Origin of the sequence: Nonomuraea sp. ZG12 (assembly GCF_052068115.1) — a bacterium.
In the GTDB taxonomy this organism is placed as follows: domain Bacteria; phylum Actinomycetota; class Actinomycetes; order Streptosporangiales; family Streptosporangiaceae; genus Nonomuraea.
Genome location: NZ_JBQHCW010000001.1, coordinates 505081 through 617960, shown reverse-complemented (window position 1 = coordinate 617960; position 112880 = coordinate 505081). Strand labels below are relative to the sequence as shown.

Sequence of the window (112880 nt, the reverse complement as noted above, 5' to 3'; positions counted from 1 at the left end):
TCCCCCGCGTCACCCTGCCGCTGCGCGCCGGCGACTGCACCTTCCACAGCGGCTACACCGGCCACATGGCGCTGCCCAACCGCACCGACCAGGCCCGGCTCGCGCACGTCAACATCTACATGGACGAGGCGACGGCCTACAGCGGGACCGAGCACATCGTGACCGACCCGCTCGGCCTCGCCGCGGGCGACCGATTGGACGGCGACGCCTTCCCCCGCGCCTGGGCGTAGCCGCCGCGCGGGCACGTGTCAGGCCGGTCCCGTCCGGGTGGAGAGGACGGCGAAGCGGGCTTCGTGCGGGTCGGCGAGCAACGCCGTCCGGCCGACGCCCTTCACGTCCTCCGCCGGGGCGTGGACCGTGCCGCCGAGCTCGCGGCAGCGGGTCACGGCCGCGTCGCAGTCACGCACCGCGAAGCAGGCCAGCCAGTGCGGCGGTTCACCGGGCTGGAGCGGGACCAGGGCTCCCAGGGCCGCGTCGGCGTCGCGGTCGCTGCCGGCCGGGGTGATCAGCGGGCAGGTCGTGTCCCCCCGCGGCGTCTCCTCGAACCGCCAGCCGAGGACCGTCTCGTAGAAGCCCTGGACGGTCGTGGCACCGGGCACGTGCAGCTCGATCCAGGCCAGCGAGCCGGGCTCGTTGACCAGGTCCACGCCGGGGGTCCCGGCGGGCCGCCAGATCGCGAACCGGGCGCCCGCCGGGTCCCTGAACTGTGCCATCTCCCCGTGGGGCGCCAGCTCCACCGGTGGCATGACGACGGTGCCGCCCGCCTGCTCGACGGTCCGGGTGGTGGCCTCGCAGTCCCGCACCTGGAAGTAGGGGATCCAGGCCGAGGTGACCTCCTCCCCCATGAGCGCGCCGAACCCGGCGACATTCCGGCCGCCGACCTGGCAGAAGGCGTATTCGGGCACCTGCTCCTCGAACTCCCAGCCGAACAGGCCGCCGTAGAATCGCTTCGCGGCCTCCAGGTTCGGACTGTCGAGCTCGATCCAGCACGGTGAGCCGGGCAGGAACTGAGTGGTGAGCATGGCGTGCTCCATGGTCACTGTGCGATGGCAGGCCGTCCCCCCGAGCCTGACATGGCTCACCGGCAGGACAAGCACGACACGCATGATCGGAAGAACGTTCGACGACGGCATACCCCGTCCTGGGCACGGTCGAGCCGGAAGCCGACGGTCAGCGGGCTGATCACGAGCTGGCGGCGACAGTCGTGAGGGCCGCAGAGGCCAGGTGACGATCATCGGAGGCCGGCAGGGCTACCCAGGCAGCGAGGCCGTGGACCGTTTCGGAGGCCGAGGGGTCGTCCTCGGCTGATCGCCGCCCCGGCTTTGAACGCGTTCAACTCCCTGCGCTAGGGTCGTCCCTGACGCCTGGGGGACCAGATGAAGATTGTGATACCCGGCGGGACCGGGCAGGTAGGCACGATCCTGAATCGCGCGCTGACCGCGGCGGGCCATGACGTCGTGGTCCTGACCAGACGGCCGGTGCGCGACCGCGAGGTCCGCTGGGACGGCGAGAGCCCGGGGCCATGGGCGGCGGAGATCGACGGCAGCGACGTCGTGGTCAACCTGGCCGGGCGCAGCGTCAACTGCCGCTACACCGCGGCCAACCTGCGCGCCATGATGGACTCGCGGGTCCGCTCCACCCGGGTCGTGGGCGAGGCGATCGCAGCGGCGGCACGGCCGCCCAAAGTCTGGTTGCAGATGAGCACCGCCACCGTTTACTCCCACCGCTTCGACGCGCCCAACGACGAGGCGACCGGCGTCCTCGGCGGCGCCGAACCCGGCGTACCGGGCTACTGGGCCTACAGCGTCGAGATCGCGAAGGCCTGGGAGGGGGCCCAGGAGCGCGCCGACACCCCGGACACGCGCAAGGTCAGCCTGCGCACCGCCATGGTGATGAGCCCCGGTCGCGGCGGCGTCTTCGACACCCTGCTGCGGATGACGCGGCTCGGCCTGGGCGGCCCGATCGGGGGCGGCGCACAGTACGTGTCCTGGATCCACGACCGCGACTTCGTCCGCGCCGTCGAGTTCCTGACCGAACGCGACGACCTCGCCGGGCCGGTGAACCTCGCCGCCCCCGCTCCGCTGCCCCAGCGCACGTTCATGCGGGTGCTGCGCGCCGCGTGGGGTGTCCCGGTGGGCCTGCCCGCGACGAGGTGGATGGCCGAGTTCGGGGCGTTCGCGCTGCGCTCGGACACCGAGCTGCTGCTGAAGAGCCGCCGGGTCGTCCCCGGCCGCCTGCTCGAAGCGGGCTTCGCCTTCGACCACGCCCACTGGCCGGAAGCGGCCGACGACCTCGTACGACGCGCACGAGGCGGGCCTGCGCCCCGTACCGGCCTCACCCAGCCGCCATCAGCTTGATGAGCCGGCCGAACCGGCACCCATCCGATGGGCGCATCTCGTCTTCGTGATCGGCGACGATCTCCTCGGCCTTGAGGAGAGCCAGGTCGCATAACGAGGGCCGGAGCGCTCACGCCGCCGACAGCACGTCCGGGTCAGAGCAAGCGTCGGATCTCCCCGTAGACGCGGTAGAAGCCGCCGCGTCCCGCCGAGCGGACGCCGTCGACGAGGTAGCGGGCGCCCGGCTCGCGGATCTCCTTGGGGAACTGCACGTTCCACGGCTCGTGGCCGGGAGTGACCACGCGGACCCGCAGCCGCTCGCCCTCGCGCAGGCACTCCACGACCACGCCGTTCTCCGCGTCGGTGGTGGTCTCCAGCACGACGGACGGCTCGACCGTGGCGAGCGACGCCGCCGCCTTCACATCCACGCGCTGCGGTACGGTGCCCGCGCGGGCGGCCGTGATCGCGGCCTCGCTCGCGTCGATGCAGGCCAGGGAGCCGTCGGTGGTGACGATGTAGAGCCGGTCGTCGAGGAACTGCATCGAGAAGGCCGAGCCGCAGCCGGTGCCGAGCTTCCACAGCCGTTCGCCGGAGGCGTCGAAGCAGTAGACCGAGGAGTGGTTGTCGCCCGCGAAGACGTAACGGCCGCCCGGCGAGGTGGCGCACGAGTAGACGGCGCCGTCGCAGCGGTAGACGGCCTCCACCCGGCCGTCGCCCTTGGCCAGGCGGTGTACGGAGCCGCGGGCGGTGCCGGCGTAGACGGAGTGCTCCTCCTGCCAGCCGAACAGCACCTGGTCGGCGAGCGCGGTCTCCCAGACGGGCGCGCCGTCGTCGGCGGCGTAGCGGGCGACGCCCCGGGAGTGGCCGTGGTAGACGGCGTCCTCGTCGCACCTGACCATCCAGGCGGAGTCGCCCCGGCCGGTGCGCGCCCACTGGAACTCGTCCTCGTAGTCGATCGTGGTGATCCGCCCGGCGCGGTCGGAGACGCCGAGGATGCCGTCGTGGATGTCGAGCCAGTAGATGTCCACGTCGGCGGCGATGTCGTACGCGGCCCGCGGGACCTTGCCGCTGAGGTCGTACACCTTGCCGTCGTCGCAGCCGGCGTAGATCCAGAAGTCGTCGGCGACGATGCACTTGACGCCGTCGGGCAGGCGGTAGCGGTTCGTGACGGTGCCGGAGTGGGTGACGGTGTAGACGTCGCCGCGCTGGTTGCCGACCCAGCAGCGCTCCTCGTCCACGAAGATCCCGAAGGCGGAGGCGCCGCTGTCGAAGCGCCACAGGACGGGCGCCTGCTGGGCGGTGGAGCGGCTGCTGGCGATGGCTCTGCGGGTGACCGCCCTGCGCTGCCGGACGCCGCGCACGGCGGGCGCGTAGCCCTTGCGGACCTTCTCGCCGATCTTCTTGGCGGCCACGGCCTGCGCCTTCGCCGGGTCGGGGAAGGAGGTGACCTTGGTCTGGCCGCTCTCCCCGATGCGCCCGTAGGTGATCGTGACCTGCGCACCGGACACGATCACCTCGTAGAACTTGTGCGCTCCGTCGCCGTCCTCGGACAGTTCAAGGTAGGTCATGTCCCGCTCTCCAGATGATCCAGGGGTGATCGACTTCCCGAGACGCTAGAGCATGGCGGTGACAAAGACGGATATTTCCTGATCGGCGGCAGGGCGCCACCAGCCGGAGCGTTGGCCGACAGCCGGACAGGAGGAATGTCCGAAAAGTCGGTACATGGATGGCCGATTTCCGTTAGAAATTCCCTTTGTGACCATGCTCAGCAGGCGCCGCCTGATCCAGTCGGGCGCACTCGCCGTCCCCGCTCTCGCCCTCGGCTCCGGGCCCGCGTCGGCCGGGACGGCCGGGACGGCCGCGCTCCCGACGACCGGCGTGGTGCCCCAGCAGCTGGCCGGGTTCGACACGGCGATGAAGAAGTTCATCGCCGAGCGCGACATCAGCTGCGCGCAGCTCGCCGTCGCCAAGAACGGCAAGATCCTCCTGGCCCGCGGCTACGGCAGCTACACCTACGCCCGCTACCGCAGGCTCGTGCAGCCGACCTCGCTGTTCCGGATCGCCAGCCTCAGCAAGAGCATCACCGCCGCCGCGATCGCCAGGCTGGCCCAGGACGGTCAACTGACCCTCGGCACCCCCGTGACCGAGCTCCTGGGCCTGTCCGCCACCGCCGACCCCCGGCTGGCGAACGTGACGCTGTGGCGGCTCATGCAGCACACCGGCGGCTGGGACCGCGACGCCTCCCTCGACCAGCTCTGGGCCGACCACACCATCTCAGCCGCGCTCGACGCGCCGCTGCCGATCGGGCACGAGCAGATCATGCGGTACGCCACCGCCAGGAAGCTCGACTTCACGCCCGGCTCCCACTACGCCTACAGCAACTACGGCTACATGCTCCTCGGCCGGATCATCGCCAAGGTCTCCGGCATGAGCTACGAGTCGTACGTCAGGCAGCGGATCCTGGCGCCCGCCGGCATCACCCGGATGCTGCTCGGCCGTTCCACGGCCGCGCAGGCGTTCGCCGCCGAGGTCGGCTACGAGTCCCAGTACACCCGCAAGAGCGTGCTCGGCGACGACGGCGCGACGGTCCCCTACCCGTACGGCGGCTTCAACATGGCCAACCAGGACGCCAACGGCGGCTGGCTGGGCTCGGCCGTGGACCTGGTCAAGTGGGGCTTCGCCTTCGACAAGGCCGGGCCGGTGCTGAACGCCGCCTCGATCGGCCGGGTGTTCGCCAAGCCGGAGATCGGCGTCGGGTCCGGCGGGTCCTGGTACGGGCTCGGCTGGCAGGTGCGCGCGAACAACGCCGGCGGCCTCAACACCTGGCACAACGGCTCGATGCCGGGCACCTTCGGTTTCCTGGCCAGGATTCAGCACGGGGTCAGCTACTGCGCGCTGTTCAACCGCAGGCAGGAGGGCGACGCGCCCTCGTTCGGCGCGATCGACGGGATCCTGGGCACGGCGACGGGCGGCGTGTCCTCCTGGCCGACGACCGACCTGACCTCGCGCTACTTCTAGTCCCGCGCACCCACGCCCGGGTTACGGCACGAGTGCGCCGAACGGTCAGTCGAGGACCGCGGTGGCCTCGATCTCCAGCAGGAGGTCGGGCTCGGCCAGCGCGGCGACGCCCACCAGCGTGGCGGGCGGGACCGGCGCGACCCCCAGCTTCGCGAAGGCCCGCCCGCCGCCTTCCAGGAACAGGGGCATCTTGTCGAGGGTCCAGTCGACGACGTAGACGGTCAGTTTCGCCACGTCGTCGAAGGAGCCGCCGGCCTCGGCCAGGGCGGTGCCGACGTTGAGGAAGCACTGCTCGGCCTGGGCGGCGAGGTCGCCTTCGCCGATCCGGCCACCGTCGGCGTCGCGGGCGACCTGGCCGGCGACGAACACCAGCCTCGATCCGGTGGCGATCGACACCTGTCGGTAGATCTCGGGCTTCGGCAATCCGTCGGGGTTCACCAGGGTGATGGCCATGCTGCCTCCTTGTGACGAGTTCCTCGAAACTATAGCAGTGCAATGCTATGTATTATGAACCCATGGCGAGGACGAAGGATCCAGCGGTGCGCACCCTGCTCCTCGAGCGGGCCGCGCACATGCTGCGCACCCGCGAGCCCATCACCCTGCGCTCGCTGGTGGCCGGGACCGGCGTCTCGACGATGGCCGTCTACACCTACTTCGGCGGCATGGACGGCATGTGGAAGGCCCTGCGGCAGGAGGGCTTCACCCGCCTGGGTGCCCGGTTCACGACGATGACGATGTCCACGGACCCGGTGCGCGACCTGACCACCCTGGTCGCGGCCTACCTCCGGAACGCCCTGGACCACCCGGATCTGTACCGGGTCATGTTCGACGCCGGTTTCGACCTCGAAGACCTCAAGGCGGCGGACGCGACCCTGGAGTACCTGGTCCAAGCCGTCCGGCGCGCCAAGGAAACCGACCGCTTCCGCGCCGGCACCGTCCCGCTGGAGCTGGCGATCCAGAGCTGGGCCATCGCCCACGGACTGGTCTCCCTGGTCGCCAACGGCCCGCTGCCCCGCCGGACGCTCGACCACGGCGTCCCCATGCTGACCGCGCTGTTCGTCAGCTCAGGAGACCGGCCCGACCGATGCCGCCGATCGGTCGAGCTCGGCTGGCATGACCTGTTCCCACCGGAGACGGAACAGGAGGCGCGGTCACTCGGCGTCGGCCAGGACGCGGCGATGCCGTGACGCCGCCGCCGCTCCGGTACCGGCGAAGGTGGCCAGCAGCACCAGCAGGGCCGCCTGGGCGAGCATGCCCGGCGCCAGCGGCGGCGCGCTGCCGACCGACTTGGTGAGCGCGTACCAGTACTGCGTGACGACCGACAGGCCGGCCCAGGTCTCGTCGAGACTCTGGTCGAACGAGCCCATGGTGAAGTTGGCGGCCACATGCGCGTACACACCGAAGGCGGAGGCGAGCAGCACCAGGCCCGCGATCACCCTGATCGTGCGGGTCACCCCCGGCGACTCCTTGAGCAGCAGCAGGAGCACGGCGACGGCGAGGAGCGTGACGGCGACCCACGGGACGAGCTGCTGCGGACTGCGCCAGTGCCGTTCGGCGAAGAGCTCGAACGCGGCGCCGAAGATGCCGATCGCCGTCAGCGCGGCCAGCGCCCGCCGCATGAGTGCCGCGTCCATCTTCACTGAGATCATGGTGACTCGTCTCCCTGTCTCGGCCTGCGCCGTCCATGGTCACCGGGCCACCTGAAAGTGATCTCTGCGCGAGATGAAGGTCTGATGAGAACGCGTCCGGATCAGGCGACGAGCGGGCCCGTCCTGGCCTTGCGGGTGGCGGCGAGCCCGCCGATCAGGCCGCCGGCCGCGCACACCCCGAGCAGCCCCAGGTACTGCGGCAGCGAGTAGGCGAAGCCGCCGTCACCGCCGACCGCCCGGCTCAGCGCCGTCAGCGCGGCGGCCGCGATGCCCGTACCCAGCAGCGCGCCCGCGCAGGTGACGATCAGCGACTCCCAGCACACCGCCCGCGCGAGCTGTCCCGGCGTCATCCCGGTCGACCGCAGCAGCCGCATCTCCCCCGCCCGCTCGGCCATCGACATGGCCGTCGCGTTCAGCACCGAGATCACCGTGTACGCCACCGCCGCACCCACCAGGACCGGGGCCGCCCAGGCCGACGCGCCGGTCCGGGTGACGCCCTCGGCCTCGTCCAGCGTCGTGACCGCGAACAGGAACGTGCACGCCAGTGCCATGGTCAGCATCACCGGGGAGGCCGCCGACATCGCGCCGCGAGGCTGCGCCACCACCGAGGCCATGGCCAGGCCGCCGGGACCGGGATCGAGCCGGGCGGCGGGGGCGCCCAGGAGCAGGCCGAGGCCGCGCAGCAGGACCGGCCCCAGCGCCGAGCCGGCCACGGACAGCGCCATCGCCGCCCCGAGCGTGGTGGGCACGGCGGCGTCCGCCTTCACCTGCGGAACGAGTACGAGCAGCACGACTCCCCCGGCCAGGGTCAGCGCGCCGGCGGCGGCGCGCGGCCAGGGCATCAGGCGTCCCTGCGCCGCGCTCTCGCGCAGCACCTCCAGCGGCCCGGCGCCCGCCGCCTTGCGGGCGGCGACCCGGGCGGCCAGCAGGGTGACCACCAGCCCGACGATCACCGCCAGGATGAACGGCCCCGCGCCGAGCACCAGGGTGATCCCCGTGGGAGCCAGCCCGGTGACCCGCATGACCTCGGCGACGGCGCCGGCGTACGGCACGATCAGCGCGCAGCCGGCGGCCCCGGCGAGCAGCGCCACCACCAGGGCCTCGGTCATGATCAGGCGGCGCACCTGGGCCGGCGTCATGCCGACCGACCGCAGCAGGCCCCAGGTCCTGCGCTGCCGCAGGACATGCAGGCTGAGCATCCCCGCCACCACGAACACCGAGACGAACCCGGACACCAGGGCCGACAGCACGACCAGCCCCATGAGGCCGTTCAGCTCCTCGGTGTCCGCGCTGATCACCAGCAGCCCGCCGCCGCCCACCAGCACCACGGCCAGCGTCACGGCCGTGAATGCGGCGATGAACCCCGACGGGCTGGTCCTGACGTTGTTCCAGGCGAGCCCGGCGTTCCAGGCGAGCACCGCGATCATCGCCGGCCGCCGAGTCGCGCGCTGATCTGCTCGGCGGAGGGCCGGGCGAGGGTGTCGACGATCTGCCCGTCCCTGAGGAACAGCACCGCGTCGGCCCAGGTCGCCGCCTCGGGATCGTGCGTCACCATCACCACCGTCTGACCGAACCGGTCGACCGCCTCCCGCAACAGCGCCAGCACCTCGTGCCCGGTGGCGCGGTCGAGCGCGCCCGTCGGCTCGTCGGCGAAGAGCACCGCCGGCCTGCCGAGCAGCGCGCGGGCGATCGCCACCCGCTGCTGCTGCCCGCCCGAGAGCTGGGCGGGACGGTGCCCTTCCCGCCCTTCCAGGCCGACCCTGGCGAGCAGCTCGCGCACCCTGTCCGCGTCGGGCCGCCGCCTGGCCAGCCGGGTGGGCAGGACCACGTTCTGCCAGGCGGTCAGGGACGGCACCAGGTTGAACGCCTGGAAGATGATGCCGATCCGGTCGCGGCGGAGCACCGCCAGCGCCTTCTCCGGCAGCCTGGTGATGTCCTGGCCCGCGACGCGCACGGCGCCGGACTCCGGCCGGTCGAGCCCCGACCCGCACTGCAGCAGCGTGCTCTTGCCCGACCCGGACGGGCCCATGACGGCGGTGAACGTGGCGCTGGTGAAGGCGACGCTCACCTGGCGGAGAGCGGTCACCTCCGTGGCGCCGCGACCATAGGTCCTGGTCACTCCATCGAGGAGGACCGCGTGATCGTTCATGATCGCCAGCTTGACGCCCCCGGCGGCGATGATCTATCCGGTATGTCCCTTAGCTCTCCCCTTAGCGGCCCCCGGTCAGACCGGGGGTGGAGTCGGGAAGGCGTCGGGGCCGGCCAGGCCGGTGCTCTCCAGCAGCCGCTGGTGGTTCAGCACCGCCGCGTTGCACTCCTCCGCGTACTTGCGCACCAGCGTGTTCTGGGTGGTGCCACGCACCGAGCCGATCACGGGGAAGATCTGGCCGTGCGCCAGCCGCAACCACTTGACGAAGGTGGCGTCGTAGTCCCTGCCGGTCCTGCCGGTGATGTCGGCCATCCAGCCCGCCTGCGCCTCGGTGGGCTTGACCGGCAGCCGTATGCCGAACTTCTCGGCCAGGTCGCGGGCTCCCTTGTCCAGTTCGTGGTGCTGTGCGGCGATCTCCTTGCTGATCGTCCGCACCTTGGCGCTGTTGCCTCGCTGGATGGCCTCCTGGGCGATCGTCATCTCCCACAGCGTGGCGAGCCGTACCTTCTTGATCAGGTCGCGGTCGAGGGCGGACAGCGGGCCTGACTTGGTCGGCCACGTGCTGTTGTCGTCCTGGCCGGCCGCCGTCGCGGCGGGCGCGGGCACCGCGGAGGGGTCGCCGGCCGGTTGGGTGAGGCTGGTGGCGGGCGGCGCCAGCTGGTCCTCCGGGATCTCCTCCACGGGTAGCGAGGCGGTGTCGGCGACCCTCGCCGTGTCGGCGCTGCGCAGGCCGGCGGGGAGTGAGCAGGCGGCGGTGGAGAGCGCGATGGCGCCGCACGCGGCGACGAGAACGAGACGGCCACGTCGAGAGCGCATCTGCCGTCATCCCCTTCCGGATCGTCGGGTATGACTTGACCGGCTACGCGCCGATCAACAGTGGGTACGCACAGCACCGCGGGGCAGTTCATCGCCATGGCCGGAAGGCGCGCTAGGCGTCGTCCCGCTCCCCCGCCCCGACGGGGAAGACGTCGAAGTGCACGATCACCTGCGCGGTGCCGGGGCCGGGAGCGGCCGGGGACGCGCTGATCCGGCGGTCGGAGAGCGCGCGGTAGCGCTCCAGCACCTCGAACACCTCGTCCCGCATCCCGGTCGTCTCCTCGGCCGTGAGCCGCAGGGAGCGGCGGCCGAGGCCGCTGGCCTGGACCCACTCCTCCGGCGTGCCGTCGCTCTCCTCGCGCCACCGGGTCAGCTCCGCGCCGCGCTGGCGTACCAGCTCGTCGAGCAGGAACGCGAGCGCGCCGGCCGTGTCGGCGTCGGGGGGCGGCTCGCCGTAGGAGAAGCCGCCCGGCACCACCCGCCAGTACTTCTCCTTGCCGCGCCCCAACTCGGGCACGGCCTCGATCATCTCGTGCCTGGCCAGCTCCCGAAGGTGGTAGCTGGTCGCGCCGGTGTTGTGGCCGACCAGGGCGGCGAGCCGGGTGGCGGTGGACGGGCCGTGCTCCTCCAGCAGCTCGTACAGGCGCAGGCGGAGGGGGTGGGCGAAGGACTTGAGCGCGTTGGCGTCGAGAGTCCGGGCGGAAAAGCTCTTGCGCTGCATCAGTGTGCAAACCTATCTTTGCAAAGGAACCTATGCACAACTTTCCTTACACACTATCGGAGTGGGCCATGGCGCGTCTCGGCCGATCATTCGGCTTCCTGCTGTCCTCCACCGCGCTGTCGAACCTCGCCGACGGCGTGCTGAAGGTGGGCGCGCCGCTGCTGGCGCTGTCGTTCACCCGCTCCCCCGTCCAGGTGGCGCTGGTGGGGGCGGCGGCCACGCTGCCCTGGCTGCTGCTCGCGCTGCACGCGGGCGCCATCGCCGACCGGCTCGACCGCAGGCGCGTCATGGTGCTGGCGAACGTGGTCCGCGCGGCCGTCCTGCTGGCCGTGGCCGCGCTCGGCGCGCTCGGCGTGATGAACCTGTGGATCATGCTGGTGGCCGTGCTGCTGGCCTGCGTGAGCGAGGTGTTCGCGGACGTGGCGGCGCAGTCGGTGCTGCCGATGACGGTCACGCCCGCACAGCTCACCACGGCCAACGGGCGCGTGGTGAGCACCCAGATGATCGGCAACGAGTTCGCCGGCGCGCCCGTGGCCGGCCTGCTGGTCACGCTCCTGCCCGCCGCCGTCTTCGGCGCTCCCGCTCTCCTGTACGGCGCGGCGGGGCTGCTCCTGCTGGGCATGCGCGGCCGGTTCCGGCCCTCGGCCGAGAGCACCGGGCGGCGGTCGATGGCCGGGGACATCGGCGAGGCGCTGCGCTACCTGTGGGGGCATCGCTTCCTGCGCACCCTGGCCGTCTCCGCCGGGCTGCTCAACTTCGCCAGTGCCGCCTACTTCGGCGTGCTCGTGCTGTGGGTCGTCGGCGAGGGGTCGCGGATCGGGATGGAGCCGGCCGGCTACGGGCTGGTGATGACGGCGCTCGCCGTCGGCGCGGTGGCCGGGTCGCTGGTGTCGGACCGCGTCACCCAGCTGTTCGGCGAGGGCCGGGCGCTGGTGGGCCTGTGGTTGATCAGCGCGCTGCTGCACCTGGTCCCCGTGCTCCTGCCGATCGATTGGCTGCTCTATCCCACCGCCGTGGTGTGGGGCGCCGCCGGAGCCGCGGCGAACGTGCTCGTCATCTCCACCCGGCAGCGGCTCATCCCGGCCGAACTGCTCGGCCGGGTCAACTCCGCCTACCGCCTGATCGGCATGGGCGGGATGCCCGTCGGGGCGGTGCTCGGCGGGGTGCTGGGCGAGCTCGCCGGGCTGCCGGCGGTGTTTCTCAGCGCCACGGGCGTCTGCTTGGCCGCCGTCGGCCTCCTATGGCGTGTCGTACCCGATCAAATTTCATCGCCTCTGACCAGCGACGCTACGATTCCGGACATATCCAGATCACGTTCGGCACCCAAAGGCGTGCGCTGAGATGACATGATTACCCCTGTCAATGAGGGGATGGTATGCGGGAGATCGGCGGACGGTACCTCCTGAACGAGGAGGCCGGTCGTGGGGGCATGGGCGTCGTCTGGCGTGCTTTCGATCAGCTTCTGCACCGCGAGGTGGCACTCAAGGAGCTGACGCTGGCCGGTGAGGCCGAGATGGTGCGCCGTCGCGTGCTCCGCGAGGCGCGCATGGCGGCCAGGCTGTCGCACCCCAACATCGTCACGGTCCACGACCTCATCGAGGAGGGCGGCAAGCTCTGGATCGTGATGGAGTACCTCGACGGGCTCTCTCTTCACCAATTGCTCTCCCAGGTGGGCACACTGCCCGCGCAGTCGGTCGCGGCGATCGGCCAGCACCTGCTCGCGGCGCTGCGCACCGCCCACCAGGCCGCGGTGCTGCACCGTGACGTGAAGCCGGCCAACGTGATGCTGACCGGCGACCGGGTGGTGCTGACCGACTTCGGCATCGCCACCGCCGAGGGCGACATCCGGATGGTCACCTCCAGGCGGCTGCGCGGCACACCCGCGTTCATGGCCCCGGAGCGGCTGCACGGCGGCCCGGCCAGCAAGGAGGCCGACATGTGGTCGTTCGGCGCCACGCTCTACAGCGCCATCGAAGGTCAGCCGCCCTACCCAGGGCAGGACGCGGCCACGGTGCTGGGGATGGCCCGCAGCGGCGGCTATCCGCCGCCGCGCAGGGCCGGCGTGATGCGCCCGCTCATCGAGGGCCTGCTGCACAACGACCCGGTGCGGCGCTTCACCCACGAGCAGACGGCTGGGCTGCTGGCGGGCATGCGCGCCGGCAGCTATCAGGCGGCCATCTGATCGTCGGTCAGTCCTCGGCCTTGGCGGCGCGGGCGCGGGCCTCTTCCTCGTCCATGGCGGCCGCCTCCTCGGGGGTGGGCGCGGTGCCGCCCAGGTGGGCGGGCTGCCACCACACGCCCTGCGGGATCTCCGGGTAGGTCCGCTGCGCCCGGTCCACCAGGCTCGACAGCCGGGCGTGCAGGTCGGCCACGTGCTGCTCGACGTCCTCGCCGCGCTTGGGGTGCATCGGCTCGCCGATCAGGACGGTGAGGGGCACATGGCGCTGGAGGAGCTGCTTCTTCCTGCCCTTGGTCCAGATCCGCTGGCTGCCCCACAGCCCGACCGGGATGATCGGCACCTTGGCCGCCTGCGCCATGCGGATGGCGCCGTTCTTGATCTCCTTGACGGTGAAGGAGCGGCTGATCGTGCCCTCGGCGAAGACGCCCACCACCTCGCCCGCCTTGAGCATGCGCAGTGCCGTGGCGTAGGAGCCGGCGCCCGCCTCGCGGTCGACCGGGATGTGGTGCATGCCGCGCATCAGCGGCCCGGAGACCCGGTGGTCGAACACTTCCTTCTTGGCCATGAAACGCACCAGCCGCTTGGCCGGCAGCGCGCCGTATCCGGCGAAGATGAAGTCGAGATAGCTGATGTGGTTGCTCACCAGCACCGCACCGCCCGTCCGCGGCACGTGCTCGGTCCCCTCCAGGTGAAAGCGGTAGTCGAGCACGCGAAAGAGGGTCCGCGCGGTGGCCAGCACCGGCGGGTACACGATCTCAGCCATGACCAGAAGGTAGCCTATTCCGGCCGGTTCCTTGGTATGCCGACCCGTCGCATGAGATCCACTCCCGGCGCTTGCCCCCGGGCGAAAACGGGCAGATGTTACGACCATGAAGAAGCTCATCAACACGGCCGACTCCGTGGTCGAGGACGCGCTGACCGGCCTCGCCGCCGCGCACCCGGCGCTGCGGGTCCGCGACCGGGTCGTCTACCGGGCCGACGGGCCACGGCCGGGCAAGGTCGCCCTGGTCTCCGGCGGCGGCTCCGGGCACGAGCCGCTGCACGCCGGGTTCGTCGGGCACGGCATGCTCGACGCGGCCTGCCCCGGAGAGATCTTCACCTCGCCGGTGCCCGACCAGATCATCGACGCCACCAAGGCCGTCGACGGCGGCGCAGGCGTGCTGCACATCGTCAAGAACTACACCGGCGACGTGCTCAACTTCGAGATGGCCGCCGAGCTCGTCGAGGACGTCGAGGTGGCGAGCGTGCTGGTCGACGACGACGTGGCCGTCCAGGACTCGCTCTACACGGCGGGCCGGCGCGGCACCGGGGCGACGCTGTTCGTGGAGAAGATCGCCGGGGCGCTGGCCGAGGAGGGCGCGCCGCTGGCCGAGGTGGCCCGGGTGGCGCGCGAGGTGGACGAGCGCAGCCGGTCCTTCGGCGTCGCGCTGACCTCCTGCACCACGCCCGCGGCCGGCAAACCCACCTTCGACCTGCCGCCGGGCGAGGTGGAGCTGGGCATCGGCATCCACGGGGAGCCCGGCCGGGCCCGCGCGCCGATGGCGCCGGCGCGGGAGCTGGCGGCGGTGGCGATGGCGGCGATCCACGGCGACCTGCCGCTGCGCGACGACCTGCTCGTCCTGGTCAACGGCATGGGCGCCACCCCGTTGATGGAGCTGTACGTGGTCTTCGCCGAGGTGGCGGCCATCGTGCGCGGCAAGGGGGCACGGGTGGCGCGCTCGCTGGTGGGCAACTACGTGACGAGCCTGGACATGCAGGGCTTCTCGGTGACGGTCTGCCGGCTCGACGTCGCCCTGACCCGGCTGTGGGACGCGCCCGTCGAGACGCCCGCGCTGCGCTGGGGACGCTGATGGACGCCGACTCGATGAGCCCGAACTCTATGGGCACCGGCTCGATGGACACCGACTTCTTTCTCTCCTGGCTCAACGGCGCCGCCGAGCTGATCCGGCTGCGCCGCGACCACCTGACCGAGCTCGACGCCGCCATCGGCGACGCCGACCACGGCACGAACCTCGACCGCGGGTTCGCCGAGGTGCGCCAGGCCCTGGCCGAGTGGCCGCCGACCTCGCCGGAGCAGGTGCTCCTGTCCGCGGGCAACACGCTGATCCGCCGCGTCGGCGGCGCTTCGGGGCCCCTGTACGGCACGGCGTTCCGGCAGATGGGCAAGGCGCTGGAGATCCCGGTCACGCCGGCCGGGTTCGCCACGGCGTTCGAGGCGGGGGTGCGGGCGGTGGAGCGGCTGGGCAAGGCGGCTCCCGGTGACAAGACCATGCTGGACGCGCTGGCCCCCGCCTCCAAGGCGCTGGCGCGGGCCGTACAGGAAGGGGCGCAGGCGCGGGAGGCGTTCGAGCGGGCGGCGCGCGCGGCCGAGGAGGGGGCGAAGGCGACGATCCCGCTGACGGCCCGCAAGGGGCGGGCGAGCTACCTGGGCGAGCGCAGCATCGGTCACGAGGACCCGGGCGCGGCGTCCTCGGCGCTCATCATGGCGGCGCTGGCGTCGGCGGCCGTCTGATGGCCGGCGTGGTGCTCGTCATGGCGGCGCCGGCGTCGGCGGCCGTCTGATGGTCGGCGTGGTGCTCGTCTCGCACAGCGCCGGGCTCGCGGCGGAGACGGCGGCGCTGGCGCGCGGCATCGCCGGGGAGCGGGTGCCGGTCGCGGCGGCGGGCGGCACCGAGGACGGCGGGCTGGGCACCAGCGTGGACCTGATCGAGCGGGCGCTCGGCGTCGTCGACCAGGGCGACGGGGTCGTCCTCATCCCCGACCTGGGCAGCTCGGTGCTCACCGCCCGCCTGCTGGAGGAGCCGGGGCGGGTGGTGCTGGCGGACGTGCCGTTCGTGGAGGGCGCCATCGCGGCGGCCGTGGCGTCGGGCGGCGATCTGCCGCTGGCCGGCGTGCTCGCCGCCGCCGAGGAGGCCCGCGGCCACCGCAAGCTCTAGCCCCTGCTGCCGTGGCGGTGTCCAGCGCCACCGCCGGCTCTAGTGTCCTCTGAACGCCTCCTCCAGCCACCAGGACGGGCGCTCGCGGGTGACCTTGGCGTGCACGAGCAGCGGGCGGTCACGCGGCCCCGCCAGCCAGTCGGCCACTCCGGCGAGGTCGGCCGGTCCGGTCACCGTGACAACGTCGAACCCGTGGCCCCGCGCGATGGCGGCCAGGTCGGCGGGCGGGAACATGACCGTGTCCAGCGGATGCCCGTGCGGCCCGAAGTGGTGCACCTCCGCGCCGTAGGCCTCGTCGTCGTAGACCACGACGAGCATCGGCAGCCCGAGGCGGACGACGGTCTCCAGCTCGGCGGCGCTCATCAGAGCCCCGCCGTCGCCGAGCGCGGCCACCGGCAGCCGGTCCGGGCGCGCGACGGCGGCGCCGATGGCGGTGGCCAGCCCCAGCCCGACCGCCTGGAACGCCTGCGTGAAGCAGAACCCGAACTCGTCGGGGACATCCAACAGCATTGCGGGATATCCCATGAAATTTCCGGAATCGGTGGAGACGAGCCGTTCTGGGGGGAGCAGGTCGTCCAGCCCGATCGTGAGCGTCCTCGGGTCGATCCGCCCGTCGCCGCTCTCGTCGGTGTACGGCACCGCCCGCCACCGCCCCTCCTCTCGGACCCGCCCGGCCACCGCCGCCGACCGATAACCACGCTCCAGCCCCGAGCCGCCGGACCCGCGCCCCTCCCCCACCGGAGACGGCGTAGAGGTCTCACGGACCTCGTGCGGCCGGGACGACTTGATGCCCGCACGGACGCCCGCACGGACCTGCCGGGCGACCCGTGCCACGTCACCCACCACGCCGAGGTCCGCGGGCACGTAACGGCCCACGGCCTCGCGTTCCAGATCGACCTGTACGACCTTCGCCTCGGGCCCGATCAGTGACCCGTGCCGGGTGGTCCACATGTTGAGCCCGCACCCCCAGCCCACCACGAGGTCCGCGCCGCGGATCAGCTCGGCGGCCAGCGGCGTGGCGAACCCGCCGCTCACGTCCAGGTCCCACGGGCTGCCCCGGAACAGGCCCCGGGCCACCGCCGAGGTGGCCAGCAGGGCGCCGGCCGACTCGGCCAGCTCCTCCAGCTCGCCCCGGGCGTGCCGGGCCCCGCGACCGGCGACGAACACCGGCCGCCGGGACTCCATGAGCAGCCGCCCCAGCGACGCCACCTCCTCCGGCGAGGCGTCCAGCGGGGCGGGCGAGGGCCGGTCGCGGAGCTGCCGGGCCACGTGCTCCAGCCGCCCCCAGGACTCGCCGACGGCCGCGGCCTGCACGTCGAGCGGAAGGTTGAGCAGGACCGTGCGCCGCTCCTCGGTGGCGACCCGGACCGCCTCCAGCGCGTACTGCCCGGCCGTGTCCGGGTCGGAGACGCGCATGGGCACCGCGCCCACCGCGCGGGCCACCGCGTCCTGGTCCATGGCGAAGTTGGAGCGGGCGTCGGTGGCCTCGCCGGAGAGGACGACCATCGGGGTACGGCTCTTCGCGGCCTCGGCGATGCCGGTGATCGCGTTGGTGAAGCCGGGACCCTGGTGCACGGAGACGACCGCGAGGCCGCCGCTCATCCGGGCGTAGGCGTCGGCCATGGTGGCCGCGCCGCCCTCGTGACGGGCCGCGACGAACCGTACGCCATGGCGGATGAGCGCGTTGGTCACATGGAAGTTGCCGCTGCCGACCACGCCGAAGACCACCTCGGCCCCCGCCGCGGCGAGGATCGCGCCGACGGCCTCGGCGACGATCAACGCTCGACCAGGGCCAGAACCCTGACCGGGCTGCCGGAGCCGCCCACGATGGGCAGCGGCGGAGCCACCACCACGGCCCCGGTCACCGGCAGGCGGTCGAGGTCGCGCAGCTGGGTCAGGCCGTACTTGCCCGCGCCGAGCAGGAAGGAGTGGCACGGGAACGGCGGCTCGAAGGAGTGGGCGGCACCCGCGTCGGTGCCGACCGTCTCCACCCCCACCCCGAGGATCGGCGCCTCCTCGGCCAGCCACTTCGCGCACTCGACGGAGATGCCGGGGGTGTGCGAGCCGTTCAGGAACCGGTCCTGGTCATCGGCCCTTGCGTCCCAGCCGGTGCGGTAGAGGAGCCAGCCGCCGTCGGGCAGCGCGCCGTTGACGCGCTCCCACTCCTGGACGTGCTCGATCTGGAGCAGGAAGTCGGGGTTCTCGGCGGCCTGAGCGGCGAAGTCGAGCACCACGGCGGGGGCGATCAGGCCGGTCACCGGCACCTGGGAGACGTCCTGCCCGTCTGCCCCGGTGACCCAGTGGATCGGGGCGTCGAAGTGGGTGCCGGTGTGCTCGCCGGTGTGGATGTCGTTCCAGTACCAGGCGGGGCCGCGGTCGTCGTAGCGGCTGATCTCCTCCAGCCGGAACGGGATGGTGTTGCTGAACGGCTCGGGCAACTGAAGGATCGGTGTCTTCTCGGTCAGGGGCGCTGTCAGGTCGATCACCTCGATCGAGCCGTTACGCACACTGTCCATAAAGCTCCGCAACACCGACATGTCATCCTCCTTGGTGGCTGAGGGCAGTCTGCTACGCGCATGTGGCCTGTGCAAACACCGCCCCAGGTGTCACATCTTGATCCACTCCGCGCAGCCCGCCGTCTGGAAGCCCTTGTCCGTGGCGAGGATGGTGACGCTGGTGGGGCCCGGCGGCAGACCGGCCGCGATCACGTCCCCGACGTCGCCGCCGGTGCTCTTCAGGCGGGCCCAGTAGCACTTGTCGACGCCGGTGATGGGGCCGGTGGTCCGGTAGGTGCCCGGCTGGATGTCCACGCCGACGACGAGCGTGCGCATGGATCCGAAGGCGCCGAGCAGGTCGGGGCTCGTCCCGTCCTGGGGCAGGCCCGTGGCCGGCGCTCCTGTGGACGGCACGGGCGCCCCCGTCGCCGGAGGCGCGGACGTGGCGGGCGGGGCCGTGGCCGACGGGGACGCGGAGGGCTGGCCGGAGGGCTGGGCGGAAGGCTGGGCGGGCGGCTGCTCGGAGGGGGCCGGGCCCTCCACCGTCACCGTGACCCTGGGCCCGGGCGTGGACGTCGTCCCGCCCGAGCCCAGGCCGGTGAAGAAGCCGAGCAGGAACCCCAGCAGCGCCGCCATCCCGGAGACGAGCAGGATGATCGTCGGGCTGCTGGAGGCGCGCGGGTATTCAGGGGGCCCGTACATCACCAGGACAGCGTCCCACCCGCGTCAACGGTGCAGGTAGTCGACCAGCGAGGCCTTCTCGGTCTCCAGCTCCTCGATGGCGCTCTTGACCACGTCACCGATGCTCACGATGCCGATCAGGCGGTCGTTCTCGACCACCGGCATGTGCCGGACCCGGTGGGTGGTCATGGTCTTGCGAAGCTCTTCGACGTTGTCGCCGGGCCCAACGGTGCGGACCTCCACGGTCATGATCGTCGAGACCGCCTCGTCGAGGATCGCGGCGCCCCGGTCGTGCATGCGGCGCACCACGTCACGCTCGGAGACGATCCCGGTGATCGTGGCGCCGTCAGGGGAGACCACGACCGCTCCGATGTTGTGCTCGGCCAGTTGTGCCAGCAGTTCGCGGACGGTCGACTGCGGCGTCACCGTCGTGACGTCGCTCCCCTTGCCGCGCAGGATCGTACCGATGAGCATCTGCACCACCTCGGCTCTCAGTTACCCCGAGCGGGACCCGGCTAAAGCGCTCCACTCGACCTGGTTCCAAGGCAAGCGCGCCGGTGGGGACGGCGTCAAGGAGTCCCGTTAAGCTGCGCGTACAGAAAAACCGGCGAAAGCACACGCAGGGGCACGTATGACCGAGTCGCTCAACATCGGAAGCCATGATCTGCCCGTCACCGAGGAGCTGGCCGCGTTCATGCGCACGGGGTGGGCCGACACCCGGCGCACCGACGTGGCGGCGCTGGCGGTCGCCCCGTGGGCGGCCAAGCGGCGGGCGGCGCTGGCCGGCCGCTTCCCGGGCGAGCGGCTCGTCGTGCCGTCGGGGACGCTCAAGACGCGCAGCAACGACGACGACTACCGGTTCCGGCCGCACAGCGCCTACTCCTACCTGACGGGCGCGGGCGAGCCGGGCGACGTGCTCGTCATCGAGCCGTCCGGCGCGGCCCGGCTGTACGTCAGGCCGCGCTCGCCGCGCGAGGAGGGCGAGGAGTTCTACCGTGACCGCCGCTACGGCGAGTTCTGGGTGGGGCGGCGGCCGGATCTGGCCGAGGCGTCGGAGCTCTACCAGGTGGAGTGCGCGCACCTGCGCGAGCTGGACCTGAAGGGCCCGGCCCGGGTGCTGCGCGGGGTGGACCCGTCGGTGGACGCGATGGTGGACGCGGTGGTGGACCCGCGCGGGGGCGACGCCGAGTTCGAGAGCTTCCTGGCGGAGATGCGGCTGGTCAAGGACGAGTGGGAGGTCGGCGAGCTGCAGAAGGCCGTCGACGCCACCGCCCGCGGCTTCGAGGACGTGGTGCGCGCCCTGCCGCAGGCGCTCGGGCATCCGCGTGGCGAGCGTTACGTGGAGGGCGTGTTCGGGCTGCGGTCGCGGCTGGAGGGCAACGCGGTCGGCTACGAGAGCATCGCCGCCTCCGGCGCGCACGCCTGCGTCCTGCACTGGACCCGCAACGACGGCGCCCTGCGCCCGGCCGACCTGCTCCTGCTGGACGCGGGCGTCGAGTCCGACACGCTCTACACCGCCGACGTCACCCGTACGCTCCCGCTGTCGGGCCGCTTCAGCCCGGTGCAGCGGCAGGTGTACGAGCTGGTCCACGCGGCGCAGGAGGCGGCCATCGGCGTGCTCCGGCCCGGCGCCCGCTTCCGTGACTTCCACCTGGCCGCCATGCGCGTCATCTGCGAGGGCCTGCACGAGTGGGGGGTGCTCGCCGACTCGCCCGACGCCCTGATGGAATCGGGCCTCTACCGACGGTACACGCTCTGCAGCAGCGGCCACATGCTCGGTCTCGACGTGCACGACTGCGCCAGGGCGCGGGCCGAGACCTACCTGGACGGGGTGCTGGAGGAGGGCCAGGTGCTGACCGTCGAGCCCGGCCTCTACCTGCAGCCGGACGACCTCACGCTGCCGGCGGAGCTCCGCGGGATCGGTGTGCGCATCGAGGACGACCTGGTGATCACGGCCGACGGCGCCCGGCTGATGTCCTCGGCACTCCCCCGCCACCCGGACGAGGTGGAGACCTGGATGTCGGCCCTCCTTCGCTGAGCGGACTGATACCTGAGTATGACTCCGGGTTTGGTCCCGGAGTCTGATGCTCCGGTCAGGGATCCAGGTGATGATCAGGGTTCCCGACGATTGGATTTCGCCGTGCGAAACCCTGTCCTGATCCTGACCTCCTTACTCACCGTGCTCTTCCCCCTGCTCGCCCCGACCCCGGCGGCGGCCGCCGCCGGCGCCCGCGCCATCACCTGGGCGCCGTGTGCCGAGGACACCACCGCGGAGTGCGGCACGCTCACCGTTCCCGTCGACTGGAAGAACCCCCGGGGCGAGACGTTCGAGCTGGCCGTGGCGCGGCGCGAGGCGACCGATCCGAGCGCCCGGATCGGCTCGCTGGTGATCAACCCCGGCGGGCCGGGCGGCTCCGGGGTGACCGCGGTGCTGCAGGGCGGCGCCTTCAGTCCGGAGATCACCCGCCGCTTCGACCTCGTCGGCTTCGACCCGCGCGGCGTGGCGCGCAGCCATCCGATCCAGTGCTCGATGGACCTCTTCCGCCAGGCGCCCGATCCCTTCTCGATCGACGGCCCGGCCGATTTCAAGGCGCTGCTCGCCCACAACGAGCGCTACCGGCAGGACTGCCGCGCCCGCACCGGGCCGCTGTACGACCACGTCGACACCGGCAGCGTGGTCCGTGACCTGGACGCGCTGCGTGCCGCGCTGGGCGATGACAAGCTCACCTACTACGGCGTCTCCTACGGCACCCTCATCGGGCAGCTCTACGCCGAGCGGTTCCCCGAGCGGGTCCGTGCGCTGACGCTCGACAGCAACATGGACCACAGCCTCGGCACCCGGGCGTTCCTGGACACCGAGTCCTGGACGGTGCAGGACTCCTTCGAGGAGTTCGTCGCCTGGTGCGACCGGACCGAGTCGTGCGCGCTGCACGGCGCGGACGTCCGCGCCCGCTGGGCCGGCCTGCTGGCGCGGGCCGAGCGGGGCGAGCTGACCTTCCCGGGCGAGCCGGACCAGAAGCTGACCAAGATCGGGCTCATCTCGCAGGCGTTCGGCGCGTTCTACGGCCCCGCTTTCAAGGAACTGGCCGAGTTCCTGGCGGCGCTGGACAGCGGCGAGCCGGCACGGGCCATCCTGACGCCGCTCGCCCGGCAGGCGGAGGACGTGCTCCACGATCCCACGCAGATCTTCTGCCAGGACTACCTGCTGCCCGTCCGCGACCACCGCGAGTACGCCCGCCATCTGCGCAGGTCGGCGGCGATCGCGCCGGACATGCTGGTCAGTGTGCTGGCGCAGGGGATGGTGGCCACCTGTCTGGGACAGCCGGCGCCGATCCCCAACCCGCAGCACCGGCTGCGCGTGCACGGCACCCCCACGCTGCTGCTGGGCAACTCCCTGCACGATCCGGCCACCGCGTACCCATGGGCGGTCAACGCGGCGCGGCAGATCGGGCGCGAGGCCAGGCTGCTCACCTATGAGGGCTGGGGACACGGCATCTACGGCCAGGGCGAGTGCCCGACGGCGGCGATCGACGCCTACCTGATCTCCGGGGCGCTGCCCGCCGAGGGCGCCAGGTGCCCTGCGGTCGTGCCCGCCGACGCCGGGACTCTTCGCTCCCGGCTCCAGCCGCCCACCGGCCCCCTTCCCGGGCTGCCCGGCTACACGTACAACCTGGCCGGGTAGACGGTCCGGCGGTGTGCCTTCTCGCTCCGGCCGCGGGCTAAGGGGGCGTCGCGCGGTGTACCTTTCCGGCGGGTACGCGTGCCCGCCTCCCCGCTCGGCGAGCAGAAGGAGTGACCGTCCGTGACGAACACCCCCATGACCGGCGCCGTGGTGGGCCCGGTGGCGATGGGCGGGCGGCCCGAGGAGGTGCGCGCGCCCGAGGAGTGGCTGACCGAGGTGGAGCGCGAGCGGGCCGCGACCTTCAGGTTCGACGCCGACCGCCTCTCGTTCACCGCCGCCCACCTGCTGGTACGGATCTGCGCCGCGGCGGTGCTCGGCGTCCGGGCCGATGAGCTGACGCTGTTGCAGCACTGCGACACCCACGGCCCGGGGCACGGCAGGCCGTACCTTGAGCAGGCTCCGAGCCTGGGCGTGAGCTTCAGCCACACGCGCGGCTACGTGTGCGCGGCGGCCGGGCACGGCCGGGTGGGGGTGGACGCGGAGCGGATCCCGGCGGGGCCGCTCGACGAGACGCTGGCCCGCATGGCACTGACGCCGCGCGAGCGGGCCGGGGTCACCGGCAACGACGAGCTGATCCGGCTCTGGACGCGTAAGGAGGCGCTGATCAAACGCGGCGAGCTGTCCCTGGACCGGATGGGCGCCGCCGACCAGGACTGGACGGGCCGGCATCTGCTGGAGTGGCGCGCGGAGCCGGACATATTAGTGGCCGTTGTCACCGACGCGGAAGCCGGCCGGTTGCCGATCAGTGGATAATCTGGATACATGTTCTACCGTAAGCCTCTCGAAGAGCGCATCGCCGACCGTGTGGCCGCGCGCAAGCCGCTCGAAGAGGGAAAGACGTTCGAACATGGCCCGGCCAAGTTCGTGTTCGTCTCGCTTCTGGTCGCCGTCGTTCTCATGCACGTGGTGGGTGTGGCGATCGTCATGGCCTTCAGCTAGCCGAGCCGTTGGTTACTCTACGTACGCTAGATTGGCAATCATGAGCGCGCCTCGCTGGCTTTCCCCCGCCGAGCAGCGTGCCTGGCGCACCCACCTGGCCCTGCACAAGCTTCTGATGCACCGCCTGGACCGGGAGCTGCAGGAGCACGCCCTGTCCCTGAACGACTACGAGATCCTGGTCAACCTCTCGGAGAGTCCTGACCGGCGGATGCGGATGAGCGACCTGGCCGACGCGACGATCCAGTCACGCAGCCGCCTGTCCCACCAGATCTCCCGCATGGAGGCCAAGGGCATGGTCACCCGGGAGGGCTGTCCGGACGACCGGCGCGGGACCTTCGCGGTGCTCACCGACGAAGGGTGGGCGACCATCCAGCGGGTGGCCCCCGTGCACGTGACCGGCGTCCGCGAGCACTTCGTGGACCGGCTCACCGACGAGCAGCTCGAAGAGCTGGTCAACGCCTACGACCCGATCGTCGAGCACCTGAAGAAGCTGCGCTGACACTCAACCGATATCGGCGACGGCGCGCGGCGTTTCCGCACGCTCGCTACGATCCGCTCATGCTCAGAAAGCTCCTCGCCTACGCTCTCGTCTTCGCCGTGCTCTCCGCCTGCTCCTCAGGCGGCGGCGAGGAGCTGCCCGCCGGGCCCGACCTGATGAAGAAGGCGGCCGAGGCGATGAAGACCGTCAAGTCGGCCACCTTCTCGATCGCCACCGAGGGCAAGCCGAACGTGCCGGTCAAGAAGGCCGACGGCCGGCTCACCGCGGCGGGCGACGCCGACGGCACGATCACGCTGGACGTGCTGGGCAGCCTGCAGGAGGTGTCCTTCGCGCTGATCGGCGACACCGTGCACTTCAAGGGGCCGACCGGCGGCTTCCAGAAGATGACCAGGCAGCAGCTCGCCCAGCTCTACGACCCCTCGCTGATCCTCGACCCGGCCAAGGGCATCGCGCAGCTCCTGACCTCGGCGGCGGAGGCCAGCGTCGAGGCCGAGGAGAGCGGCGCCTACCGGGTGGCCACCACCTTCTCCGCGCAGACGCTCGGCACGCTGGTGCCGGGCGTCACGCAGGCCGTGAACGGCAAGGTCTGGGTCGACAAGGCCACCAGCAGGCTCACCAAGGTCGAGCTGCCGCTGCAGAACGGCGGGGTGACGGTGTCGTTGAGCGACTACGACGCGCCGGTGACGGTCACACCGCCTCCCACCGCCGGATGAAGCGCGCCCGCCGGGTCGCGCTCGGCGTGGGCGGCGCGGTGGTGCTCCTCGCCGCGCTCGACGCCTACGTGGTCGTGACCGTCCTCATCGACATCGCCGCCGATATCGGCATCCCCCTCAACCGCCTGGAGCGGGCCACGCCCGTGGTCACGGGCTTTCTCCTGGGGTACGTCGCGGCGATGCCGCTGCTCGGCCGGTTGTCGGACCGCTACGGCCGGCGGCCGCTGATCCACGCCTGCCTGGCGGCGTTCGCCGCGGGTTCGGTGCTGACGGCGCTGGCCACCGGCGAGGTGACGGTGGTGGCGGGCCGTACCGTCCAGGGGGTGGCCGGTGGCGCGCTGCTGCCGATCACCATGGCGCTCATCGGCGACCTGTGGGGCGAGCGCGAGCGTCCGCTGGCCCTGGGCGCGGTGGGCGCGGCGCAGGAGCTGGGCAGCGCGCTGGGCCCCATCTACGGTGGGGTGCTGGCGCTGATCCCGAGCGCGCCGGTGTTCGGGGTGGAGCTGGGCGGCTGGCACGCCATCTTCTGGATCAACCTGCCGCTGGCGCTCGCCGCGGCGCTGGCCGTCCAGTTCGGCATCCCCAAGGCTCCGGTGCGGACCGAGCGGGCGGCGGGCGGGATCGACGGCGTCGGCGGCGCGCTGCTCGCCCTGGCGCTCGGGCTTCTCGTCGTCGGCCTCTACAATCCCGATCCCGCCAAGGCGATCCTGCCACCCTGGGGGGTGCCCGTCATCGCGGCCGGGGTCCTGGTGGCGGTGGCGTTCGTGTGGTGGGAGATCCGCTCCCCCGTACGCCTGCTCGACCTGACGGACGTCCGGAGGGGGCCGCTGCTGGCCGCGCTGGGCGTGAGTTTCCTGACCGGCGCGGCGCTGCTGGTGACGATGGTGTTCGTGCAGTTCACCGCCCAGACGCTGCTGGGGATGGAGGCGCTGGAGGGGTCGCTCGTGCTGGGCAGGTTCCTCATCGCGCTGCCGGTGGGCGCGCTGCTGGGCGGCCTGCTGACCCGCCGCTTCGGCGACCGGGTCGTCACGGTGGCGGGCATGCTCGTGGCGGCGGCCGGTTACGCCTTGATGAGCCGCTGGCCGCTGGATCTCGCCGGTGCCCGGCTCATGATGGACGTCGAGCTGGTGGTGGCCGGGCTCGGTGTGGGCCTGGTGATCGCGCCGGTGTCGGCGGCGGTGCTGCGGGTGACTCCGGCCGCGCAGCACGGGGTGGCGTCGGCGGCGGTCGTGGTGGCCAGGATGATGGGGATGCTGATCGGCATCGCCGCGGTGTCGGCGTGGGGGTTCTACCGTTTTCAGTCGTTGACCGCGCATCTCGACACCCCGGTGCCGTTCGGCGTCGAGCCGGCCGTCTTCGCCGAGCGGCTGGCCGACTACACGGCCAAGGTGCGGGCCGCGTTACACGTCGAATACACCGAGATGTTTTTGATCACGGCGGTCCTCTGCCTTCTGGGAGCGGGTGTGGCCATGTTCATCAGCGGACGGTGGCCGGAAACCCAAACCCAGTCACATTTAAATCGGTAAAATCACTCGTTTCCCTTTTGGCAAGATTCCGAAGGAGTGAGATGCCGGAATTCATCGCGATCCGTCCACCTGAGCTGAGCGCCGCGGACATTGACGCGTGGCGAGCGATGCAACGTGCCCAGCCACACCTGGCCAACCCGTTCCTCAGCCCCGACTTCACCCTCGCCATGGGCGAGGTCAGCGATCGGGTGCGGGTCCTCATCGTGCGCGACGAGGCGGGCATCGCCGGTTTTCTGCCCTACGAGCACGGCTCCGGCGGCGTGGGCTCGGCCGTGGGCGCGTGGGTGTCGCTCTCCCAGGGCGTGATCCACCGTCCGGGGGCCGACTTCGATGCGGACGAGCTGTTGAAGGCCTGCGGGTTGCACGTCTGGGAGTTCGGCTGTCTGGTGGAGCGGCAACCGTGGTTCGCCCCCTACACCAGGCAAAGCCTTGAGGCGACCATACTCGACCTGAGCGACGGTTACCCGGCCTACGAGAAGGAGTTGAAGGACAGGTCCCCGAAGTTCCTGAAGAGCACCCAGTACAAAGAGCGCAAGCTCGGCCGCGACGTCGGCGAGGTGACCCACGTCTTCGCGGTCGACTCCGACGAGCAGTTCCGCCTGTTGAGGGAATGGAAGTCCGCCCAGTATCTGCGTATCGGCCGCCCTGACCGCTTCGCCAAGGACTGGGTCGTGCGGCTCGTCGAGCGGCTGCACGCCATCGACTCCCCGGACTTCGGCGGCGTGCTGTCCATGCTGTACGCCGGGGGGCAGCCGGTGGCGGGCCATTTCGGGCTGCGCTCGCACTCGACGCTGATCGGCTGGTTCCCCGCCTACGATCCGGCCTTCTCCAAGTATTCGCCCGGCCTGATCCAGCATCTGCGGATGGCGGAGGACGCGGCCGGCCTGGGCCTGGACGCCCTCGATCTCAGCGTCGGCGCGGGTTACGAGTACAAGAGCGCGCTGGAGAGCCGGACCACGCCGGTGAGCGAGGGCATCGTCCGCCGGCGCACCCTCCGCGCGGGCGTCCACTGGGCGCGCGCCGAGCCGGTGCGCATGGTGCGGCAGCGGATGCTGGACACCCCGGCCATCTACCGGCTCGCGGACCGGGCGCTCAAGAGCTACGGCCGCATCCGGGCGAAGGGCGAGACGCGATGAAGGTCACCGACCTCGAGTCCGTCATGAGTGAGCGGATCGGCCAGGGCTGCCTGCACGTGCCGTCCGCGCGGTTCGGGCTGTTGCTGGCGCTGCGCCACTGGTTCTCCCCCGGCGACCGGGTGCTGATCGCCCCCACCAACTGCGAGACCGTGCTGTTCATCGCGCTGGCGGCCGGGCTCACGCCGGTGATGGCGCCGGTGTCGTGGCGCGACGGCAACATCGACGTGCCGCGGGTCGACTGGACCGGCCTCGCCGGTGTGATCACCACCCACCTGTACGGCCAGCCCGACCGGGTGGTCGAGCTGCGCGCCGAGTGCGACCGGCGCGGGCTGGTCCTCATCGACGACGCCGCGCACGCCTTCCAGACCGTGGCCGGCGGGCGCCCGGCGGGCCTGCACGGGCAGGCGGGCGTCTTCAGCCTGGCCAAGCACGGGCGGGCGATGTCCGGTGGCTTCCTCACCGCCGCCGACCCCGGCGCGCTGTCCGAGCTGGCCGCGGCGCGTGCGGAGCTCCTGCTGCCCGGCGGGGCCAGGCTCGGCGCCGTGCTCCGGCCGGTGATCCGCGAGACGATCTACCGCACCGGGCTGGTCCGGCCGGTCTGGCACGCGCTCAAGCGGCTCGGCCTGGTCACCTGGACAGGGCACCGCTACCCTACGACGGTGGCGGAGGTGACCAAGGCGTCCGGTGACCTCGCGGCGATGGACCCGTGGCTCCGCATCGACCTGGACGACTGGCGGATGCGCGCCGGGACGGCGCTCCTGCGCTTCCAGCGCTCCCGGATGAGGACGATCGACCGCGAGCGCGACAGAAGCATGGCCGGGGTCGAGCTCCTGCGCGCGACGCCCTGGGCGGCGCAGGGAGTCCGCGAGGCGCCGGTCCAGCCGCTCCTGCGGGTGCCGCTGCTCGTCGCCGACCGGGACGAGGCCGTCACCGCGCTGGAGGGGCAGGGCGTGGTGCCCGGCTTCATCTACGACCCGCCGCTGGACGATTACCTCTCCATGATTCCCCAAGGCCCCACACCTGAGATCGCACGCTGGTGGACGAGCCACGTGCTGCCCGCCGACCCGCTCGACGCCGCCCGCATGGTGCGGCTGCTGAAGCGGCTCGGTGTGCGGCCGCTCGATCGGCCCGCGCCGGAAGGACCCTCGCCCCATGGTCGGTAACACCCCCGAGATGGCCAGTGACACACCGCAGCAGACCGCCCCCGCCCCCAAGGCAGGGCTCGGCCTGGTGCGCAGGCTGCGGACCGACCTGCGCAATCCGCTCTTCCTGCAGGGCTACGCGCTGATGGCCAACACGGCCGTCACGGCCGTGCTGGGCCTGGGCTACTGGTTCCTGGCCGTACGTCTCTACAGCCCCGCCGCGTTCGGCGAGGGCCAGCTGATGATCACCGCGATGCGACTGTTCTCCTCACTGGTCGGGCTGGCCTTCGTCGGGGTCATGGCCAGGTTCATCCCGATCTCGGGGCGCGGCACCGGGAGACTGATCCTGCGCGGCTACGGAGTCGCCGGGGTCACCGCGGTGCTGGCGGCGCTGGTCTTCCTGCTGACCCTGCCCCTGTGGGGGCCGGCGTACGCGGAGCTGGCCGGTCTGCTGCCCGCGCTGTTCTTCCTCGCCTCGGTGCTCGTCTGGACGATCTTCACCCTCCAGGACGTGGTGCTGGCCGGGCTGCGCCAGGCCGTCTGGGTGCCGGTGAACAGCACCCTGTTCGGCCTGCTGAAGATGGGCCTGCTGGTGGCACTGGCGTTCGCGCTGCCCCAGGGCGGGCTGTTCGGCGGGATCTTCGTGTCTTGGATCGTTCCCACCGCGGCGGCGCTGATCCCGGTCAGCTGGCTGATCTTCCGGCGGGCGATTCCCCAGCATGTGAGCAGGACCGGCGCGAACACCGTCCCGCCGGGGCTGCGCGAGATCGGCCGGTTCGTGGCCGGTGACTTCTCCGGCACCCTGTCCACGCTCCTGGTCCTGTACCTGGTGCCCGTCATGGTCGGCGCCTGGCTGAACGACCCCGAGCTGTTCGGCTACTTCTCGGTGACCCACACGCTCGGCTGCATGATGGGGCTGCTGGCGGCGAACATGGCGGTCTCGCTGACGGTCGAGGGCTCCCTCGACTCCGCCCGCCTCGCCCAGACCACCCGCAACGCGCTGCGCCGCACCTTCCTCATCGTCGGGCCCATCGTGGCGGTCGTCATCGCGGCGGCCCCGCTGATCCTGCTCATCTTCGGCTCCGAGCTGTCCGAGGCCGGCACCCCGCTGCTGCGCCTGATGGCGCTGGGCGTGCTGCCGATGGCGCTGGTGGAGATCCGGCTGGGCACGCTGCGGGCGCGCAGCGAGGCCAGGAAGCTGGCGATGATCCAGATCGGCATGACGCTGCTCGTGTTCACCAGCGTCATCGCGCTGTACCCGGTCTTCGGCATCACCGGGGTCGGCTACGGCCTGCTCATCAGCCAGACGGTGACCGGGCTGTGCGTGCTTCCCGGCCTGCGCAAGATCGTGGCGCTCTCCCGTACCGAGTCCTGATCCGCAGCCCCGGGGCGGGCCCGGGGCGGCGGATCAGGCGGGTCAAGCAGGTCAGGCGGGTCAGGCGGTCACGGCGAGAGCCGGTGCAGGTCGCGCGGGAAGGCGGCGGCCTGGCGGATGTTGGCCGCGCCGGTCAGGCGCGCCGTCCAGCGCTCCAGCCCGATGGCGAACCCGCCGTGCGGCGGCATCCCGTACGCGAACGCCTGGAGATAGCCCTCGTACGGCTCGATGCTCTCACCGCTGTCGGCCAGCGCTTCCAGGTAGTCGCGGTGCCGGTGCAGCCGCTGGCCGCCGGTCACCAGCTCCAGCCCGCGAAACAGCAGGTCGAAGCCGTTGGAGTAGCCGGGACGGGCCGGGTCGGGATGGGTGTAGAAGGGCCGCTTGGCCATCGGGTAGCCAGTCACGAACAGGAACTCCGAGCCGTGCTCCTCCAGCGCCCACCGCGACAGCCACCGCTCCTGGGCCGGGGACAGGTCCGGCTCGTCCGCGCCGGTCATCCGCTGCGCCTCGGCGAAGTGCACGGCCGGGATCTCGGCGGGCACCTCGGGCAGGGTCAGGCCGAGCGTCGCCACGGCGGAGCCGGCCCGGTCGCGTACCGACTCCAGCATGCCCGCCACCGCCTCGCGCAGCACCGCCATCACCTCGCGGTGGTCGCGCACGAAGCCCAGCTCGGCGTCGAGACTGGTGTACTGGGCCAGGTGGCGGACGGTGTCGTGCGGCTCCGCCCGGAAGACCGGCCCCACCTCGTAGACCCGTTCGAACACCCCGACCATCGCCTGCTTGTAGAACTGCGGCGACTGCGCGAGGTAGGCGGGGCGGCCGAAGTAGTCGATGCCGAAGACGTTCGCGCCGGACTCGGTCGCCGAGGCGACGATCTTCGGGGTGTGGATCTCGGTGAAGCCGAGCCGGTCGAGCACCGCCCGGAAGCCCGCCACGCTCGCCGCCGAGATCTCCAGCGGCGCCCTGAGCGCCGGATGCCGCAGGGCGACCGGGGCATGGTCGAGGATCGTCGGCAGTGTGGCCGGCACGACCGGGCGGTAGAGGTCGAAGGGCGGCGCCTCGACCGGCTCGGAGAGCACGTGCAGCTCGGGACCGGTGAGCTCGACGCCGCCCGGCGCCTGCGGGTTGGCCGTCACGGTCCCGGTGACCTCGACGACGCTCTCCTCGCCGGGCAGGTCGCCGCCGTGGAAGACGGCCTGCGCCAGCCCGGCGCGGTCTCGGATCACGAGGAAGGACACGGATTTCAGCAGCCGGCGGCGATGGACCCAACCGGCGATCGTCACTCGTTGCCCGGCGTGCTCAGTGAGCTCCGCCGACAGGACACGAGAGATCATCACAGCTCCTCACGAGGAAGTGCATGACCCCTTGGGAGTGCGGGGGAGAAGGGAACTCCCGGTGCCACCGCACTTTCGCCGCCCGCGAGGGGCGGCCTCCACGACCCGATGACGGGGGTCAGACCGGCGGGGCATTTCCTCCCCGCACTCGGGAGTGTCTTCGCCAGGGGGCGCGGGGCCGCCTTCTCAGCGATCGGCGGCTCTCTCGGCCCGCGCGGCCCCTGGCTACTCGTCTCCGTCTACGCGTTGCCGTGGATGGTAGCCGGACGGGCCCTCCTCAGGCAACGCGATGCGGCGTCAGCGATCCTTTTTCTGCCGCTTCTCCCGGATCTTCATCGTGACCTCGATCGGCGAGCCGGCGAAGCCGAACTCCTCGCGGATCCGGCGCTCGATGAAGCGCCGGTAGGTGTCCTCCAGCCAGCCCGAGGTGAACAGCACGAACTTGGGCGGCTCGGTCGACGCCTGCGTGGCGAACAGGATCTTCGGCTGCTTGCCGCTGCGCACGGGCGGCGGCGTCGCGTGCACCAGGTCGGTCAGGAACGCGTTGAGCCTGGACGTCGGCACCCGGGTGGACCAGGAGTCCAGCGCCTTCTCCAGCGCCGGGACGAGCCGGTCCATGTGGCGGCCGGTCAGGGCGGAGATGTTGACGCGCAGCGCCCACGGGGTGCGGACGAGCTGCCTGTCGATCTCCCGTTCGAGGTAGTAGCGGCGGTCCTCGTCGACGAGGTCCCACTTGTTGAAGGCCACCACCATGGCCCTGCCGGACTCGATCACCAGGGTGATGATGCGCAGGTCCTGCTCGGTGAGCGGCTCGCTGGCGTCGATCAGCACGATCGCCACCTCGGAGCGGTCGAGCGCGGCCCTGGTGCGCATGGCGGCGTAGAAGTCGGCGCCCTGCAGCTCGCGGTCGCGCCGCCTGATGCCAGCGGTGTCGACGAACCGCCAGGTCTTGTCACCGAGCTCGATCAGCTCGTCGACCGGGTCGCGGGTGGTGCCGGCCATCGGGTCGACCAGCACCCGCTCCTGTCCGGCCAGCTTGTTGAGCAGGGACGACTTGCCCACGTTGGGCTTGCCGAGCAGCGCCACCCGGGCGGGGCCGCGCTTGTCGCCGAACGTCACCGCCGGCGTCTCCGGCAGCGCTTCGAGCACCACGTCGAGCAGGTCGCCGCTGGAGCGGCCGTGCAGGGCCGAGACGGCGTGCGGCTCGCCGAGGCCGAGCGACCACAGGGCCGCGGCCTCCATCTCGATCTGCTGGTTGTCGACCTTGTTGGCCGTCAGGATGACCGGCTTGCCGGACTGACGCAGGATGGAGCCCACGATCTCGTCGGCGTCGGTGGCGCCCACGGTCGCGTCGACCACGAACACGATCACGTCCGCCAGCTCGGCGGCGATCTGCGCCTGCTCGGCGATGCGCAGGTTCATCCCGGTGGCGTCGGGATCCCAGCCGCCGGTGTCGACGACCGTGAACCGGCGCCCGCGCCAGTTGGCTTCGTAGGTGACGCGGTCGCGGGTCACGCCCGGCACGTCCTCGACGACCGCCTCGCGGCGGCCGATGATGCGGTTGACCAGCGTGGACTTGCCGACATTCGGCCGCCCGACGATGGCCACGACCGGCAGCGGAGTGCTGTCGGCCGGTTCTTCGGATACGTCTAGCTCGTCGAGGTCAGCCTCGACCCATTCCCCCGTGGACACGATGTCTCATCCTTATGAGTCCCGCACCCTCAGGTGCGCTCCTTGACCAGTCTCAGCACCTCCGCGATGACCTCTTCGAGGTTGAGCGCGGTGGTGTCGAGCTCGATGGCGCCATCCGCCAGCGAGAGTGGATCTGTCTTGCGTGTCGAGTCCAGCGTGTCGCGGCGGGCCATGGCGGCCTGCTGCGCTTGCGCGGTGGTGCCGGCCAGCTCCGCCGAACGGCGCTGGGCACGGGCCTCGGCGCTGGCCGTCAGATAGATCTTGACGGATGCGTCCGGGGCGACCACGGAGCCGATGTCGCGGCCTTCGACCACGATGTCACCGGCGCCGATGATCTCCTGCTGGAGCGCGACGAGCCGTGCCCGCACCTGCGGCACCGCCGCCACGACGGAGACCGCGGAGGTCACCTCGTCCTGCCTGATCGGCTCACCCACGTCGACGCCGCCGACCTGGATGGCCGGGGCCTCCGGGTCGGTGCCGGAGACGATCTCGGGCTCGCCGGAGCGGGCCGCGATCATGGCCGGATCGGCGAGGTCGACGCCCTGCCGGAGCATCCACCAGGTCATCGCCCGGTATTGTGCCCCGGTGTCCAGGTAGCGCAGCCCCAGCGCGCGAGCGACTCCGCGCGACGCGCTCGACTTGCCCGACCCCGAAGGGCCGTCCATGGCGACGACCAGACCGGCCACGGTCTCTCCCTCTTCACGTTTTCACCTAACCTGAAGAGGTTACCGCCTCCTGGTCAGTCGCTCACCCAACTGCCGTGGAAGCCGAGCGGCACCCGCGCCGGCAGGTGCACGGTGGCGACCGGCTCGCCGGTGAAGTCCTGCGCCGACAGGATCACCAGATCGGCCGCTCCCCGTGCGGGGTCGTTGACGAAGACCATCACGTAACCGGCGTCCTCGGCCTCGCCCGACTCCACGAACACCGGCTCGCCCACGTAGGCGTCCCGGCCGAACCGCCGCCCCTGCTGGGTGCCCCGCTCCAGGTCGTGCTTGATGAGCGTGTTGTCGAACGCCTCGTCCGGGAGGTCCTCCATGGCCCTGTCCGGCGGATAGACCATCTCCACCAGGTCACTGGTCGCGACGGTGTAGCCGTAGCGGTAGGGCCTGCCGGTGAGCCGCTCGTCCATCCGCGGGAACTCCTGCGCCCGATCGTCCAGCCGGGTCTCGCTCACCCTGCCCGACGACAGGTCGATCCGCCAGCGATCCAGCGTGGGCGAGCCGCCCCCCTCAAGGCGGGCGTCGACGAAGCGCTTCGGGTAACGCACCACGTCGACCACGACCTGGTCGCCGTCGTCGTAGGCGTTGAGGGTGTGGAAGACCCAGCACGGGTTCACCTCGAACCACCGAACCTCGCCGGTCCGGCGGGACAGCAGCCCCAGCCGGGAGCCGTGCTCCTCGTTCCACGCGTACGGCAGCGGGGCGCCCTTTTCGGCGTGCGCCATGCTGAAGGTGACGGGCAGGTCGTAGAGCACCACGAAGCGCTCGGTCAGCGCGAAATCGTGCATCATGGGCGCGTCCGCGATGGGGATGTCCCTGGTCCGCGTGACGGCGCCCTTGGCGTCGAGCACGACGTGCTGGTGGTGGTCCCAGCCGAAGAAGTACGCCATCGCGTGCAGCTCGCCGGTGGCCGGGTCCAGGTGGGTGTGCGCGGCGAACCCGCCGGGCAGGCCGCCGTCGAAGTCGCACGGGCCGATGGTGTCGAGCTCGTAGCCGAGTTCGTACGGCAGCGACCCCGCCTCCACGGTCGCGAAGGTGCGGCCGGCCAGGCCGATCACGTGGGTGTTGGCCGCGAAGTCCATGCCGCCGTGCGTGCGGCCGGGCCTCGGCTCCTCGCCGAGCCGCCGGGCGACGTCGGCGTTGCGCACCCATCGGTTGCGGTACCACTCGGCGCGGCCGTCGCGCAGCCGAACCCCGTGCACCATGCCCTCGCCCAGGAACAGGTGGGAGGCGCTCGGGTCGTCGAGGCTGAGCGGGTTGGGGCCGTTGCGCAGGTAGCGGCCGTTCAGCTCGGCGGGGATGCGGCCGGTGACCTTCAGGTCGAAGGCGGTGATCTCGTCAGTGACCGGGGCGAGGCCGCCCCGGTAGGGCGTTGACATCAGGTGGTCCTCTCGTCGTGCGTCAGGAGTCGTGCGTCAGGAAGGGGCTGAGCACCGAGTCGCAGAGCAACCGGTAACGCTGCTCCGCCTCGGCCCGGTCGAAGTAGCCGGCGAGCTCCAGGCTGACCGCGCCGTGCATGGCCATCCAGAGCACGTCGGCGATCTCCACGTCGGAGGCACCGTGCAGCAGCCCTGCCGCCAGGCAGCGGCCGACCCCGGCCACGAGCAGCTGGAAGGATCTCTTCGCCTCCTGCCCGGCCTCGGGGCGCGGCGTGAAGCCGGGCATGCCTCCCTGGAACATCACGCGGTAATAGGCCGGCTGGTCCAGCGCGTAGGCCCGGTAGGCGTCGATGCCCGACCGCAGGTGCGTCATGGCGTCCGGGCCGGGAGGCGCGGCCAGCAGCCGCCGCTCGAACCTGGCGAACCCCTCCAGCCAGAGTGCCTCGCTGAGCCCGTCCTTGCCGCCGAAGAGCGTGTAGATCACTTTGGTGGAGCAGCCGACCTCGGCGGCGATGCGGCGCACGGTCAGCGAGGCCGGGCCTTCGTCGATCAGAAGGCGTGTGGCCGCGTCCAGGACCGCGGCCCTGACGACGTCCTGACCCTCGCGCTGGGCTTGCTGATAGGCGGTGGAACTCATACGGCAACATCGTTTCTGTCCGGTAACACTGTTTCTACCCCTTTGTACGCCCGCCCGGCGGCATCGTCAAACACGAGTAAGCACGGTGTTCCCGGAAAGGAAGGCATGGGGCGAAGGAGCACAGATGACAGGCATGAGAGACACGGCGGGCAGGGTGACGGTGGTGATCGCCACCATGGACCGGCTCCGTGCCCTCCAGCGCTCGCTCCCCCACCATCCCGGCCCGGTGATCCTGGTCGACAACGGCTCCACGGACGGCACCGTCTGCTTCGTCCGGCGCCACTTCCCGCATGTGCGCGTCGTCGAGGCCGGCCGCAACCTGGGCGCGCCCGCCCGCAACCTCGGCGTCGAGCTGGCCGAGACCCCCTACGTCGCCTTCGCCGACGACGACTCCTGGTGGGCCCCCGGCGCGCTGGAGCTGGCCGCCGACCTCCTCGACGCCCACCCACGGCTGGCCGTGCTCGGCGCCCGCGTCCTCGTCGGGGCCGAGCAGCGGCTCGACCCGGTGAGCGAGGAGATGCGACGCTCACCCCTCGGCGTACGGGACGACCTGCCCGGACCCAGCGTGCTGGGCTTCCTGGCCTGCGGGGCGGTGGTGCGCAGGAAGGCGTTCCTGGAGGCGGGCGGATTCGACGACGTGATCTTCTTCTTCGGCGAGGAGGAGCGCCTGGCCATGGACCTGGCCGCCATGGGCTGGGGGCTCGCCTACGTGGACGACGTGGTGGCGCACCACCACCCGTCGCCGCCCCGCGACCCCGCCGGACGGCAGGCGCTGGCCGTGCGCAACGGCCTGCTCACCGCCGTCCTGCGCCGCCCCTGGCGGGTGGTGGCCCTGCGCTCGCTCGAAGCCCTGCGCCGCGGCCCGCCGGGCTGGCGCGGACTCCGTACGACGGTGCCCCGCCTGTCGCAGGCGCTGGCGCAGCGCCGGCAGCTCCCGCCCGAGGTCGAGCAGGCGCGACGCACCCTGGAGCGCGGTTACGGTACGTGAGCGAATGGGTAACAATCCGTCATGGCTACTGCACCTAACCCAATTCAGCTACAGAAGCACCTCAAGGGTGTCGACTATCCCGCCAGCAAGTCCGACCTGGTGGCGGCGGCCCGCGAGCACGGCGCGGACCAGGACATCATCAAAGCACTGGAGGCCATGCCCGACCGCGAGTACGACGGCCCGAACGCCGTCAGCCAGGCCGTCACCCAGCGCTGAACAGAGAGAAGGCCGAAAGAAGGAAAAGGCGCGGCGCGGGTCGGCGCCGCGCTCCTTCCGTCGTTGCACGGTGTCGTTGCACGGTGTCGTTGCACGGTGAACTACACGGCGCGTCAGGGAAGCTGCCAGTCCCGTTCGCGCAGGGCCTGAGCGAGCACCGGAGCGGAGTCCGGCTGCACCGACAGCTCCGCGATGCCGAGCGGGAGGCCGGGCGCGTGCTCCAGGCGCACGTCCTCGACGTTGACCCCGACCTCGTCGCAGATCTGGAAGAGCCTGGCGAGCTGGCCAGGACGGTCACCGATGACGACCTGGACGACGACGTAGGCGGGAGCCGGGCCGCCGTGCTTGCCCGGGATGCGGTCGTGGCCCGCGACACCGCGCTTGAGCAGCTGGGTGAGCTCGCCACGCGCCGTGCCGTCGCCGCCGGCCAGCGCGCGCAGCGCCGACGCGGCCTCGGCCAGGTCACGGGAGACCGCCTCCAGCACCTCGGCGACCGGGGCGGCGTTGCCCGACAGGATGCCCAGCCACAGCCCCGGATCGCTGCCCGCGATCCTGGTCACGTCGCGCACCCCCTGCCCCGCCAGGCCGAGCGCGACCTCGGTGGCGTCGGACAGGCGCGCCGCGACCGCCGCCGCCGTCACATGCGGAGCGTGCGAGACGACCGCCACCGCCCTGTCATGATCGACGGCGTCCACCTCGACCGGATTGGCGCCGCACAGCTCGATCAGCCGCAGCACCGCCGCCCTGGCCTCGGCGGACGACTCGGCCGTCGGGCAGAAGGCCCACGGGCGGCCCAGGAACAGGTCCGCGCGGCCCGCGCCGGGCCCCGACTTCTCCCGACCCGCGAGAGGATGAGAAGCGACATAGCTGGTCAGATCACAGCCGAGCCGGGCGGCATGCTCGATCGGCTCCGCCTTGACGCTCGCCACGTCGGTGTAGAACCGGGCGACGCCACCCTCCTGCAGCGACAGCAGCTCGTTGGCGACATGACCCGGCGGCACCGCGATCACCGCGAGGTCGATCGCCTCCGCCTGCCGCTCACCGGGCTGCCACTCCTCCCCCGCGCCGAGCTCCCGCGCCAGCCGGACGGCGCCCTGGTCACGGTCGGCGAGCAGCACCCGCACACCCTTGCGACGCAGCGCCAGCGCCAGCGAGGTGCCGATGAGACCGGTGCCCACCACCAGAACGGTGCGGAGTTCGGAGGCCATGTCTTCGTCCCGGATCGTTGATTACTGAGCGATGTCCTGACGCAGCGCGACCGCGCCACGCAGGTAAACGTGCTGGATGGCGGCCCGCGGCCGGTCGGTCTCCACATGCGCCATCAGCCGCACCACGCGGGGCAGCGCGCCCGGCACGTCGATCTCGGTGGTGCAGATCAGCGGCACATCGTGGAACCCCAGCTTGCGCGCCGCCAGAGCGGGAAACTCCGCGGTCAGGTCAGGCGTCGCCGTGAACAGCACGCTGATCACGTCGTCCGTGGTGAGCTCGTTACGCGCCATGATCTGGGCGACCAGCTCGGTCGTCCCCTCGATGATCGAGTCACGGTCGTTGGCACCCACCTGGATGGCCCCGCGGATCGCCCTCACCATGCGCTTCGCTCCTTCTATAAGCGGGAGAGCCCGTGCGGAGATTCGCACGGGCTCCTGCGTCCTGATCAGGTTACAGCTTCACTGCCGCGTACAGTTCGCCCACTTCCTTCAAGCTCAGCGACCTGATGGTGCCCGGCTTGGTACGGCCCAGCTTCACCGGCCCGAACTCGATCCTGGCCAGGTCGATGATCCGGTGGCCCGACTCTTCGAGCATGCGCCGTACGACGTGCTTGCGACCCTCGTGCAGCACCACCTCGACCAGCGCCTGCTGGCCGTGCTCCTGCACGATCGCGAAGCTGTCGGCCTTCGCCAGGCCGTCCTCCAGCTCGATCCCCTGCTTGAGCCTGCGGCCCAGGTCACGCGGGATCGGGCCGGGAACCTTGGCCCAGTACTTCTTCTGCACCCCATAGCTGGGATGCGTCAGCCGGTTGGCCAGCTCACCGTCGTTGGTCAGCAGCAGCAGGCCCTCGGTCTCGGTGTCGAGCCTGCCCACGTGGAACAGTCGCGGCGCGAGCTCCTCCACATAGTCCGCCAGGCACGGCCGCCCCTGCGGGTCGTCCATGGTGGAGACGACGCCGATGGGCTTGTTCAGCGCGTAGTAGACCAGGTCGGGCGCGGTCGGGATGCGCTTGCCGTCCACGTGGATGATCTGCGTGGCCGGGTCCACCTTGGCCCCGAACCGCCGCACGACCTGCCCGTTCACGGTGACACGACCGTCGCCGATCATCTCCTCGCAGGCACGCCGGCTGGCCACGCCCGCCTGGGCGAGCACCTTCTGCAGCCGGACACCGCCGGGCACCTCGGTGGTGTCCCGCTCGTCGGTGTAGCCCGCGGGGAAGAGTGCGGGGTCGCGCATCGGCTGACGCGCCGTCTTGAACCGGTCGCGAGGCGCCTGCTCGCGACCGCCACGGCCGGCGCCGGCGCCGGCCCGGGGCGAGCCGCCGAGCGTCTGCACGTCGTCCCTCCTGGGGGTACGGCCACCGTCCCGCCCAGCACCCTCGTCACGCCTGCCGAACCTGGCGCGAGCTCCCGGGGCGGCGCCTTCCCTGCGCCCGCTCCGGTCGGCCTTGAATCCGCCACGGTCCTCACGTACGGAGTGGTCACGCCCACCACGCCGGTCGGCTCCGTAACCGCCACGCCCACTGTCAGCGCCCGCGCGCCGGTCGGCCGCGTAACCGCCGCCGCTCCGGGCCGCGCCGTGACCGCGCTCATCGCCGCCGCTCCGGTCGGCTCCGTAACCGCCGCGGCGGTCACCGCCGCCCGAGGCGCCGCGCTCGTCGCGCCGCGCGTCACCGTCCCGGCCACCGGCACGGTAACCCTCGCGGTCACCACCCCCGCCGCGCGCCGGACGGGACCCGTCACGATCGTCACGCGAGCCGTTACGGACATCGCCACGGCCTCCACGGGACGCCGGGCGGAAGCCATCACGGTCACCGCGGGACGTCGAGCCCTCACGGGCGGCGGAGCCGAAGCCCTCGCCGGACCCCGAGCCGTCACCACGAGAAGCCGAGCCGTAACCCTCACGGGAGCCGTAGCCCTCACGGGACGACGAGCCGTAACCCTCGCGGGAGCCGTAACCCTCACGGGACGACGAGCCGTAACCCTCGCGGGAAGTCGAGCTGGAGCGCTCGCGGCCTCCGGGGCGGGAGTCGTAGCCGCGCTCGGACCTGCCGCCGGCGAAGCCCGTACGCTCGCGGCTGTCGCGTCCGGGGGACCTGCCGTACCTGGCGCGGGCCCCGCCACGGTCGGCACGGAGCGAGTCGCGGGGGGACCCGGATTCGCCTCTGGAGTCGCGGCCGTAGCCACGACCGGCGTCGTCACGGCGGGGGCCACCGCGGGAATCGGTGCGGGGCACGCCACCACGCGAGTCATCGCGGCGGAACCCACCACGGGAATCGTCACGGCCGCCCCGGTCGTCACGGCGGAATCCACCGCGGTCATCACCGTGGGAACCACTATGGTCATCGCCACGGAAACCACCACGGGGACCACTACGGTCATCGCCACGGGCGCTGCCCCGCGGACCACCTCGGTCATCGTTTCGGGACGTCCCTCGCGGACCGCCGTAGCCGCCGCGCGAGTCGCCGCGATCGTCGCGGGAGCTTCCGCGCGATCCGCCGAAACCGCCGCCGCGCGAGTCATCGCCACGGAAGCCCCCGCGCGGGCCGCCACGGCCGTCGCCACGGGAATCATCGCGACGCGGGCCGCCGCGCGCCTCACCGCGCGAGTCGTCACGGCGCGGGCCGCGTACGTCGCTGCGGGAATCGTCACGACGCGGACCGCGTACCTCACCGCGCGAGTCGTCACGGCGGGGGCCATGCGCGTCGCTGCGGGAATCGTCACGGCGGGGGCCGCCGCGTGCGTCGTCTCGGTGGGAACCGCCGCGGTCGTCGCGGCGGGGACCGTCACGGAAGTCGTCGCGGCGGGGACCGCCGCGCGAGTCGTCCGAGCGGAAGGCGGGACGTCCACCACGGCCGGCGCCGCCGGTGCGTCCACGACCGCGTCCATCACCGGACGGGGTGCTTCGCCTGTTGATCACTTTGTTGTCTCCTCGAGGTTTTCCACGTCGTCGGGGAGGAAGGGCGCGAGCTCAGGAAGCTCGCTCAGATCCTTCAGTCCCAGACGTTCAAGGAAGTATGAGCTTGTCCGGTAAAGCACTGCTTGGCTCTCCGGGTCAGAACCGGCCTCTTCGACCAGCCCCCTGGCGACGAGCGTCCGTATGACGCCATCGCTGTTGACACCGCGTACCGCGGCTACGCGAGCGCGGCTCACCGGTTGCCGGTAGGCCACGACCGCAAGTGTTTCAAGCGCGGCCTGGGTCAGCCGCGTCTGCTGGCCATCGCGAACGAACCGCTCGACCAGTTGCGCACAGTCGGCGCGCGTGTAGTAACGCCAGCCGCCTGCGACCTGTCTCAGATCGAAACCCCGTTCGGCGGCAGTGTATTCCTCGGACAACTCCCGCAGCGCCGCCACCACCTCGTGCGTGGGCCGCTCCAGCACCTGAGCGAGAGTCACTTCAGGTACGGGTTCGTCGACGACGAGCATGATGGCTTCCAAGGCCGCCTTGAGCCCGGGGCCCTCGACCTCCCCCTCACCGGTCCCCCCTACAGCGGACGCGCGCGCTGCGCCGGCTTCCGCCGCACCACGACTCACCGCACCGGCGCCGGGAAGAGCCACCGGGCGTGAGGCGGCCGAAACCGGTGAGCCCTTCCCCGCTCCCCCGGTGCTTCCCCCGTTCTCGCTGTTCTCGGCGTTCCCGTTTTCCCTGCTTTTCCCACTGTTGCCGGTGCTTCCGGCGCCCTTGGTGCTCTTTGTGCCGCTGGCGGCGTCGGGGGCGGGTGGATCTGTGCCTCGGGTGGCGGGGGCGGGGGCGTTGGCTTCAGCGACATCAGGGCCAACGCCGTCGCGACCAGCGGCGACAGATTCCATCCCGTCAGGGCTTGCCACGTCTGGCTCCGCGCCTTCACGACCGACGGCATCAAGCCCCGCGCCGGCAAGGGCGGTGCCGCCCGTCACCGCGCCGTCGAGACCAGCGGCATCAGTGCCGGCGTCGTCAGGAGCGGCACTGGCAGGACCGGGGCTGGCAGGACCGGCACTGGCAGGACCGGGGCCGGCAGGGACTTCGGTGTCGGTCTCTGGGTCGGAGGTGGGGGCGGCGGGGGGTGGGGGGTGATCGGGTTGGGAGGCGAGGGAGCCGGGGAGGGTCATCCAGGCGGGGATCCGGTCCTCGTCGGGGTGGTCAGTCATCTGCAGGCTTCTCCGGACTCTCCTCGTAGTCGTCGCCCACCGAGACGTCGCCGTCGTCGGCGCCTGTCCAGGTCACGTGCAGGTCGCCGAGTGGTTCGAGCTGGTCGAACGTGACGGCCGACTCCCGGAAGAGCTCCAGGACGGCCAGGAAGCGGGCGATGACCTCGTAGGTGCCCTCGCAGTCGGCGACCAGGGCACGGAAGGTGGCTTTGCGCATCCGGCGCAGGCGCTGGACCAGGATAGCGGCTTGCTCGCGGACGCTGGCGAGTGGTTGGTAGATGTGGCCGACGTTGACGGTCGGGGGGAGCTTGGGGGTGAAGGCGCGGGCGGCGATCCTGGCGAGCTGTTCGGGGCCGATGCCGAGGATGAGCTCGGACAGCAGGTTGGCGAACTGGGGCTCCAGGGGCGCGGTCCGGGGGAAGCGGAGGGCTTCCTGGGCCATCCGCCCGGCGAAGACCTTGGCCACCTCCTTGTAGGCCTTGTACTGCAGGAGGCGGGCGAACAGCAGGTCGCGGGCCTCCAGCAGGGCCAGGTCCTCCTCGTCCTCGACCTCGCCCGAGGGCAGCAGCCGGGCCGCCTTGAGGTCCAGGAGGGTCGCGGCGACCAGGAGGAAGTGGCTGGTCTGGTCGAGGTCCCACACCGGGCTGCGGGAGCGGATGTAGGCGATGAACTCGTCGGTGACCTGGGAGAGCGAGATCTCCGTGATGTCGAGCTTGTGCTTGGAGATCAGGCCCAGCAGCAGATCGAAGGGGCCCTCGAAGACGTCCAGGTGGACCTGGAATCCCTGAGGCTCGGTCTGCTGCTCGGTCACCTGGCCATTGTCGCAGCCGCGGGCCAGCGCGACAGCACCTCGCGCGCCAGCTCGCGGTAGGCGTTGGCGCCCAGGGACGAGGGGTCGAAGGTGGTGATCGGCTCGCCGGCGACGGTGGCGTCGGGGAAGCGCACCGTACGGTTGATCACGGTGTGGAAGACCTTGTCGCCGAACGCCTCGACGACGCGGGCGAGGACCTCGCGGCCGTGCAGGGTGCGGGCGTCGTACATGGTGGCGAGCAGGCCCTCGATCTCGAGGTCCTCGTTGAGGCGCTCCTGCACCTTGGTGATGGTGTCCATGAGCAGCGCGACGCCGCGCAGCGCGAAGAACTCGCACTCCAGCGGCACCATGACGCCCTGCGCGCAGGTGAGGGCGTTGATGGTGAGCAGGCCGAGCGACGGCTGGCAGTCGATGAGGCACACGTCGTAGTGCGGCAGCAGCGGCTTGATGACGCGGCCGAGCACCTGCTCGCGGGCGACCTCGGTGACCAGCTGGACCTCGGCGGCCGACAGGTCGATGTTGCTGGGCAGCAGGTCGAGGCCTTCGACGCCGGTCTCCAGCAGCACGTCCTCGGCGGTGACGTTGCGCTCCATCAGCAGGTTGTAGACCGTGAGGTCGAGCTGGAGCGGGTTGATGCCGAGGCCGACGGACAGGGCGCCCTGCGGGTCGAAGTCGACGAGCAGCACCTTGAGGCCGTATTCGACGAGGGCGGCGCCGAGGTTGATGGTGGTGGTGGTCTTGCCGACCCCGCCCTTCTGGTTGACCATGGCGACCACGCGCGCCGGGCCGTGCGTCGCGCGCGGGACCGGCTCCGGGAACACCGGCCGGGGGCGCCGCGTGGGGCCCAGATTCGCGCCGCTGGAAGGCGCGTTGGTCTTGGTGTCACCCCAGGGGTTGTCGGGGGTCCCCGGGGTCGAACCGTTGGTCTTCACAGTCACCAGCTCGAACCTCCCTGACGATCCCGAACCGGACCGTCCGGACGGACACTATGGCGTCACCACCAAACCCGGCAAGGCGGCACGCCGGAGTCACACGCGCAAGGCGGCACGCCGAGGTGCCGCATGACCCAGAAGACTATAGATCATTTCAGGGCCCGGGGGTGCGCGGCGGCGTAGACCTCGCGGAGCTTGTCGACGGTGACCAGGGTGTAGACCTGGGTGGTCGTCACCGAGGCGTGGCCGAGCAACTCCTGCACCACCCTAACGTCGGCGCCCCCGTCGAGGAGGTGGGTTGCGAAGGAATGCCGTAGAACGTGCGGAGATATCCCGGCGAGTCCGGCACGGTCGGCGGCGGACTGCAGCACCTCCCACGCTCCCTGCCTGGTCAGCCGCCCGCCGCGGGCGTTCAGGAACACCGCGGGGGTGCCGCGGCCGTGGGCGAGCAGGCCGGGCCTGGCCCGGACGAGGTAGGCGTCGAGCGCCGATCGGGCGTAGCGGCCGAGGGGGACCACTCTGGCGCGGCCGCCCTTGCCCCGCAGCAGCACCTGCTCGTGCTCCAGGTCGTCGACCGCCAGGCCGATGGCCTCGGAGATGCGGGCGCCGGTGCCGTACAGGACTTCGAGCAGGGCGCGGTTGCGGAGGGTGAGGGGCGCGCCGTCGGGGCCGGAGGCGGCGATGAGCCGCTCGACCTCGTCGACGGCGACGGCCTTGGGCAGCCTGCGGAGCTGGCGCGGCGGTCGTACGGCGCGGGCGGGGTCGTGCTGGGCGGCCCCTTCGCGCAGCGCGAAGCGGTGCAGGCCGCGGACGGCGGAGACGGCGCGGGCGGCGGAGCCCGCCACCAGGGCGGGATGCTCGCCGTCGCCTTCGCGCAGCGCGACCAGGAAGGCCCGCACGTCGGCCTCCCCCACCTCGTCGAGGCGGAGGCGGCCGCGGGCCCGCAGGTGCTCCAGATAGCGGCGCAGGTCACGCCGGTAGGACGCGAGCGTGTTGGCAGCCAGGCCCCGCTCCACCGCCAGATGGGCGAGGTAGCTGGCGAGCACCGCCTCCACGGGTCCGGTCCTTCCGTCAGGCCTCGGGTGCGTCGGCGGGGCGCATCAGGCCGAACCCCTCAACCGAAGCCGCGTACGCGGCGAGGATACCGGCCACGGCCGGGGAATTGTGGATCATTCCCATCAGGGCCTTCTCCACGGCGTCGGCCAGCGGCACCCATTCGACCGGCATGCCGATCTCCTCGTGCCGATGGACGAAGCCGTTCTCCTCCTCGGGGATCTTCGTCAGGTCGCGGGCCAGGAAGACGCGGATGCGCTCGTCGGACATGCCAGGTGAGGTGTAGAGGTCGACCAGGGTGTGCCAGGTGCGGGCGCGGTAGCCGGCCTCCTCGGCGAGCTCCCTGGCGGCCCCGGTGACCAGCGATTCGCCTTCGACGTCGCGCAGGCCGGCGGGCAGCTCCCACAGCAGGCGGCGCGTCGGGTGGCGGTACTGCCGGATGAGCAGGACCCGGTCGTCGTCGTCGAGCGCCACCACCGCGACGGAGCCGGGATGGACGACGTAGTCGCGGTCGGCGTTCTCGTCGCCGGGCATCCGCACGGTGTCGGTGACGACGTCGATGACGTGTCCCCTGAACCGCTGCCTGGACTCGACGACGTCCCAGGTCTCGGGCGTGTCCTCGATCCTCACTTGGTCACCTTGTCGGCGACGCGGCTGTCGGCGTAGACGAGGGCGGCGGTGATGAGCCCCTTGAACATCGGGTTGGCCCGGGTCGGCCGGGAGCGGAACTCGGGGTGCGCCTGGGTGCCGATGAAGAACGGGTGCGTCTCGGGGGGCAGCTCGGTGTATTCGACCAGGCGGCCGTCGGGCGAGAGCCCGGAGAAGACCAGCCCGACCTTCTCCAGCTTGGCGCGGTAGGCGTTGTTGACTTCGTACCTGTGACGGTGGCGCTCGTCGGCCTTGGCCTTGCCGCCGTAGAGCCTGCGGGCCAGCGTGCCGTCGCCGAGCTTGGCGGTGTAGCTGCCCAGGCGCATGGTGCCGCCCATGTCGCGCTCGCCGGCGACGACGTCCTCCTGGTCGGCCATGGTGGAGATCACCGGGTGCTTGGTGTCGGGGTCGAACTCGGCGGAGTTGGCGTCGGTGATGCCGGCCATGTTGCGGGCCGCCTCGATGACCATGCCCTGCATGCCGAGGCAGATGCCGAGCAACGGGATCTTCTGCTCCCGGGCGTGGCGGATGGCGCCGATCTTGCCCTCGATGCCGCGCACGCCGAACCCGCCGGGGATCAGCACGCCGTCGACGCCGTCGAGCTCGCGCTCGGCGCCCTCGGGGCTCTCGCAGTCGTCGCTCTTGACCCAGCGGATGTTGACGCGGGTGTCGTTGGCGAAGCCGCCGGCGCGCAGCGCCTCGGTGACCGACAGGTACGCGTCCGGCAGGTCGATGTACTTGCCGACCAGGGCGATGGTGACCTCCTTGGCCGGGCGGTGCACGCGGCGCAGGAGCTCCTCCCACTCCTTCCAGTCGACGTCCCGGAACGGCAGGCCGAGCCGGCGCACCACGTAGGCGTCGAGGCCCTCGGAGTGGAGCACCTTGGGGATGTCGTAGATGGAGGCGGCGTCGACGCAGCTGACCACGGCGTCCTCGTCCACGTCGCACATCAGGCTGATCTTGCGCTTGATCGCGACCTGCACGGGCCGGTCGGAGCGCAGCACGATGGCGTCGGGCTGGATGCCGATGCTGCGCAGCGCGGCCACGCTGTGCTGGGTGGGCTTGGTCTTGAGCTCGCCGGAGGGGCCGATGTAGGGCAGCAGGGAGACGTGCAGGAAGAAGACGTTGTCGCGGCCGACCTCGTGCCGGATCTGCCGTACCGCCTCCAGGAACGGCAGCGACTCGATGTCGCCGACCGTGCCGCCCACCTCGGTGATCACCACGTCGACCTCGGGGCCCGCCATGCCACGGATGCGGTCCTTGATCTCGTTGGTGATGTGCGGGATGACCTGGACGGTGTCGCCGAGGTACTCGCCGCGCCGTTCCTTGGCGATGACGTTGGAGTAGACCTGGCCGGTGGTCACGTTGGCCGAGCCGTGCAGGTGGGTGTCGAGGAAGCGCTCGTAGTGGCCGACGTCGAGATCCGTCTCGGCGCCGTCGTCGGTGACGAAGACCTCGCCGTGCTGGAACGGGTTCATGGTGCCGGGGTCGACGTTGAGGTAGGGGTCCAGTTTCTGCATCGTGACGCGGAGTCCGCGTCCCTTGAGCAGGCGGCCGAGGCTGGATGCCGTGAGCCCCTTGCCGAGACTGGAGGCGACACCGCCGGTGACGAACAGATGCTTGGTTTGCGATGCGCTGCGCAAGGAGGCTCCCGTGGCTCGAGGTGTGGTCAAGTGTCCACGGGCTCTCAGGATATCAAACAACGTCCCCGACATGCCCGAACAGGACGACCTGGCGGTAACTTTGGTCCTTATGTCACTTGTACGGCGGGCGATCGGCACGCTGATCCACCGCGCCTACGAGGCGATCCGCAGGGCGGGCGCCATCACCCCGGCCTCTCCGGGCGGCCACGCGTTCCGCCGCCTGGGCGACGGGGTGAAGATCGCTTTCCCGCCGGGTGCGATCTTCGGCGAGCAGTGGATCGAGATCGGCGACCACACGCTGATCGGCGAGCGGGTGTCGCTGTCGTGCGGCATGTGGCCGGGCGCCGACCTGGGCCCGGACTCGATCCTGCGGATCGGCCCGAGCTGCTCGATCGGCAGGGGCTCGCACATCGTCGCCCACCAGTCGATCGACATCGGCGCCGACGTCTTCACCGGCCCGTACGTGTACATCACCGACCAGAACCACGTCTACGACGACCCGGAGACGCCGATCGGCAGGCAGTGGCCGCGCAACAGCCCGGTCTCGATCGGCTCGGGGTCCTGGCTCGGCGCGGGCGCGATCATCCTGCCGGGGACCCGGCTGGGCCGCCAGTGCGTGGTGGCGGGCGGCGCGGTGGTGCGCGGCGAGTTCCCCGACCACAGCGTGGTGGCGGGCGTGCCGGCCAAGATCGTACGCAGCTACGACGCGGACTTAGGCTGGCACACGAACGATCGCTTGGTCACCACCTGGACCGAACATGCTTCTGGCGGTTAGCGTCAGATCATGCGGACCGCTATCTGCGAACGCCTCGGCGTCGAATTCCCCCTGTTCGCCTTCAGCCACTGCCGCGACGTGGTGGCCGCGGTCACCAACGCGGGCGGTTTCGGCGTGCTCGGCGCGATCGCGTACACACCCGAGCAGCTCGACACCGAGCTCACCTGGATCGACGAGCGGGTGGGCGGCAGGCCGTACGGCGTGGACGTGCTCGTGCCCGGCAAGATCGACGCGTCGGCGCTGGACGGCGGCGCGCGCCTGGCCGACTCCGTGCCGGAACGGCACCGTGACTTCGTCACCCACCTGCTGTCCAAGTACGGCGTGAGCGGCCCGGCGCCGGTGGCCCGCGCCTCGGCGGACGAGTTCGGCAGGCGGGTGACCGCGGCGGGCGCGACCGGGCTGATCGAGGTGGCGCTGAAGCATCCGATCGGGCTGATCGCCAGCGCGCTGGGGCCGCCTCCGCCGGAGATGGTGGCCGGCGCGCGTGCGGCCGGGGTGCCGGTCGCGGCGCTGGTCGGCACCGTGGAGCACGCGCGCAGGCAGGTGGCGGCGGGCGCCGACCTGATCGTCGCGCAGGGCACCGAGGCGGGCGGCCACACCGGCGAGATCTCCACGATGGTGCTGGTGCCACAGGTGGTCGACGCCGTGGCGCCGGTGCCGGTGCTGGCGGCGGGCGGCATCGCCTCGGGACGGCAGATGGCCGCGGCCATGGCGCTCGGCGCGGAAGGCGTGTGGTGCGGCTCGGTCTGGCTGACCACCGAGGAGGCCGAGACCGCACCCGTGGTGAAGCGGAAGATGCTGGCCGCCTCCTCGCTCGACACGGTCAGGTCCCGCTCGCGAACCGGCAAGCCCGCCCGGCAGCTCAGGTCCGCCTGGACCGAGGAGTGGGACGCCGGCCAGGAGAGCCCGGGACCGCTCGGCATGCCGCTGCAGATGCTGGTGGCCGAGACCGCCATGACCCGGATCGGCCAGGCCGCCGAGCGGGGCGAGCCCGGCGCGGTGGAGCTGGCCAACTACTTCGTCGGGCAGGTCGTGGGCCAGCTCGACCGGGTCAGGCCGGCCCGCGAGGTGGTCTACGAGATGGTGAGCGAGTTCGGCGACGCGGTGGAGCGGCTGGCCCGGCTCTCGCGGTGACGGACCACCTCGACTCTTTACCCGAGCTGGAGCGCGGCACCGGGGTACCCGCGCACGTGCAGATCGAGCGGTGGCTGCTCGAGTCGATCGCGGGCGGCGAGATGGAGCCCGGCGACCGGCTGCCCGGCGAGCGGGAGCTGGCCGCGCGGCTCGGCGTGAGCAGGATGACGCTCCGGCAGGCGCTGGCGACGCTGGAGCGGGACGGCGTGCTGGTGCGGGTGCCGGGGCGGCGGGGCGGCGCGTTCGTGACCGAGCCGCGCATCGAGTGCGACCTGACGGGGCTGGCCGGGTTCACCGAGCAGATGCGGCGCGCGCACCTGCGGGCCGAGGCGCGGATCCTGGTGGCCGCCACCGTGCCCGCCTCCCCCGCCGTGGCCGCCGCGCTGGAGGTCGCGGCCGGTGAGCCCGTGCACGAGGTGGCGCGGGTGCGCTCGGCCGGGCAGACGCCGGTGGCGCTCGAACGCTCCTTCTTCCCCGCCCTGCCCGGCTTCCTCGCGCAGGATCTCGGCGGGTCGCTGTACGCGCTGCTCGCCGGGCACTACGACCTGGCGCCGCGCACCGCGCTGGAGCACCTCGACCCGGTCGTCGCCGCGCCCGCCGAGGCGGCCGAGCTCGGCATCGAGCCCGGCACGCCGCTCATGCTGATCGAGCGGACCGCCTACGCGGCGGGCGGTGTCCCGGTGGAGTACGCGCGCGACCTGTTCCGTCCGGACCGGGTGCGCGTCTCGGTGCGCAGCGGCGTCAGCGCAGCCGCTGCCCTGCCGGGTCGTACAGCGGGTCGCTGACCACGCTCCCGGCCACCCAGGCGCCTTCCACCTCTACCTCCACCTTGGCGCCGGGCTCCGCCTCCAGGTAGGCGTAGGCGATGGACGACTCCACCGTGTGGCCGTAACCGCCGGAGGTGACGCGCGCCACCACCTGCCCGTCGATGCGTACCGGCTCGTTGCCCAGGGCGACGGCCCCGGGGTCGCCGAGCGTGAGGCAGCGCAGCTTGCGCGCGGGGTGCGGGTCCAGGGCGTCCTTGCCGAGGAAGTCCTTGTCCCGCTTGACGCAGAATCCGAGCCCGGCTTCGTACGGGGTCGTCTCCGGGCCGAGGTCGGCGCCCCAGACGCGGTAGCCCTTCTCCAGGCGCAGGCTGTCGATGGCCTTGTAGCCTCCGGCCAGCATCCCCTGCGGCTCGCCCGCCCGCCACAGCGCCTGCCAGAGCGCCAGGCCGTACTCGCTGGAGCAGTAGAGCTCCCAGCCGAGCTCGCCCACGAACGTGACGCGCAGCGCCAGCACCGGCACGTCGCCGACGGTGAGCTCCCGCGAGGTCAGGAACGGGAACTCCAGCGGGTCGGGGGTGAGCGTGGACAGGATGTCGCGGGCGCGCGGCCCCCACAGGCCGAAGCAGGCGTACTGGCCGGTCACGTCCGCGACGCGCACGTCGGCGTCGCGCAGCCGGGCCTGCTTGCGCAGCCAGCCGAGGTCGTGGGAGCCGAAGGCGGTGCCGGTGACGATGAGGAACTCCTGCTCGGCCCGCCTGGTGACGGTGAAGTCGCACTCGATGCCGCCCCGGCCGTTGAGCGCCTGCGTGTAGGTGACGGCGCCGACCTCGCGGGCCACCCGGTTGTCGCACACCCATTCCAGCAGCGACGCCGCGTCGGGCCCGGTGACCTCGATCTTGGCGAACGAGCTCTCGTCGAACAGGCCCGCCGCCGAGCGGGTGGCCCGGTGCTCGGCGGCGATCGCGGGCGAGAAGTTGCGCCCGGCCCAGCCTCGCGGCCGCTGACCCTCAGCGTCCTGCCCGTCGGCGCCCCGGGCGTTGCGCTCGTAGTGGTTGACCCGCTCCCAGCCCGCCTTCTCGCCGAAGACCGCGCCGTGCGCGGCGTGCCAGCCGTAGACGGGGGACACCCTGAGCGGGCGGCCCGCCGAGCGCTCGTCGCCCGGGTAGCGGATGTCGTAGTAGGTCTCGTAGTTCTCCACGGCGCGGGCCAGCGTGTAGGAGGGCGAACGGTACTGGCGGCCGAAGCGGCGGATGTCCATGTGCCAGACGTCCATGCTGGGCTCGCCCTCGACGATCCACTCGGCCATCACCTTGCCGATGCCGCCCGCGCCGGCGATGCCGTGCGCGCAGAACCCGGCCGCCACGTAGAAGCCGCCGACCTCGGTCTCGCCCAGGCAGAACTCGTTGTCCGGGGTGAACGCCTCAGGCCCGTTGATCAGCTTGCGGATGCCGACGTCGCCCATGGCGGGCACGCGGATCCGGGAGTTGTCGGAGATCTCCTCCAGGCGCGGCCAGTCCTCGGCCAGCAGCCGGCCGTTGAAGTCGGCGGGGATCGCGTCGTAGGTGGTCCGATCGGCCGTCCACGGCGCGCAGGTGCGTTCGTACCCGCCCATGACCAGCCCGCTGACCTCCTGCCGGTAGTAGACGAGCAGGTCGGGGTCGCGCAGCGTGGGCAGCCCGGTGTGGTCGTGGAAGCCCTCGGTGACCACGTACTGGTGTGACATCGGCACGATCGGGATCCGCACGCCGGCCATCCGGCCGATCTCGGCGGCGAACATGCCGCCGCAGTTGACCACGATCTCGCAGTCGATGTCGCCCTGGTCGGTGCGGACCCTCGTCACCCTGCCGCCGGTCACGTCGAGGCCGAGCACGCGGGTGCGGGTGCGGATCCGGGCGCCGCCCTGCCTGGCCTTGGCGGCCAGTTCGTAGCACAGGCGGGAAGGGTCGATCTGGCCGTCGGTGGGCAGGTAGGCGGCGCCGACGACGCCTTCGGGGTTCATCAGGGGGAACAGCTCGACGGCCTCGGCGACGGAGATCTCCTCCAGCGGCAGCCCGAACGTGCGCGCCCAGCCGATCTGGCGGCGGATCTCGGCCATGCGCTCGGGAGTGGAGGCGAGCTTGATCCCGCCGCACTCGGTCCAGCCCGCGTCCAGGGTCCGGTAGAGCTCGACGGAGTACTGGTTCATCCTGGTCAGCGTGGGGTCGGCGCGGAGCTGGCCGACCAGTCCGGCGGAGTGGAAGGTCGAGCCGCTGGTGAGCTCGTCACGCTCCAGCAGGACCACGTCCCGCTCGCCGAGCTGGGTCAGGTGGTAGGCGACGGAGGCGCCGCCCACGCCACCTCCGATGATCACGATGCGGGCCGAGTCGCTCATGCTGGCGAGGCTAACCGCCAGGTGATCAAAGGTCTAGACCGTTCAACGGGGCGGCCATTAGCATCGACCATGGCCATGCCCGAGGTCCTCGACCGCATCCCCATGCTGGCCGGCGTGCCCCGCACCGTGGCGGAGCTGCCCGGCGGGCTGACCAATCGCAACTACAAGGTGACCACGCCCGGCGGGGCGTACGTCGTGCGCGTCTCGGCGAGCGACGGCTCGCTGCTCGCCATCGACCGGGACGCCGAGCACGCCGCCTCGATCGCCGCCGCGCAGGCGGGTGTGGGCGCGCCGGTGCACGACTATCTGCCCGCCGAGGGCGTGCTCGTGGTGGGCTGGCTTCCCGGGCGTACGTTCACCGAGGCCGATCTGCGTGATCCGGTGAATCTGCCGCGGGTGGCGCGGGTCTGCAGACAGCTGCACGCGGGGCCTCGGTTCGTCCGTGACTTCGACATGTTCGACGTGCAGCGGCGTTATCTGGCGATCGTGCGTGAGCGGGGGTTCCGGCTGCCTGCCGGGTATCTGGACTTCATGCCGCAGGTTGCCCAACTTGAGAAATGTCTGGAAATACAGGCAGAAGGCACCGTTCCGTGTAATAACGACCTGCTGCCGGGCAACATCATCGACGACGGCGAGCGGCTCTGGCTGATCGACTACGAGTACGCCGGCAACAACGACCCCTGCTTCGAGCTGGGCAACGCCTGGAGCGAGTCGGACCTGCCGCTCGGCCACCTCGACGAGCTCGTCACCGCCTACTACGGCCGCCGCCTGCGCGGCAAGATCGCCCGAGCGCGGCTGCTGGGTCTGATGTCCAAGTACGGCTGGACCCTGTGGGCCTCGATCCAGGACGGCGCCAACGACGCCATCGACTTCGACTTCTGGGCGTGGGGCATGGAGAAGTACGAGCGGGCGGTGGCCGAATTCACCGGACCGGACCTGGCTCGCCTCATGGACGAGGCGGCGCGGGCAGACTAGGGCCATGTTCGCCGCACTGACAGGGCTGGGCCTGTCCACGGCCGCCGGCCTCAACGCCTACATCCCGCTGCTGGTCGTCGGCGTGCTGGCGAACCTCACCGACGCGGTGAAGCTGCCGGACGGCTACGCCTGGCTGTCCGACTGGGGCGTCCTGGCGATCATCGCGGTGCTGCTGGCGGCGGAGATGGTCCTGGACAAGGTGCCGGTCGTCGACAGCGTGAACGACGCGATCCAGACCGTGGTGCGCCCGGCCTCGGGCGGCGTGGTCTTCAGCGCCACCAACGCCGCCGCCGAGCTCGACGGCTCCACCTGGATGACGGCGAACCCCTGGGCGAGCTGGCTGCTGGGCATCGTGGTGGCGCTGGCCGTACACGCGCTGAAGTCGGCGACCCGGCCGGTGATCAACGCCGGCACCGCGGGAGTGGGCGCACCGGTCGCGAGCGCGGCCGAGGACGCCGGCGCGCTGGGCATGAGCCTGATCGCGGTGTTCGTGCCGCTGCTGGTGATCGTGGCGCTGGCGCTGCTCGCGCTGGTGGCCTGGTGGGCGATCAGGAGGGTACGCCGCTTCCGGGTGAGGAAGAGGAGCCGCCCGCATCCGCCTCCAGGGTGATTCGCCCGCCCCCTTGGCATCCGTACCGTGTCATACGGGGCGGATCTCCGCCCGTACGAGCCGTCAGGGCGCACCGTGGTCCCCGCCCGGCGCCCGGACGCACCCGGGCCCGGCAGCGTCCCGCTGCCGGGCCCGCCCGCTCAGGAACCCGTCGCTTCCTTCGCTCGTTCCACCCGACGGGCGCGGCCCAGCCGCCCAAGCGAGATATCCTCAAGGCGAGAACTCAACAGGAGGTGGCCACGATCAGCGAAATCATCCTCATCGTGCTGGTGATCTTGGCGTTCCTCCTACTGGTGGCCGGAGTCGGCATCTACTTCCTGGTCAAAGTAGGCAGGAAGGCCGCGGTCAAGGCCCGGCAGGCCACGACCAGGCTGACCACGCACGTCAACGCGATGGGCACCGGCGACGCCGCCGAGGTGGAGCGCCTCCGCCTCGACCTGCGGCGCGAGGTCTCCCTCACCCGCCAGGCCGTGGAGCAGGCCCAGCAGCAGGGCTGGGGCCTCGGCGACCTGCCGGTCCTCCTGGCGGACCTGACGGCCCAGGCCGACGTGCACGACGGCCAGCTCGGCATGTACGCCCAGCAGCGCCGCGTGTCCCCGTACGTCGACCACGCCACTCTCGACCGGCTGCGCGAGCACCAGGCCAAGCTGACGGCGATGTGCGCCCGCATCCGCGCCGACCTCCTCAGCGACCAGGTCCAGCACACCGCCACCGGCATCGACGACCTGCACTCCCGCACCGACCTGGAGATCGAGGCCCGCCGCCGCGCCCCCGATCCCCTGGACGAGATCGACGACCTCTACCGCCGCACCATGCAGGAGCGCAGAGACCCCTCCTGAGAAGGCCACCGCGACCCGACCCGCCACGGAGGTGCGACCCTGAGCACGGCCTTCTCCTCTGATGGATTTCACCCTGGCCCGCCAGGTGGCTGGACCGCCGACATGCTCGACCACCTGCCCTCCGACGCGCCCGAGCACGTCGAGTTGATCGACGGGTCGCTCGTGCCGCAGTCCCCCCGGACGATGTTCCACATGCTCGTGCTCAGGCTGTTCGAGAGGGAGCTCGATCCTCCCGGGCATCTGGTCGTCGTCCGAGAGATGACCGTCACCCTGGGCCTGCGCCAGCGTCCTGAGCCGGACGTCCTCCTGGTGAAGGAGTCGGCGGCCAGACGGATCACCCTCACCACCTTCGAGCCTGAGGACGTGCACCTGGTCGTCGAGGTGGTGTCAGAGGACTCCCGCGACAGAGACCGCACCACGAAACCCGGCAAGTATTCGAGCGCGGGCATCAAGCACTTCTGGCGCGTGGAGTTGGAGGACGACCAGCCCGTCGTCTACACCTTCGAGCTGGAGCCCGCCGTCAAGGCGTACGTGCCCACCGGCATCCATCGCGGGCGACTACGGACGGACATCGGTTTCCCCGTGGACATCGACCTCGACCTGGACAAGAACAGGCGCTGACGTCACCGCGCCACTCGCGGTGGACGAACTCGGCGTACTCCTCCGCCGTGCCCCCCTTGTTGAGGATCGCGCGGGCCGCCTGCGCCCGGGCGGTGGTGGGGAGATGCCCGTCGAGCAGGATCGGGAGCGACAGCCTGCGGCCCAGCACCTCCTTTGCCGAGATTCCGTACGGCCTGCGTACGACTGACACGTTGACCCGCAGCGCATGCTCGTTGCCGGGCGGCACGCCAGGGCGGTCCACCTCGACGGCGGCATACCGGTACCCATGGGCCCGATCGCAGACGGAACAACCGGCGGGTCCCCGGCTCAGCGTGCTCCCGCACTCCCCGCACATGAGCCGATCGTAGGCGGCGTCGACGACCCGCCAGGGGTGCCGATCGATCTCGTCGACCACCATCTCGGCGATCGCCCGTTCCTCCGCCGCCGCAACGCCCCCGAACTCCCGGTCGACGAACTCCCGCCACCCGGCCTCGACGATCTCGTCCACCACCGCGGCACACCGCCCGCAGTCCGGCGCGCCGGCGGGCTCCCATTCCCCGCACCCCTCACACCTACGCATCTCCGCACCGTACAAGCCACCCGTCCAGCTCTTCATCCCCATTTCGCCACCCATCGCTTTCGAGTCAGCCGACTCACTCACTTCTGTGCTACGGTTCCTCCTAAGTCAGCCAACTAACTAAGGAATCGACATGATCGTTGTCACGGGAGCGACCGGAAACGTCGGACGCACGCTGGTACGCCTGCTCGCCCAAGCCGGTGAGCCGGTGACGGCCGTATCGCGGAAGATCACCACCGCGGACGTGCCCCAGGGAGTGCGAGCCGTCCCCGCGGACCTGACCGACCCCGCAGGCCTGCTGCCCGCCCTCACCGGCGCCGACGCGATGTTCCTGCTGATCTCCGGCGACTTCGTGGCCGTCGCCGACGACCCCGCCGGCATCATCGGCACCACCCTCAGAAACGCGAAGGCCGGCGGAATCAGACGAGTCGTGCTGCTGTCCTCCCAAGGCGTCGCAACCCGCCCGGAGTCCCCCTCCCACGGCCAGATGGGCCAGTCCTTCGAGGACGCCGTTCAGCGGTCAGGCATGGACTGGACGATCCTGCGCCCCGGCGGCTTCCACTCCAACGCCTACGCCTGGGCCGAGCCGGTCCGAACCCGGCGCACCGTCGCCGCCCCCTTCGGCGACGTCGGCCTGCCGACCGTCGACCCGGACGACCTCGCCGAGGTCGCCGCCGTGACCCTGCGCGAGAACGGCCACACCGGCCGGACGTACGAACTGACAGGCCCGGCCCTCACCACCCCCCGCCAGCGAGCCGCAGCGATCGGCGACGCACTCGGCGAGCCGATCCGCTTCATCGAGCAGACCCGCGAAGAGGCGCGGGCCCAGATGCTGCAGTTCATGCCCGAACCCATCGCCGACACCACCCTGGCCATCATCGGCACCCCCACGGCAGCCGAGCAGCGCATCAGCCCCGACGTCGAACACCTCCTCGGCCGCGCAGCCCACCCCTTCACCCACTGGGCCCACCGCAACGCCCCGGCCTTCCGCTGACCCCGCACAGCAACCGCCGCCGAGCCCCCACTGCCTACCGCCACGCAGCGCCGTGGCAGGGCGCTCACCTCCCGATCCCGCCGACCGCATCCCTTACGGGCTCGCCCCCGTCGGTGTTCGTCCTCAAGCCCGTACACGTCGAGGAAAGGCGCGCAAGCCGACGGCGACGGCCGGTGATGACGGCGCCGCGCAGCCACGGCCGGGCGGCGTAGGCGAGGTCACGCGTACGGGGGCCGGGAGCGGCGGCCGGCATTCTCCAGGTGCCGGAGCAGCCGGTGCGCGAACGGCGAGTGCGGCCCGACCGGCCGCAGCCCTCCGCTGAAGGTCGCTTATACTCCTCGCGGTCGTCACGACGTCCCATGGCCCCGCCACGCCGTGTCCAACGACCGCCCCGCTGTCATGAGACGACCAGGAGCTGTGGATGGAGAAGATCCCCGGATGTCCGCCGCCGTCCGTGGCAGGGTCAACCGGGGCGGGTACGGGGACTCAGGGTGAGAGCGTGGCCATGACTGATGCGCCTGCCGGGCGCAAGGGGCGGGCGAAAACGGCCTATGGGCTCCCGCGCTGGCGAACCTCGGACTTGGCGTACCCGCCATGGTGCCGTTCTACCTGGCGTGGTGGCTGCTGACCGAGTACATGCCGATGGATTGCGCCCTTGCCGAGTCCACCAACTGCAACTACGAGACTCTCGATAACGGGTTCGTCTTCACCGTTGCGCTGGTGGCGACCGGCCTGCTCACCTTGACCCAGGTGATCGTGATCGACGTAGCCCTCCCGCTCTGGCAGAGGCGGCGGCCGGCGGCGTGGCTCAGCTTCGCCGTGCTCATCCCCGTCCCGTTCCTCGCGTGCCTGGCGCTGGCCTCGCTGGCCTGACCACCGGCTCCAGGCTACAGACCGTGAATCTCAAGCATCCACTCGTTCAGAGCGGCATAGTCGGTCTCGACAAGGCCCCTGCTCGGGTCGACCCGATGGAGCAGTGCTCTCCCCCGGTGGTGCTCGGAAACCCAGACGCGGTCAATGTCGCTGATCTCATCATCGACCCAGGCGAACGGACGCCCGGCCGCCCACCCAACGAGGCTGCGGGTCTTCCAGTGGATCCCCTCCCGTTCGTCCTGATCATCGATGGCGGACGGCTCAGGCCAGACCACGACCGGCAGTCGCGACAGGCCGATCCATGGCGAGACGCACTCGTTCGCATCGTCCATCCAGGTCGTGGCCCAGACCAGCTCGCACGGCAACGCCGCCAACCGCCGCCCGTGCGCGGGATCGATCCTGCTCAGCAGTGGGTTCGACCCGGTCGGTCGTGGTCCGCGTGCCGGCTCATGAGTCGGGTAGCCCTCCGGATGCTGCCGCGGGGTCGCACCGAACGGAATCAGAGGTCCGTCTACGTCGAGAAAGAGCAGCGGGAGCCGCACAGAACCGGTCACCGCCGCACGATAACGCGGCCGTTCACCTTCCTGCCGCCGTCGTCGTAGAACTCAGCCCTTGCCTGGGTGTCCTCGCGATGTCGAGAACGCCGTGGCCGCTCCGACCTTCCTCCGAAGGGAACCGCCGGATCGCCCGCCCCGCGGAAGACATCCGATTCGAAGGAGTACGCATGTCACGGAACATCGAGACCGTCAACACCTACCTGGACGGTTTCCGTAAGAACGATCATCAGCAGATCCTGTCCTGCCTGACTGACGACATCCAGTGGACCGTCTTCGGCGCCTTCCGCCTGACAGGCAAGGACGCCTATGACGGGGCCATCGACGGCCCGCCCGAGCTGGTCGACCCTCCCCAACTGGAGGTCGTGCGCATGGTCGAGCAGGGCGACGTCGTCATGGCGGAACTGACCGGGACGGTGCGGCGAGTCGCAGGCGGTGAGATGCGCATGTCCATGGCAGAGGTGTTCGTCATGCGCGACGGCAAGATCGCCGAGCGTCGTGCCTGGGTCATCGAACTGAAGGAGAACGACTACCGCTGAGGAGTTCGATCACGGGCGGCCCGGCCGCCGACGACTGTGCCCCGGGCCTCCCGGCATCTTGCGGGGTGCGGCGAGATCAATAGGAGTAACCGCTCGCGGCCTGAGCGGCACTGCAGGCGCGTTCGGCGGGGAGCACGGGAGGCGCCCATGACCGCCATGGGCTCCATACCTGTACGGTCGTCGGCCACACCTGGGCGAACAGGCAGGTCCCGTCCGGCTCTCGCAGGGCGATACCGATCCTGCCATCGTGCTCGGCGATGTCCTGGCGGATTCGCGGGTCCAGACGCAGGCCCCGTACCGCGCGACGGGCGGCGTCGAGATCGAGAGTGGTGGGCAGGTTCTTCTTCAGCCACGAGCTGGTTTCGGCCGGCAGTGTGGCCGGCGGCCGGAAGCCCCGGGGCGGGGCGCTCTCGGGACAGTCGATCTCGGTGACGTCCACCTTCCGGTCCGTCTTCCGCACCCGTCGATGGCCCGCTCGCGCGGGCTGGATCACCTTCAGATCGAAGCACAGGAACACCACCTCCGGCGGTGAGGGAGTATCCGACGAGCCCGTCGGGGGCCGTGGCGTACGATCCTTCCCGCGGACTTTGATCCGAACGCGTCCAGGATCACCGTCGCCATCGCCGGAGACGTCCAAGACCGTGACGTACTCCTCCTCCCGTGTGAGGTGGTAGCCGACGTCCTCGGCAATCCACAGGTCGTAGCCCGTCAGCTGGTCGGCGACCCGGTCGACGTGATCTCGTGCGTCGCGGACGGCCGGGTCGGTGACGCAGGCCGCCAGCGTGAGCAACGAGGCCAGGACGAGGAGCGTGAACCGGCGCACATATCCTTCGACATCGCGCGGGACACACAGGTTCGCGGCGAGCACGGGGCTTGGGGTCGGCGGTCAGCCGGGGGGTCATGAGGGTGACGGCGGCGATGGCAGGCGGGTGAGGGTCATAGCCGGGTGGCCGTGCGGATCAGACTGGCGAGGGCGAGGGAGCGGCTGTGCGCGGGCCAGGCGATGTGGGTGACGACCGGGGGTGCGTCGGTCAGGGGGACGGCGGCGTGCTCGGCCCATAGCCAGGCGCGGGCGGAGTCGGGGAAGACGGCCACGGTGCGTCCGAGGGCGATCAGCTGGGCCAGCTGCGTCTGGTCGTGGATCTCGGGGCCCGGGCCTGGCGGGAACGTGCCGTGGCGCGACCAGCGGGCGAGCGGAAGGTCGGGAATGTCGCTGACGTCGGCGATGGACAACGTCCTCTGCGCGGCGAGGGGGTGCCCGGCGGGCAGGATCGCGATCTGCCCCTCGGTCAGCAGTTCCTCGCTGTCGAACCCGGCGAGGGAGTTGAACGGCTTGTGCATGAGCGCCACGTCGGCGCGGCCGTCGCGCAGCATCTCCTCCTGCTCGCACGTGCCGCTCGGCAGCACCTCGATCTCGGCGGCGTCGGGCTCGGCCGCGTAGGCGTCGAGGAGCTTGTGCAGCAGCTCGTGCGACGCGCCGGCCTTCACTGCCAGCACCAGGCGGTTGCGGGGAGCGCCCGGGCTGTCGGCGCCACCGGCGCGACGGGTGCGGCGAGCGGCGGCGGTGGTCGCGTCGAGGGCCGCGCGGCCCTCGTGCAGCAGCATCTCTCCGGCGCCGGTCAGGGTGACGCCGCGGCGGTTGCGGTTCAGCAGGGAGACGCCGAGGCGCCGCTCGAGCTGCTGGATCGCCCGGGACAGCGGTGGCTGGGCCATGCCGAGGCGCTCGGCGGCGCGGCCGAAGTGCAGTTCCTCGGCAACGGCCATGAAGTACCTCAGCTCACGGGTCTCCAAGGTGTCCATGGCCGCAGCATACCTAGGTGATACCTACCGGGTATGACAGGGCACCGTATCGGTGTTGGATGCACCACTCGTCCACGAGCGAACATCGACGGCATGAGCGAAGCGAGAATCGCGCTGGTGACCGGCGCGAACAAGGGAATCGGGTACGAGATCGCGGCGGGGCTGGGCGCCCTCGGGTACCGCGTGGGCGTGGGAGCCCGCGACGAGGCCCGACGCGAAACCGCCGTCGCGAAGTTGCGGGCCGCCGGAGTGGACGCGTTCGGGGTGCCGCTGGACGTGACCGGCGACCGGAGCGTCACCGATGCGGCGGACCTGGTCGAACGACAGGCCGGGCGGCTGGACGTCCTGGTCAACAACGCCGGCATCTCAGGAGAGACAGGGCCGGGGTGGGTGCAGGACCCGACCACGCTCGACCTCGACGTCGTCCGTGAGGTCGTGGAGACCAACGTCATCGGTGTCATCCGGGTGACCAACGCGATGCTGCCGCTGTTGCGGCGCTCGGCGTCGCCGCGCATCGTCAACGCCTCCAGCAGCGTCGGTTCGGTGACCTGGCAGGCGGACCCGGACATCGACGTCGGTCCGATCATGGCGGCCTACTCGCCGACGAAGTCGTTCCTCAATGCCGTCACCGTGCACTACGCCAGACAGTTCGCCGGCACGAACATCCTGATCAACGCCGCCTGTCCGGGCCTGGTCGCGACCGACTTCACCGGCTTCCAAGGGCGCCCTCCCGAGCAGGCCGCGGCCACCGCGATCCGTCTCGCCACCCTGCCCGACGGCGGCCCGACCGGCTCGTTCTTCAACGACGACGGCGTCATCCCCTGGTGACCCCCGAACCTGCCGTGGCCGAGCCCGGACGATGGCCGTGGTCCAGGGCTCGGGCGTGTGTGCCGACGCGAGACGTGCCCGCCATCGCCCTTCCCGCGCGGGGTTGACCACAGGCTCGGCCTGAGCCGCTGGCAAGCGGGACTTTCAGGCCCTCAACCCACGTACAGCAGCCGCTTGAGGGCCAGAGGGTCGCCTACCAGGCCTACGCCGCCTTCGGCGAGCGCGGCGTCGAGCGAGGCCGGGTCGGCCAGGAGGCTGCTGAGCGTCTTGGGGTCCGTACGCAGCGAGATGTCGGCCGTGGCGGGTTCGCCGCTCTGCACCTCGAATTTTCCGGACTCTGCGCGGACCGTCCAGACCGAGCCGTCGAGATCGAGGTGACAGACGATCGGCGGCGCGTCCGGGTCGGGACGAGCGTGACCGCGCCAGAAGATCAGCACCGAGGTGGCGCTGAGTGAGGTCGGCTCTGGGGGGCTGGGGGCATCGATACCCCAGTCGCTCAGAGCCAGGACGACCGGTTCCAGCTTCCGGCCCCACTCTGTCAGTTCGTAGACCTGCGGGCCCGCCGTCGGCACCAGCAGGCGGCGATGGATCACCCCGCGCTGTTCGAGTTCTCGAAGTCGGTCCGCGAGCAGGTTGGAGCTGGCGTTGGGCAGAGCGTGCCGCAGGTCGGAGAAGCGTTGCGGCACCAGGAGCAGCTCCCGGATGACCAGCAGTGCCCACCGCTCGCCGACGACGTCGAGAGCCCGAGCCATCCCGCATGCGTCCCGATAGCTACGACTGGTCGGCATGGCCGCTCTCCCCTTTGTCCGCCTGGATCCGACCATGCTAGTTGCTTGTCACAACATGCCTGCCCGCCCCAACGACGTCGAGAACTCCAGTCATGAGTCCGAACAGGACTGCTCCCCGTCCCACCTCGATATGAAATAACTACTCATTGCAGTTGTTTTTAACAACCATCGCCGGTTATCGTTTGAGCAGTCGACCTGGCGGAACCAGCGACAGATTCATGCGACAGCCAGTGGCCCACATCCAGATCACCGGACCGATCCGGTGGTGGAGCCGGCGCCACGGTCGCGCGACGAACCCCGGCAGACAGGAGCCCGCCATGAGTATTTCGTTTTCGGGACAGACCGCAGCGACAGCTCAGAAACCCCAGCATGCGACGATCGTGGATCCCGATGCGCACCAGGTCTTGTTCGAGAATGAACACGTCCGGGTGATCCAGGCGCGCGCGTCTCACGGTTGGGAGAGCGCGATGCACTCGCACGCCCCGATGCTGGTGGTCAACCTCGGCTCCGGGCGACAGAAAGTGACCTGGGCGGATGGGACGACGCAGATCGTGGACCTGAACCCCGGTGCGGTCGTCTGGCAGGAAGACGCCTTCGATCACGCCTGGGAGTTGCTGGCGGGCGAAGTCAACGTGGTCCTCGTAGAGGTCAAGTCGGCCAACGCCGGACAACAGGAGCTGCTGACGCCATGAGCTGAGGGCGAAGACCTGCTCGCTGCCGGCCCGCCCGCGGTCGACCCGGGGACGGGCCGGTCCGCGCCCTCCTGCAACGCCCCGATGTAGGGGAAATCCAGGTCGGCCCGTCAGGTGGCCCTACTTGACGCCCGCCTCCCGCATGTCCCGCAGCTCCCGCTTGAGCTCCTTGATCTCATCCCGCAACCGGGCCGCCACCTCGAACTGCAGATCAGCCGCGGCCTGATGCATCTGCTCGGTCAGCGACTCGATCAACGACTCCATCTGCGCCCGAGGCATCTCCCCCGCGATGGCCCGAGCATGCTGCCCGGCCTTGGCCGCGAATCCGGGCACCGGCGCCTTGCCGCGCGACTGCTGCCGCCCGCCCCCCATGAGCTGCTGGGTGTCGGCGTCCTCCCGCTGCAACGAGTCGAGGATGTCGGCGATCTTCTTACGCAGCGGCTGCGGATCGAGCCCGCGAGCCTCGTTGTAGGCCACCTGCTTGGCCCGCCGCCGGTTGGTCTCGTCGATGGCCCGCTCCATGGACGGCGTCACCTTGTCGGCGTACATGTGCACCTGTCCGGAGACGTTTCGAGCCGCTCGCCCGATGGTCTGGATCAGGGAGGTCTCCGACCGCAGGAATCCCTCCTTGTCGGCGTCGAGGATGGCGACCAGCGACACCTCGGGCAGGTCGAGGCCTTCACGCAGCAGGTTGATGCCCACCAGCACGTCGTACTCCCCGCCCCGGAGCTCGCGCAGCAGCTCGATGCGCCGCAGGGTGTCGACCTCGCTGTGCAGGTAGCGGACCCGGATGCCGAGCTCCAGAAGGTAGTCGGTCAGGTCCTCGGACATCTTCTTGGTGAGCGTGGTGACCAGGACGCGCTCGTCACGCTCGGCCCGCTCGCGGATCTCGTGCACCAGGTCGTCGATCTGGCCCTTGGTCGGCTTGACGACGATCTCGGGGTCGATGAGCCCGGTGGGGCGGATGACCTGCTCGACGACCTCGCCCTTGGCGCGGCCGAGCTCGTAGGGGCCGGGGGTGGCCGACAGGTAGACGGTCTGCCCGATGCGCTCCAGGAACTCCTCCCACTTGAGCGGCCGGTTGTCGAGCGCGGACGGCAGCCGGAAGCCGTGGTCGACGAGGGTGCGCTTGCGGGAGGCGTCGCCTTCGTACATGGCGCCGATCTGCGGCACGGTCTGGTGGGACTCGTCGAGGACGAGCAGGAAGTCCTCGGGGAAGTAATCGAGCAGCGTGTTGGGGGCGCTGCCGGGCGATCGGCCGTCCATGTGCCGCGAGTAGTTCTCGATGCCGGAGCAGGTGCCGATCTGGCGCATCATCTCCAGGTCGTAGGTGGTGCGCATGCGCAACCGCTGCGCCTCCAGCAGCTTGCCCTGCCGCTCCAGCTCCGACAGCCGGTCGGTCAGCTCGGCCTCGATGCCGGTGACGGCGGCCGTCATCCGCTCCTCGCCGGCGACGTAGTGGGAGGCGGGGAAGATGTAGAGCTCTTCGTCCTCGGTGATGACCTCGCCGGTCAGCGGGTGCATGGTGGAGAGCTTCTCGATCTCGTCGCCGAACATCTCGATCCGGACGGCGAGCTCTTCGTACTTGGGGATGATCTCGATGGTGTCGCCGCGGACCCGGAAGGTGCCACGGGTGAAGGCCAGGTCGTTGCGGGTGTACTGCATGTCGACGAGGCGGCGCAGCAGCTGATCGCGGTCGACGTCCATGCCGACGCGCAGCCGGGCCATGCGGTCGACGTACTCCTGAGGCGTGCCGAGGCCGTAGATGCAGGAGACGGAGGCGACCACGATGGTGTCGCGGCGGGTGAGCAGCGAGTTGGTCGCCGAGTGGCGCAGCCGCTCCACCTCGTCGTTGATCGAGGAGTCCTTCTCGATGTAGGTGTCGCTCTGCGGGACGTACGCCTCGGGCTGGTAGTAGTCGTAATAGGAGACGAAGTATTCGACCGCGTTGTTGGGCAGCATCTCCCGCAGCTCGTTGGCGAACTGGGCGGCGAGCGTCTTGTTGGGCTGCATGACGAGCGTGGGCCGCTGCAGCCGCTCGATGAGCCAGGCCACGGTGGCGGTCTTGCCCGTGCCTGTGGCGCCGAGCAGGACGTTGTCCTTCTCTCCGGCCAGGATGCGGCGCTCCAGCTCGGCGATGGCCGTCGGCTGGTCGCCGGAGGGAGTCATCTCGGTGACGACCTCGAAGGGCGCCACCTTCCGCTGCAAATCTGTGACCGGTCGCATGCTGCCAATGTAGGCGAGGCGACCGACAGAAACGTCAGGCGGTCCGCTCGCCGATGCGGGGGAAGGGCGTGGTGGAGAAGACCACCTCCACGGGTACGTCGAAGTACTCGGCGATGCGCAGCGCCAGGTAGAGGCTGGGGCTGTATTCGCCGCGTTCGAGATAGCCGACGGTCTGGTAGTGCACGCCGAGTGCGTCGGCCAGCTGCCTGCGGGTGACTCCGCGTTCGGCGCGCAGCAGGGCGATGCGGTTGTAGACGGTCTCGCTCATCGTCGTCCATCTTCTCAGCCGATGCGCTGCAGTGCCCGCTCGCGGCGCGCGGTCATCAGGGATCCCGACTCGCGCCTGGCCATCCTGCGCAGGATCGGCGGGGCCAGCACGAGCCCGGCCACGGACCAGGCGAGGAGCACTCCGAGCGTCTCCAGGGGCCGCCAGGAGCCGCCGATCTCGGCGGCGGCGGCCGCGTCCGGCAGCAGCGCCGCGCGCATGCCGAGGCCGAGCCAGTAGAGCGGGAACGCCTGGGCGACGACCTGCAGCCAGGTGGCGAGCGCGGCGATCGGGTAGAAGATGCCGGAGACACTGGCGAGCGCGCCGAAAAAGAGCATCGACAGGCCGGTGCTCGCCTGCGGGCTGTTGACCAGCGAGCCGATCACCGCGCCCCACGGCAGGGTGGCCACCAGTCCCAGCACGGCCACCCAGGCCACGGTGAGCCAGCCGCCGAGTCCCGCGCCGGCCAGCCCCGGCACCAGGAACAGACCGGCGACGAGCACGGTCAACAGGCTTATCGCGGCGCCGAGCGAGAGCGACACGATCCGGCCGACGAGGTAGCCGACCATGCCCTGCGGCAGCGCCTTGGCCCGCAGCAGAGTGCCGTCCTCACGCTCGACGGCCAGCGCGCCGACCGCTCCGACGAGCCCGTTGAAGGCCATGCCGATGCCGAGGACGCCCGGCAGCGTGGCCGCTGCCAGGGACAGGTCGGTGCCCGGCACCTTGGCGTCGCGCTGGAAGTAGAGCACGACGACGAAGGCCGCCGTGGTGACGATGGTGAAGCCGATGTCCTGCGCGTTGGTCAAGCTGTGCTTGAACTCGGCCCACCCCCTGGACAGCCCCAGCCGGACCGCGTGCGATGTCGGGTTCATCGAATCTCCTTGAGTGTGGAGCCCCGTTCCTTCACGGCCGGTGGGAACGCGGAGCAGTGCTGCGGTATCGAACATGCGACTGATTCTTAGCTGATCGTTCGGTAGGGTGTGAGGTGTGGCGCAGATGGTGAAGCGGGCGTTCAAGTACCGCTTCTATCCGACTCCCGAGCAAGCCTCCGAGCTTGCCCGGACGTTCGGCTGCGTCCGCCTCGTCTACAACAAGGCGTTGGAGGAACGGACCCGCGCTTACACCCGGGAAGGCCGTCGCGTCTCCTATGTGGAGTCGTCGGCTCGGCTGACGGAGTGGAAGCGTGGCGGTGACTATGACTTCCTGTTCGAGGTGTCGTCGGTGCCGTTGCAGCAGGCGTTGCGACATTTGCAGGCTGCGTTCGCGAACTTCTTCGCCAAGCGCGCCCAGTACCCAACGTTCAAGTCCCGCAAGAGGTCGCGGCTGTCGGCCGAGTACACCCGCTCGGCGTTCTACTGGCGGGACGGCCGGCTCACCCTGGCGAAGATGGACGCACCACTCGACATTCACTGGTCGCGTCCGCTTCCGGAAGGGGCCGAGCCGTCCAAGGTGACGGTGTCGAAGGACGCGGCCGGGCGCTGGTTCGTGTCCCTGCTGTGCGAGGAGAAGATCAGCCCGCTCGCTCCGGTCGAGGCTGCGGTGGGTGTGGACGCGGGCCTCACGGCGCTGGCCACGCTGTCCACCGGGGAGAAGATCGTCAACCCGCGCCACGAGCGCCGGGATCGGCGCCGGCTGGCCAAGGCGCAGCGGGCGCTCGCCCGCACCGACAAGGGCAGCAACAACCGGGCCAAGGCGCGGCTGCGGGTGGCCAGGGTGTACGCCCGCATCGCCGACCGCCGCCGCGACCACTTGCACAAGGTCAGCACACGGCTTGTTCGCGAGAATCAAGTGATCGCCGTGGAAGACCTCACCGTGCGTAACATGGTGAAGAACCACTCGCTGGCTCGCGCGATCTCGGATGCGGGCTGGCGGGAGCTGCGCATGATGCTGGAGTACAAGGCGACCTGGTACGGGCGGGAACTCGTGGTCGTGGACCGCTGGTTCCCCTCCTCCAAGCTGTGCTCGACATGCGGGACATTGCGGGACACGATGCCGCTGAACGTCCGGGAGTGGACCTGCGCCTGCGGCGCGACCCACGACCGCGATGTGAACGCCGCGAAGAACATCCTCGCCGCCGGGCTGGCGGAGAGGTGAAACGCCTGTCGAGCTGATGTAAGACCTCAAGGAGAGTCCTCTCTGGCGGGCGGTCGGCGTTGAAGCAGGAAACCTCACGGGCGACCGTGAGATCCCCCTCGTTTACGAGGAGGGTGATGTCAACCTTCCTCCTTCTTCAGGATGGCCATGTAGGTGTCCTCGAGCGTGGCGCGCCGTACCTCCAGGTCGTCGATCTCCTCGCCGTACTGCGCGAACAGGCCGCGGACGAAGCCGGTGGCGTCGTCGGTGGCGTGCACGAAGTGCTCGCCGGCGCGGCTCCAGCGGACCTGCGCGTCGCGGGAGACCTCGCGGGACAGGCGGTCGGCGCTGCCGTCGGCGATGATCTTGCCGCCGGTCAGGATGAGGATGCGGTCGGCGAGCTTCTCGGCCTCGTCCAGGTCGTGGGTGGTGAGCAGGATGGTGGTGTCGTCGAGGTCCGACAGCCGGTGCACCAGGTCGTGGAAGTCGCGGCGGGCCTGCGGGTCGAAGCCCGAGGTCGGCTCGTCGAGGAAGAGCACCTCGGGGCGGCCGACGATGCCGATGGCGACGTCCAGGCGGCGGCGCTGGCCGCCGGAGAGTCTGTTGACGCGCCGGCCGGCCTGCTCGGTGAGGCCGACGGCCTCGATGAGCTCGCCGGTGTCGAGGGGGCGCGGCCTGCTCGGCGTGGAGTAGGGGGCGTAGTAGCGGCCCAGGTGGTCGAGGAGCCGGTGCACGGGCCAGCGGCCGTGGTCGCGCCAGGACTGCAGGACGACGCCCAGCCTGGCCCGCCACCGCTCGTCGCCCTTGGCCGGGTCGGTGCCGAGCACGCGTACGTGTCCGGCGGAGGGCATGCGGAAGCCTTCGAGGATCTCGATCGTGGTGGTCTTGCCCGCGCCGTTGGGGCCGAGCAGCGCGATCACCTCGCCGGGCGCCACGCTGAAGTCGACCCCGCGCAGCACCTCCAGCGGCCCGTAGCTCATGTGCAGTCCGCTGACTTCGAGTGCGGCGTCGGTGTTTATCACATTGATGTCTCCATCCAGAGCCCTGATGGCGCTCATGACCCCCTCCATGTAGTAGGTGTACTACATGGATAGCACAACTGCTATGAATGGCAACAGAGTTGCAACATTCCGTTGCAAGCGAACATTAAGTCGCACCCGATACGGTCGAATCCGCCTGAAGCGGAAGAGGAAGGTGCGATGTCACGACCTAGAGAGGCCCTTATCCAGGCAGGCCAGGGCCTAGCCCAGACAGTCGTCCAGGGAGGCAACGTCCGGCAGGCCGTGGGGCAGGCGATCGGCCAGGCCGGTCAGCAGCTGGGACAGCAGGCGCAGGGGTTCGCGCTCAACCCGCATGACTTCGCCGCGGCTCGCGACGGCGGCGTCTCGATCGGCACCCAGATCGAGGCGCGCACCGCGTCGCTGACCGACGCCGGCGAGATCGTCAACCGCAGCTTCGCCGAGAACGGCATGCACGTCATCTCCCCCGTGGTGATCCCCAAGGGCAACATCGCGAAGGTGGTCCTGCAGCTGGGCGTCCTGGTGGTGCTCGGCCTGATCGGCGCGCTCGGCAACGTCATCCCCAACACCGACCTGTTCTTCGGCCCCCACTACTGGGTCGTGCTGGTGCTGGCCGCCGTCTTCCTGTGGTGGCGCCGCAGCGTGGTCATGGTGCCCGAGGGCTGCAAGGCGCTGATCACCAAGTTCGGCAAGATGGTGCAGATCGCGGACCCGGGCCGGGTGACGCTGTTCAACCCGTGGAAGCGGGTCAGCTACATCGTCAACACCACCCGCGAGTACCCGTTCAACGCCCCCATCAGCGAGGCGCCGACCCAGCAGGGCGTCAAGGCGAGCGTCGACCTGTTCCTGCAGTTCAGGATCGAGAACCCGGCCGAGTTCATCTTCGTGCTCGGCTCGGTGAGCGGCTTCCAGTCCAAGCTCCAGAACGCCATCAGCGAGGTCACCCGCTCCCTGATCTACGCCCAGCGGGCCGAGGACATCTACGACCTGGTGGGCGAGAGCACGGTCGGCATGCTGGACAACCTCAACCAGCAGTTCCTGCCCGCGGTACGGCTCACGGACGTGAACATCACCCACGCCGAGCCGTCCAGCCAGGAATACCGCATGGACCTGGCCGCCCCCGAGATGGTGCGGGTGGCCAAGGAGGCCTACACCTACGAGTACGAGCTGCAGCTGCGCAAGGAGCAGAACGAGGGCGACCTGGTCAAGGAGCTCGCCGGGCTGCAGGAGACGCTGAGCGGGATCCAGGCGGAGATCGCCGGTTACCAGGCACGGATGGACACCGCCCTGGAGCGGGCCACCCACCAGGCCACCGCGCAGGCCAGGCAGCGCCTGGTCGAGGCCGAGTCCTCGGCCAAGGCCAACTCGGCCCTGCTGGAGGCGCAGGCGCTGGACATCCGGGCGCTCAGCGCGGCAGAGGCGCCGGAGATCCTCGACTACCGCTTCCAGCAGGACCTGCTGGACAAGCTGGAGTCGGTCTCGGCCCGGCTGCCGCAGGTCGTGCAGGTGGGCGAGCAGACCGACATCGACTTCCTGGCGCTGGCCCAGCAGCTCATCGGCGGCAAGGGCGCGGCCCTGTTCTCGCCCGAGGACATGGCCACCATCCAGTCCAGGCTGTCGGCGATCGGCGAGCGCGTCTCGGACCGCCAGACGGAGATCGACGAGCTGCTCCAGCAGGTCGCGGAAGATGTCAACGAGGCGTCCGACACGGACATCGTCACCGTGTCCGCCCCGGCTCCGGCCGGCGGCCGGAGCCACACGCAGAGCATCGAGGGTGAGGTCCGATGAGCCGCCAGTTCTCGAAGATCAAGGAGTCGGTGGCCTCCTGGTCCGACATCCGCCAGCTTCTGCGCGGTGGCGAGCAGGGCCAACTCGTGCCCGTCGTCATCCCCAAGGACCGGCGCGGGTTCGCCTGGATGACGCTGATCTTCATCGCCCTTTACTGCGCCGGCATGGCCGTGCTGACGGACTGGACCGTCGTGGCCGCGCTGGCGGCGGTGTTCTTCCTGGTCGTCGGGCTGGTCTGGATGTGGCGCCGGGCGATCATCGAGATCGAGGAGGGCACCACGGGGGTGCACAGCCACTGGGGCGCCATCACCGGCACGCTGACCCCCGGCCGTCACTACCTCTGGCTGCCGTGGGACCGGGTGGACGCGGTGGTCGACACCTCCACCGAGATCCCCTACTCGGCGCCGATCGTGGCCTGCCCCACGGCCGAGAACGTGCCGCTGAAGTCGATCGAGTTCTTCCTGAAGTTCCGTATCGTGGACCCTGTGGCGTTCGTGCGCACGATCGGTGCCGGCAACTTCGACCTGGTGCTGTCGAGCGCCGTGCAGGACGCGATCCGGCAGCGCAGCCGCAGGGTCAACACCGAGCGGGCCTACGACCTGCGCGGCTCCGACGTCGGCGACATGCAGGACGCGCTCAACCGCCAGCTCGGCCGCTACGGCGTGCGCATCACCGGCGCGAACATCCCCGACCTGCAGCTGCCCGACACCTACCAGCAGCACCTGTCCACCCGCGAGAAGGTGGCCAAGGAGCTGTCGGCCTACGAGCGCGAGTGGGAGCTGACCCGCAAGCGGCGCATCGACACGCTGCTCATGGAGATCGAGCGTTCCAAGAAGACCAGGGACGCCCGCGTCGTGGAGGTCAAGGCCGCCCACAACACCGCGCGCAAGGACGTGGCGCGCATGCTGGAGGAGCAGGCCACCGAGGCGCAGCGGGTCCGCTGGGAGATCGAGGCGCGCGGCCGCGCCGAGCTCACCTCCGCCGAGAACGAGGCCAAGGCCCTGCGCAGGCTGGCCGCCTCCTACCGTGACAACCGGGCCGTGCTGCAGTACGAGCTGGCCCGCAGGCGCCTCGACGTGGGCGCCAAGCTGGCGGAGAGCGCTCCCCAGCCGCTGGTGGTCCGCACCCAGCCGGGCACCGGCGACTCCGCACTCTCCACCCTGTTGCTGGCCCAGCTGCTTCCCCGCATCTCGGCCGGCGCGAACGGCCAGGCACCGACCTCATAGGAGAACACATGGTCTTCCGCAAACTGATGGCCGCTTTCGGCGCGGGTGTCGAAGTAGACACGGTGCTGACCAACGCCACCGTGCGCCCCGGCGAGCCGCTGCGCGGGGTGGTCAACTTCAAGGGCGGCGGCTCCGACGCCAAGGTGGAGGGGATCTTCATCGACCTCACCGCGGTGGTCGAGGTCGAGTCCGGCGACAACGAGTACAAGACGACCTACAGCTTCCAGCGCCAGCAGGTGGCGGGCTCGTTCCAGCTGGCCTCCGGCGCGCAGCACGGGCAGCCGTTCGAGATCCCCGTCCCATGGGAGACGCCGATCAGCGCGATCGCCGGGCAGCCGCTGCGCGGCATGCGGCTGGGCGTGCACACCGAGCTGGCGCTGGCGGGCGCCCTCGACAAGGGCGACCTGGACCCGCTGTTCGTCACCCCGCTGCCGGCGCAGGAGCAGGTCATCGCCGCGCTGGACCGGCTGGGCTTCCAGTTCAAGAAGGCCGACCTCGAACGCGGCACGCTGCGTGGCTCGACGATGCCGTTCTTCCAGGAGATCGAGTACTACGCGGGCGGTCAGTGGCGCAGCCACTTCAACGAGCTGGAGCTGACGTTCATCGCCGGGCCGCGGCAGCTGGACGTCATCCTGGAGGCCGACAAGCGGGGCGGGTTCCTGTCCTCCGGTCACGACTCCTACAACCGCTTCACCGTACGGCACGACGACAATCCCGGCGCGGCCGAGCAGGCCTTGCAGCACGGCCTGGAGCAGATGGCGCGTAAGCGCGGCTGGTTCTGACCGGAGCGACGGACTAACGGACGGACGGGCGGCGCGAGCGAGAGCTCGCGCCGCCCGTCCGCGTCCGGGAAGCTGGTGAAAGGCCCGCAAGAGGTACGGTTCACGCGCTTTTATCGTGCTAGCCGGTGGCATGACGTGGTCGTTACCATGACCAAGGAACTGACTGATCGTCGGATGCGGGGCGAGCGATGGCACGGTTCGTGGGGGCGCTGAAGCGGATCGCCCCTTGGGCGGCGCAGAACGCCGATGTGGCGATCGCGCTGACGCTGGCCGTCGTCGTGGGCGTGCTCGGCATCATGCCCGAGGAGATGTTCGGCGCCGATCCGGACCAGGGCGCCAAGGTGCAGGCCAAGTTCGTCACCGCCGCGACGCTGGTGATCCTCGCGCTGGTGGCCACCGCGCTGCTGCGCGACCGGGCGCGGCAGGCCCCGGTGGAGGAGAGCATCACCTCCGGCGCGCTCGCCCAGCTCCCGGTCCGGCTGCAGCGCCTGGAGCAGATCGAGCACCTGGTCACCGGCACCCGCAAGGCCCTGGACGCGCTGCAGCTGGTCAGGGTGCTCGGCAGCCGGCAGGAGATCGCGCAGGCGCACGCCGAGGCGCGCAAGGACACCGCCAGGTGGAGCTTCAAGGGCGGCACCGGCACCTACCTGCGCGCCGTCACCCTGCCCCAGTGCGTGGCCGTCGCGCGCCGGGACAAACGCCACCTGACCGTACGGATCGAGGTCATCGACCCGGCCGACATCGAGGTCTGCGAGACCTACGCCCACTACCGCCGGTCACTGTCCGACCTGCCCGACGGCACCGGCGAGACGTGGACGGCCGACCGGGTCAGGAAGGAGTCCTACGCCACGATCCTGGCCGCGTTCTGGCACCGTCAGCGCTACGGGCTGCTGGACATCGGTGTCGGCCTGTCGTCCACGATGACCACCTTCCGCTGGGACCTGTCGAGCACCCGCCTGATCATGACGGTGGAGGACCCGAACCGGGCGATGACGGCGCTGGCCGACACCTTCTACTACGAGAACTGCGACACCGAGTTGCGCCTCAGCTTCGAGCAGGCGCGGCGGGTGCCGCTGGAGTCGTACAAACGGGTGCAGCTCAGTGACGAGCCCACGATCGAGGAGGTGCAGGAGCTGTTCGAGCGGATCGGGATGCCGCTGCCCAAGTCCTACAACGGGCGTGACGTGGTGGACATCGCCAGGAAGGCGCTGCGCGCCGTGGATCCGTACGGTGAGCCGGCGGCTCATCTGCCGGGCGGACCGTAGCGGTCATGAGCTACCAGGGCGTCTATGAGCAGATCGTGCGGGGCCGGGCCAGGGCCTGGGCGCTGGAGGCCCTGGCCGGCGACGGGGTCCGGGCCGTACGCCATCCGCTCGGATTCGTCTGCCTGCCGCTGGAGCGAGATGGCGGTGAGGGGGTATGTATCCATTTGTGGTCGGATTCGTTCGCCCCGGCGCGCAGCACCACCTCGCAGATCCACTGTCACAGCTGGGACCTCGTCAGCCACGTGCTCTACGGCCAGGTGCGCAATGTGCACGCGGTGGTCACGGACGCGGAGCTGGACGCGACGCACCGCGTGTTCGAGGTCGTCAGCGGTGCCGACGGCGATCGCATCTCCCCCACCCGCCGCACCGTGCGGCACGCCACGGGACTGGTGGAGTCGTTCGGGCCCGGCGACGTCTACACACTGCCGGCGGACCGCTTCCACAGCAGCGTCGTGCCGGAGGGCGGCGAGGCCGCCACGATCGCGCTCGGGCGTGGCCACCCGGGCAGCCACGACCTGTCACTCGGCCCGCTCGGCGCGGGGGATCACCACGTGCCGAGGCGGCCGCTCGACGCCGGGGAGACGGCGCGCGCCGTACGCCTGATCACCGCCCATGTGAGCTGAGGGATGCCTGATGGATCTGGATCACGCTCGCGCGGTCGCCGTGGACGCGGCCGAGGCCGCGGGAAAGCTGCTCCTGGACGGCACCAGGGAGACGGTCGGCGTCCGCTCCAAGGGCGGCTCGGGGGACGTGGTGACCGATCTGGATCTGGCGTCGGAGAAACTGCTGCTGGAGCGGATCCTCACGGTCTACCCGTCCCATGCGGTCATCGCCGAGGAGTCGGGGCTGCTGGGTGTCTCGGGCGCTGAGTGGACCTGGCTGATCGATCCGCTCGACGGCACCAACAACGTGGCCATCGGCCTGCCCGCCTACGTCGTGGGCCTGGCGCTGTGCCGTGCGGGCCGGCCGATGCTGGGCGTGGTGCACGATCCGGTGTCGGCGCGGACCTGGTCGGCGGTCCGCGGCCACGGCGCGCTGGCCTCCACGGGGGCACGGCTGGCCGCCCGTCATCGACCATCACCCCACGGTCCGCTGCTCGCTTGGACCCAGGGGTATGCTGTGACCAGGGACGACACGAAGGTGCTCGAGCTGAGGCACGCGCTGGAGCTCGGCGCCCGGCGGGTGTTGCAGTTGTGGACGCCGCTGCTGTCGTGGGCCATGCTGGCACGTGGAGACATCGACGGCATGGTCGGCTACCAGGCCGAGGCCGTGGACCTGCCCGCGGGTGCGCTGATCGCGCAGGAGGCCGGGATCGAGATCCGGGCGCTGGACGGCGGGCCCTTCGAGGACACCATCGAGGGCACGGCCGAAGATCGCAGCTTTGTGGCGGCCCATCCGGAGGCCATGCAGGCGCTGCTGTCCCTTGTCCACCGATGAGTCACACCGATAAGTCACTTCGACGTCATGACCAGAGGGTGCCGGGTAACGGCACCGGCGGAAAGGAGAATCACCATGTCGGCAGTGTTGACCGGACTGACCATGGAGCTGAGCGTGATCGAGCCGGCGCGGGTGCTCTTCGCCTCCGCCTCGCGACCGGGGGCGACATGAGCGGCGAGCGCGCCACCGGCTGGGCGCATCCGTGGTTCGCGGCCGTGGTCGGTCCCCGCCCGTCGGAGGAGATGCCGGCGGAGGAGGCCGAGGACAGCGCCGCGAGCCGGCGCCGCTCTCCACGGCCCCTGACGATCCGCCGCCGCTGAGCGACGGCTATTTGAGCATGTACTTGCACGACCCCTTGCCGGAGGCCACCTTCTCGCCGTCCACGGTGATCCGGCAGGGGGCCGGCTTGAACTGGCCGTTGGCCGCGCGGACCGAGCCCGCCACGATCGAGACCAGACGGCCCACCTCCTGCTCGGCGGCGGTGAGCTCGATCCGGGCGGTCCTGGACCAGGGCAGCTTGGCCTCGTTCTCGACACCGCTCTCGTCCGCGTTGTACATGATCGGCTGAGCGGCCTTTCCCTTGCCCAGGACTTCGAGCTCGACCAGCCGGACCGCCTTCGGAGGGGGTTCCGAGACGGTGCTGGACGGCTCGGCCGAGGGTTCGGCCGCCGCGCCGGAGGGAGCGGTGGTGGCCGTTTTCGCCGTGGTCCCTCCGCCGCCGCAGGCGGTCAGCCCGACCACGGCCAAGAGGACAAGACCGAAACATCTGTTCAGAGGTGGTTTGGCCATGGCGACCATTCTCCTCTAGATCAACCGGCGGCGGGCCCTCAACCGAAGGTGACCAGTGCCCAGGTCGCCGTCAGCAGGCCCACGACCGCCAGGCCCGCGCCGGTCAGCAGGAAACGGCGCATCGGCACCTTGACGTCGTGGCGGCGGCACGACTCGAACCAGAGCAGCGTCGCCAGGGACGCCCACGGCGTGATGACCGGGCCCACGTTGGCGCCGACGAGCAGGGCCAGGAGCTGGCCGCGGTCGTGGGCGGCGATGACCTCCTCGACGGCCTTGAAGGCGGGCAGGTTGTTGATCAGATTGGACAGCCCGGCCCCGACGGCGGCCGTGCGGTACGGGTCCCGCTCGTCACCCAGCAGCCAGCCCATCAAGTCAGCCAGGCCGTACCGGCTGAGTGTGGGCACCACCAGGAACAGGCCCGTCACGAAGATGAGCAGCTGCCACGGCACCAGCCTCCAGGCCAGCCGCGCGCGATCGCGCACCGCGAAGGCGACCACCACGATGAGCGCCGCCACCGACGCGGCCGTCCACACCTCCACCCCCGCCAGCAGCGCGCCGATGAACAGCAGGCAGGCGGCCGAGGCGGTGCCGAACAGCACCCGATCGGCGACCGGCTCCAGCACCGGGGGCGTGTAGCGCTGCTCGCGCCGCTCGCCCCTGCGCCAGAAGAAGGCCCACAGAAACGCCATGGTGACGATGATCGCGACGGCCTGCGGCGCCCACATCCGGGCCGCGAACTGCAGTGGCGACAGGTCGATCGCGTCCATGGCCAGCAGGTTCGTCAGGTTGGACACCGGCAGCAGCAGGCTCGCGGTGTTGGCGAACCAGATGGTGGTCATGGCCAGCGGCAGGGCGGCGATGCGGGCCTTGGGGGCCAGGGCCAGCATGACGGGCGTGAGCAGCACCGCCGTCGTGTCCAAGTTCAGAAAAATCGTAATAAATGACGCAAAAGCCGTACAAAGAAGAAAGAGTGCGAAGTAGTTGCCGCGGCCGAGGACCGCCATCCTGGCCGCGATCACGTCGAAGACCTGAGCTTCCTTGGTGAGCTCCGCCAGCACGATGATCCCCACCAGGAACACCAGCAACGGCCCGATCTCGCCCATGCTCTCCCGCGCGACCGGCAGCGGGAGCAGCCCGGTGGCCACGAAGACCAGACCGAGCGCGAGCAGCCCGACCCTGATCCAGTCGAGCACGCCAAGACGCCGCAACACCCGATGATGATCGCACACCACCTGCGAAACGCCGATCCCGCGGGCGATACTGAGGGAATGGCACGCGACGGAAGGCCGACCCAGATCTTCGTCAGCTACTCCCCCGCCGACACGGCCTGGGCGACGTGGATCGCCTGGGAGCTGGAGGCGGCCGGCTACCGCACGATGATCCAGGCGTGGGACTTCGTGCCCGGCACCAACTTCATCGACTTCATGGACCGCGGGGTCAGCGAGGCGCAGCTCGTCGTGGCGGTGCTCTCGCGCAACTACCTGAGCTCCCGCTACGGGCGGATGGAGTGGCAGGCGGCGATGCGCGCCGACCCGGACGCCCCGTCCAACAAACTGGTCACCATCAGGCTGGAGGACGTCCGGCTCGAAGGGCTGCTGTCCACGATCACCTGGGTGGACCTGCTGGGCGTGACCGATCCGGGGCACGCCAGGGCGCTGCTGCTCGGCCGGGTCAGGGAGGCGCTCAACGGGCGGGCCAAGCCCGAGGCGGCGCCCTTGTTCCCGACCGGCTCCGACCTGCCGGCGCCGCTGCCGACGCTGCCTCCCGGCAGCGACTCCGGCGGTCGCTCCGGCAGGGGCGCACGCACCCGCCGCACGCCGGTGAGCGCGCCCAAGTTCCCGCCCGCCGCCGGCCCGCACGCCCAGCGTGCGTCCCTCAGCGTGCTGCACCTGGCCGGCCCCCGGTTCGGGCGGGCGCTGCCGGACCCGGGCGAGCCGTTCACGCCCGAGGACATCCAGGCCCGGATCTGGGCCGACCTCACCGCCATGTACGACAGGGGCGCGCCCCGGCCCGACCTCATCCTGGTCAGCGGCGACCTGACCGAGTCCGGCAGCCTCCGGCAGTTCGGGCAGGCCACCCGGTTCGTCACGGACTTACGGCTGCTGATCGGGCTGGAGCCGCACCGGCTGGTGATCGTGCCGGGCCCGCGCGACGTCACCAAGGCGGCGGCCAGCGCCTACTTCCTGACCTGCGAGGCCGACGACGTCAGCCCGCAGCCGCCCTACTGGCCCAAGTGGCGTCACTTCGCCGGCCTGTTCGGCGAGGTCTACCAGGGGCTCGACGACCGGGTGTTCGACGGCGGGCAGCCGTGGACCCTGTTCGAGGTGCCCGACCTGAAGCTGGTCGTGGCCGGGCTCAACTCGACGATCGCGATGAGCCACCTGGAGCGCGACGCCTACGCCATGCTCGGCGAGGGACAGGCCGCCTGGTTCGCCGAGCGGCTGCGGCCGTACGAGGAGCAGGGCTGGCTGCGCCTGGGCGCGATCGGGCACCCGCCCGCCGCCCTGCACGACGCGCCGGCGTACGAGCGGCTCCTGGCCCACCGGCTCAACCTGCTGTTCCAGGGGTCCGGCGGCCCCGCTGAGGGCGCCGTCGCCGCGCCCCGCCGCCACCAGGTGGTCCAGATCACCCCCGAGGGCGTCCGCACCTGGCTGCCCGACGGCGGCGAGCCCGAGCGGGTCCCGCACGTCTGGCGGGCCGCCCGCGCCACCTTCACCGGCGAGACGCCCTCCGGTCCGCCGCCGACCGGCGCCCCGGGCTCGGGGCAGGACAGGCGCCAGCCCACGCCCGTCGAGCTGCTGCTCGACCGGATCACCGAGGTCTGCGAGGCCAGGCACGAGCGGGCCAGGATCCGCCGCATGCCCGGCCACCTGGTGGTCACCCACCCCGACGACGGGTTCGTCCGCCAGCTGATGATCGGCGCGCACGTCGGCGAGCTCACCGCCGAGGACGCCGCCGAGTTCGTCCGGCAGGCGCACGCCAGCGAGCTGGCGGCCGAACTGGTCTACCAGGGGCCGCCGCCGTCACGCACGCTGCGCGACGACCTCATGCGCAGAGGGGTGCGGCTGCGCAGCTTCACCGAGTTCCAGGGCCTGCTCGACCTGTCCGGCTACGCCGCCGAGCAGACGGCCCGGCTCACCACCGACCGCCGCTACCCGCCCGAGCTGTACGTCCCGCAGCGCTACCGCGAGCTCGACCGGCCCGGCCACCACGTCAGGGAGGGGCTCACCGACGAGCTGATGCGGCTGCTGGCCACCGACCACGGCAGGTTCCTGCTGCTGCTCGGCGACTTCGGGCACGGCAAGACGTTCGCGCTGCGCGAGCTGGCCAGGCGCATCCCGGCCGAGCTGCCGCACCTGACGCCCATCCTCATCGAGCTGCGCGCCCTGGACAAGGCACACTCGGTGGACGGGCTCGTGGCCGCGCACCTGGCCAACCACGGCGAGGAGCTCATCGACCTCAAGGCCTTCCGCTACCTGCTCAGACAGGGCCGGATCGTTCTGCTGTTCGATGGTTTCGACGAGCTCGTCACCCGGCTCACCTACGACCGGGCGGCCGACCACCTGGCGACGTTACTGGCCGCGGCGGAGGACAAGGCGAAGATCGTGGTCGCCAGCCGTACCCAGCACTTCAAGTCGCACAGTCAGGTGCTGACGTCGCTCGGCGAGATGGTGGGCGTGCTGCCGCAGCGCCGGGTGCTGGGCCTGGAGGACTTCACCCACGACCAGATCCGCTCCTACCTCGCCAACCGGTTCGACGACGGCGACGAGGCGGCCGCCCGGATGTCGCTGATGGAGGGCATCCGGGACCTGCTGGCCCTGGCGCAGAATCCGCGGATGCTGAGCTTCATCGCCGACCTCGACGCCGACCGGCTGCGCACGGTGGCCCAGGCGCGGCACACGATCAGCCCCGCACTGCTGTACGAGGAGATCCTGCAGTCGTGGCTGGCCTTCGAGGAGCGGCGGGTCAAGGTGCCGGGGTCGGCCGCCACGCTGTCCACCGCGGAGCTGTGGCAGGCGGTGACGGCGCTGGCGCTGCGACTGTGGGACTCCGGCGAGTCACTGCTCGGCGTGGACGAGCTGACCGAGATCGCCGAGACCCTGGCCGATCTGGCCAGCGGCCAGCTCTCGGCCGCGCACACCGCCTACGCGATGGGGTCGGGCAGCCTGCTGGTGCGGACCGAGGAGGGGATGTTCGGGTTCATCCACGCCTCGGTGATGGAGTGGCTGATCGCCAGGCACGTGGCCACGACGATCGACGCGCCGGTGGCCCTGTCGCGCCGGCCGCTGACGGCGCTGACCGTCGAGTTCCTGTGCGACCTGGCCGACGTGCGCGCGCTGCGGGCGTGGGTGGCCGATCCGCCCGCCGACGACGTGTCCCGCGCGAACGCCGTCAAGATCGCGGCCCGCCTGCGCACCCCCGCGCGGGCCGACCTGCGCGGCGCGAACCTCAAGGGCGAGGACCTATCGGCCAGGGACCTGCAGGAGGTGGACCTGACCGGCGCCGACCTGACCGACGCGACCCTCGCGGGCACCAACCTGTCCAGGGCGGTCCTGCGTGACGCCAAGCTGGTCGGGGCGCGGCTCGACGGCGCCGTGCTGACCGGCGCCGACCTGTCCGGCGCCGACCTGTCCGGGGCGCGGCTGGCACGGACGGACCTGAGCGACGTGTCGGCCGAGGGCACCCGGTGGCACCGCGCCACCCTGATCAACACGACCGGCACGCCGCCGCACCTGCCGGGCGCCGCCGTGGTGCCGGGCCGACCGGTCGAGACGCAGCTCGCGCCCGCGGCGATCGGCGTCCCGTACGGATATCACTTCCAGACCAGCCGCCTGCCCGAGCCGATCGCCTACAGCTCGGACGGCTCGACCATCGCGATCGGCAACGAGGACGGCGGCGTGCTCCTGTGCACCGGCGGGCTGCCCGTACGCACCCTGCAGGGGCACACCGGCCGCGTCTACTCGATCTCGTTCGCCGGCGACCTGCTGGCGACCGGCGCGAGCGACGGCACCGTACTGCTGTGGGACTCCCTCACCGGCGAGCGGCTGCGCACGCTGAGCGGCCACCGCGACGGCGTCTGGCCGGTACGGCTCAGCCCCTCGGGAGAGCTGCTCGCGGCGGGCGGCGGCGACGGCGTGGTCCGGGTGTGGAACACCGCCACCGGTGACCTCCTGCACGAGCTGGCCGGGCATCAGGCGCCGATCTACACCGCCTCCTTCGGCGGCAACGTGCTGGTGACCGGCGACGCGGCGGGCATGCTGCGGGTCTGGGACCTGTCCACCGGCGGCCCGGCCAGGGCCCTGGAAGGCCACCGTGGCGCCGTCTACCGCGCCGTGCACAGCCCGGACGGCTCGCTGCTGGCCACCGGCGACGGCGCGGGCACGCTGCGCCTGTGGGACACCTCCACCTGGGCGCGGCGGCACGCGCTGACCGGGCTGCGGGGCAGCATCTACTGCGTGACGTTCTCGCCCGACGGCTCGCTGCTGGCCACCGGCGACACCTCCGGCGACGTGCGGCTGTGGGATGCGTCGGGTGAGTTCCGCGGCCTGCACACCACCCATGCCGCCGCCGTCTACCAGGTGGCTTTCTCCCCTGACGGCCGCACGCTGGCCACCGGTGACTCCGGCGGCGTGGTGCGGCTTCAGGCGGTCGGCACGCCGCAGCGGATCGAGCTGACCGGTCACCGCAGCTCGGTGTGGCCGTTCGCGTGGCGGCCCGACAGCGAGCAGCTCGCCACCAGCAGCAACGACGGCACGGTCCGGCTGTGGGATCCGAAGTCGGGCCAGTGCCAGCGGGTGCTGCGCGGGCACGGCAGGCGCATCTCCTCGGTCCGCTTCAGCGCCAACGGCTCGATGCTGGCGACCAGCGGCAACGACGGCGTCGTACGCGTGTGGGAGGCTCGCACCGGGCGGCGGCTGCGTGAGTTCACCGGCCACGCCGACCGGCTGATCTCCGCGCTGTTCTCCCCCGCCGGGCCGGTGCTGGCCACCTCCAGCAACGACGGCGGCGTGCACTTCTGGAACGCCACCACCGGCGACTACGAGCGCGAGCTGAACGCCGAGACCGACCACGTGTGGGCGGAGGCGTTCAGCCCCGACGGCACCATGCTGGCCACGGCCAACGACGACGACAGTGTGCGGATCTGGTGGCGGGCGACGGGGCGGCTGGTCGCCGGTCTCACCGACCACCGCGGCCGGGTCCGCTCGATCGCCTTCAGCCCCGACGGCCGCTACGTCGCCACCGGCTGCGACGACCGGCTGGTACGGATCTGGCACGTGGACTCCGGCGGCCGGGTGGCGACCCTGGAGGGGCACTCCGACCGGGTCTACTCGGTGGTGTTCTCGCCGTCGGGCGACCTGCTGGCGAGCGCCGGCAACGACGGCCAGGCCAGGGTGTGGGAGCTGCGGCCGGGCCAGCCGTGGCAGCCTGTCCTGCGGCACACCTTCGACGGTGGCGCGGGGCGGCTGTGGAGCGTCGACTTCAACGCCGCGGGCGACCGCGTCGCCGTCGGCGGCGATGACGCCGTGGTGCGGGTGTGGGACACCGGCTCGGGCCGGCTGCTGCACGCGCTCACCGGCCATTCGCGGCGCGTCTGGTCGGTCGCCTTCAGTCCCGCCTCGGACGTGCTGGCCAGCGCGGGCGACGACGGCGTGGTGATCGTCTGGGACGGGCCGGAGCGGCGGATGACCCTGCTCGGGCTGCCGGAGGGCTGGGCGGCGCTGGCGCCGGACGGCCGTTACAAGGTCCAGGGGGAGACGGCGGGGCAGTTCTGGCATGTCATCGGCATGTCACGGTTCGAGCTGGGCGAGCTGGACGCGCACCTGCCCGGGGTCCGCCAGGTGCCCCTCGACTCCCCCTTCTAGGCGTTTCCGGACATCGGGCGGCCCAGGAGGCCCGTCGCCACCGCCGCCACGTGGGGGGCCAGGTCGGGGGCGGCGGCTGCGGTGAGGGCCGGGGTGCCGACGACGGAACGCAGGATGCCGACCCCGACCAGCCAGGCGCTGAGCAGCTCGGCGCGCAGCTGGGCGTCCGGGCCCTCGGCCAGCTCCTCCAGTGCCGCGACGTAGGTGTCGCACACCTCCTGGCGGATGCGCTGCCGGGTGTCCTCGTGGCCGGCGGACTTCAGCATGGCGAGCAGTGGGTGCTCCCCGCCGTAGGACGACCAGTCATGGAAGACGACCTCGCGCATCATCCGGGCCACCAGCTCTTCCGGTGGCCCGTCGAGCAGGCCCGCGGGCGCCTCGCCGGTGGCGGTGGCCTCGTCGAAGAGGCGCTTCTTGGAGCCGAAGTAGCGGAAGATCAGGGTGGCGTCGACGTCCGCGTCACCGGCGATGTCGCGCACGCTGGTGGCGTCGTAGCCGTCGCGGGCGAACCGCAGCCTGGCGACCTCCAGCAGTCTCTCCCGGGTGGCCTCCCGGTCCCGCTTCCTCTTCGCCGTCACACCGCCTCCTAGTCATCGACCGTTGACATTGTAGGCGGTGCTCGTGTTACGGTCACCCAAGTCAGCGTTCGATGACTTGATGAGGAGCGGAAATATGCGTACTTATGTCGTGGCGGGCGGCACGACCGGCATGGGGCTGGGGCTCGCTCTGCACTATCTGCGGCAGGGCGACCAGGTGACCGTCGTGGGCAGCAATCCGGCGAAGGGCCGCCGGTTCATCGAGGACGCCGAGCGGCTGGGCGCCGGGAAGCGGGCCGCGTTCATCCAGGCCGACCTGACCTCCGTCGCCGAGAACCGGCGCGTCATCGAGGAGGTGCGGGCCCGGCACGACACGCTGGACGGGCTCGTCCTCACCGCGATGAGGCACTTCCCCGCACGCGTCGAAACCCCGGACGGCTTCGAGGCGACCTTCGCCCTCTACTACGTCAGCCGTTTCCTGCTCAGCCACGGCCTGACCGGCCTGCTGGCGAAGACGGACAGACCCATCATCGTGAGCATCTGCGGCGTCGGCATGACCAAGGGCCGCATCCACTGGGACGACCTCGGGCTCAAGAGGGGCTACGGCGGCATCAAGGCCACCCTCCAGGGCGGCCGCGCCACCGACCTGCTCGGCGTCGCCTACGCCGCCCGCCACGCGGACGGCCCGGTCCGGTTTCTGCTGCACCACCCGGGGTTCACCGACAGCGGGACCGGCAGCCTCAGCCAGCCCGCCAGGTCCATCGTCAAGGTGCTCGCCAAGCTCTTCGCCCAGCCGGTCGCCAAGAGCATCGAGCCGATCATCGAGCTGATGGACGACCCGCCGGAGGGCGCCCTGCTCGCCTACGACCGTCGCGAGCCCGTCGGCCTGTCACTGCCCACCCTCGACCCGGGCGACGCACGCCGCCTGTACGACCTGACCGGCCACCTGCTCTAGCCGCGGCTCGCGCGCAGCAGCAACTCCTGCCACACCTCGGCGACCCGCGCTTCGAGCTCGTCGAGCGGGCCGTCGTTCGGGATGACGATGTCCGCGACCGCGAGCCGGTCCTCCCGGCTCGCCTGGGCGGCGATGCGCGCCCTGGCGTCCTGCTCCGGCATCCCCCGGTGCTCGGCCAGGCGCGCGATGCGAACCTCGTCGGGGGCGTCCACGACGATCACCACGTCGTACATCGGCGCCAGCTTGTTCTCCGCCAGCAGGGGCACGTCGTAGACCACGATCGCGTCGGCGGCCGCCTCGCCCTGCGCCCGTGCCACCCGCTCCCCCACCAGCGGGTGCACGATCGCGTTGAGCGAGGCCAGCTTCTCGGAGTCGGCGAAGACGATGGCGCCGAGCCTCTCCCGGTTGAGCGAACCGTCCGCGTGCAGCACCGCCTCGCCGAACGTGGCCACCACCTTCGCCAGGCCCGGAGTGCCCGGCTCGACCACCTCACGGGCGATCCTGTCGGCGTCGATGACGACCGCACCCCTGGCCGCCAGCCGCCTGGCCACCTCGCTCTTGCCGGATCCGATGCCGCCGGTGAGCCCAATCTTCAGCACAGCGGCAGCCTATCCGCCCGTCAGCGCCGCAGGTGAACCAGTGTCACATGGTCGCTCATCCGCTCCCGGTGCGTCTCGCGATAGCCCAGGCGCCGGTAGAGGCGCAGATTCGGCTCCGACAGGTGGCCGGTGAACAGGTCGAACACCTCCGCCTCCGGCACCTGCTCGTGCAGCGCGGTCAGCAGGGCCGTGCCCAGCCCCTGGCCCTGGCGGTCGGGCGCCACGGCCAGCCGCCCCACCAGGCAGGTGCTCCCGGCCGACGTGCCGCGCACCGCGCCGATGATGCGGTCCGCCTCGACGGCCTTGAGCACGACACCGTTCTCGATCGCCTTGCGGACCTGATCGAGGGACTCCACCAGCGGCGGGATGTACGGATCGCCGTAAAGCTGCGCCTCGCTCACGTAAGCCGCCCGCTGCAGGGTCAGGATCTCGCCCGCGTCCGCGGCCACCGCCCGCTGGATCTCCACCCGTGCACCCTACTTCAGAGCGGCGGTACGGCGATCAGCGGACGAGGGCGAAGAAGGCGCGCACACCGGCGACCAGGCTGTCCGGGGCGGCCATCGCCACCATGTGGCTGGGGCTGGAGTGGCCGCCCCAGTGGACGACGCGGTTGCGGCGCTCGGCGATCCGGCGGAAGACCCGCGGCCCGCCGTGCGACACCCCGGTGGGCACGACGTCCTGGTCGATGGGCAGGCCGGCGGCCCCCTCGTAGTAGGGCCAGGATGAGGAGGCGCCCGTGGCGGTCAGCCAGTAGACGGAGGCGTTGGTGAGCAGCAGGTCGCGGGAGACGGGCTCGGCCGCGTCGGGCTTCTCACCTGGCCAGCCGTCGAACTCCTTGAACCGTTCGACCAGGTAGGCGAGCTGGGCGACGGGCGAGTCGGTCCAGCCGTGGCCGAGTGTCTGCGGGCGGGCGGCCAGGTAGGGGCCGTAACCGCTGCCGCCTTCCATCCACCCAGTCGCCTCCCGCAGCTCGGCCAGCTCCTCATCGGTGGCCCCGTCGAGCTCGGCGGGGTCGCCGGTCGGGATGCCGAGGCCGGCGGTGATGTGGGAGCCGATCACATGGTCACTGTCGAGCGCGGCCAGTTGGGGCGTGATCAGGGCGCCCGCGTCGTTGCCGTGCGCGCCGTACCTGGTGTATCCGAGCCTGCTCATCAGCTCCGCCCACGTCCGGGCCACACGGGCGACGCTCCACGGCCGCCCGCCGACCGGCCCGTCGGTCGGCCCGTCGGTCGGCCCGGGGTGTGGCTCGGGGAAGGGCGAGAAGCCGAACCCCGGCAGGGAGGGGGCGACCACGTGGAAGGCGATGGCGGGGTCGAGGCCGTGCGCCCTCGGGTCGGTGAGCGGGCCGATGACGTCGAGAAACTCGGCGACGGAGTTCGGCCAGCTGTGCGTCATGATGAGCGGCAGGGCGTGCGGCTCCGGTGACCTGGCGTGCACGAAGTGGATCGGCTGGCCGTCGATCTCGGTGGTGAACTGCGGGAAGGCGTTCAGCCTCGCCTCCTGCTCCCGCCAGCTGAACTCGTCGGCCCAGTACGCGGCCAGTTCGCGCAGATACTCCACCGGCACCCCGCGCTGCCACCCCGCGCCGGGCAGTCGCCGCGCCCACCGGGTGCGGTGGAGGCGGTCGCGGAGATCGACGAGGTCGGCCTGCGGCACGTTGACAAGGAAGGGCTTCATGCGGACCACGATGTCAGCCAATGCGGAAGGATTCGTTCCGCATCAAGACGTAAAGGCCGTGGTGGTTGGAGCCGCTGGAGCCGTCGCTACCGGTGGGCAATACTCTGCGATCCGGGCAAACTGCCACCGAATCGCCACACGGGGAGGCTCCAACGTATGAACACGCCACCATCGCCGCCCCCTGGAGCGGAGCGGACCGAAGAGCCAGTCGTCCGGATCGGGGCTCTCGTTCCGCTCACCCGGCCTGGCTGGGTCGAGGCGGGCCGACACGTGCTCGCCGGGCTCGAACTGGCCGTTCGCGAGGTCAACGACGCCGGCGGGATCGCCGGAAGACCGCTCGACCTGGTGGTCCGAGACACCGCGGCCGACCCGCGGAAGGCCGCGGCGGCCGTGGACGAACTGGCCCACCTGGGCGTGGCCGCCCTGGCGGGGGAGTATCACAGCGTCGTCGCCCGCGCCGCTGCCGCCAGGGCCGACGCCCTCGGCCTGCCGTTCCTCTGTTCGTCAGCGGTTCTCGACGCGCTCACCGACCAGCCGACGGAATGGGTCGCGCGCCTCGCCCCGGCCCAGTCCCACGGCTGGCGGATCTACGCGGACTTCCTCCTCGGCGCGGGCCACAGCCGGATCGCCGTGGCAGCCGAGCCGAGCGTCTACTGGGCATCCGGGGCCCGCATCCTGCGGGACCACCTCTCTTCACGCGGCGGCACCGTCATCGACCTCGACATGGGCACGCTCGCCCCCACGGACGTGTGCGACGAACTCGCCGGGGATCGCGCGACGGCCCTCCTCCTTCTGACCGGCCACCCGGAGCCGACGGTGTCGATCGTCAGGTCTGTCCGCCGCGACCAGCGGCTCACCGAGATCATGATCGGTGCTCCGGCGGGGCAACCGGAGTTCGCCGCATGGGCGACGTCGCTGGGCGACGACAGCGCCGCGATCCCGTTCCTGCGCTATCTGCCCGAGCGTCTCAGCCCACTGGGTGCACGGGTCGAGACGGCCCTCCGCGAGCGGCTGAGCGAAGCGCCGTCTTTCGTCGCCTTCGAGGGCTACGACACGATCACCGTCCTCGCCGAGGTGCTGCGCTCGCACGGCGCGGATCGGGCGCGCATCGCCGAATCCTGGCCGCGCGTCGCGGTCGAGGGCACCCGCGGGCTGATCCGGTTCTCCCGCACCCCAGGCATCAGCGTCTGGCAGTGGGCGTGGCCGCCGGTCCAAGTCGTTGATCGGGATCCGGCGGACCCCGATCGCTTCCGCATCCTCCACGCCGCCGGAGAGAGCGTCGGCGGAGAAAGCACGGAGCACGCCCCCACCCCGTGAGCAGACGGTGACCCCGGCGCATGCGAAAGGCCCCACACGAACCCGTGCGGGGCCTTTCTTCAACCTGCCGTCAGAGCGTCAGCTCTGGCCGCCCGCGAGCTTCTCGCGCAGAGCGGCGAGAGCCTCGTCGGAGGCGAGAGCACCCGCGGCCGGAGCCGACGAGGAACCGCCCGCCGGAGCCTGCGTCTCACCGGTGTAGGTCGAAGGAGCAGCCTCGCCCGCCTCGGCCTCGGCCTTGCGCGCCTCCTCGATCTGCTTACGGTGAGCCTCGAAGCGGGTCTGAGCCTCGGCGTACTGCCGCTCCCACTCCTCGCGCTGCTTGTCGAAGCCCTCGAGCCACTCACCCGTCTCGGGGTCGAAGCCCTCGGGGTAGATGTAGTTGCCCTGGTCGTCGTAGGTCGCGGCCATGCCGTAGAGGGTCGGGTCGAACTCGACCTCGGTGCCGACACCCTCGTTGGCCTGCTTCAGCGAGAGGCTGATGCGGCGGCGGTCGAGGTCGATGTCGATGATCTTCACGAAGATCTCGTCGCCGACCTGCACGACCTGCTCCGGAATCTCCACGTGGCGCTCGGCCAGCTCGGAGATGTGGACCAGACCCTCGATGCCCTCCTCGACCCGGACGAACGCACCGAACGGCACCAGCTTGGTGACCCGGCCGGGAACGACCTGGCCGATCTGGTGAGTGCGGGCGAACTGCTGCCACGGGTCTTCCTGGGTGGCCTTGAGCGACAGGGAGACGCGCTCGCGCTCCATGTCGACGTCGAGGACCTCGACCGTGACCTCCTGGCCGACTTCCACGACCTCGGAGGGGTGATCGATGTGCTTCCAGGACAGCTCGGACACGTGGACCAGGCCGTCGACGCCGCCGAGATCCACGAAGGCGCCGAAGTTGACGATCGAAGAGACAACGCCCTTGCGGACCTGACCCTTCTGCAGGGTGTTGAGGAACGTCTGGCGAACCTCGGACTGCGTCTGCTCAAGCCAGGCACGGCGCGACAGGACCACGTTGTTGCGGTTCTTGTCGAGCTCGATGATCTTGGCTTCGAGCTCGCGGCCGACGTACGGCTGCAGATCGCGGACCCGGCGCATCTCGACCAGGGACGCCGGCAGGAAGCCACGGAGGCCGATGTCCAGGATGAGTCCACCCTTGACGACCTCGATGACGGTGCCGGTGACGATGCCGTCCTCGTCCTTGATCTTCTCGATCGTGCCCCAGGCGCGCTCGTACTGAGCACGCTTCTTGGACAGGATCAGACGCCCTTCCTTGTCCTCCTTCTGGAGAACCAGGGCTTCGACATGCTCGCCGACTTCCACGACGTCCGCGGGGTCGACATCGTGCTTGATCGAAAGCTCACGCGAGGGAATGACTCCCTCGGTCTTGTAGCCGATATCGAGAAGGACCTCGTCTCGATCGACCTTGACGACGGTGCCCTCGACGATGTCGCCGTCGTTGAAGTACTTGATGGTCTCGTCGATCGCTGCGAGGAAGGCTTCCTCGGACCCGATGTCGTTGACCGCTACCTGCGGGGTGCTCGAGGTGGCCTCGGTGCTGGACGTCATGTGTGGAATTGCTCCGAACGCGGACAGGATGTCGATGTGGCGGATGCGCGGCAGGCCCTCTTCCGCATCAAGCCGATGAATGACGACGTCGACGTGACCGAGCGCGAGCCCGCTCCGTCTGAGGCGCGCGCGAGCCCACAGCGCAGCGATCAGCATATGAGACCATCGGCCTGGGGTCAATCCAGCCGACATATCCGCCACGCCTAATAGGCGTTGACCAGCGGTCTGCGCTTGGCCGTTATTTTACCCCGGAGCCTGCCCGGTATGGAGATCCGGCCCGGATCCCCGTCGGAGACGTACCGCTCACGAGGGTGCTTACGGAGCCACTCCAGCCAGTACTGCGAGCACCACTTGCGGCATTCGCCCTTGTTGCCGTTGCTCTGGATCCGCTGGATCGCTCCGCGATCGAAGTCTTTCGCGTACGGCGAACGCGACGGCTCGGCTCCGGCCAGGAACACGCCGGTGAAATCGTAGGCCGTGCCCTCCCAGGCGCCGCTGCGCGCCGTCTTCTTCGAGCGCGGCATCGACCCGTACGGCAGGGCCATGGTCTTCGCCGGGCCGGCGCCCAGCTTGCGCAGCAGCCGTTCGGCCTTGGCGATCTGCCGGCGCACCTTCTTCTTCGGCAGCGTCCTGAGGTTGGGATGCGACCAGGTGTGGTTGGCCACCTCGAAGCCGTTGCCGACCAGCCATCCCACGGCGGCGGCCTGTTCCGGCTCAGTCGGTAACCCGAAGGGGGTGTGGTTGATCCAGAAGGTGGCGACGGGCCGGAAGCCCGGATACTTCGCGGCGACCTGGAGGATGATGGCCACGGCCGTGCCGGGGCGGGGGTTGCCGGCGGCGTCGAGGCCGAAGTGGCTGGGGTGCCCGTCGTCGAAGGTCAGCACGACGGGAGACTTGCCCGCCGGCACCCGGATGTCGCCCGCGGCGAACTCCTTGGCGCTGATCGGCACGTACCCCTGCTCGGCGAGCTTCTCCAGCTCCCGCCTGAACTGCGCCGGGGTGCGGTCGATGGAAGCGTGCCGCTTCTTGACGATGCGGTGGTACATCAGCACGGGGACCAGGCCGAGCTCGTTGGCCTTGACCTGCCTGGCGAACTCGGGGGTGGCGACCACTCCCGGCGGCTGCCCCACCTGGGCCGGCGGCTCGCTGGTCGGCCGGGGCGTGACGCGCTGGGCGGCGGGGACCTGCGGGGCGGAGGACGGCAGCAACACCAGCCCGATGACCGCCACGACCACCACCACGACGTTGGCGATGCCGATGACCCGCGTGAGGGACGCTGAGGACCGCACAGAACTCCCGTGCCACTCGGGGAAAATTCCACCACAGAGTAGTGCAGAACCACCCGTTGATCGGTGCGCCCAGCGCCGGGCGCACCGACCACGAAGGGGCTCCGGGAGGTCAGTGGCCGGCGTCCTCCCAGGTGCGGCCCACGCCCACGGAGACCTCCAGCGGGACCCGCAGGTGGTAGGCGGCGTTCATCTGGCCGGTGACGAGCCGCCTGAGCGGCTCCAGCTCGCCGGGCGCCACCTCGAAGACCAGCTCGTCGTGGACCTGCAGCAGCATCCGCGAGGCCAGCCCCTCCTCGCGCAGCGCCTGCCGCGCGTGGAGCATCGCGACCTTGATGATGTCGGCGGCCGAGCCCTGGATGGGGGCGTTGAGCGCCATCCGCTCGGCCATCTCGCGCCGCTGGCGGTTGTCGCTGGTCAGGTCGGGAAGGTAGCGGCGGCGGCCCATCATGGTCTCGGTGTAGCCGTTGGTGCGCGCCTGCCGGACGATGTCCTGCAGGAAGTCGCGGACGCCGCCGAACTCGGTGAAGTATTCCTCCTTGAGCGCCCGCGCCTCGGCCACCGGGATGTTGAGCTGGTTGGACAGCCCGAAGTCGGACAGGCCGTAGGCCAGGCCGTAGTTCATCGCCTTGATGCGGGCGCGCAGCTCGCCGTCGATCTGCTCCGGCGGCAGGTCGAACACCCGGGCGGCGGTCGCCTGGTGGAAGTCGTGGCCGGACTCGAAGGCCTCGATCAGCGACTCGTCACCCGACAGGTGGGCCATGATGCGCAGCTCGATCTGGCTGTAGTCGGCCGTCAGCAGCGTCTCGTAGCCCTCGCCGACGACGAAGCCCTGCCGGATGCGGCGGCCCTCGGTGGTGCGGATTGGGATGTTCTGCAGGTTGGGCTTCTCCGACGACAGGCGGCCCGTCGCGGCGATGATCTGGTTGAAGGTGGTGTGGATGCGGCCGTCGTCGGCGATCTCCTTGATCAGGCCCTCGACCGTGGTGCGCAGCTTGGTCTGGTCACGGTGCCTGAGCATGATCGTCGGCAGCTCGTGGTCGGTCTGGGTGGCGAGCCAGGCGAGCTGGTCGGCGTCGGTGCTGTAGCCGGTCTTGATCTTCTTCGTCTTGGGCAGGCCGAGCTTGACGAACAGGATCTCCTGCAGCTGCTTGGGCGAGCCGAGGTTGAACTGCTCGCCGACCGCCCGGTGGGCCTCCTCGACGGCGTGCTTGACGGCGGCGCCGAACTCGGCCTCCAGGCCGGTGAAGTATTCGCTGTCGACGGCGATGCCCGCCCGCTCCATCTCGGCCAGGGCCGTGATCAGCGGCAGCTCCAGGTCGTCGACGAGCTGGGTGCCGCCACGCCCGGCCAGGAAGGCTTCGAGCGCCTCGGCCAGCTCGCGCACGGCGTGGGCGCGCAGCGCCAGGTCCTTCGCGGGGGCGTCCTCGTCGTCGCCGAACAGCGCCGCCTGCCCGCCGGGCTCGGCCTCGGCCCGCAGGTCGCGGTTGAGGTAGCGCCTGGCGAGGTCCTCCAGCGTGAAGGTGCGCTGGCCCGGCATCGCCAGGTAGGCGGCCAGGGCGGTGTCGCTGGTCAGCCCGCGCAGCTCCATGCCCTGCGCCCACAGCGCCAGGATCGGGCCCTTGGCGTCGTGCACGGCCTTGGGCCGGGACTCGTCGCCCAGCCAGTCGCGCAGCGCCATCTCGTCGGCCTCGGTCAGCTTGGCCGGGTCGATGTGCGCGGCGGTGCCGTCGGGCGAGGCGATCGCGATGGCGTCGATGCGGCCGGTGCCGCTGCCGTAGACGCCCTTGAAGGCCAGTCCGGCCCGGCCTGCGGGCAGCGCGGACAGCCAGCCGGCGACCCGGTCGGGGCCGAGGATGACGGTCTCGACCTCGAAGCCCTGCTCGGGCTCCTGCTCGCCGGTGCCGAGGGTCTTGAAGACGCGCTCGCGCAGCTCGCCGCGGATCTGGAGGGTGTCGAACAGCTTGTTGACCTCCTCGCGCTCCCAGGCGCCCTGCTTGAGCTCGGCCAGGTCGGCTTCCAGCGGCACGTCGCGCAGCAGCTCGGTGAGGCGCCGGTTCATCAGGACCTGGGCGACGTGCTCGCGCAGCTTGTCGCCCACCTTGCCCTTGACCTCGTCGACCCGGTCGACGAGGGCGGTCAGCGAGCCGAACTCGCGCACCCACTTGGCGGCGGTCTTCTCGCCCACGCTGGGGATGCTGAGCAGGTTGTCGCTCGGGTCGCCGCGCAGCGCCGCGAAGTCGGGATACTGGGTGGGGGTCAGGCCGTACTTCTCCTGGACCGCCTCCGGGGTGAACCTGGTCATGTCGCTGATGCCGCGCCGGGTCATCAGCACCGTGACGTTGTCGTTGACGAGCTGCAGCGCGTCACGGTCGCCGGTCACGATGAGCACGCTCATGCCCTCGGCGTCGGCGCGGGTGGCCAGGGTGGCGATCAGGTCGTCGGCCTCGAAGCCGGCCTTGGACAGGCGCGGGACGCGCAGCGTGTCGAGCAGCTCGAAGATGAGCTGCATCTGACCGCGGAAGTCCTCCGGGGTCTCGCTCCTGTTGGCCTTGTAGTCGGAGTATTCCTCATGCCGGAACGTCGGCTCCGAGCGGTCGAAGGCCACCGCGACGTGAGTCGGCTTCTCGTCGCGCAGAATGTTGGTCAGCATCGAGGTGAACCCGTAGACCGCCTCGGTGTGCTGACCGTCGGTGGTCATGAGGTTGGCATCCTTGAGCGCGTAGAAGGCGCGATAAGCCAGGGAATGCCCGTCTAGCAGCAGCAGGCACGGGCGGCTGGGGGTCACTTCACTCTTCGGCACACAGGCAGCCTAGTCTCCACCCACGACAGAAAACCCGAGCTCGAACGATAGGAGGCGTCCCTTTGACGCAGACGGATCCCCTGGTACTCGCCGACATCAGGGCCATGCACGAAGGCACCGTGGCCGAGCGGATGGGCATCGAGTTCACCGAGGTCGGCGCCGAGCGCGTGGCCGGCCGGATGCCGGTGGCGGGCAACACCCAGCCCTACGGGCTGCTGCACGGCGGAGCCTCGGTGGTGCTCGCCGAGACGCTGGGGTCGACCGCCGCCGCGATCCACGCCGGTCCCGAGCGGATCGCCGTCGGCATCGAGATCAACGCCACCCATCACCGGTCGGCGACGTCGGGTCACGTCACGGGCGTCGCCACCCGGTTGCACGGCGGCCGCACCCTGGCGACGTACGACATCGAGATCACCGACGAGCAGGGCCGTCGGGTCTGCACCTCACGCCTCACCTGCATGTTGCGCGACCGCTGAACCTTTTGCCCCAATGTGCCCTTTGCGCAGAGTACCCTCTCTCGCTACGGTTATGGGCAGCAGAGCCCGCGGGGAGACCGAGTAGATAACAGTGAGGTCGCATTTGCCTCATATGGCCCCAAAGGCCTCCCCCGGGCTCGTTACCAGCGAGGCGGGGACCCCGTAAACCCCGCCGTAAGCACGCCAGGCGTCACCCCCCATTTAGCCCCTGACCTGGCGCGTTGTTTGCTCACATCAGTGACACACACATGTCACTAATTGGTGACGAACGATACTGAACCGGGCGTACCCGCAATAAGCTCCCGCCACAGCATCCCAGTTTGTGCCTGCGATGCTCGCGTGTCGAGATGGAGGGGCACAACCCCGCCTTGACCTATCTGAGGGAGCACCATTGCGCAGAGCCGTGATCGCGTTCACGGCCTTCCTGGGTGGACTCATACTCGTGCTCGCCGCTCCGGCCTACGCGGCCGATCCGGAACAGAGCCTGAGGGGAACACTCAAATTCCAAGGCCAGCCAGTGAACGGCGTGAAAATCGTCGTGACCACCGAGAGCGGACAACCCGTCCAGGAGGTCACCAGCAACGCCCAGGGCGCATGGGAGGTACCGGTCCCCGAACCGGGACCGTACAAGGTCACACTTGATGTCAGCACCCTCCCGCAGAACATGGAGATCCGCGGCGGCAACAACGTGCGGACGCCGACCGTGTACGAGGGAAACCCGGCCTCCGTGCTGTACGCCCTGCAGGCCAAGAGCGCCGACGGCGCGCCGCCGGGTGACGGCGGCTCATCGAGCGCCTTCTGGCAGCGCGCGGCCCAGCTGACCTTCGAGGGGTTCAACCTGGGGTTGATCATCGCGCTCGCCGCGCTCGGCCTCTCCCTCATCTACGGCACCACGGGCCTGACCAACTTCGCCCACGGCGAGCTCGTCACGCTCGGCGCGCTGCTCGCCTACGGCTTCAACAGCGGCGTCGGCCTGCATCTCATCCCCGCGGCCATCCTGGCCGTCATCGTTGCGGGCGGGCTCGGCTACTCCCAGGACAGGTTCTTCTGGGGGCAACTCCGCAGGCGGGGCACCGGCATCATCGCCACGATGATCGTCTCGATCGGCGTGGCGCTGTTCCTGAGGTACCTGTTCCTCATCGTGTTCGGCGGTGAGAGCGACTCCTTCGTGCAGTACAACGCCCAGCCCGGCATGGAGCTCGGCCCCATCTCCGCCTCGCCGAAGAACCTCGTCGCCATGGCCATCGAGCTGATCGTCCTCGTCGTGGTCGGCATCGCGCTGCTGCGCACCCGTACCGGCAAGGCGGCCCGCGCCGTGGCCGACAACCCGGCGCTCGCGGCCTCCTCCGGCATCAACGTCGACCGGGTCATCCGCATCATCTGGACCATGGGCGGCGCCATCGCCGGCCTGGCCGGCATCATGCTCGGCCTGTCGCAGAACCTGAAGTTCACCATGGGCCAGGACCTGCTGCTGCTCATCTTCGCCGGCGTCACGCTCGGCGGGCTGGGCACCGCCTTCGGCGCGCTCGTCGGCTCGATCATCGTCGGCCTGTTCGTCCAGGTGTCCACCCTGTGGATACCGCCGGAGCTCAAGAACGTCGGGGCGCTGGCCGTGCTCATCATCGTGCTCCTCTTCCGGCCGCAGGGCATCCTCGGCCGCCGCGAGCGAATCGGCTGACGGGGGGAACCATGGACTGGACCACGATCATCTCCACCACCGTCAAGGCCGCCATCGGCGTCGAGACGGTCTGGTACGCGCTCGCCGCGATCGGCATCAACATCCACTTCGGCTACACCGGCCTGCTCAACTTCGGGCAGTCGGCGTTCCTGGCCGTCGCCGGGTACGGCCTGGCGGTCACCGTCACGGTGATCGGGCTGCCGTTCTGGCTCGGCATCCTGGTCGGCCTGGCCGCCGCGGTGCTGCTGGCCCTCCTGCTCGGCATCCCCACGCTGCGACTGAGGGCCGACTATCTGGCCATCGTCACCATCGCGGCGGCCGAGATCGTCAGGCTCATCTTCCGCTCGGTGGCGTTCAAGGACGTCTTCGGCGGCTCCGACGGCCGGCGCGGCTTCTCCAACGGCTTCTACGAACTCAACCCCTACCCCGACGGGACGTACGGCTTCGGCTGGTTCACCTTCAACGAGCGGGTGCTCTGGGTGCTGACCGTCGGCTGGATCCTCGTCGGCCTGTCGTGCCTCGTCGTCTATCTGCTCATGAAGAGCCCGTGGGGCCGCGTGCTCAAGGCGATCCGTGAGGACGAGGACGCCGTGCGCAGCCTGGGCAAGAACGTCTTCTCCTACAAGATGCAGTCGCTGATCCTCGGCGGCGTCATCGGATCTCTCGGCGGTTTCATCTACGGCCTGGCCTACGCCTCGGTGCAGCCTGACATCTTCGGCACCGAGACCACCTTCTTCGCCTACACCATCGTGATCCTCGGCGGCGCCGCCCGCGTGTTCGGCCCCGTCGCCGGTGCGATGATCTTCTGGGTGCTGCTGGTGCTGGTCAACGGCGTGCTCAGCGGGGCTGTCGAGTCCGGGTTCATCCCGTTCATGGACATCACCCAGGTGGGCCCGTTCCGCTTCCTGCTGGTCGGACTCGGACTGATCCTCTTGCTCGTCTACCGACCACAAGGCATCTTCGGGGACAAGAGGGAGATAGCAATCGATGCACGCTGAAACCACGAAAGATCAGAAGGCGGCGGCGCTGGCCGCCTTCGCAGATCTCGCCCGCGAACCCGGCGTGCCCAAGCCCGACCCGATCCTGGTGGTCGACAACGTGGTGCGCCGCTTCGGCGGCCTCACCGCGGTCGAGGTTCAGCACGTCGAGATCCAGCGCGGCTCCATCACCGCGCTGATCGGCCCGAACGGCGCCGGCAAGACCACCTTCTTCAACCAGCTGACCGGCTTCGACACCGCCGACTCCGGCCAGTGGACGTTCAACGGCCGCAGCATGAACGGCGTGCCGGCGCACAAGGTGGCCCGCGCCGGCATGGTCCGCACCTTCCAGCTCACCAAGGCGCTGTCCAAGCTCACGGTGCTGGAGAACATGCGGCTCGGCGCCCAGTCGCAGAAGGGTGAGACCTTCTGGCGGGCCCTGGTGCCGAGCCTGTGGCGCGGCCAGGAGGACGAGATCACCGAGCGGGCCGAGGAGTTGCTCGCCCGGTTCAAGCTCGACGCCAAGCGCGAGGACTTCGCCGGGTCGCTCTCCGGCGGCCAGCGCAAGCTGCTGGAGATGGCCCGCGCGCTCATGGTCCGCCCCGAGCTGGTCATGCTCGACGAGCCCATGGCCGGCGTCAACCCGGCCCTCACCCAGTCACTGCTCGGCCACGTCAAGGACCTGCGCGAGCAGGGCATGACCGTGCTGTTCGTCGAGCACGACATGGACATGGTGCGCGACATCAGCGACTGGGTGATCGTCATGGCCCAGGGCAACGTCATCGCCGAAGGGCCACCCGACACGATCATGTCCGACAACCGGGTCATCGACGCCTACCTGGGCGCCCACCACGACGCCCCTCTCTCGGAGGACGAGCTCGAACAGCAGCTCCACGAGGCCGAGAAGGAGCTCGTCACCGAGACCGAGGAGGAGACGAAGAAGTGAACGCCGTCCCCGAATCCACTCCCGAGTCGCAGGCCGCGGTCACCGACCGCAGCGCACACCTGGCCGGCGCGGAGAACGCCGTCCTGCGGTGCGACGAGCTGATCGCCGGCTACCTGCCGGGCGTCAACATCCTCAACGGCTCCGACCTGTACGTGGGCGACGGCGAGCTGATCGGCATCATCGGCCCCAACGGCGCCGGTAAGTCGACCCTGCTCAAGGCCATGTTCGGGCTGGTCAACATCCGCAGCGGCACGGTGCTGCTCAAGGGTGAGGACATCACGAACATGAAGGCGCACTCGCTGGTCTCACGCGGGGTCGGCTACGTCCCGCAGACCAACAACGTCTTCCCCAGCCTCACCATCGAGGAGAACCTCGAGATGGGCGCCTTCCAGGTGCCCGGCAAGTTCAAGGAGCGCTTCGAGTTCGTCGCCGAGCTGTTCCCGGCGCTCAAGGAGCGGCGCAAGCAGCGCGCCGGCTCCCTGTCGGGCGGCGAGCGGCAGATGGTCGCGATGGCCAGGGCGCTCATGACCGAGCCGTCGGTGCTGCTGCTGGACGAGCCGTCGGCGGGCCTGTCGCCCAAGCTGCAGGACCTGGTGTTCATCCAGGCCCAGCAGATCAACAAGGCGGGCGTGACCGTGATCATGGTGGAGCAGAACGCCAGGCGCTGCCTGCAGATCTGCCACCGCGGCTACGTGCTGGACCAGGGCCGCAACGCCTACACCGGCACCGGGCGCGAGCTCGCCCAGGACCCCAAGGTCATCCAGCTCTACCTCGGCACCCTCGCCAAGGCCTGACCGCCCGAAGCAACGGAGAAGGGGCTCCCCGCGAGCCCCTTCTCCGTTTTTTACTGCCCCGCGAGCCCCTTCTCCGTTTTCTGCCGCCCCACAGCCCCTTCTCCGCTTTTTACCGCCCCACAGCACTTTCTCGGTTTTTACTGGGTGATGTGCTACGACGATTCGCGGCGATCGTGCTCATCCTGCCCGCCCTCGCCGCCTGCCAGCAGACCCCCGCCCCCGGCGGGATGTACAGCACCGGCGGCGACACCGCCGACGACCCGTGCGCGCGCGTCGTGTCGGCCATCGGCTACGCGGGCCTCCTGCTCGGCCCCGAGGGCAGCGAGCAGGAGCAGGAGTTCGAGGACGCCCTGCTCGGCCGGCTCTCCGAGGTGCGCGGGATCACGCTCCAGTACGGTTCCCGCCTGCCGGCCTCCCTCTCCCCGGCCGTCCGTACGGTCCAGACAGCGACCGAGGGACTGGCACGGGCCGATGTGCCCAGGCAGCGCCAGGTGGCCCTCCTCAAGCGCTACAGGGCCGCGGCGGGGCAAATCAGGACAGGCTGTACGTAGCCAGACATGCAGAAGGGCCCGGTCCCAGGGGGGAGGATCGGGCCCTTCGCGGGTTGTCTCAGCTCACGAGCGACTAGCCGGCGATGTTGCCGGTGCGGTACTCGAGGGCCTTGGTGGCGTACTTGTTGTCCTCGCCGTACTGGTAGATGCCGATGGTCGCGACGGCCGGGTCACCGGCCTCGTTGAACTCGACCGGACCGCTCACGCCGTCGTAGTCGATGTCCTTGCCGGCCTTGAGCAGCTCGCTGCAGGTCTTGAAGTCCGTGCACTTCTCGCCGCCCTTGCTGACCTCGATCAGCTTGGCCGCCACGTCGGTGCCGACGTCGCTCTTGGCGGCCTCGGCGGCCAGCGCGAGCAGGTTGGCGGCGTCGTAGGACTCGGGCGCGTAGCTGAAGTCCTCAAGGTCGGGGTCGACCGCCAGCAGCTTCTTCTGGAACTCGTCCGGAGCCGCGGCGCCAGGGATGGTGCCCTTGACGCCCGTCAGGGTGCCCTTGGGCATCTTGATGTAGTTCGTGTTCGAGGTGTTGCCGTCGACCATGTACCACTTGTGCTTGTCGGCCGGCAGACCCTGCTTGATCAGCTCATTGATGACCTTGGCGGTCTCCTCGAAGCCGATGAGCACGATGCCCTTGGGGTTCTTGGCCTTGATCTTGGCGATGTCGGCGGCGAAGTCCGCCGCCTTCGGGTCGTAGTCGACCCGCTCGACCACTTCGGCGCCACTGTCCTGGACGGTCTTGGCGACCTGGTCGGCCAGGCCGGTGCCGTAGGAGTCCTGCATCGCCATGATGCCGACCGTGTCGTTGCCGTCGGCCACGACCAGGTCACCGAGCACCCGGCCCTGCAGCTTGTCGGGCGGCGAGGTGCGGAAGTACAGGCCCTTGTCCGCGATGGTGGTGAACTTGTCGGAGGTGTTGGCGGGCGAGAAGTGCACCACGCCGGCGCCCGTGATCTTGTCGATCACCGACTCCGACACCGACGAGGAAGCCGCGCCGATGATGGCGTCGGCCTTCTGCGCCAGCATCTTGTCCACGGACTGCGAAGCGATGTTCGTGGTGGTGTCGCCGGAGTCCGTGTGGATCTTCTCCACGTCCTTGCCGAGCACCCCACCGGCCTCGTTGATCTCCTTGATGGCCAGGTCCACCCCTGCGAACTCGGGCGGGCCGAGGAACGCCAGCGATCCGGTCTGCGGCAGGAGGGTGCCGAGGGTGAGCTTGCCGTCACCCTGCGCCACGGGAGCCGCGGCGGAGGACGAGGCGGCCGTGGGCGAGGAGGGTGCGGCGGTGTCGCTGCCACCACCGCAAGCTGTCAGGGCGAGGCCGGTGGCAGCCACGACAGCTAGCGCCCGCCCCATGGGAGCAATGCGGATCATGAAGTTTGTCTCCTTCATTTACGGTCCGGGATCTCTCAGCACCGCCGAGCACACCCGATCGAATGACGGAAACGTACAAAATGCCTGCACGTACATGCCAGTCATACGGATGAACTGTCGGCACTTGGATGCGGAGTCGTAACCAGTCCTCAACTTACGGCCGCAACCAGGGCATGCCTAAGGTTCGTCAGGTGAAGCAGTCGATGGTCTTGCTCGTTCTCGCCGGGCTCGTGTCCGGGTGCGGCGGATCGGCCCTCGCACCCCCTCCCACGGACGCCCCGCCGGCCGGCCTGTCGGTCTCCTTCGGCCAATGGCGCTCCGACGAGCCCGCGCACGTGCTGCAGGTCGCCGTCCGCAACACGAGCGCGACACCGGTGTACTTCGCCGACGTGCAGGTCGTCACCCCGTCGTTCGCCACGCTCGCCCCGCAGAAGGCCGGCATCACCATCCCGCGGACGGACAGGATGGACATCCCCACCCCCTACGGCAAGGCCGTCTGCCCGCCGGAGGGCCTGCCCGAGGTGCGGCCCGCGACCGTGGTGGCCCACCTGCGCGCCGAGTCCGAGCAGAAGCTGCGCCGGGTGGTGTTCAAGGTGCCGCACCCCGACCCGCTGCTGGCCAGGCTGGTGCGTGACGAGTGCGCCGAGCACCTGATCAAGCAGGCGGCCGAGATCTCCTTCGACCCCGAGTGGCGGCGCGAGGGCGAGGCCATGCGCGGCACCCTCATCCTGACCCGCCGCGGCACCGGCGCCGTGGCCGTGCACTCCGTCGGCGGCACCACCCACTACATCGCCACCCCGGTCGGCGACGGCAGCCCGCTGCTGGAGCTGGACGCGCGGGAGCGGGAGGCGCGGGCGCCGATCGAGCTCACCCCCGGCCGCTGCGACCCGCACGCCTTCGCCGAGGCCAAGAAGGCCTTCCAGTTCCCGGTGCGGGCCAGCGTCGACGGAGGCGAGCAGCGCGTGGTCATCGTCGCCCCGGCCCGGCCTGAGCAGGAGCGGCTCATCGACTACGCCTTGCAGGTCTGCGGCCTGAAGCCCGCCTAGCCGCGCTCCGCCGCGTCGTCCATAACGATCTGGGCAACCTCGCGCATGCTCAGCCGGCGGTCCATCGACGCCTTCTGGATCCACCGGAAGGCCTGCGGCTCGCTCCACCCGTGCTTGGCCATGAGCTGCCCCTTGGCCCGCTCGACCAGCTTGCGGGTCTCCAGCCGCTCCGACAGGCTCGACACCTCGGCGGCCAGGGCCACCATCTCCTCGTGCCTGCTCACCGCCATCTCGATCGCGGGCACCAGGTCGGCCTTGGTGAACGGCTTGACGAGGTAGGCCATCGCGCCCGCGTCCCGGGCCCGTTCGACCAGGTCACGCTGGGAGAACGCGGTGAGGATCAGGCACGGCGCCACCCGCTCGGCCACGATCCGCTCGGCGGCGGAGATGCCGTCGAGAATCGGCATCTTGACGTCCAGGATGACCAGATCGGGCCGCTCCTCCATGGCGAGCCGGATCGCTGTCTCGCCATCACCGGCCTCCCCCACGACGACGTAGCCGTCTTCCTGAAGCATCTCCTTGAGATCGAGGCGGATCAGTGCCTCGTCTTCCGCGATCACCACTCGCCGCTGCGTACTCACGAGCGCAAGAGTACCGATGTCCGGTAGATTAGATCCACGCCGGTGCCCTCCGCTGGTCCACGCCAGGGGCGAGGTACGGCACTTTCCGGACAATTCCGGAAATCAGCCGGAATGGTGGAATAGGCAGACACTGACGCCTCAAAAGCGTCTGCTCGAAAGGGCGTGCGGGTTCGAGTCCCGCTTCCGGCACACACCGTCGAGACCTTCAGTGACGATCCGCATGCTCTCCGCATGCATCCTCGTGAGACCGTCGACCACGCCACCCACTGCTACGCCACCTCCATTACCTCGTCGTGCACGAGTCCGTCGAGCGGCTCGACATCTGTGCCGGGGCCGAAACGCCGGAGGCGGCTCGGTACGCGTCGCGTCATGGGGAGGCGAAGAACGGGTAAGCCGCGCTCCGCACGGCGCCGAGGTGGAGTAGCCGGTCCATCTCTGGTGATGTACACGGTGAGGTTGCGATCATCGGAGGTGGGCGTGATGGGGTTGAGCGAGCGGGAGCGGGTGGAGTTCCTGGCCGAACCGCACATCGCCGGGCTGGCCGTGGACGCGGGGCCCGAGCGGGGGCCGCTGAGCGTGCCCGTCTGGTACGACTACGTGCCGGGTGGCGACCTGCTGTTCCTGACGGGCGCGGAATCCCGTAAGGCCGCCCTGATCGCCAAGGCGGGCCGGCTGACCGTGCTGGTCCAGCGGACCAGCCCGACCTACCGCTACGTGTCGGTCGAGGGGCCGGTGGTGGGCTCCGGTCCCACCACGCTGGAGCAGCTCACCCGGATCGCCGCGCGCTACCTGTCGCCCGAAGCCCTGCCGGGATACGTGGAGGGGTCCGACCCGCACGCGCTGGTGACGTTCAGGATGGCGCCGCAACGGTGGCTGTCGGCCGACCTCGGAGCGCTGTGACGGGGCCGCATCACGGTATTTTGAGGTACGTGACTGCTATCGATCCCACTGTGACCGGCGCCTACGGCGTCGGGCTCGCCACCATAGCCGCCGACGGCACCGTACTCGACACCTGGTTCCCCGCGCCGGAGCTGGGCGACCCGCCCGCGACCGGCACCGAGCGGCTCGCCGCCGAGGAGGCCGGGGAGCTGGCCTCCCTGATCGGCCCCGACCCGGCCAGGGGCGTCGAGGTGGTGGCGGTCCGCACCGGCATCGCCAAGCTCTCCGAGGCGCCGCTCGACGCGCACGACGTCTACCTGCGGCTGCACCTGCTGTCCAGCCGCCTGGTGCGCCCGCACGGGCTGAACCTCGACGGCGTCTTCGGCAAGCTCGCCAACGTCGTGTGGACCAGCCACGGGCCGTGTCCCGTCGAGGACTTCGAGCAGACGCGACTGCGGCTGCGGCTGAGCGCCAAGGGCGCGGTCGCGGTCCACGGCGTGGACAAGTTCCCGCGGATGGTCGACTACGTGATGCCCACGGGCGTGCGGATCGCCGACGCCGACCGGGTGCGCCTGGGCGCCCACCTGGCCGCCGGCACCACGGTCATGCACGAGGGCTTCGTCAACTACAACGCCGGCACGCTCGGCGCGTCCATGGTGGAGGGCAGGATCTCGGCCGGCGTGATCGTCGGCGAGGGTTCCGACGTGGGCGGCGGCGCCTCCATCATGGGCACCCTGTCGGGCGGCGGCACGCAGGTCATCTCCATCGGTGAGCGCTGCCTGCTCGGCGCGAACGCCGGCATCGGCATCAGCCTGGGCGACGACTGCGTGGTGGAGGCCGGGCTGTACGTCACGGCCGGCACCAAGGTGGCTCTGCCCGACGGCGACGTCGTCAAGGCCGAGCGGCTGTCGGGCACCAGCGGGATCCTGCTGCGCCGCAACTCCCAGTCCGGCGCGGTGGAGGCCGTCCCCCGCACCAGCGGCGGCGTCAAGCTCAACGCCGCGTTGCACGCCAACTGACACCGGCGCGGGCCGCCGCGCTCGTACACGCAGGGCAGCCGGTCGGCTGAACGCGAAGGGCCGCACGGACAGTGCGGCCCTTTCGACCCTCTACGGTCAGTTCGCGTGGGACACCGCGGAGCCGATGGTGTGCACGCGCAGCGCGTTGGTGGAGCCGTGGGTCCCGGGAGGCGAGCCGGCCACGATGACCACCTTGTCGCCCTTCTCCAGACGCCCCAGGGACAGCAGGGACGCCTCCACCTGCCGGACCATGTCGTCGGTGTGGTGCACGAACGGCACCTGGAACGTCTCCACCCCCCAGGTCAGCGACAGCTGGCCGCGCACGTGCGGGGAGGACGTGAAGGCCAGCAGCGGGATCGGGGAGCGGTAGCGGGCCAGGCGGCGGGCGGTCTCGCCGGACATGGTGAAGGCCACCAGCGCCTTGGCGCCGACGATGGCGCCGACCTCGGCGGCCGCGCGGGCGATGGCGCCGCCGGTGGTCTCCGGCATGCGCTCCAGGGTGTGGGTGGCCTGCAGGTAGGCCTTCTCGGCGGCGCAGGAGATGCGGTCCATGGTGGAGACCGCCTCGATCGGATAGTTGCCGACCGAGGTCTCGCCCGACAGCATGACGGCGTCGGCGCCGTCCATCACGGCGTAGGCGACGTCGGAGGCCTCGGCGCGGGTGGGCCGGGGGGCGCTCATCATCGAGTCGAGCATCTGGGTGGCGACGATGACCGGGCGGGCCTTCTCCCGGCACAGCTCGATGATGCGCCGCTGGACGATGGGGACCTGCTCCAGGGGCAGCTCGACGCCGAGGTCGCCGCGGGCGACCATGATGCCGTCGAAGGCCTCGATGATCTCCGGCAGGCGCTCGACGGCCTGCGGCTTCTCGATCTTGGCGAGCAGCGGCAGCCGGACGGCCTCCTGCTCCATGATGTTGCGCACCACGTCGGCGTCGGAGGGGCGGCGGACGAACGACAGGGCGATCATGTCGCAGCCGGTGCGCAGCGCCCAGCGCAGGTCGGCCTCGTCCTTGTCGGTGAGGGCGGGCGCGCTGACGTTGATGCCGGGCAGGTTGAGGCCCTTGTTGTCGGAGATCATGCCGCCGATGACGACGCGGGTGACGACCCGGTCGCCGTCGATCCGGGTGGCCTCCAGGACGAGGCGTCCGTCGTCGACCAGGATGGTGTCGCCGGGGCGCACGTCGCCCGGCAGTCCCTTGTAGGTGGTGGAGACCTGCTCGCGGTCACCGGGGACGTCTTCGGCGGTGATGGTGAAGACGTCACCGAAACCGAGCCGGACCGGGCCCTCCTCGAACCTGCCCACGCGGATCTTGGGACCCTGCAGGTCGGCCAGCACGCCTACGCCGCGGCCCAGGTCGGCCGCCACCTCCCTGACCCGGTCGTAGACCTCGCGGTGCAAGTCATGATCACCATGGCTGAGGTTGAACCGTGCGACGTCCATGCCCGCTGCGATGAGCTCGCGCAGGCGTTCAGGAGAGGACGTGGCTGGACCTAGAGTGCAGACGATTTTCGCGCGACGAGTCACGAGTCCTACCTTAATTGGTACAGACCACTTGGCAGTCATTGACGACGCAGAACGTACCCGAGATAGGACAACAGCACGGCAACGGCGACTGCCGGGCGGGTCAAGTTCGGGTATTGCTCCGGGAAGCGGACGCCCATCGTGGCCGTACGTTCACGGCTCGAAGGTGGCCGCCTTGTAGGCGTCGACGATGCCCCGGCCGAAGAAGCCGTTCTTCTTCGCGTCGCCTTCGCAGAGGTGGGTCTCCTTGTCGCCGAGGAGATCGTATTCGTACGCGCGCGGCGATGGGCAGGGTTTGGCCGTGGCGGTCCGGTAGAGGTAGTCCTCGACCTTGGCCGGCGAGAGGGTGACGCCTTCCTTGCCGGATCTGCCCGCCTTGCCGGGCTTGCCGAAGCGGCTGATCAGGATGGCGGCGACGCCGGTGGCGTGCGGTGCTGCCATGGAGGTGCCGTCGAGATACTGGTAGTAGGAGCAGGGCCCGCGGGTGCAGTCGCGCAGGACGTCGGCGGTCCTGGGCTTGCCGGACTTGTCGATCCTGCCCTTGGCGCGCAGCACGGCCTCGGGGGCCGCGGCCAGGATCGAGCGGGCGGGTGAGGCGGCCTTGCCGTCCAGGGCGTCGCCGCCGGGCGCCGACAGGTCGGTCTGTTCGATGCCGTAGTCGCTGTAGACGGCCTTGCGGCCGGAGGGGCCGACGGAGGAGATCGAGATGACGCCGGCGGACTCGGCGGGCACGTTGAGGCAGGAGTTGTCGACCTTGCGGACCCGCTCCCCGCCGCGCGGGTAACCGGGGCTGGCCTCGTCCAGCTTGGGCTTGCCGAGGTCGGTGGCGCCGTTGCCGAGGGCGGAGACGAGGGTGACGCCCTTCTGGCGGGCGTAGTCGAGGGCCCGCTGCATGCCGGTGATGATGGCGCGCTGCTCCAGCCGCTCCTTGGCGCTGTCGGAGGGGTTGTTCCGGCAGTTGAACAGCCAGGGGTCGACGTAGTAACTCATGTTGACCACGTCGACGCCGATGTCGGCGGCGTAGGTGAGGGCGTCGAGGCTGGCCTTGAGGAAGAAGAAGCCGGAATCCTGACCCGCCCTGATGTTGACGAGCTGCACGCCCGGCGCCACTCCGGCGATCCCGATGCCGTTGATCGGGGAGGCGATGGTGCTGGCGACGTGCGTGCCGTGACCGTCGTCGTCCTGGTCGACCGCGTCCTTGCAGTCGCTGGTCTCACAGGGCCCGTCGAGGGTCTCGCCCTTTTCGTCCTTGGGCTTGTCAGTGACGAAGTTGCGGCTGAGCTCGCGGTTGAAGTTCGGGGCGATGTCGGGGTGCTTGCCGTCGATGCCGGTGTCGATGACGCCGACGAGCACCTTGTGGCTGCCCGGCGCCTTGGCGTGCGCGCGGTCGGCGCCGATCATCTTCATGTCCCACTGGCGGCCGGAGAGCGGGTCACTCCGGCTGCTCCTGGTGAAGGAGCCGGCGTCGGGGAAGGCGCGCGCGGAGCCGGCGGCGGAGGCGTAACCGATCCGGCGGTCGGTGGAGACGCCGACGATCGCCGGGTCCGAGCCGACGACCTCGGCGAACGTGGCTCCGGCTCGGGCGAGTACGTACCCGAGCTTGGCGGAGGTGTGCAGGGCGGTGCCGCCCGCGCCCTTGATGAGGTCGAGCGCGTCGGCCTGCCGGCCGTCGGCGTAGAAGACCAGATACTCCGCCTGGGCTCCCCGTACGGTCTGGCCGCCGGCCTGCTGGGCGGTGACGGACGCGCAGGCGGTGAGCGAGGCCGCGAGGACCGTGGCCGCGAGGCAGGAGAAAATTCTCCGCATTCTTCCCCCATCCTCCGCAATCCCCTAGAAAGGGCATCTTCCCGGCAGTCATCAGGTGATGCAACTCTGTGCACACGCTTTGGCATGTCTCGCCCCGCGCGCAAACCGTACAAGAAGCATGAAAAACGCCCGCCCCCGGAGGGGCGGGCGCTCCCCCACGTCGCTACACCAGCGGACGCGCCGTCGGCAGGATCGGGTACGGCAGGGCCGTCTCGCCGGTGAGGAACCGGTCGACGCCGCTGGCGGCGGCGCGGCCCTCGGCGATGGCCCACACGATCAGCGACTGCCCGCGTCCCATGTCGCCGGCCACGAACACGCCGTCGACCTTGGACATGTACGTCTTGTCCCGCGAGACGTTGCCCCGCGCGTCGTAGAACCCGTCGCCCGCCAGCACCGCGAGGTCCTGCAGCAGCGCGCCCTTCTCCGGGCCGAGGAAGCCCATCGCCAGCGTGACCAGCTCGGCGGGGATCTCCCGCTCGCTGCCGGGGACCGGCTTGAACCCGTTCTGCGGGCCCTCGACCTCGACCAGGCGCAGCGCCCGGACGTTGCCGTCGGCGTCGCCGGCGAACTCGGTGGTGGAGACCGCGTAGACGCGCTCTCCCTGGCCCTCGGCGAGCTCCTCGTGCGCGCTCTCCATCTTGAACAGGATGGGGAAGGTGGGCCACGGCTGGTTCGCCGCCCTGGTGGCGGGCGGCTGCGGCATGATCTCCAGCTGGGTGACGGAGGCCGCGCCCTGCCTGATCGCGGTGCCGATGCAGTCGGCCCCGGTGTCGCCGCCGCCGATCACCACGACGTGCTTGCCCTCGGCGGACACCGGCGGGGTGGCGTAGTCGCCCTCCTGCACCTTGTTGGACAGGGGGAGATACTCCATCGCCTGGTAGACGCCCTTGAGGTCGCGGCCCGGCACCGGCAGGTCACGCCAGGCGGTGGCGCCGCCCGACAGCACCACGGCGTCGAACTCCGCGCGCAGCTCGGCGGCGGTGACGTCGACGCCGACGTTCACGCCGGTGCGGAACTCGGTGCCCTCCGCCCGCATCTGCTCCAGGCGGCGCTCGATGTGCCGCTTCTCCATCTTGAACTCGGGGATGCCGTACCGGAGCAGCCCGCCGACGCGGTCGGCCCGTTCGAACACCACCACGTCGTGGCCCGCCCGGGTGAGCTGCTGGGCGGCGGCCAGCCCGGCGGGGCCGGAGCCGACCACCGCGACCCGCTTGCCCGTCCTGCGGGCCGCGGGCTGCGGCGTCACCCAGCCCTCGGCGAACGCGCGGTCGATGATCTCGACCTCGACCCGCTTGATCGCCACCGGGTCGGAGTTGATGCCGAGCACGCACGCCGCCTCGCACGGAGCCGGGCAGAGCCTGCCGGTGAACTCCGGGAAGTTGTTCGTGGCGTGCAGCCGCTCGATCGCCTCCCGCCAGTCGGTCCGGTGGACCAGGTCGTTCCACTCGGGGATGAGGTTGCCCAGCGGGCAGCCGTTGTGGCAGAACGGGATGCCGCAGTCCATGCAGCGGGCCGCCTGCTTGGTCAGCTTCTCCTGCGGGAAGTCCTGGTAGACCTCCTGCCAGTCGCCGATGCGGACGTCCACGGGACGGCGCGCCGGCAGCTCCCGTTCGTGCGTGAGAAAACCCTTGGGGTCAGCCATCGGTACGCCTCCCTATCCCTGCACCGCAGCCGCCATGACGGCCTCGTCGATGTCCCTGCCTTCGATCCGGGCGGCCTCGGCGGCCTCCATGACCCGCTTGTAATCGGTCGGCATGATCTTGCCGAACCGGGCGAGCGCGTCGTCCCAGTCGGCCAGCAACTGCTTGGCCACCGGCGAGCCGGTCTCGGCGAAGTGCTTCTCCACGGTCTCCTTGAGGAACTCCGCGTCCTGCTCGGTGAGCGCCTCCAGGGCGACCATCTCCCGGTTGACCCGCTCGGCCTTGAGGTCGAGCAGGTAGGCGACGCCGCCGGACATGCCGGCCGCGAAGTTGCGCCCGGTCGGGCCGAGCACCACCGTGGTGCCGCCGGTCATGTACTCGCAGCCGTGGTCGCCGACGCCCTCGACGACGGCGGTGGCGCCGGAGTTGCGGACGCAGAACCGCTCCCCCACCACTCCCCGGATGAACACCTCTCCGGACGTGGCGCCGTACAGCGCGACGTTGCCGGCGATGATGTGCCCGTCCAGCGGAGCCGCCTCGTGCGGGCGCAGCGTGAGCCGACCGCCCGACAGCCCCTTGCCGAGGTAGTCGTTGGCGTCGCCGGTGAGCCGCAGCGTGATGCCGCGGGGCACGAACGCGCCGAAGGAGTTGCCGGCCGAACCGGTGAAGGAGATGTCGATGGTGTTGTCCGGCAGGCCCGCGCCGCCGTACCGCTTGGTGACCTGGTAGCCGAGCATGGTGCCGACGGTCCGGTTCACGTTGCGGATGGGCAGCTCCAGCGTCACCGGGGTGCCGTCGCGAAGCGCGCCCTCGGCCAGCTGGATCAGCGTGTTGTCCAGCGCGTGCCGCAGGCCGTGGTCCTGCGCGACGGTGCGCCGCAGCGGGGTGCCGCTGGGCAGCTCCGGCAGGTGCAGGATCGGCGACAGGTCGAGCCCGCTGGCCTTCCAGTGGTTCTCGGCCGCCGCCATGTCGAGCATCTCCACGTGCCCGATCGCCTCGTCGAGCGTGCGGAAGCCCAGCTCGGCGAGGTACTCGCGGATCTCCTCGGCGATGAACTCGAAGAAGTTGACCACGAACTCGGGCTTGCCGGTGAAGCGCTTGCGCAGCTCCGGGTTCTGGGTGGCGACGCCCACCGGGCAGGTGTCGAGGTGACACACCCGCATCATCACGCAGCCGGACACGACCAGCGGCGCGGTGGCGAAGCCGTACTCCTCGGCGCCGAGGAGCGCGGCGATGACCACGTCACGGCCGGTCTTGAGCTGGCCGTCGACCTGCACCACGATCCGGTCGCGCAGGTTGTTGAGCAGCAGCGTCTGCTGCGTCTCGGCCAGGCCGAGCTCCCACGGCGCGCCCGCGTGCTTGAGGCTCGTCAGCGGGGACGCCCCGGTGCCGCCGTCGTGGCCGGAGATCAGCACCACGTCCGCGTGCGCCTTGGACACGCCCGCCGCGACCGTGCCGACCCCGACCTCGGCGACCAGCTTCACGTGCACCCGCGACTCCGGGTTGGAGTTCTTCAGGTCGTGGATGAGCTGGGCCAGGTCCTCGATCGAGTAGATGTCGTGGTGCGGCGGCGGCGAGATGAGGCCGACGCCCGGCGTGGAGTGCCTGGTCTTGGCGATCCACGGGTAGACCTTGTGACCCGGCAACTGGCCGCCCTCGCCGGGCTTGGCGCCCTGGGCCATCTTGATCTGCAGGTCCGAGGCGTTCACCAGGTATTCGGAGGTCACCCCGAACCGGCCGGAGGCCACCTGCTTGATCGCGCTGCGGCGCGCGTCGTCGTACAGGCGCTCGGGGTCCTCGCCGCCCTCGCCGGTGTTGGACTTGCCGCCGAGGCGGTTCATCGCGATGGCGAGCGTCTCGTGCGCCTCCATCGAGATCGAGCCGTACGACATCGCGCCCGTGGAGAACCGCTTGACGATCTCCGAGACGGGCTCGACCTCCTCGATCGGGATCGAGGCGCCCTTGCGCAGCTTGAACAGGCCACGCAGCGTCATCAGCCGCTCGGCCTGGGAGTCCACCATGCCGGTGTACTCCTTGAAGATCTCGTAGCGGCGGCTCCTGGTGGCGTGCTGCAGCTTGAAGACCGTCTCCGGGTTGAACAGGTGCGGCTCGCCCTCGCGGCGCCATTGGTACTCGCCGCCGACCTGCAGCCGCCGGTGCGGGTTCTCCGCGCGCGGGTAGGCGTGCCGGTGCCGCCCGGCCGTCTCACCGGCCAGCACGTCGAAGCCGACGCCGCCGAGCCGGGAGGTGGTGCCGGTGAAGCAGGAGTCGATGACCTCCTGGCTGAGGCCGAGCGCCTCGAAGATCTGCGCGCCGGTGTAGGAGGCGACCGTGGACACGCCCATCTTGGACATCACCTTGATGACGCCCTTGCCGTAGGCCTTGATGAGGTTGCGCACGGCCTTGCGCTTGTCGATCGCCAGCACGCCGGAGTCGACGAGGTCCTCGACGGTCTCGATGGCAAGGTAGGGGTTCACCGCGCCGGCGCCGTAGCCGATCAGCAGCGCCATGTGGTGGCACTCGCGGGCCTCGCCGGTCTCGATGACCAGGCCGATCTTCGTACGGGTCCGCTCCTGGATCAGGTGGTGGTGCACGGCGCCGGTGAGCAGCAGCGCCGGGATCGGCGCGAGGGTCTCGGAGGAGCCGCGGTCGGACAGCACGATGATCCGGGCGCCGTCGGCGATCGCCCGCGACGCCTCGGCCCTGATCTCCTGCAGGCGGGTCAGCAGCGCCTGGCCGCCGCCCGCCACCGGGTAGAGGCCGGAGATCACATGCGGGTGGAAGCCGGGCAGGTCATGCTCGTCGTTGATGTGGATGATCTTGGCGAGCTCGTCGTTGTCGATCACCGGGTACGGCAGCACCAGCTGCCGGCAGGACGTCGGGCCCGGGTCGAGCAGGTTGCCCTCGGGGCCGATGACACTGGCCAGGGAGGTGACCAGCTCTTCCCGGATGGCGTCCAGCGGCGGGTTGGTGACCTGCGCGAACAGCTGCGTGAAGTAGTCGAACAGCAGCCTGGGCTTCTCGCTCAGCACCGCGACCGGCGTGTCGGTGCCCATCGAGCCGATCGGCTCGATGCCGGACCTGGCCATCGGCGCGAGGATGATGCGCAGCTCCTCCTCGGTGTAGCCGAAGGTCTGCTGCCGCTTCACGAGCGCCTCGTGCGTCGGGATCTCCCGCTGGCGCTCGGGCAGCTCCTCGAAGCGCACCAGACCGGCGTGCAGCCAGTCTTCGTACGGCAACGCGGCGGCGAGCTCGGCCTTGATCTCGTCGTCCTCGATGATCTTGCCGCGGGCGGTGTCGATGAGGAACATCCTGCCGGGCTGCAGGCGGCCCTTGCGGACCACGTCCTCGGGCGCGAAGTCGAGCACGCCGGCCTCGGAGGCCAGCACGACGAGTCCGTCGGCGGTCACCCAGAACCGGCCGGGGCGCAGGCCGTTGCGGTCGAGCACGGCGCCGGCCAGCGTGCCGTCGGTGAACGTGATCGACGCCGGGCCGTCCCAGGCCTCCATCAGCGAGGAGTGGAACTCGTAGAAGGCGCGCCGCGCGGCATCCATCTCGGTGTGGTTCTCCCACGCCTCCGGGATCATCATCAGCACGGCGTGCGGCAGGCTGCGCCCGCCCAGGTGGAGCAGCTCCAGCACCTCGTCGAAGGAGGCGGTGTCGCTGGCGTCCGGGTCGCAGATCGGGAAGAGCCGCGACAGGTCGCCCGGGATGACGGACGACTCCAGCATGGCCTCGCGGGCCCGCATCCAGTTGCGGTTGCCCTTGACCGTGTTGATCTCGCCGTTGTGCGCGACGTAACGGTAGGGGTGGGCCAGCGGCCAGCTCGGGAAGGTGTTGGTCGAGAAGCGCGAGTGCACCAGCGCGATCGCGCTGTGGTAGCGCTCGTCGGACAGGTCGGGGAAGAACGGCTCGACCTGGTCGGGGGTGAGCATGCCCTTGTAGACGATCGTCCGCGCCGACAGGGACGTGAAGTACACGTCCACCTCGTGCTCGGCCCGCTTGCGCAGGCAGAAGGCGAGCCGGTCGAGC

At 70.6% G+C, this 112880-nt stretch carries 104 protein-coding genes, 1 tRNA gene and 1 pseudogene (2 of these 106 only partly in view); 54 read left to right on the top strand and 52 right to left on the bottom strand.

The window, feature by feature from the left end:
* Positions 1–230, top strand: the end of a protein-coding gene (locus ACTMTF_RS02865; protein WP_441109072.1) for a phytanoyl-CoA dioxygenase family protein. 562 nt of this gene lie to the left of the window's left edge; 230 of the gene's 792 nt are visible here — the last part of the coding sequence; the start codon falls outside the window, past its left edge; it ends in the stop codon at positions 228–230.
* Positions 231–248: 18 nt separating this feature from the next.
* Here the strand turns inward: ACTMTF_RS02865 and ACTMTF_RS02860 are convergent, their stop codons facing one another.
* Entirely contained in the window at positions 249–1022 is a 774-nt protein-coding gene (locus tag ACTMTF_RS02860; RefSeq protein ID WP_441109071.1) for a VOC family protein, read from the bottom strand.
* Between the two features lie 354 nt (positions 1023–1376).
* Between ACTMTF_RS02860 and ACTMTF_RS02855 the strand changes: the two genes are divergently transcribed.
* Complete coding sequence (locus ACTMTF_RS02855; protein ID WP_441109070.1) at positions 1377–2357, top strand: TIGR01777 family oxidoreductase; 981 nt, start codon at positions 1377–1379, stop codon at positions 2355–2357.
* Positions 2358–2491: 134 nt separating this feature from the next.
* On the opposite strand, the gene ACTMTF_RS02850 is transcribed toward ACTMTF_RS02855, so the two are convergent.
* Complete coding sequence (locus ACTMTF_RS02850) at positions 2492–3904, bottom strand: WGR domain-containing protein (RefSeq protein ID WP_441109069.1); 1413 nt, start codon at positions 3902–3904, stop codon at positions 2492–2494.
* A 193-nt stretch (positions 3905–4097) separates the two neighbouring features.
* Between ACTMTF_RS02850 and ACTMTF_RS02845 the strand changes: the two genes are divergently transcribed.
* The gene (locus ACTMTF_RS02845; RefSeq protein WP_441109068.1) at positions 4098–5354 is read left to right on the top strand and encodes a serine hydrolase domain-containing protein; all 1257 of its coding nucleotides are present in this window, start codon (positions 4098–4100) and stop codon (positions 5352–5354) included.
* Positions 5355–5399: 45 nt separating this feature from the next.
* On the opposite strand, the gene ACTMTF_RS02840 is transcribed toward ACTMTF_RS02845, so the two are convergent.
* The gene (locus ACTMTF_RS02840) at positions 5400–5807 is read right to left on the bottom strand and encodes a RidA family protein (protein ID WP_441109067.1); all 408 of its coding nucleotides are present in this window, start codon (positions 5805–5807) and stop codon (positions 5400–5402) included.
* Positions 5808–5869: 62 nt separating this feature from the next.
* Between ACTMTF_RS02840 and ACTMTF_RS02835 the strand changes: the two genes are divergently transcribed.
* Positions 5870–6541, top strand: a complete 672-nt coding sequence (locus ACTMTF_RS02835; protein ID WP_441109066.1) for a TetR/AcrR family transcriptional regulator — start codon at positions 5870–5872, stop codon at positions 6539–6541.
* On the opposite strand, the gene ACTMTF_RS02830 is transcribed toward ACTMTF_RS02835, so the two are convergent.
* From ACTMTF_RS02830 to ACTMTF_RS02810, 5 genes are all read right to left on the bottom strand, one after another.
* Positions 6506–7003 carry a hypothetical protein gene (locus ACTMTF_RS02830; RefSeq protein ID WP_441109065.1) on the bottom strand — a complete coding sequence of 166 codons (498 nt, stop codon included), beginning with the start codon at positions 7001–7003 and terminating at the stop codon, positions 6506–6508. The two genes, ACTMTF_RS02835 and ACTMTF_RS02830, sit on opposite strands and share 36 nt — an antisense overlap.
* 101 nt (positions 7004–7104) lie before the next feature.
* Positions 7105–8430, bottom strand: a complete 1326-nt coding sequence (locus ACTMTF_RS02825; RefSeq protein WP_441109064.1) for an FtsX-like permease family protein — start codon at positions 8428–8430, stop codon at positions 7105–7107.
* Entirely contained in the window at positions 8427–9152 is a 726-nt protein-coding gene (locus ACTMTF_RS02820; RefSeq protein WP_441109063.1) for an ABC transporter ATP-binding protein, read from the bottom strand. The genes ACTMTF_RS02825 and ACTMTF_RS02820 overlap by 4 nt, the downstream gene beginning before the upstream one ends.
* A 75-nt stretch (positions 9153–9227) precedes the next feature.
* Entirely contained in the window at positions 9228–9968 is a 741-nt protein-coding gene (locus ACTMTF_RS02815) for a DUF4142 domain-containing protein (protein WP_441109062.1), read from the bottom strand.
* A gap of 112 nt (positions 9969–10080) precedes the next feature.
* On the bottom strand, positions 10081–10689 hold the full coding sequence (locus tag ACTMTF_RS02810) for a helix-turn-helix domain-containing protein (RefSeq protein ID WP_441109061.1): 609 nt from the start codon (positions 10687–10689) through the stop codon (positions 10081–10083).
* Between the two features lie 68 nt (positions 10690–10757).
* On the opposite strand from ACTMTF_RS02810, the gene ACTMTF_RS02805 reads away from it, so the two are divergent.
* Together ACTMTF_RS02805 and ACTMTF_RS02800 are read left to right on the top strand one after the other, a co-directional pair.
* A complete protein-coding gene (locus ACTMTF_RS02805) occupies positions 10758–12029 on the top strand; it encodes an MFS transporter (RefSeq protein WP_441109060.1) in 1272 nt (423 codons plus the stop codon).
* 35 nt (positions 12030–12064) lie between these two features.
* Entirely contained in the window at positions 12065–12871 is an 807-nt protein-coding gene (locus ACTMTF_RS02800) for a serine/threonine-protein kinase (RefSeq protein WP_397000584.1), read from the top strand.
* A 7-nt stretch (positions 12872–12878) separates the two neighbouring features.
* On the opposite strand, the gene ACTMTF_RS02795 is transcribed toward ACTMTF_RS02800, so the two are convergent.
* The gene (locus ACTMTF_RS02795) at positions 12879–13631 is read right to left on the bottom strand and encodes a lysophospholipid acyltransferase family protein (protein ID WP_441109059.1); all 753 of its coding nucleotides are present in this window, start codon (positions 13629–13631) and stop codon (positions 12879–12881) included.
* A gap of 106 nt (positions 13632–13737) precedes the next feature.
* Between ACTMTF_RS02795 and dhaK the strand changes: the two genes are divergently transcribed.
* The 3 genes from dhaK to ACTMTF_RS02780 are packed head-to-tail and all read left to right on the top strand — an operon-like array spanning position 13738 to position 15804.
* Positions 13738–14718 (top strand): dihydroxyacetone kinase subunit DhaK, encoded by a 981-nt coding sequence (gene dhaK, locus ACTMTF_RS02790; protein WP_441109058.1) that lies wholly within the window; start codon positions 13738–13740, stop codon positions 14716–14718.
* A gap of 14 nt (positions 14719–14732) precedes the next feature.
* Positions 14733–15380 carry a dihydroxyacetone kinase subunit DhaL gene (gene dhaL / locus ACTMTF_RS02785; protein ID WP_441109057.1) on the top strand — a complete coding sequence of 216 codons (648 nt, stop codon included), beginning with the start codon at positions 14733–14735 and terminating at the stop codon, positions 15378–15380.
* A gap of 49 nt (positions 15381–15429) precedes the next feature.
* Positions 15430–15804, top strand: a complete 375-nt coding sequence (locus tag ACTMTF_RS02780; protein WP_441109056.1) for a PTS-dependent dihydroxyacetone kinase phosphotransferase subunit DhaM — start codon at positions 15430–15432, stop codon at positions 15802–15804.
* 39 nt (positions 15805–15843) lie between these two features.
* Here the strand turns inward: ACTMTF_RS02780 and ACTMTF_RS02775 are convergent, their stop codons facing one another.
* The 4 genes from ACTMTF_RS02775 to ACTMTF_RS02760 all read right to left on the bottom strand — a co-directional run bounded on the left by ACTMTF_RS02775 (position 15844) and on the right by ACTMTF_RS02760 (position 19454).
* Positions 15844–17583 carry a thiamine pyrophosphate-binding protein gene (locus ACTMTF_RS02775; RefSeq protein WP_441109055.1) on the bottom strand — a complete coding sequence of 580 codons (1740 nt, stop codon included), beginning with the start codon at positions 17581–17583 and terminating at the stop codon, positions 15844–15846.
* The gene (locus ACTMTF_RS02770; RefSeq protein ID WP_397000596.1) at positions 17580–18341 is read right to left on the bottom strand and encodes a cyclase family protein; all 762 of its coding nucleotides are present in this window, start codon (positions 18339–18341) and stop codon (positions 17580–17582) included. The genes ACTMTF_RS02775 and ACTMTF_RS02770 overlap by 4 nt, the downstream gene beginning before the upstream one ends.
* A gap of 69 nt (positions 18342–18410) precedes the next feature.
* Positions 18411–19004, bottom strand: coding sequence for a hypothetical protein (locus tag ACTMTF_RS02765; RefSeq protein WP_441109054.1), 594 nt, complete (start codon positions 19002–19004; stop codon positions 18411–18413).
* A 21-nt stretch (positions 19005–19025) separates the two neighbouring features.
* Complete coding sequence (locus tag ACTMTF_RS02760) at positions 19026–19454, bottom strand: CBS domain-containing protein (protein WP_441109053.1); 429 nt, start codon at positions 19452–19454, stop codon at positions 19026–19028.
* 157 nt (positions 19455–19611) lie between these two features.
* Here ACTMTF_RS02760 and ACTMTF_RS02755 point away from each other — a divergent pair, with 157 nt between their 5' ends.
* The 10 genes from ACTMTF_RS02755 (at position 19612) to ACTMTF_RS02710 (ending at position 29992) form a co-directional block, all read left to right on the top strand.
* The gene (locus tag ACTMTF_RS02755) at positions 19612–21018 is read left to right on the top strand and encodes an aminopeptidase P family protein (protein WP_441109052.1); all 1407 of its coding nucleotides are present in this window, start codon (positions 19612–19614) and stop codon (positions 21016–21018) included.
* Positions 21019–21120: 102 nt separating this feature from the next.
* The gene (locus tag ACTMTF_RS02750) at positions 21121–22662 is read left to right on the top strand and encodes an alpha/beta hydrolase (RefSeq protein ID WP_441109051.1); all 1542 of its coding nucleotides are present in this window, start codon (positions 21121–21123) and stop codon (positions 22660–22662) included.
* A 120-nt stretch (positions 22663–22782) separates the two neighbouring features.
* Entirely contained in the window at positions 22783–23415 is a 633-nt protein-coding gene (locus ACTMTF_RS02745; RefSeq protein ID WP_441109050.1) for a 4'-phosphopantetheinyl transferase family protein, read from the top strand.
* A 9-nt stretch (positions 23416–23424) separates the two neighbouring features.
* Positions 23425–23601, top strand: a complete 177-nt coding sequence (locus ACTMTF_RS02740; protein ID WP_397000610.1) for a hypothetical protein — start codon at positions 23425–23427, stop codon at positions 23599–23601.
* Positions 23602–23641: 40 nt separating this feature from the next.
* Positions 23642–24100: a MarR family winged helix-turn-helix transcriptional regulator gene (locus ACTMTF_RS02735; RefSeq protein ID WP_397000612.1), complete on the top strand. Its 459-nt coding sequence runs from the start codon at positions 23642–23644 to the stop codon at positions 24098–24100.
* Between the two features lie 59 nt (positions 24101–24159).
* Positions 24160–24813 carry an LppX_LprAFG lipoprotein gene (locus ACTMTF_RS02730; RefSeq protein ID WP_441109049.1) on the top strand — a complete coding sequence of 218 codons (654 nt, stop codon included), beginning with the start codon at positions 24160–24162 and terminating at the stop codon, positions 24811–24813.
* Positions 24810–26339 carry an MFS transporter gene (locus ACTMTF_RS02725; protein ID WP_441109048.1) on the top strand — a complete coding sequence of 510 codons (1530 nt, stop codon included), beginning with the start codon at positions 24810–24812 and terminating at the stop codon, positions 26337–26339. Before ACTMTF_RS02730 ends, ACTMTF_RS02725 begins: the two co-directional genes overlap by 4 nt.
* A 41-nt stretch (positions 26340–26380) precedes the next feature.
* Complete coding sequence (locus ACTMTF_RS02720; RefSeq protein WP_441109047.1) at positions 26381–27475, top strand: GNAT family N-acetyltransferase; 1095 nt, start codon at positions 26381–26383, stop codon at positions 27473–27475.
* Complete coding sequence (locus tag ACTMTF_RS02715; protein WP_441109046.1) at positions 27472–28638, top strand: DegT/DnrJ/EryC1/StrS family aminotransferase; 1167 nt, start codon at positions 27472–27474, stop codon at positions 28636–28638. The genes ACTMTF_RS02720 and ACTMTF_RS02715 overlap by 4 nt, the downstream gene beginning before the upstream one ends.
* Positions 28628–29992, top strand: a complete 1365-nt coding sequence (locus ACTMTF_RS02710) for a lipopolysaccharide biosynthesis protein (protein ID WP_441109045.1) — start codon at positions 28628–28630, stop codon at positions 29990–29992. The genes ACTMTF_RS02715 and ACTMTF_RS02710 overlap by 11 nt, the downstream gene beginning before the upstream one ends.
* A 68-nt stretch (positions 29993–30060) precedes the next feature.
* Here ACTMTF_RS02710 and aspS read toward each other — a convergent pair whose 3' ends face one another.
* From aspS to ACTMTF_RS02685, 5 genes are all read right to left on the bottom strand, one after another.
* Positions 30061–31326, bottom strand: coding sequence for an aspartate--tRNA(Asn) ligase (gene aspS / locus ACTMTF_RS02705; protein ID WP_441109044.1), 1266 nt, complete (start codon positions 31324–31326; stop codon positions 30061–30063).
* A 297-nt stretch (positions 31327–31623) separates the two neighbouring features.
* On the bottom strand, positions 31624–33018 hold the full coding sequence (der, locus tag ACTMTF_RS02700) for a ribosome biogenesis GTPase Der (protein ID WP_441109043.1): 1395 nt from the start codon (positions 33016–33018) through the stop codon (positions 31624–31626).
* Between the two features lie 29 nt (positions 33019–33047).
* Entirely contained in the window at positions 33048–33704 is a 657-nt protein-coding gene (gene cmk / locus ACTMTF_RS02695) for a (d)CMP kinase (protein ID WP_441109042.1), read from the bottom strand.
* 53 nt (positions 33705–33757) lie between these two features.
* Positions 33758–35116: a carotenoid oxygenase family protein gene (locus tag ACTMTF_RS02690; protein ID WP_441109041.1), complete on the bottom strand. Its 1359-nt coding sequence runs from the start codon at positions 35114–35116 to the stop codon at positions 33758–33760.
* Positions 35117–35138: 22 nt separating this feature from the next.
* The gene (locus ACTMTF_RS02685) at positions 35139–35753 is read right to left on the bottom strand and encodes a TetR/AcrR family transcriptional regulator (RefSeq protein ID WP_441109040.1); all 615 of its coding nucleotides are present in this window, start codon (positions 35751–35753) and stop codon (positions 35139–35141) included.
* A 124-nt stretch (positions 35754–35877) separates the two neighbouring features.
* Here ACTMTF_RS02685 and ACTMTF_RS02680 point away from each other — a divergent pair, with 124 nt between their 5' ends.
* Positions 35878–36741 (top strand): glycosyltransferase family 2 protein, encoded by an 864-nt coding sequence (locus ACTMTF_RS02680; RefSeq protein WP_441109039.1) that lies wholly within the window; start codon positions 35878–35880, stop codon positions 36739–36741.
* Between the two features lie 21 nt (positions 36742–36762).
* Positions 36763–36957 (top strand): DUF2795 domain-containing protein, encoded by a 195-nt coding sequence (locus ACTMTF_RS02675; protein WP_397000634.1) that lies wholly within the window; start codon positions 36763–36765, stop codon positions 36955–36957.
* Between the two features lie 113 nt (positions 36958–37070).
* Here ACTMTF_RS02675 and ACTMTF_RS02670 read toward each other — a convergent pair whose 3' ends face one another.
* From ACTMTF_RS02670 to ACTMTF_RS02630, 9 genes are all read right to left on the bottom strand, one after another.
* Positions 37071–38165, bottom strand: a complete 1095-nt coding sequence (locus tag ACTMTF_RS02670) for a prephenate dehydrogenase (RefSeq protein ID WP_441109038.1) — start codon at positions 38163–38165, stop codon at positions 37071–37073.
* A 21-nt stretch (positions 38166–38186) separates the two neighbouring features.
* Positions 38187–38546, bottom strand: coding sequence for a chorismate mutase (aroH, locus tag ACTMTF_RS02665; RefSeq protein WP_189140065.1), 360 nt, complete (start codon positions 38544–38546; stop codon positions 38187–38189).
* A gap of 70 nt (positions 38547–38616) precedes the next feature.
* Positions 38617–40401 carry a pseudouridine synthase gene (locus ACTMTF_RS02660; protein WP_441109037.1) on the bottom strand — a complete coding sequence of 595 codons (1785 nt, stop codon included), beginning with the start codon at positions 40399–40401 and terminating at the stop codon, positions 38617–38619.
* A gap of 680 nt (positions 40402–41081) precedes the next feature.
* A complete protein-coding gene (gene scpB, locus ACTMTF_RS02655) occupies positions 41082–41699 on the bottom strand; it encodes an SMC-Scp complex subunit ScpB (RefSeq protein WP_441109813.1) in 618 nt (205 codons plus the stop codon).
* Positions 41700–42285: 586 nt separating this feature from the next.
* Positions 42286–43104, bottom strand: a complete 819-nt coding sequence (locus ACTMTF_RS02650; RefSeq protein ID WP_441109036.1) for a segregation and condensation protein A — start codon at positions 43102–43104, stop codon at positions 42286–42288.
* Positions 43101–44042: a ParA family protein gene (locus ACTMTF_RS02645; RefSeq protein WP_441109035.1), complete on the bottom strand. Its 942-nt coding sequence runs from the start codon at positions 44040–44042 to the stop codon at positions 43101–43103. Before ACTMTF_RS02645 ends, ACTMTF_RS02650 begins: the two co-directional genes overlap by 4 nt.
* A 143-nt stretch (positions 44043–44185) precedes the next feature.
* Positions 44186–45091 carry a site-specific tyrosine recombinase XerD gene (locus tag ACTMTF_RS02640; protein WP_441109034.1) on the bottom strand — a complete coding sequence of 302 codons (906 nt, stop codon included), beginning with the start codon at positions 45089–45091 and terminating at the stop codon, positions 44186–44188.
* A gap of 16 nt (positions 45092–45107) precedes the next feature.
* Entirely contained in the window at positions 45108–45719 is a 612-nt protein-coding gene (locus ACTMTF_RS02635) for an NUDIX domain-containing protein (RefSeq protein WP_397000646.1), read from the bottom strand.
* A complete protein-coding gene (locus ACTMTF_RS02630; RefSeq protein WP_441109033.1) occupies positions 45716–47380 on the bottom strand; it encodes a CTP synthase in 1665 nt (554 codons plus the stop codon). The genes ACTMTF_RS02635 and ACTMTF_RS02630 overlap by 4 nt, the downstream gene beginning before the upstream one ends.
* Before the next feature lie 109 nt (positions 47381–47489).
* Here ACTMTF_RS02630 and ACTMTF_RS02625 point away from each other — a divergent pair, with 109 nt between their 5' ends.
* Genes ACTMTF_RS02625 through ACTMTF_RS02615 form a run of 3 tightly spaced genes read left to right on the top strand, consistent with a single transcriptional unit; the run spans position 47490 to position 50074 of the window.
* The gene (locus ACTMTF_RS02625; RefSeq protein WP_441109032.1) at positions 47490–48155 is read left to right on the top strand and encodes an acyltransferase; all 666 of its coding nucleotides are present in this window, start codon (positions 47490–47492) and stop codon (positions 48153–48155) included.
* 9 nt (positions 48156–48164) lie between these two features.
* Positions 48165–49289, top strand: a complete 1125-nt coding sequence (locus ACTMTF_RS02620) for an NAD(P)H-dependent flavin oxidoreductase (RefSeq protein WP_441109031.1) — start codon at positions 48165–48167, stop codon at positions 49287–49289.
* Positions 49286–50074 carry a GntR family transcriptional regulator gene (locus ACTMTF_RS02615; protein WP_441109030.1) on the top strand — a complete coding sequence of 263 codons (789 nt, stop codon included), beginning with the start codon at positions 49286–49288 and terminating at the stop codon, positions 50072–50074. Before ACTMTF_RS02620 ends, ACTMTF_RS02615 begins: the two co-directional genes overlap by 4 nt.
* On the opposite strand, the gene ACTMTF_RS02610 is transcribed toward ACTMTF_RS02615, so the two are convergent.
* Complete coding sequence (locus ACTMTF_RS02610; protein ID WP_441109029.1) at positions 50031–52427, bottom strand: GcvT family protein; 2397 nt, start codon at positions 52425–52427, stop codon at positions 50031–50033. The two genes, ACTMTF_RS02615 and ACTMTF_RS02610, sit on opposite strands and share 44 nt — an antisense overlap.
* A 69-nt stretch (positions 52428–52496) precedes the next feature.
* On the opposite strand from ACTMTF_RS02610, the gene ACTMTF_RS02605 reads away from it, so the two are divergent.
* From ACTMTF_RS02605 to ACTMTF_RS02590, 4 genes are all read left to right on the top strand, one after another.
* The gene (locus ACTMTF_RS02605) at positions 52497–53402 is read left to right on the top strand and encodes a phosphotransferase (protein ID WP_441109028.1); all 906 of its coding nucleotides are present in this window, start codon (positions 52497–52499) and stop codon (positions 53400–53402) included.
* Positions 53403–53406: 4 nt separating this feature from the next.
* Entirely contained in the window at positions 53407–54012 is a 606-nt protein-coding gene (locus ACTMTF_RS02600) for a DUF4126 domain-containing protein (RefSeq protein ID WP_441109027.1), read from the top strand.
* A 233-nt stretch (positions 54013–54245) separates the two neighbouring features.
* Positions 54246–54851 (top strand): hypothetical protein, encoded by a 606-nt coding sequence (locus ACTMTF_RS02595; RefSeq protein WP_441109026.1) that lies wholly within the window; start codon positions 54246–54248, stop codon positions 54849–54851.
* Between the two features lie 102 nt (positions 54852–54953).
* Positions 54954–55472: a Uma2 family endonuclease gene (locus ACTMTF_RS02590; RefSeq protein WP_441109025.1), complete on the top strand. Its 519-nt coding sequence runs from the start codon at positions 54954–54956 to the stop codon at positions 55470–55472.
* Here the strand turns inward: ACTMTF_RS02590 and ACTMTF_RS02585 are convergent.
* Positions 55372–56031 (bottom strand): hypothetical protein, encoded by a 660-nt coding sequence (locus ACTMTF_RS02585; RefSeq protein WP_441109024.1) that lies wholly within the window; start codon positions 56029–56031, stop codon positions 55372–55374. The genes ACTMTF_RS02590 and ACTMTF_RS02585 overlap by 101 nt on opposite strands.
* Before the next feature lie 130 nt (positions 56032–56161).
* On the opposite strand from ACTMTF_RS02585, the gene ACTMTF_RS02580 reads away from it, so the two are divergent.
* Positions 56162–57022, top strand: a complete 861-nt coding sequence (locus ACTMTF_RS02580; RefSeq protein ID WP_441109023.1) for an SDR family oxidoreductase — start codon at positions 56162–56164, stop codon at positions 57020–57022.
* A 594-nt stretch (positions 57023–57616) separates the two neighbouring features.
* On the top strand, positions 57617–57895 hold the full coding sequence (locus ACTMTF_RS02575; RefSeq protein WP_441109022.1) for a hypothetical protein: 279 nt from the start codon (positions 57617–57619) through the stop codon (positions 57893–57895).
* Positions 57896–57909: 14 nt separating this feature from the next.
* On the opposite strand, the gene ACTMTF_RS02570 is transcribed toward ACTMTF_RS02575, so the two are convergent.
* Complete coding sequence (locus ACTMTF_RS02570; RefSeq protein ID WP_441109021.1) at positions 57910–58449, bottom strand: HAD domain-containing protein; 540 nt, start codon at positions 58447–58449, stop codon at positions 57910–57912.
* Positions 58450–58619: 170 nt separating this feature from the next.
* Between ACTMTF_RS02570 and ACTMTF_RS02565 the strand changes: the two genes are divergently transcribed.
* Positions 58620–58988, top strand: coding sequence for a nuclear transport factor 2 family protein (locus tag ACTMTF_RS02565; RefSeq protein ID WP_441109020.1), 369 nt, complete (start codon positions 58620–58622; stop codon positions 58986–58988).
* 76 nt (positions 58989–59064) lie between these two features.
* Here ACTMTF_RS02565 and ACTMTF_RS02560 read toward each other — a convergent pair whose 3' ends face one another.
* Together ACTMTF_RS02560 and ACTMTF_RS02555 are read right to left on the bottom strand one after the other, a co-directional pair.
* Positions 59065–59811, bottom strand: a complete 747-nt coding sequence (locus ACTMTF_RS02560) for a hypothetical protein (protein ID WP_441109019.1) — start codon at positions 59809–59811, stop codon at positions 59065–59067.
* A 113-nt stretch (positions 59812–59924) separates the two neighbouring features.
* Positions 59925–60788 carry a LysR family transcriptional regulator gene (locus tag ACTMTF_RS02555; protein WP_441109018.1) on the bottom strand — a complete coding sequence of 288 codons (864 nt, stop codon included), beginning with the start codon at positions 60786–60788 and terminating at the stop codon, positions 59925–59927.
* A 93-nt stretch (positions 60789–60881) separates the two neighbouring features.
* On the opposite strand from ACTMTF_RS02555, the gene ACTMTF_RS02550 reads away from it, so the two are divergent.
* Positions 60882–61616 carry an SDR family oxidoreductase gene (locus ACTMTF_RS02550; RefSeq protein WP_441109017.1) on the top strand — a complete coding sequence of 245 codons (735 nt, stop codon included), beginning with the start codon at positions 60882–60884 and terminating at the stop codon, positions 61614–61616.
* A 152-nt stretch (positions 61617–61768) separates the two neighbouring features.
* Here the strand turns inward: ACTMTF_RS02550 and ACTMTF_RS02545 are convergent, their stop codons facing one another.
* Positions 61769–62404 (bottom strand): winged helix-turn-helix transcriptional regulator, encoded by a 636-nt coding sequence (locus ACTMTF_RS02545; protein ID WP_441109016.1) that lies wholly within the window; start codon positions 62402–62404, stop codon positions 61769–61771.
* 317 nt (positions 62405–62721) lie between these two features.
* On the opposite strand from ACTMTF_RS02545, the gene ACTMTF_RS02540 reads away from it, so the two are divergent.
* Positions 62722–63096: a hypothetical protein gene (locus ACTMTF_RS02540; protein ID WP_441109015.1), complete on the top strand. Its 375-nt coding sequence runs from the start codon at positions 62722–62724 to the stop codon at positions 63094–63096.
* 120 nt (positions 63097–63216) lie between these two features.
* Here the strand turns inward: ACTMTF_RS02540 and uvrB are convergent, their stop codons facing one another.
* The 3 genes from uvrB to ACTMTF_RS02525 are packed head-to-tail and all read right to left on the bottom strand — an operon-like array spanning position 63217 to position 66459.
* Positions 63217–65322: an excinuclease ABC subunit UvrB gene (uvrB, locus tag ACTMTF_RS02535; RefSeq protein WP_441109014.1), complete on the bottom strand. Its 2106-nt coding sequence runs from the start codon at positions 65320–65322 to the stop codon at positions 63217–63219.
* A 34-nt stretch (positions 65323–65356) separates the two neighbouring features.
* A complete protein-coding gene (locus tag ACTMTF_RS02530; protein WP_397000687.1) occupies positions 65357–65590 on the bottom strand; it encodes a helix-turn-helix transcriptional regulator in 234 nt (77 codons plus the stop codon).
* A 14-nt stretch (positions 65591–65604) separates the two neighbouring features.
* Positions 65605–66459, bottom strand: coding sequence for an ABC transporter permease (locus ACTMTF_RS02525; RefSeq protein WP_441109013.1), 855 nt, complete (start codon positions 66457–66459; stop codon positions 65605–65607).
* A 124-nt stretch (positions 66460–66583) separates the two neighbouring features.
* Between ACTMTF_RS02525 and ACTMTF_RS02520 the strand changes: the two are divergent.
* Positions 66584–67767 (top strand): annotated as a pseudogene (locus ACTMTF_RS02520) (RNA-guided endonuclease InsQ/TnpB family protein); the annotation flags it as partial.
* Positions 67768–67800: 33 nt separating this feature from the next.
* Here the strand turns inward: ACTMTF_RS02520 and ACTMTF_RS02515 are convergent.
* Complete coding sequence (locus ACTMTF_RS02515) at positions 67801–68718, bottom strand: ABC transporter ATP-binding protein (RefSeq protein ID WP_441109012.1); 918 nt, start codon at positions 68716–68718, stop codon at positions 67801–67803.
* 141 nt (positions 68719–68859) lie between these two features.
* Between ACTMTF_RS02515 and ACTMTF_RS02510 the strand changes: the two genes are divergently transcribed.
* The 7 genes from ACTMTF_RS02510 to ACTMTF_RS02480 all read left to right on the top strand — a co-directional run bounded on the left by ACTMTF_RS02510 (position 68860) and on the right by ACTMTF_RS02480 (position 75497).
* Positions 68860–70467: an SPFH domain-containing protein gene (locus ACTMTF_RS02510; protein WP_441109011.1), complete on the top strand. Its 1608-nt coding sequence runs from the start codon at positions 68860–68862 to the stop codon at positions 70465–70467.
* On the top strand, positions 70464–71693 hold the full coding sequence (locus ACTMTF_RS02505) for an SPFH domain-containing protein (protein WP_441109010.1): 1230 nt from the start codon (positions 70464–70466) through the stop codon (positions 71691–71693). The genes ACTMTF_RS02510 and ACTMTF_RS02505 overlap by 4 nt, the downstream gene beginning before the upstream one ends.
* An 8-nt stretch (positions 71694–71701) precedes the next feature.
* Complete coding sequence (locus ACTMTF_RS02500) at positions 71702–72475, top strand: sporulation protein (protein WP_397000697.1); 774 nt, start codon at positions 71702–71704, stop codon at positions 72473–72475.
* Between the two features lie 188 nt (positions 72476–72663).
* Entirely contained in the window at positions 72664–73740 is a 1077-nt protein-coding gene (locus ACTMTF_RS02495) for a hypothetical protein (protein ID WP_441109009.1), read from the top strand.
* Positions 73741–73745: 5 nt separating this feature from the next.
* Positions 73746–74363, top strand: coding sequence for a hypothetical protein (locus tag ACTMTF_RS02490; protein ID WP_441109008.1), 618 nt, complete (start codon positions 73746–73748; stop codon positions 74361–74363).
* Positions 74364–74373: 10 nt separating this feature from the next.
* On the top strand, positions 74374–75177 hold the full coding sequence (locus ACTMTF_RS02485; RefSeq protein ID WP_397000702.1) for an inositol monophosphatase family protein: 804 nt from the start codon (positions 74374–74376) through the stop codon (positions 75175–75177).
* A gap of 167 nt (positions 75178–75344) precedes the next feature.
* Complete coding sequence (locus tag ACTMTF_RS02480; protein WP_441109007.1) at positions 75345–75497, top strand: hypothetical protein; 153 nt, start codon at positions 75345–75347, stop codon at positions 75495–75497.
* A gap of 7 nt (positions 75498–75504) precedes the next feature.
* Here the strand turns inward: ACTMTF_RS02480 and ACTMTF_RS02475 are convergent, their stop codons facing one another.
* Both ACTMTF_RS02475 and ACTMTF_RS02470 read right to left on the bottom strand, forming a co-directional pair.
* Complete coding sequence (locus ACTMTF_RS02475; RefSeq protein WP_441109006.1) at positions 75505–75966, bottom strand: hypothetical protein; 462 nt, start codon at positions 75964–75966, stop codon at positions 75505–75507.
* Between the two features lie 38 nt (positions 75967–76004).
* Positions 76005–77177, bottom strand: a complete 1173-nt coding sequence (locus ACTMTF_RS02470) for an SLC13 family permease (protein WP_441109005.1) — start codon at positions 77175–77177, stop codon at positions 76005–76007.
* Between the two features lie 57 nt (positions 77178–77234).
* Here ACTMTF_RS02470 and ACTMTF_RS02465 point away from each other — a divergent pair, with 57 nt between their 5' ends.
* Complete coding sequence (locus ACTMTF_RS02465; RefSeq protein ID WP_441109004.1) at positions 77235–82829, top strand: TIR domain-containing protein; 5595 nt, start codon at positions 77235–77237, stop codon at positions 82827–82829.
* Here the strand turns inward: ACTMTF_RS02465 and ACTMTF_RS02460 are convergent.
* Positions 82826–83407, bottom strand: a complete 582-nt coding sequence (locus ACTMTF_RS02460; protein WP_441109003.1) for a TetR/AcrR family transcriptional regulator — start codon at positions 83405–83407, stop codon at positions 82826–82828. The genes ACTMTF_RS02465 and ACTMTF_RS02460 overlap by 4 nt on opposite strands.
* A 94-nt stretch (positions 83408–83501) precedes the next feature.
* On the opposite strand from ACTMTF_RS02460, the gene ACTMTF_RS02455 reads away from it, so the two are divergent.
* A complete protein-coding gene (locus tag ACTMTF_RS02455) occupies positions 83502–84320 on the top strand; it encodes an SDR family NAD(P)-dependent oxidoreductase (protein ID WP_441109002.1) in 819 nt (272 codons plus the stop codon).
* Here the strand turns inward: ACTMTF_RS02455 and coaE are convergent.
* Genes coaE through ACTMTF_RS02440 form a run of 3 tightly spaced genes read right to left on the bottom strand, consistent with a single transcriptional unit; the run spans position 84317 to position 86596 of the window.
* The gene (gene coaE, locus ACTMTF_RS02450) at positions 84317–84919 is read right to left on the bottom strand and encodes a dephospho-CoA kinase (protein WP_441109001.1); all 603 of its coding nucleotides are present in this window, start codon (positions 84917–84919) and stop codon (positions 84317–84319) included. The genes ACTMTF_RS02455 and coaE overlap by 4 nt on opposite strands.
* A gap of 20 nt (positions 84920–84939) precedes the next feature.
* Positions 84940–85386 carry a GNAT family N-acetyltransferase gene (locus ACTMTF_RS02445; RefSeq protein ID WP_441109000.1) on the bottom strand — a complete coding sequence of 149 codons (447 nt, stop codon included), beginning with the start codon at positions 85384–85386 and terminating at the stop codon, positions 84940–84942.
* Between the two features lie 34 nt (positions 85387–85420).
* Entirely contained in the window at positions 85421–86596 is a 1176-nt protein-coding gene (locus ACTMTF_RS02440; RefSeq protein WP_441108999.1) for an epoxide hydrolase family protein, read from the bottom strand.
* A 156-nt stretch (positions 86597–86752) separates the two neighbouring features.
* On the opposite strand from ACTMTF_RS02440, the gene ACTMTF_RS02435 reads away from it, so the two are divergent.
* Entirely contained in the window at positions 86753–87913 is a 1161-nt protein-coding gene (locus ACTMTF_RS02435; RefSeq protein WP_441108998.1) for an ABC transporter substrate-binding protein, read from the top strand.
* Between the two features lie 78 nt (positions 87914–87991).
* Here the strand turns inward: ACTMTF_RS02435 and rpsA are convergent, their stop codons facing one another.
* The 3 genes from rpsA to polA all read right to left on the bottom strand — a co-directional run bounded on the left by rpsA (position 87992) and on the right by polA (position 93562).
* The gene (rpsA, locus tag ACTMTF_RS02430) at positions 87992–89473 is read right to left on the bottom strand and encodes a 30S ribosomal protein S1 (RefSeq protein WP_397000724.1); all 1482 of its coding nucleotides are present in this window, start codon (positions 89471–89473) and stop codon (positions 87992–87994) included.
* A gap of 203 nt (positions 89474–89676) precedes the next feature.
* Complete coding sequence (locus tag ACTMTF_RS02425; RefSeq protein WP_441108997.1) at positions 89677–90762, bottom strand: polysaccharide deacetylase family protein; 1086 nt, start codon at positions 90760–90762, stop codon at positions 89677–89679.
* Between the two features lie 109 nt (positions 90763–90871).
* Positions 90872–93562, bottom strand: coding sequence for a DNA polymerase I (polA, locus tag ACTMTF_RS02420; protein WP_441108996.1), 2691 nt, complete (start codon positions 93560–93562; stop codon positions 90872–90874).
* Between the two features lie 104 nt (positions 93563–93666).
* On the opposite strand from polA, the gene ACTMTF_RS02415 reads away from it, so the two are divergent.
* The 6 genes from ACTMTF_RS02415 to ACTMTF_RS02390 all read left to right on the top strand — a co-directional run bounded on the left by ACTMTF_RS02415 (position 93667) and on the right by ACTMTF_RS02390 (position 98984).
* Positions 93667–94038, top strand: a complete 372-nt coding sequence (locus ACTMTF_RS02415; RefSeq protein ID WP_397001546.1) for a PaaI family thioesterase — start codon at positions 93667–93669, stop codon at positions 94036–94038.
* Positions 94039–94564: 526 nt separating this feature from the next.
* Positions 94565–95716: a branched-chain amino acid ABC transporter permease gene (locus ACTMTF_RS02410; protein ID WP_441108995.1), complete on the top strand. Its 1152-nt coding sequence runs from the start codon at positions 94565–94567 to the stop codon at positions 95714–95716.
* Positions 95717–95727: 11 nt separating this feature from the next.
* Positions 95728–96714, top strand: a complete 987-nt coding sequence (locus tag ACTMTF_RS02405; RefSeq protein ID WP_441108994.1) for a branched-chain amino acid ABC transporter permease — start codon at positions 95728–95730, stop codon at positions 96712–96714.
* Complete coding sequence (locus tag ACTMTF_RS02400) at positions 96704–97639, top strand: ABC transporter ATP-binding protein (RefSeq protein WP_441108993.1); 936 nt, start codon at positions 96704–96706, stop codon at positions 97637–97639. Before ACTMTF_RS02405 ends, ACTMTF_RS02400 begins: the two co-directional genes overlap by 11 nt.
* Positions 97636–98433: an ABC transporter ATP-binding protein gene (locus ACTMTF_RS02395; RefSeq protein WP_397000736.1), complete on the top strand. Its 798-nt coding sequence runs from the start codon at positions 97636–97638 to the stop codon at positions 98431–98433. The genes ACTMTF_RS02400 and ACTMTF_RS02395 overlap by 4 nt, the downstream gene beginning before the upstream one ends.
* Before the next feature lie 149 nt (positions 98434–98582).
* Complete coding sequence (locus tag ACTMTF_RS02390; protein WP_441108992.1) at positions 98583–98984, top strand: hypothetical protein; 402 nt, start codon at positions 98583–98585, stop codon at positions 98982–98984.
* A 73-nt stretch (positions 98985–99057) separates the two neighbouring features.
* Here ACTMTF_RS02390 and ACTMTF_RS02385 read toward each other — a convergent pair whose 3' ends face one another.
* Positions 99058–100353, bottom strand: coding sequence for an ABC transporter substrate-binding protein (locus ACTMTF_RS02385; RefSeq protein ID WP_397000740.1), 1296 nt, complete (start codon positions 100351–100353; stop codon positions 99058–99060).
* Between the two features lie 191 nt (positions 100354–100544).
* Here ACTMTF_RS02385 and ACTMTF_RS02380 point away from each other — a divergent pair, with 191 nt between their 5' ends.
* Complete coding sequence (locus ACTMTF_RS02380) at positions 100545–101399, top strand: hypothetical protein (RefSeq protein ID WP_441108991.1); 855 nt, start codon at positions 100545–100547, stop codon at positions 101397–101399.
* Here ACTMTF_RS02380 and ACTMTF_RS02375 read toward each other — a convergent pair.
* Positions 101396–101980 carry an ANTAR domain-containing response regulator gene (locus ACTMTF_RS02375; protein WP_397000744.1) on the bottom strand — a complete coding sequence of 195 codons (585 nt, stop codon included), beginning with the start codon at positions 101978–101980 and terminating at the stop codon, positions 101396–101398. The two genes, ACTMTF_RS02380 and ACTMTF_RS02375, sit on opposite strands and share 4 nt — an antisense overlap.
* A gap of 105 nt (positions 101981–102085) precedes the next feature.
* On the opposite strand from ACTMTF_RS02375, the gene ACTMTF_RS02370 reads away from it, so the two are divergent.
* The 3 genes from ACTMTF_RS02370 to dapD all read left to right on the top strand — a co-directional run bounded on the left by ACTMTF_RS02370 (position 102086) and on the right by dapD (position 103878).
* Positions 102086–102169 (top strand) — tRNA-Leu (locus tag ACTMTF_RS02370).
* A gap of 291 nt (positions 102170–102460) precedes the next feature.
* Positions 102461–102880 carry a pyridoxamine 5'-phosphate oxidase family protein gene (locus ACTMTF_RS02365; protein ID WP_441108990.1) on the top strand — a complete coding sequence of 140 codons (420 nt, stop codon included), beginning with the start codon at positions 102461–102463 and terminating at the stop codon, positions 102878–102880.
* Positions 102881–102909: 29 nt separating this feature from the next.
* Positions 102910–103878 (top strand): 2,3,4,5-tetrahydropyridine-2,6-dicarboxylate N-succinyltransferase, encoded by a 969-nt coding sequence (gene dapD / locus ACTMTF_RS02360; protein WP_441108989.1) that lies wholly within the window; start codon positions 102910–102912, stop codon positions 103876–103878.
* Between the two features lie 96 nt (positions 103879–103974).
* Here the strand turns inward: dapD and pyk are convergent, their stop codons facing one another.
* The 4 genes from pyk to gltB all read right to left on the bottom strand — a co-directional run.
* Positions 103975–105405 carry a pyruvate kinase gene (pyk, locus tag ACTMTF_RS02355; RefSeq protein WP_397000750.1) on the bottom strand — a complete coding sequence of 477 codons (1431 nt, stop codon included), beginning with the start codon at positions 105403–105405 and terminating at the stop codon, positions 103975–103977.
* Positions 105406–105555: 150 nt separating this feature from the next.
* Positions 105556–107208 (bottom strand): S8 family peptidase, encoded by a 1653-nt coding sequence (locus ACTMTF_RS02350; RefSeq protein WP_441108988.1) that lies wholly within the window; start codon positions 107206–107208, stop codon positions 105556–105558.
* A gap of 163 nt (positions 107209–107371) precedes the next feature.
* Entirely contained in the window at positions 107372–108850 is a 1479-nt protein-coding gene (locus tag ACTMTF_RS02345) for a glutamate synthase subunit beta (protein ID WP_441108987.1), read from the bottom strand.
* Positions 108851–108862: 12 nt separating this feature from the next.
* A protein-coding gene (gltB, locus tag ACTMTF_RS02340) for a glutamate synthase large subunit (protein ID WP_441108986.1) crosses the window boundary here: on the bottom strand, positions 108863–112880 show its 3' portion. 488 nt of this gene lie beyond the right edge of the window; the window shows 4018 of its 4506 coding nt (coding positions 489–4506); its start codon lies off the right edge, out of view; it ends in the stop codon at positions 108863–108865.

Excerpts from the sequence above, each read along its gene's own strand:
- ACTMTF_RS02860 (WP_441109071.1), bottom strand. The coding sequence starts at position 1,022 with ATGCTCACCACTCAGTTCCTGCCCGGCTCACCGTGCTGGATCGAGCTC.
- ACTMTF_RS02855 (WP_441109070.1), top strand. The coding sequence starts at position 1,377 with ATGAAGATTGTGATACCCGGCGGGACCGGGCAGGTAGGCACGATCCTG.
- ACTMTF_RS02850 (WP_441109069.1), bottom strand. The coding sequence starts at position 3,904 with ATGACCTACCTTGAACTGTCCGAGGACGGCGACGGAGCGCACAAGTTC.
- ACTMTF_RS02845 (WP_441109068.1), top strand. The coding sequence starts at position 4,098 with ATGCTCAGCAGGCGCCGCCTGATCCAGTCGGGCGCACTCGCCGTCCCC.
- ACTMTF_RS02840 (WP_441109067.1), bottom strand. The coding sequence starts at position 5,807 with ATGGCCATCACCCTGGTGAACCCCGACGGATTGCCGAAGCCCGAGATC.
- ACTMTF_RS02835 (WP_441109066.1), top strand. The coding sequence starts at position 5,870 with ATGGCGAGGACGAAGGATCCAGCGGTGCGCACCCTGCTCCTCGAGCGG.
- ACTMTF_RS02830 (WP_441109065.1), bottom strand. The coding sequence starts at position 7,003 with ATGATCTCAGTGAAGATGGACGCGGCACTCATGCGGCGGGCGCTGGCC.
- ACTMTF_RS02825 (WP_441109064.1), bottom strand. The coding sequence starts at position 8,430 with ATGATCGCGGTGCTCGCCTGGAACGCCGGGCTCGCCTGGAACAACGTC.
- ACTMTF_RS02820 (WP_441109063.1), bottom strand. The coding sequence starts at position 9,152 with ATGAACGATCACGCGGTCCTCCTCGATGGAGTGACCAGGACCTATGGT.
- ACTMTF_RS02815 (WP_441109062.1), bottom strand. The coding sequence starts at position 9,968 with ATGCGCTCTCGACGTGGCCGTCTCGTTCTCGTCGCCGCGTGCGGCGCC.
- ACTMTF_RS02810 (WP_441109061.1), bottom strand. The coding sequence starts at position 10,689 with ATGCAGCGCAAGAGCTTTTCCGCCCGGACTCTCGACGCCAACGCGCTC.
- ACTMTF_RS02805 (WP_441109060.1), top strand. The coding sequence starts at position 10,758 with ATGGCGCGTCTCGGCCGATCATTCGGCTTCCTGCTGTCCTCCACCGCG.
- ACTMTF_RS02800 (WP_397000584.1), top strand. The coding sequence starts at position 12,065 with ATGCGGGAGATCGGCGGACGGTACCTCCTGAACGAGGAGGCCGGTCGT.
- ACTMTF_RS02795 (WP_441109059.1), bottom strand. The coding sequence starts at position 13,631 with ATGGCTGAGATCGTGTACCCGCCGGTGCTGGCCACCGCGCGGACCCTC.
- dhaK (WP_441109058.1), top strand. The coding sequence starts at position 13,738 with ATGAAGAAGCTCATCAACACGGCCGACTCCGTGGTCGAGGACGCGCTG.
- dhaL (WP_441109057.1), top strand. The coding sequence starts at position 14,733 with ATGAGCCCGAACTCTATGGGCACCGGCTCGATGGACACCGACTTCTTT.
- ACTMTF_RS02780 (WP_441109056.1), top strand. The coding sequence starts at position 15,430 with ATGGTCGGCGTGGTGCTCGTCTCGCACAGCGCCGGGCTCGCGGCGGAG.
- ACTMTF_RS02770 (WP_397000596.1), bottom strand. The coding sequence starts at position 18,341 with ATGTCGGTGTTGCGGAGCTTTATGGACAGTGTGCGTAACGGCTCGATC.
- ACTMTF_RS02760 (WP_441109053.1), bottom strand. The coding sequence starts at position 19,454 with ATGCTCATCGGTACGATCCTGCGCGGCAAGGGGAGCGACGTCACGACG.
- ACTMTF_RS02755 (WP_441109052.1), top strand. The coding sequence starts at position 19,612 with ATGACCGAGTCGCTCAACATCGGAAGCCATGATCTGCCCGTCACCGAG.
- ACTMTF_RS02740 (WP_397000610.1), top strand. The coding sequence starts at position 23,425 with ATGTTCTACCGTAAGCCTCTCGAAGAGCGCATCGCCGACCGTGTGGCC.
- ACTMTF_RS02735 (WP_397000612.1), top strand. The coding sequence starts at position 23,642 with ATGAGCGCGCCTCGCTGGCTTTCCCCCGCCGAGCAGCGTGCCTGGCGC.
- ACTMTF_RS02730 (WP_441109049.1), top strand. The coding sequence starts at position 24,160 with ATGCTCAGAAAGCTCCTCGCCTACGCTCTCGTCTTCGCCGTGCTCTCC.
- ACTMTF_RS02725 (WP_441109048.1), top strand. The coding sequence starts at position 24,810 with ATGAAGCGCGCCCGCCGGGTCGCGCTCGGCGTGGGCGGCGCGGTGGTG.
- ACTMTF_RS02720 (WP_441109047.1), top strand. The coding sequence starts at position 26,381 with ATGCCGGAATTCATCGCGATCCGTCCACCTGAGCTGAGCGCCGCGGAC.
- ACTMTF_RS02715 (WP_441109046.1), top strand. The coding sequence starts at position 27,472 with ATGAAGGTCACCGACCTCGAGTCCGTCATGAGTGAGCGGATCGGCCAG.
- ACTMTF_RS02710 (WP_441109045.1), top strand. The coding sequence starts at position 28,628 with ATGGTCGGTAACACCCCCGAGATGGCCAGTGACACACCGCAGCAGACC.
- aspS (WP_441109044.1), bottom strand. The coding sequence starts at position 31,326 with ATGATCTCTCGTGTCCTGTCGGCGGAGCTCACTGAGCACGCCGGGCAA.
- ACTMTF_RS02690 (WP_441109041.1), bottom strand. The coding sequence starts at position 35,116 with ATGTCAACGCCCTACCGGGGCGGCCTCGCCCCGGTCACTGACGAGATC.
- ACTMTF_RS02685 (WP_441109040.1), bottom strand. The coding sequence starts at position 35,753 with ATGAGTTCCACCGCCTATCAGCAAGCCCAGCGCGAGGGTCAGGACGTC.
- ACTMTF_RS02680 (WP_441109039.1), top strand. The coding sequence starts at position 35,878 with ATGACAGGCATGAGAGACACGGCGGGCAGGGTGACGGTGGTGATCGCC.
- ACTMTF_RS02675 (WP_397000634.1), top strand. The coding sequence starts at position 36,763 with ATGGCTACTGCACCTAACCCAATTCAGCTACAGAAGCACCTCAAGGGT.
- ACTMTF_RS02670 (WP_441109038.1), bottom strand. The coding sequence starts at position 38,165 with ATGGCCTCCGAACTCCGCACCGTTCTGGTGGTGGGCACCGGTCTCATC.
- aroH (WP_189140065.1), bottom strand. The coding sequence starts at position 38,546 with ATGGTGAGGGCGATCCGCGGGGCCATCCAGGTGGGTGCCAACGACCGT.
- ACTMTF_RS02625 (WP_441109032.1), top strand. The coding sequence starts at position 47,490 with ATGTCACTTGTACGGCGGGCGATCGGCACGCTGATCCACCGCGCCTAC.
- ACTMTF_RS02620 (WP_441109031.1), top strand. The coding sequence starts at position 48,165 with ATGCGGACCGCTATCTGCGAACGCCTCGGCGTCGAATTCCCCCTGTTC.
- ACTMTF_RS02610 (WP_441109029.1), bottom strand. The coding sequence starts at position 52,427 with ATGAGCGACTCGGCCCGCATCGTGATCATCGGAGGTGGCGTGGGCGGC.
- ACTMTF_RS02605 (WP_441109028.1), top strand. The coding sequence starts at position 52,497 with ATGGCCATGCCCGAGGTCCTCGACCGCATCCCCATGCTGGCCGGCGTG.
- ACTMTF_RS02600 (WP_441109027.1), top strand. The coding sequence starts at position 53,407 with ATGTTCGCCGCACTGACAGGGCTGGGCCTGTCCACGGCCGCCGGCCTC.
- ACTMTF_RS02590 (WP_441109025.1), top strand. The coding sequence starts at position 54,954 with ATGCTCGACCACCTGCCCTCCGACGCGCCCGAGCACGTCGAGTTGATC.
- ACTMTF_RS02585 (WP_441109024.1), bottom strand. The coding sequence starts at position 56,031 with ATGCGTAGGTGTGAGGGGTGCGGGGAATGGGAGCCCGCCGGCGCGCCG.
- ACTMTF_RS02580 (WP_441109023.1), top strand. The coding sequence starts at position 56,162 with ATGATCGTTGTCACGGGAGCGACCGGAAACGTCGGACGCACGCTGGTA.
- ACTMTF_RS02575 (WP_441109022.1), top strand. The coding sequence starts at position 57,617 with ATGGTGCCGTTCTACCTGGCGTGGTGGCTGCTGACCGAGTACATGCCG.
- ACTMTF_RS02565 (WP_441109020.1), top strand. The coding sequence starts at position 58,620 with ATGTCACGGAACATCGAGACCGTCAACACCTACCTGGACGGTTTCCGT.
- ACTMTF_RS02555 (WP_441109018.1), bottom strand. The coding sequence starts at position 60,788 with ATGGACACCTTGGAGACCCGTGAGCTGAGGTACTTCATGGCCGTTGCC.
- ACTMTF_RS02550 (WP_441109017.1), top strand. The coding sequence starts at position 60,882 with ATGAGCGAAGCGAGAATCGCGCTGGTGACCGGCGCGAACAAGGGAATC.
- ACTMTF_RS02545 (WP_441109016.1), bottom strand. The coding sequence starts at position 62,404 with ATGCCGACCAGTCGTAGCTATCGGGACGCATGCGGGATGGCTCGGGCT.
- ACTMTF_RS02540 (WP_441109015.1), top strand. The coding sequence starts at position 62,722 with ATGAGTATTTCGTTTTCGGGACAGACCGCAGCGACAGCTCAGAAACCC.
- uvrB (WP_441109014.1), bottom strand. The coding sequence starts at position 65,322 with ATGCGACCGGTCACAGATTTGCAGCGGAAGGTGGCGCCCTTCGAGGTC.
- ACTMTF_RS02530 (WP_397000687.1), bottom strand. The coding sequence starts at position 65,590 with ATGAGCGAGACCGTCTACAACCGCATCGCCCTGCTGCGCGCCGAACGC.
- ACTMTF_RS02525 (WP_441109013.1), bottom strand. The coding sequence starts at position 66,459 with ATGAACCCGACATCGCACGCGGTCCGGCTGGGGCTGTCCAGGGGGTGG.
- ACTMTF_RS02515 (WP_441109012.1), bottom strand. The coding sequence starts at position 68,718 with ATGAGCGCCATCAGGGCTCTGGATGGAGACATCAATGTGATAAACACC.
- ACTMTF_RS02510 (WP_441109011.1), top strand. The coding sequence starts at position 68,860 with ATGTCACGACCTAGAGAGGCCCTTATCCAGGCAGGCCAGGGCCTAGCC.
- ACTMTF_RS02505 (WP_441109010.1), top strand. The coding sequence starts at position 70,464 with ATGAGCCGCCAGTTCTCGAAGATCAAGGAGTCGGTGGCCTCCTGGTCC.
- ACTMTF_RS02500 (WP_397000697.1), top strand. The coding sequence starts at position 71,702 with ATGGTCTTCCGCAAACTGATGGCCGCTTTCGGCGCGGGTGTCGAAGTA.
- ACTMTF_RS02495 (WP_441109009.1), top strand. The coding sequence starts at position 72,664 with ATGGCACGGTTCGTGGGGGCGCTGAAGCGGATCGCCCCTTGGGCGGCG.
- ACTMTF_RS02490 (WP_441109008.1), top strand. The coding sequence starts at position 73,746 with ATGAGCTACCAGGGCGTCTATGAGCAGATCGTGCGGGGCCGGGCCAGG.
- ACTMTF_RS02485 (WP_397000702.1), top strand. The coding sequence starts at position 74,374 with ATGGATCTGGATCACGCTCGCGCGGTCGCCGTGGACGCGGCCGAGGCC.
- ACTMTF_RS02480 (WP_441109007.1), top strand. The coding sequence starts at position 75,345 with ATGAGCGGCGAGCGCGCCACCGGCTGGGCGCATCCGTGGTTCGCGGCC.
- ACTMTF_RS02475 (WP_441109006.1), bottom strand. The coding sequence starts at position 75,966 with ATGGCCAAACCACCTCTGAACAGATGTTTCGGTCTTGTCCTCTTGGCC.
- ACTMTF_RS02465 (WP_441109004.1), top strand. The coding sequence starts at position 77,235 with ATGGCACGCGACGGAAGGCCGACCCAGATCTTCGTCAGCTACTCCCCC.
- ACTMTF_RS02455 (WP_441109002.1), top strand. The coding sequence starts at position 83,502 with ATGCGTACTTATGTCGTGGCGGGCGGCACGACCGGCATGGGGCTGGGG.
- ACTMTF_RS02440 (WP_441108999.1), bottom strand. The coding sequence starts at position 86,596 with ATGAAGCCCTTCCTTGTCAACGTGCCGCAGGCCGACCTCGTCGATCTC.
- ACTMTF_RS02435 (WP_441108998.1), top strand. The coding sequence starts at position 86,753 with ATGAACACGCCACCATCGCCGCCCCCTGGAGCGGAGCGGACCGAAGAG.
- rpsA (WP_397000724.1), bottom strand. The coding sequence starts at position 89,473 with ATGACGTCCAGCACCGAGGCCACCTCGAGCACCCCGCAGGTAGCGGTC.
- ACTMTF_RS02415 (WP_397001546.1), top strand. The coding sequence starts at position 93,667 with ATGCACGAAGGCACCGTGGCCGAGCGGATGGGCATCGAGTTCACCGAG.
- ACTMTF_RS02405 (WP_441108994.1), top strand. The coding sequence starts at position 95,728 with ATGGACTGGACCACGATCATCTCCACCACCGTCAAGGCCGCCATCGGC.
- ACTMTF_RS02400 (WP_441108993.1), top strand. The coding sequence starts at position 96,704 with ATGCACGCTGAAACCACGAAAGATCAGAAGGCGGCGGCGCTGGCCGCC.
- ACTMTF_RS02385 (WP_397000740.1), bottom strand. The coding sequence starts at position 100,353 with ATGATCCGCATTGCTCCCATGGGGCGGGCGCTAGCTGTCGTGGCTGCC.
- ACTMTF_RS02365 (WP_441108990.1), top strand. The coding sequence starts at position 102,461 with ATGGGGTTGAGCGAGCGGGAGCGGGTGGAGTTCCTGGCCGAACCGCAC.
- ACTMTF_RS02350 (WP_441108988.1), bottom strand. The coding sequence starts at position 107,208 with ATGCGGAGAATTTTCTCCTGCCTCGCGGCCACGGTCCTCGCGGCCTCG.
- ACTMTF_RS02345 (WP_441108987.1), bottom strand. The coding sequence starts at position 108,850 with ATGGCTGACCCCAAGGGTTTTCTCACGCACGAACGGGAGCTGCCGGCG.